The organism is Pseudomonas sp. B22129 (assembly GCF_044218875.1).
In the GTDB taxonomy this organism is placed as follows: domain Bacteria; phylum Pseudomonadota; class Gammaproteobacteria; order Pseudomonadales; family Pseudomonadaceae; genus Aquipseudomonas.
Genome location: NZ_CP162592.1, coordinates 3,106,508 through 3,220,777 on the forward strand (window position 1 = coordinate 3,106,508; position 114,270 = coordinate 3,220,777).

Here is a 114,270-nt window from a genome sequence, read left to right on the forward strand (position 1 = left end):
GGACGCCGCCCTTTTTTGTGCAAGAGCATTATGCAAAGCAGCAGCAACTTGTTTCCCGTCGCCCTGATCAGCGCTGAACGTCGTAGCGACCTGAGTGAAGATGTGTATCGCCTCAAGCCCGGCAACAGCCCCGACGGCACCGTCGAGTTGGCCGTGACCCGTTTGGGCCTGGCGGATGTCCCGGAAAACCGGGGCACGCCGGTTATTTTGTTGCACGGCAGTTTTTCCAACCGGCGCTTTTGGTATTCACCCAAGGGCATCGGCCTGGGCGCCTATCTGGCACGTCAGGGGTTTGATGTGTGGATTCCCGAGATGCGCGGCCATGGCTTGTCCAAGCGCAATCAGCATTACGCCAACAATCGTGTGGCGGACTATGCGCGCTACGACTTGCCGGCCATTGGCGCCTTTGTGCGCGAGCAAAGCGGACAGGTGCCGCATTGGGTCGGCCATTCGCTCGGCGCCACCACGCTGGCGGCGGCGCTTGGCGGCCAGCACCTTGGCGCGCCTGCGGTGGCATCTGTGGCGTTGTTTGGCTGCCAGGTCAGCCGTACCCATTGGCCGCTGAAAATTCCACCGGTGGAGTGGGGCAGTCGCCTGCTCTTGAAGCGCTTTGCCCACGTCTCTGGCCCGCGCTTCAAGCGGGGGCCAGAGGACGAGCCGGCAGGCGTGATGATCGAGGCCATGCGCTGGAACGGCTTGTTTGGCCGTTTTGGTGATTCGCAGCGCGATTGGTGGAAAGGCCTGGCCGAAGTCGATGTTCCACTGCTGGCCGTCAGCGCGGCTGGCGATCAGCAGGACCCTGACTGGGCGTGCCGCAAGCTGTTCGAACAAGTCGGTTCCGAGCATCGCCAGTACCTGTGTCTGGGGCGCAAGCAAGGTTTTACCGGCGATTTCGGGCATGTTGAGATGCTGGTCAGCAAAGCCGCCACAACCGAAGTGTGGCCGTTGGTGGAACAGTGGTTGAAAGATCCGCTGACACCTTTATTCGGGGTACAGTCCGAGGTGGCGGCGGCCGATTGACGAAGGGCTCTACCAAGGGCGTTTCGCTTGTTCGTGGTTGCGGCTAAGATATGACGCGTTAAACGCTTCTGGTCATATTCAGTCGCGCAGTGGCTATTGCGTTGCGGCGAGGCGGGTGGGATGTTCCACACCCGCATTCTGTGGCGCATCCTTCGAAAGACACTTCTTTGACCCAAAGGAATTTTTCAATGAACCATTACGTGACCCCCGACTTGTGCGACGCCTACCCGGACCTGGTGCAGGTGCTGGAGCCGATGTTCAGTAATTTCGGTGGCCGGGACTCTTTCGGCGGCGAAATCGTCACCATCAAATGCTTCGAAGACAATTCCCTGGTCAAGGAACAAGCCGACCAGCCGGGCGCCGGCAAGGTGCTGGTAGTGGATGGCGGTGGCTCCCTGCGCCGCGCACTGCTGGGGGACATGATCGCTGAGAAGGCCGCTAAAAACGGCTGGGAAGGGTTGGTGATCTACGGCTGCATTCGTGACGTGGACGTCATTGCCCAGACCGATCTGGGGGTGCAGGCCCTGGCCTCTCACCCGATGAAAACCGACAAGCGCGGTATCGGTGACTTGAATGTGGTGGTGACATTCGCGGGCGTGACCTTCCGCCCGGGTGAGTATGTTTACGCCGACAACAACGGCGTGATCGTGTCGCCAAGCCCGCTGAAAATGCCTGAATAAATCGCAGTAGCCGATAGGGGTGAGGATGTTCGAGGAAGAAAACGCGCAATGGGGGCTGGTGCATGCCCTGGTGCTGGACGGTAAAGGCGGTGCGCGTTCGATTGCCCGGACTGAGCTCGACGACTTGCAATTGCAGCCCCAGGAAAGCCTGTGGCTGCATTGGGATCGCAGCCATCCGCAGACCCAGACGTGGCTGCGTAAATCCAGCGGTTTGAGCGAGTTCGCCTGTGACCTGTTGCTGGAAGAAAACACGCGTCCGCGCCTGTTGCCGCTGCCGGACGCCGAATTGCTGTTGTTCTTGCGCGGTGTGAACCTCAATCCGGGCGCCGAGCCGGAAGACATGGTGTCGGTGCGCATTTTTGCCGCCGCCAATCGCGTGATTTCCCTGCGCCTGCGCCCCTTGCGCGCGACCGATGAGCTGCTGGTGCAGTTGGCGGAGGGCAAAGGGCCCAAAACTGCGTCTGAACTCATCCTTTATATGGCGCAGTACCTGACCAACAAAGTGCAGGATCTGGTCACTGATCTTTCCGAAATCGTCGATTCCGAAGAAGAAAAACTCGATGCCGACGAACGGTACACACCGGAGCATGGCAACGTTTTGCAGATCCGCCGGCGAGCGGCCGGGCTCAAGCGTTTTCTCGCGCCGCAGCGGGATATTTTTGCGCAGCTGACGCGGATAAAATTGCCGTGGTTCTGTGATGACGATGCTGACTACTGGAACGAATTGAATAACAGCCTGACCCGTTACCTGGAAGAGCTCGAATTGACCCGGGAGCGCGTGGGGCTGGTGCTTGAGGCCGAAGACCGGCGCTTGAGCGTACGCATGAATCGAACGATGTACCGCTTCGGGATCATCACCGGGATCTTCCTGCCGATGAGTTTTCTCACCGGCCTGCTGGGCATAAATGTGGGCGGTATTCCGTTCTCCGCCAGCCCCTACGGGTTCGTGATTGCCTGCCTGATGATGGTGGCCGTGGCGCTGGGACAGTGGTGGCTATTTCGACGATTGCGCTGGGTTTGACCTGAATATGACCTGAACACAGGAAGGGTCCCATGTGACCCCAAGAATTTTACCCTCGTCTTTTAAATCACTTGCGAGAGGTCTTTATGCACGATCCGTTCGAACAGTCTTTGCGTGACATGCTCAATGCTTCGCCGTCCAACCGTGACGACGATGCCTGCCTGGGCCGCGTGTTGAAAACCGCCAACCGTCAGGTAGGGGCGGGGGACCTGTTCGGGCTGCTCGGTCGTTGGCTGCCGGCGTTGATGATGGCCCTGAACAATGGTTCGGCCCACGTATCACCGGTTTCCCGTCGTAAACCTCTTGCTCGCACTGCTGATAAGGCTGATTGAATATGGAACTTGATCTCTGGACCCAGAGCCTGGTCACCGCGATGACCGCATTGTGGACCAAGGTGGCGAATTTCATTCCCAACCTGTTTGGTGCCCTGGTACTGGTGTTGCTGGGCTTTGTCGTGGCCAAGCTGCTCGACACCTTGCTGTCCAAGTTGCTTGCGAAACTGGGGCTTGACCGCCTGATGGCAGGCACCGGCCTGACCAAGATGCTGGGCCGCGTGGGGCTGCAAGTGCCGATCTCTACCCTGATCGGGAAGATCGTCTACTGGTTTATTTTGCTTATTTTTCTGGTTTCTGCGGCTCAATCCCTTGGACTTGAGCGAGTTTCAGCTACGCTCGACATGCTGGCACTGTATTTGCCGAAGGTTTTCGGTGGCGCGCTGGTACTGCTGGTAGGCGTTTTACTGGCGCAACTGGCCAACGGGCTGGTGCGCGGGGCCGCTGAAGGCGTGGGGCTGGACTATGCTGCCGGCTTGGGGCGAATCGCCCAGGGCCTGGTGATCATCATCAGTATTTCCGTCGCGATCAGCCAGTTGGAGGTCAAAACCGACCTGCTCAACCATGTGATCGTGATTGTTTTGATTACCGTTGGTCTGGCCGTTGCGCTGGCCATGGGGTTGGGAAGCCGGGAAATCGCCGGTCAGATTCTTGCGGGAATCTATGTGCGTGAGTTGTATCAGGTTGGGCAACAGGTGCGTGTGGGCGAGGTCGAAGGGCAAATCGAGGAGATCGGTACGGTCAAGACGACGGTGCTGACCGATGACGGTGAGCTGGTGTCGCTGTCCAATCGGATTCTCCTGGAGCAGCAGGTCAGTAGCCGCTAACCCGGCAAACCCTGCTAATGTACGCCGCCGCAAACCCGGCTGACCGGGCTGTAGCGGACATTGACCTGACTGTCGGCACGACTTGTTTTGAATAAAGCCCAAACGCTGTCCACGCGCTATGACCCCCGTGAGCTCTCTGATGAGGAGTTGGTCGCGCGCGCGCACACGGAGCTGTTTCACGTAACACGCGCGTACGAAGAATTGATGCGCAGATATCAACGCACTCTGTTCAACGTTTGTTCAAGGTATTTAGGGAACGATAGAGATGCGGATGATGTCTGTCAGGAAGTGATGCTCAAGGTGCTGTATGGCCTGAAGAACTTTGAGGGTAAATCGAAGTTCAAGACATGGCTCTATAGCATCACGTACAACGAGTGCATCACGCAGTATCGTAAGGAACGGCGAAAGCGTCGCTTGATGGACGCTTTGAGTCTGGACCCCCTCGAGGAAGCGTCTGAAGAAAAGGCGCCGGTTCCCGAGGAGAAGGCCGGACTTGATCGCTGGTTGGTGCATGTGAACCCAATTGACCGGGAAATTCTGGTGCTACGTTTTGTCGCAGAGCTAGAGTTTCAGGAAATTGCTGACATCATGCATATGGGTTTGAGTGCTACAAAAATGCGTTACAAACGTGCTCTTGATAAATTACGTGAGAAATTTGCGGGCGAGACTGAAACTTAGTGCGTGGCAAATATCTCTTACGTGTAGGCAAGTTCTGTTAGACTTGTCGCCGAGTTGTCCCCCGGTTTGTGGGACTGCTTTACAATCACCAGATGGGGATTTAACGGATGAAACTGAAAAACACCTTGGGCTTGGCCATTGGTACTCTTATTGCCGCTACTTCTTTCGGCGCACTGGCACAAGGCCAAGGCGCAGTTGAAGGCGAGCTGTTCTACAAGAAGCAGTACAACGATAGCGTCAAGCACATCGAAGACGGCTTCAACCCAGGCGCTCGCATTGGTTACTTCCTGACCGACGATCTGTCCTTGAACTTGTCCTACGACAAGACTAACCACACCCGTTCGAACGACGGTACTGGCAACCAGAAGATCGGTGGCGACACTAGCAGCCTGACTGCTCAGTACCACTTCGGCCAGGCTGGCGTTGATTCGCTGCGTCCATACGTAGAAGGTGGTTTCGGTCACCAGAGCCGTAGCAGCGTTGAAGCTGACGGCCACAAAGGTCGCGATCAGTCCACCCTGGCTATCGCCGGCGCTGGCGTGAAGTACTACTTCACCAACAACCTGTACGCTCGTGCTGGTGTTGAAGCTGACTACGCAATCGACAACGGCAAGTGGGACTACTCCGCACTGGTTGGTCTGGGCGTGAACTTCGGCGGCAACGCTGGCGCAGCTGCTCCAGCTCCTACTCCAGCACCAGCTCCAGAGCCAACTCCAGAGCCAGAAGCTCCAGTTGCTCAGGTTGTTCGTGTTGAGCTGGACGTCAAGTTCGACTTCGACAAGTCCGTTGTTAAGCCTAACAGCTACGGCGACGTGAAAAACCTGGCCGACTTCATGAAGCAGTACCCACAAACCACCACCGTGGTTGAAGGTCACACTGACTCCGTAGGTCCAGACGCTTACAACCAGAAGCTGTCCCAGCGTCGTGCTGACGCGGTCAAGCAAGTTCTGGTCAAAGACGGTATCGCTCCTAACCGCGTTAGCTCGGTTGGTTACGGTAAATCCCGTCCAGTTGCTGACAACGCAACTGAAGCAGGCCGTGCTGTTAACCGTCGCGTAGAAGCCTCGGTTGAAGCTCAAGCTGCTCAGTAATTACTGAGTGGTAGAAAAAAGCCCGGCTTAGGCCGGGCTTTTTTTCGCCTGCATTTTGGCCTCAGGCACTGGCTGTGGCTGCGAGGTAAGCTGCCTGCGCGGTTGCGGCGACAGGACCGATCACCAGGATCGCCGGGCTTTTCAACGCGAATACCCGTGCATCCTCCTGCATGAGCGACAGCTGGCTGCGGCACTCGCGCTGCTGGGGCAGGGATGCGTTTTCGATCATCGCCACCGGCATATCCGCCGCCATCCCGCCGTCCAGCAGTTGCTGACGAATTTCCTCCAGCTTCGCCACGCCCATGTAAATCACCAGTGTGGTGCCGCCCTCGGCCAAAGCACGCCAATTCAGGTTGCTGCCATCCTGGGTATGCGCCGTTACCAGGGTCACGCCACGGCTGACACCGCGCAACGTCAGCGAAATATCGCAGTTCGTCGCGCCCGCCAATCCTGCGGTAATGCCATTGACCAGCTCCACCTCGACCCCGCGTTCACGCAGCCATGTTGCTTCTTCACCACCCCGGCCAAAGATGCAGGGGTCACCTCCCTTGAGGCGCACCACGCACTTACCGTGGCGCGCGTACCGCAGCATCAGGCGATGGATAAAATCCTGTGGTGTCGAGCGGCAACCGCCGCGTTTGCCCACGGTGATGATGCGCGCACCCTCGCAGTGTTCCAGCACTGCAGGGTTGACCAGATCGTCGATCAGCACCACGTCGGCCTCGTGCATGGCCCTTACCGCTTTGAGGGTCAGCAGCTCTGGATCACCAGGCCCTGCGCCCACCAGCCAGACTTTTGCGCTCATGTTTTTCCCCTCACACACTGATTGCGATTGGCTGTGGGTTACTGGCCAAAAGACGTTTGATTTCCGGCACACAAGAGCCGCATTGCGTGCCACAGCCGAGTGCCTGTTTGAGTTCATCCAGGCCCAAGCCACGGGCAATGCCGGCGCACACCGTGCTCTCGCTGACGTTTTTGCAATTGCACAGAATCTTGCTGCTGGCCGCCGTGCCACCTGGCGGTGCGCTCAATGGAGCCAGAAGCCAGCGGCGCAGTTGATCGTCGGTGCGGCCTTCCAGCCACAGGCTCTGCAGCCAGTGCCGTGCCAGGGTTTCACCGGCCAGGCGCAGGGCCGTGATGCGGCCTTTCTCGATCTTCACGCGCTTGCCGATTGAGCGGCGCGGGTCGTCGTAGGCCATCACCGGGCCGTCGTTGAGGCCCAGCAGTTCATCGATTCGGGTAAGCCATTGCAGGTCGGGCGCCTCGGTATGCGCCGCACGCAGGAGTAAGGCTGGCCGTTCACGCCCCGTCAGGCTCAGGCTGACGTAGGCAAAGCCCTCGCACAGAGGTCGCAGGGCGTCAAAGTGTTGCTGAACGTTACCTTCGATCAATGCAAACAGCTGCCATGGCAATTGCACCGCTTCCAGGCGTACGCCGCTGTGTTTGAGTTCCGGTTGCTTCGACAAAGGGTCGAACGCTGGCTGCGTGAGGGCATTGACGCCGCCCTTGAGAAAGCGGTCGCCCCAATGCATCGGCAGAAACGCCTGGCCCGGGCGCACGCTGTCATCACTGCTGACAGCGACGATTACAGCGCCGCGACGGCTCTTGAGGTTGACCAAATCGCCTTCCTTGAGGCGGTGGCGCCGTAACTCATCCGGGTGCAGGCTCAACAGCGCTTCACTGACATGCCCGAATAGCTGCGCCGCTGTACCGGTGCGGCTCATGCCGTGCCACTGGTCGCGCAGGCGCCCGGTGATCAAGGTCAGCGGGAAGCGAGCGTCACGCTGCTCCTTGGCGGCGCGGTAAGGGTCGGCGATAAATTGCGCGCGGCCGCTGATAGTCGGAAACACGCCATCGGTATACAGGCGAGGCGTCCCGCTGCGTGCGCCCTCAGGAAATGGCCATTGTTGCGGCCCGACCTGGTCCAGCAGGGCATGGCTGATGCCTGACACGTCAAGGTCACGGCCGCGGGTCAGCACCTTATATTCATCAAAGACCTGTGCCGGCCTTTCAAAGGCGAACAAGCTGGCGGACCCCGGACGCAAGCGTTTCTCAAGGCGTTGTGCGAAATCCACAGTAATGGCCCAGTCCGGCCGTGCCTCTCCCGGTGGGAGGATGGCACGGCGTACGTGGGAAATTCGCCGCTCGGAATTGGTGACGGTGCCTTCCTTCTCCCCCCAACTGGCAGCGGGTAACAGCAAGTCGGCGTAGGCTGCGGTTTCGGTGGTGCGAAAGGCTTCCTGCAATACCACAAATGGGCACGCCGCCAACGCAGCGCGCACGGCGTTCTGGTCCGGCAAGGATTGCGCGGGGTTGGTGCAGGCAATCCACAGCGCCTTGATCTTGCCTGCCTGGACCTGCTCAAACAGCTCAATGGCCGTCAGCCCGGTCGGTGCCGGCAATGAATCAACGCCCCAGTAAGCGGCGACCTCCGCCCGGTGCTCAGGGTTCGCAGCCTCTCGATGACCCGGCAACAAATTCGACAAGCTCCCGGTCTCGCGCCCGCCCATGGCATTCGGCTGCCCGGTCAGGGAAAACGGACCACAGCCCGGCCGGCCAAGGGTGCCCGTGGCCAGGTGCAGGTTGATCAGCGCGCTGTTTTTCGCGCTGCCGGCGGTGGACTGGTTCAGCCCCATGCACCACAACGAGAGAAAACTGCCGGAGGTACCCACCCATTCCGCGCACAGGCGCAGTTGCTCGACGCTGATCCCGCACAGCTGCGTGACCATTTGCGGTGTGTAGTCATGCACCAGCCGCTTCAACTCGGCCATTCCTTCGGTATGGGCCTGAATGAAGTCACGGTCGATCCAGTCTTCCCACAGCAGCAGATGCAAAATCCCATGGAACAGCGCCACATCCGTCCCGGGCAAGATTGCCAGGTGCAGGTCAGCCAAATCGCAGGTGTCCGTCCGCCGTGGGTCGATCACCAGCACTTTCATCTGTGGGCGTCGCGCTTTGGCTTCTTCCAGGCGTCGGAACAATACCGGGTGGGCGTAGGCCATATTGCTGCCGACGATCATCACGCAGTCGCTGGACTCAAGGTCTTCATAGCTGCATGGCGGGGCGTCGGCCCCCAGGCTGCGCTTGTAGCCGACCACTGCCGAAGACATGCACAGCCGAGAGTTGCTATCGATGTTGTTCGTGCCGACCAATGCTCGTGCCAGCTTGTTGAAGCTGTAGTAATCCTCGGTGAGCAATTGCCCGGAGATGTAAAACGCCACGCTGTCCGGCCCGTGTTCGGCGATGGTCTCGGCGAACACATTGGCCGCGTGTTCCAGCGCGGTATCCCAGTCGGTGCGGGCACGCGCCAAGCCTTTGCCCAAGCGCAATTCCGGGTACAGGGCGCGGGCATTCAAGTCGCCAGTCAAGTGCAAGCTGGAACCTTTGCTGCACAACTTGCCGAAGTTCGCCGGGTGGCTCGGGTCGCCCTGCACCCCCAGGATCTGCGAGCCGTCATGCTCGATCAGCACGCCGCAACCCACCCCGCAATAACAGCAGGTGGACGCGGTGGTCTGGCGGTTCATCAACCGGCATCCCGCAGGGCCAGCATCACCCGGCCGTTTTCCACTCGGGCCGGGTGGTGGTGGGCGCAGCCAACGTCGGGGGCCTGGGCCTCGCCGGAGGCCAGGTCGATCTGCCAGTTGTGCAGCGGGCACGCCACGCGTTTGCCGTAGATCAAGCCTTGGGACAGTGGGCCACCCTTGTGCGGGCAACGGTCGTCGAGGGCGAAAACTTCGTCGTCGCTGGTACGAAAAATCGCGATGTCGCCTTTTGGCCCATTGATGATGCGCGAGCCCAAGGCGTTGATTTCATCGAGGGCGCAGATATCCAGCCAGTTCATGCCGGCACCTCCAGCTGTTTGACGGGGATGACATCGAATTCCTTCTTCAGCAGCGGCTGTTCCAGGCGCTCCTTCCACGGGTCCTGTTCAAACGACAGCGAGAACTGCAGCCGTTCGTTAAGCGCCTTGCGCCGTTCCGGGTCTTCCAGCACAGCCTTCTTGATGTGCTCCATGCCCACCCGTTGCAGGTAGTGCACGGTGCGCTCCAGATAGAAGGCTTCTTCGCGGTACAACTGCAGGAAAGCACCGTTGTACTCGCGCACTTCCTCGGCGGTTTTGAGCTTGACGAAAAACTCTGCGACTTCGGTCTTGATCCCGCCGTTGCCGCCGATGTACATCTCCCAGCCGGAATCGACGCCGATAATGCCTACGTCCTTGATGCCGGCTTCCGAGCAATTGCGTGGGCAACCAGACACCGCCAGCTTCACCTTGTGTGGCGACCACATGTTGAACAGGTCATGCTCCAGCTCGATGCCCAGCTGCGTGGAGTTCTGTGTACCGAAGCGGCAGAACTCGCTGCCGACACAGGTCTTCACGGTACGGATGGATTTGCCGTAGGCGTGGCCGGACGGCATGTCGAGGTCCTTCCAGACACCCGGCAAGTCCTGTTTCTTGATGCCGAGCAGGTCGATGCGCTGGCCGCCGGTGACCTTGACCATCGGCACGTTGTACTTGTCGGCCACGTCGGCAATACGGCGCAGCTCTGAAGGGTTGGTCACCCCGCCCCACATCCGCGGGACTACAGAGTAAGTGCCGTCTTTCTGAATGTTGGCGTGGGCGCGTTCGTTGATCAGGCGCGATTGCGGGTCGTCTTTCGCCTCGCCGGGCCAGGTGGAAATCAGGTAGTAGTTGAGTGCCGGGCGGCAGGTGGCGCAGCCGTTCGGGGTGCGCCAGTTCAGGTAACTCATGGTGCCGGCGATGGTCAGCAGGTGTTGGTCGCGAATGGCCTGGCGAATCTGCCCGTGGTTGAGGTCGCTGCAACCGCAGATGGCTTTTTCACTTTTCGGTTTGACGTCGGCCGCGCCGCCCACGGTGTTGATCAGGATTTGCTCCACCAAGCCTGCGCAGGACCCGCAGGAGCTGGCGGCCTTGGTGTGTTTTTTCACCTCGTCGACGCTGAACAGTCCCTGTTCCTGGATCGCTTTGACGATGGTGCCTTTGCACACGCCGTTGCAGCCGCAGACTTCGGCGTTGTCGGCCATGCTCATGGCTTTGTCCTGACCTTGGTGGCCTACGTCACCCAGGGCGTTTTCGCCGAACATCAGGTGATCGCGGATCTCGCCAATGGCATGGTTCTCACGGATCTGGCGGAAATACCAGCCGCCATCGGCGGTGTCGCCGTACAGGCAGGCACCGACGAGGATGTCGTCCTTGATCACCAGTTTTTTGTACACGCCGCCAATCGGGTCAGAGAGGGTGATGGTCTCGGTGCCTTCGCCGCCCATGAAGTCGCCGGCGGAAAACAGGTCGATGCCGGTGACTTTCAATTTGGTCGACGTGACCGAGCCTTTATAGGTGGCGAAACCGAGCTGAGCGAGGTGGTTGGCGCAGACCTTGGCCTGTTCGAACAACGGCGCCACCAGCCCATAGGCGATCCCGCGATGGCTGGCGCATTCGCCGATCGCATAGATGCGCGGGTCGTAGGTTTGCAGGGTGTCATTGACCAGAATCCCTCGGTTGCACGGGATGCCGGATTTTTCCGCGAGCTCGGTGTTGGGGCGAATGCCGGCGGCCATCACCACCAGGTCGGCGGGAATGATGTCGCCATTCTTGAATTGCACCGAGCCGACCCGGCCATTGCCGGCATCGTGCAACGCCTGGGTTTGTTCGCACAGGCGAAACACCAGACCACGGCTTTCCAGTTCGGTTTGCAGCAATTGCCCACTGGTCTTGTCCAGTTGCCGCTCCAGCAGCCATTCGCCGATATGCACCACGGTCACGTGCATGCCGCGCAGCATCAGGCCGTTGGCGGCTTCGAGGCCGAGCAGCCCGCCGCCGATCACGACTGCGTGCTTGTGCGTCCTGGCGGCGTCGATCATCGCCTGGGTGTCGGCGATGTCGCGGTAGCCGATCACACCCTGCAACGTATTGCCCGGGATCGGCAGGATAAACGGCGTCGAGCCGGTGGCAATCAACAGACGGTCGTACTCGGCTTCGGTGCCGTCCTCGGCGATGACGATGCGTTTGACGCGGTCGATCTGCACCACCTTGCGGTTGAGCAACAGCTTGATGTTGTTGTCCAGGTACCAAGCCAGGTCGTTGAGCACGATCTCTTCGAAGGTCTGCTCACCGGCCAGCACCGGCGACAGCAGAATACGGTTGTAGTTGGTGTGGGGCTCGGCGCCGAACACGGTGATGTCGTACAGGTCACTGCTCAGCTTGAGCAATTCTTCAAGGGTGCGAACCCCGGCCATGCCGTTGCCGATCATCACTAATTTGAGTTTTTTCATGTCGTTCTCCGCAATGGCTCGACAAATCACGCGCAAACAAAAAAGGCGCCCCGCTAGTTACCTAGCGAGGACGCCTTTGTCCTGGTCCCGTTCTCTCGGGAAGCTCGGCCCTTCGACGTTGAAGGGGCGGCTATATGTCTGTTGTTGGGTTGAGTAATGCAGTGGTTGTGCCAAGTCCGATGAAGCCCGGTTTTATTGGCCCTTTGCCCGGCGTTCAGTGGCTTTTCGCGCTTTAGTGGTGCAACAGCCAGTACAGCAGCACCAGATTGAACAATAACGACGCCATCGCCAGGGTTTGCCAGACCTTCAGCGGCTCGCGCTCCAGCAAAGGCCTTGGCCGAACGCTGAGTTCGCGGCGATCGGCCTGCTCCAGCACGAGCAACCATTCTTCGGCGGTTTCATAACGCTGCGCCGGTTGGGCGGCCACGGCCCGGTCCAGGCTGAGAGGCAACCAGTCCGGCAAATCGGGACGGTAGCGGCTGGCGCTGACAGCCTGAGTGAAACGTGGCCGTTGAAATGCTTCGATTTCACCGTAGGGATAGTGCCCGGTCAGCAAGTAATACAAGGTCACGCCGACGCTGTATAAATCCTGTTGCGGTGTAGGCCGATCACCACCGAATGCCTCGGGCGCGATAAAGCTCGGGGTGCCGGGCAGCAAATGGGCGCGGTCTTCAGAGAGCCCCGGGCAGTAGGCCAGGCCGAAGTCCAGCACCCGCAGTTCGCCATCGTCGCCCAACAGCAGGTTCTGCGGCTTGATATCGCGGTGCAGGATCTGCCGGCGATGCAGCATGCCCACCGCCCGCAGCAAGCGCTCGGCGATGGACTGCCATTGCGCAAGCGGTAACGGGCCTTGTTGCTTGAACAGCTGCGCAAGGGTTTGCCCGGAATATTCACGCATCACGTAGTACAAATGCTGGCGCCCGCTGGCGGCATGCACTTCAGGAAATGCACGCCCGGCAACACGTCGCAAAAACCACTCCTCCGACAGCAACGCCTGGCCGGCGTCGCTGTCATCGTCGCGATTGAGGGGCAAGGTTTTCAGCAGCCAGGGTTGCTGCTGGGTATCACGGACCCGGTACAGCAAAGACTGTCGGCTCTGCGCCAGCACGCTTTCAACGTGCCAGCCTTCAAAGCGTTGACCGGGTTTGAGCAACGGTGGCAATGGCCATTGCTGCAACTGCACCAATGCATCGCCGAGGGTCGCCGCGCCGAGTTCATCGACGCGTACCAGCAGGGCGCTGGCATTGTCCAGGCTACCGGCCAGGTGTGCAGCATTGACCAGTGTGTTGACCGCCACCTCAAGGTCGGCTTGCTCGCGCAGGATCGCGCAAATGCTGTGATCGCCGAGGGTGGCCCACACACCGTCACTGAGCAGCAGGAAGCATTCGCCCTCGCGCAGTTCGCCATCCATGAAATCCAGCACCAGGTGTTGATCCAGGCCGAGGGCGCGCTTGAGCACATGTTGCATGCCCGGTTGTTCCCACACATGGTCCTCGCTGATGCGCTGCAATTCGTCGTCGAGCCAGCGATACACCCGGCAATCACCAACGTGGGCCAAGGTGAAACGCTGGCCGCGAAACACCAGGGCGCTGAGGGTGGTCAGCAGGGGTTGGCCACCCCCGTTGGCTTGCAACCAGCGATTTTGCGCGAGCAACAAACGTTCGAGCGCCTGGGCCACGCCCCAGGTTTGCGGCGTAGCGTAGTAGTCCAGGGCCAGCGCCTGCAGGGTCGAGCGTGCGGCCAGGCCGCCGTCGGCGCACTGGCTGACGCCGTCGGCCAGTGCGCAGAGGTAGCCTTTGCTCGCGGCCAGTTCCGCCACGGGCGTGACCACCCGCAGCGCGTCCTGGTTTTCTGCCCGCGGCCCAATGGCGCTGGCCTGGGCGATGCTCAGTTGCAGGCTCATCAGACGCGTGCGGCGGTCACGGCGGCCGAACCCCAGGTGGTTCTCCAGCGACGTTTGACGCCATGCAGGCCAAACCAGGCCAGCACGCCGAGGCTGGCAAACAACCACAGGGCCAGTTGATAGCTGCCGGTGCTCTGTTTGATCGCGCCCATGCCCGCCGCCAGGGCAAAGCCACCGATGCCGCCGGCCATGCCGATCAGCCCGGTCATCACGCCTATTTCAAGGCGAAAGCGTTGGGGCACCAGTTGAAACACTGCGCCGTTTCCTGCCCCGAGGCCGAGCATGGTGCAAACGAAAAGCGCCAGTGCCGCGTAGGAACTCGGCAGATTAAAGCCCACCGCCGCGATGCAGATCGCCGCCACGCTGTACATGCCGAGCAGGGTGCGAATGCCGCCGAAACGGTCGGCCAGGGCGCCGCCCAAGGGGCGCATCAGGCTGCCGCCGAACACGCAGGCGGCGGTGTAGTAGCCGGCGGTGACCGGGCTCAAGCCGTACTGGTCGTTGAAATAACCGGGCAGGGCGCTGGCCAGGCCAATGAAACCACCGAAGGTCACGCTGTAGAAGAACATGAACCACCAGCTGTCGCGGTCGCCCAAGGCTTTAAAGTAGTCAGCCATGGACTTGGCTTTCGGGCGCTGCGGCGCATTGCGCGCCAGCCAGGCGAAGACGATCAGGGTGATCACCAGCGGAATCAGCGCAAAGCCGAACACGTTGCTCCAGCCAAACGCGGCGGCGAGCACCGGTGCCAGCAAGGCAGCAAACACGGTGCCTGAGTTGCCGGCGCCGGCGATACCCATGGCCTTGCCTTGATGTTCAGCCGGGTACCACTGGGAGGCCAAGGGCAGGGCGACGGCAAAGGACGCGCCGGCCATACCCAGGAACACGCCCAGCAACAACGCCTGCTCATAACTGTGAATACCGAGCTTCCAGGCGCCAAACAGCGCCGCGATCACAATCACCTGGCCGATCAGCCCGGCGGTCTTGGGCGACAGCTTGTCGGCCAGCATGCCCATCAAAAAGCGCAGCACCGCGCCTGCCAATATCGGCGTCGCCACTACCAGGCCACGCTGTTGGGTGGTCAGGTGCAGGTCGGCGGCAATCTGCACCGCCAGAGGGCCGAGCAGGTACCAGACCATGAAGCTCAGGTCGAAATACAGGAACGCGGCAAACAGGGTCGGGGTGTGCCCGGATTTCCAGAAGCTTGATTTCATCACGCACCTCAACGGTTGGGGTCTTTTAAGAAGGCCGAGTGATGGGGTCGCCGGCTAAAGGCCGCCCCACCGGCCCCACGCTCTGGGGCCAAAACGAAAAAACGCCGCCACCGGGTTCGCGAGGGCAAACCGGATGTGCGACGTCTTTGTCGTGGAGGGGCAACCGCCGTTGGCTACCTGTGATGAATGCTTAGCAAGAGCTGAGCCAGATCAGCCGAGCAGCTCGCTCATGGCGATAATCTGCTCCGCCACCTGGATCAGTTTCTGCTGGCGGCTCATGGCCTGGCGGCGCATCAGTGTGTAGGCCTCTTCTTCATTGCAGCTCTTCATTTTCATCAGCATGCCCTTGGCCAGTTCGATGCGCTTACGCTCGGCGAGCTGCTGGTCGCGGGCCTGGAGCTGGGCACGCAGGGCCTGGTCACTCTCGAAGCGCGCCATGGCCACGTCGAGGATCGGCTGCAAGCGCTGGGCCTGGATGCCTTCGACAATATAGGCGCTGACCCCGGACTTGATCGCCTGGCGCATCACGTTCGGGTCGTGCTCGTCGGTAAACATCACGATCGGCCGTGGCTGGTCGCGGCTGACCAGTACCACTTGCTCCATGACGTCGCGGCCGGGTGACTCGGTATCGATCAGAATCACGTCCGGGCGCACCGTTTCGACGCGTGCAGGCAGGTCGATGGTCAGGCCGGACTCATCGATCACCTCGAACCCGGCCTCGGTCAGCGCGGCCTTGAGGCGCCCGACCTTGCGCGGGGTGTCGTCTATCAACAGGATTCGCAACATATCCGTTCTCCTGTCAGCGCAAGGCTTGGCGGCCGGCGTGGTCAGCCATGGCATGCAAGCGAAAGCTGCGGGCGTAGGTGGCAGGGTCAGTACCGTCCCAGATCTTGCCGTCGATCAACTGGCTGCTGCGCAGGTCTTGGCTGTTCGCCGGCACGCCGATGGCAGCGGCGGCCTGGCGATACAGGGCCAGTTGTTGTACCTGACGGGAGACGCCGAGGTAGTCCGGGTCTTCGCGCAGCAGGCCCCAGCGTCGAAATTGGGTCATGAACCACATCCCGTCGGACAGGTAGGGCAGGTTTACCTCGCCATCGCCGAAAAAGCGCAGCGCGTGGGGGTCTTGCCAGGTGTTGCCCAAGCCGTCGTCGTAAGCGCCCAACAAGCGGGGTTCGATGCAGTCCAGCGGCGCGTCGAGGTAGTCACGGGCGCTGAGCAGTTGTGCCGTGGAGCGGCGGTTTTCCTGGCTTTCTTCGATAAAGCGGCTTGCTTCAAGAATCGCCATGACCAGTATGCGGGCGGTATTGGGATACTGATCAACGAAGGCCTGGGTGCAGCCGAGGACCTTTTCCGGGTGGTCCGGCCAGATCGCCTGGGTGGTCGCCAGGGTAAAGCCCTGGTTCTGCTTTACGGCGCTGGCGCACCAGGGTTCGCCCACACAAAAACCGTCGATACGCCCGGCTTGCAGGTGCGCGACCATCTGCGGCGGTGGCACCACCACACTGTCCACATCCTGCAACGGGTGGATGCCTTGGCTCGCCAGCCAGTAATACAGCCACATGGCATGGGTGCCTGTGGGAAATGTCTGGGCGAAGGTCAGTTTTGTGCGGCTTTGGTGCACGTGACGGTCCAGCGCCTCAGGAGTGATCACGCCTTGCTGCTGCAGGCCGTGGGACAGGTTGATGCTCTGGCCGTTCTGGTTCAGGCCCATCAGCACGGCCATGTCGGTAGGCGCGACGCCACCGATGCCCAGGTGCACGGCGTAGATCAGCCCGTACAGGCTGTGGGCAGCGTCCAGTTCGCCACTCACCAGCTTGTCACGCAAGTTGGCCCAGGATGATTGACGCTTGAGGTTCAGTGTCAGCCCGTAGGGTTGGGCAAAGCCCTGGGTCGCGGCGACGACCAGTGAGGCGCAATCGGTCAGGGCCATGAAGCCAAGGTTCAGGCTGCTCTTTTCCGGGGCATCACTGCCATTTACCCAGGCCAGCGAAGTGTTCACCGGGCTGTTGCCGACCGAATCGTTCATCAACACCTACCTTTTCTCTCAAAAAAAAGCGTCGTTCTCTGAGATGGCAGTACAAGCCATTGTGGGTAACGACGCCTTTGCCCGTAAGCCCGCTCCGACGTTGGCGCGCGCTTTGATGCAGTGTCTGTAGCAAGGCACATGCCACGGGCAGTAAGGCGTAGTTTGCCGTCAGCTTTCCATCAAGATTGAAAGCCGACGGCCTCTCAGTATGGCCGCCTCTTTACGCCAGACTGCCAGGAACCCCACGGTGTCTATCGATTCTCCGGCAATGTTGAGCGGCCACTGGTTGTGCCGGTGGCTGCTGTGCCTTGCGTTAGTGTCCGTCAATGTTCACGCCCAGGCAGAGAGCTACCAGGCCCGGGATGAAAGCCTGCACACCTTTTTTACTGTGTTGTCGGTGCCCCTGGGGCTTCCCGTCGTCGTCAGCCGCGATGTGGCGCGCAAACGCATTTCCGGTGCCTTCGATTTGGGCGCGGCGCAGCGAACGCTGGAAGTGGTCGCCGAGCAGCAAGGCCTGATCTGGTATAGCGACGGGCAGGCGTTTTACGTGTATGACGCGGGTGAGGCGAAAAGCTCGGCAGTGGCGTTGCGGCATATCTCGGCTGACAGGTTGCGCACCTTCATGCGCCGTTCCGGGCTGGATGAATCGCGCTATCCCCTCAGGGAAAGCGGCGCACAGACGTTCTATGTGACCGGCCCGCCCAATTATGTGGATCAGGTGCTGCACCTGGCCCAGTTGATGGACAGGCAACGTACCGAGGTGCGCGTGGGCGCCCAGACCTTTGGCGTGGTGCAGGTATTCAATACCCACGTTACCGACCGTCAGTACGTCATGGGCCATGAAAAGATCACGGTCCCGGGCATGGCCTCAACGATCGAAACCCTGCTGGCCATCGAGCAGAAGGCGAATGCGAAGCCGCCCCGAAGCGTGTTGGCCGACAAGAGCCTGGTGGTGATCGCATACCCCGACTCCAATAGCCTGCTGGTCAAAGGTAAGCCTGCCCAGGTCAAGGCGCTGGAGGAACTGGTGGCGGAGCTCGACAAACCCAAGCGGGCGATTGAGGTGTCGCTATGGCGGGTGGACGTGGACCGTGACGAGCTGCAGAAAATGGACGTGGCCTGGGCCCCGGCAGGTAACACCACGGCGGCGCCGACCCATGTAGTGGAACCCCTGGAAGATAACCGTTTGATGGCGCAGCTCATTGCACTGGAGCGGCGCCGCAAAGCCCGCGTTGTCGCGTTTCCGGTGGTCCTCACCCAGGAAAACGTGCCGGCGGTTTTCCAGGACAGCCATACCTTCTACCTGCCCAGGCCCGCAGGTGATAGCACTGAGTTGCAGCCCGTGTTGTATGGCACGCAAGCCAGTGTGCTGCCGCGCTTTGCGCAAGCCAACGAGATTGAAATGCAGCTGACCCTTGAGGATGAGCGGCAGATGGGGGGTAAACCCAAGCCTGATTCAGCGGCGGCGGTGGGGCGTGTGGGGGTCAGCACGGTCGTGCGTGTGCCCCAGGGCCGACGCCTTTGGCTGGGTGGTTTCCGGCGTGAGGACGAAGGGGGTGTGCGCAATCGACGTGCCGAGGTGCGACTGTTTGTGATCCAGGCCCGGGCGGTTGGGAACGAGCCCAGGCTGCTGGCCGGCGCGATCGGGCCTCCGGCGCTGACACAAAGTCAATATGAGCGGGTGCAGCGCGCGTTTGTGCGGGAAAACCATGAAAGCCCGGCAATGGAATGACGTTGCGGTTGGCGATGGTGAAAAGTCCTACGTGGCGCCTGCCAAAAGCCTCGATTACATAGGCTTTTTCCTAAGGTTGTGCGGGGCTCAGGTTTTTATAGTCGCGGCATTGGCGTATCGGCCGTTTCGGGAAGTAAGGAATTCAATGTCAGTAGTCGAATGCAGAGGTGTGTATGACCCTCGACAGTGATGGGCTGACAGCCTCACGGTTTTTTGCCGGGTGGACCTTGCATGGCGATGGCCGGTTGACCGGCGAAGGCGTGGATATTCAATTGCCGCCCAAGGAATGGCATGTGTTGTACCTGCTGCTGGCTTCCGCGGGGGCGCTGATGACCAAGGACCATCTGCTGGAGATGGCTTGGCCTCACGGGGATGTTGCGGAGGAGTCGCTCACGCGCTGCATCTATGCGTTGCGTAAACACCTGAAGGCCGACAAGGGGTTCATTAAAACGATCTACGGCAGGGGCTACCGCTTTACCTGTGCGGTGAGCGTTGAAGAGCAAGCCTCCCGCCAGATTGGGCAGGGCAGGGCGCAACGCATCTGTTTGGCGTGTGGCCAGGTGACGCATGATTAGGCGCCTGGTCAACAGTGTGTTGTTGAGTGGCTGGTTGGGCGCCCAGCAAGCCTGGGCCGGTTGCTGGGATGACGTGGCCCGCCGTTACGACATCGAGCCTGAGTTGTTGCAGGCCATTGCTGCGGTCGAGTCGGGCTACCGTGAGGGGGCGCTGAATACGGCCAACAGCGATGGCTCGCGGGATATTGGCTTGATGCAGATCAACAGCATGCACCTGCCGCGCCTGGCCAAGCAGGGGATCACTGAGCAGCGGTTGTTGAGTGAGCCCTGTTTATCGGTCGAAGTGGGCGCCTCGATCCTGGCCGAGTTCATTCAACGGTTCGGCTACAACTGGACAGCCGTGGGTTCCTACAACGCGGGTGCAGCGCCTGAGCGTGCGGCATTGCGCCTGCGTTATGCAGAAAAGATCTGGGCCCGTTATGAGGCGCTGGTTGCGCAACGCCGCTGATGATTGGATGGCGCCTCGCACCCGGGCCGTCACCCCGGCTATAATCGGCGCCACCTATCGTCGCCATCCGAGTCTAGCCCGCCCATGTATACCCTGGCCCGCCAGCTGTTGTTCAAACTCTCCCCGGAAACGTCCCACGATCTGTCCCTGGACCTGATCGGCGCCGGTGGCCGCCTGGGGCTCAATGGCCTGGTATGCAAGGCCCCGGCGAAAATGCCGGTGTCAGTGATGGGGCTCGATTTCCCCAACCCGGTCGGTCTGGCGGCTGGCCTGGACAAGAATGGCGCGGCCATCGATGGCTTTGCGCAGTTGGGGTTTGGTTTTGTCGAAATCGGCACCGTGACGCCACGCCCGCAGCCGGGCAACCCCAAGCCGCGCATCTTCCGCCTGCCGGAAGCCGAGGCGATCATCAACCGCATGGGCTTTAACAACCTGGGCGTTGATCACCTGCTGTCGCGGGTTCAGGCGGCCAAGTACAAGGGCATCCTGGGTATCAATATCGGCAAGAACTTCGACACGCCGGTGGAGCGCGCGGTAGATGACTACCTGATCTGCCTGGACAAGGTCTACGCCCATGCCAGCTATGTGACGGTTAACGTCAGTTCACCCAATACCCCGGGCCTGCGCAGCCTGCAATTTGGCGACTCCCTCAAGCAACTGCTCGAAGCCTTGCGCCAGCGCCAGGAAGACCTGGCTGTGCGCCATGGCAAGCGCGTGCCGTTGGCCATCAAGATTGCCCCGGACATGAGCGACGATGAAACCGTACTGGTCGCCCAGGCGTTAGTGGATTCGGGCATGGACGCGGTCATCGCCACCAACACCACCCTGAGCCGTGTCGGCGTTGAAGGGTTGGCCCATGGTGACGAGGCCGGCGGGTTGTCGGGCGCGCCGGTGCGTGATCAGAGCACCCATATCGTCAAGGTGCTGGCCGCCGAGCTGGCGGGGCGCTTGCCGATCATCGCGGTGGGCGGTATCACCGAAGGCAAGCACGCGGCCGAGAAGATAGCCGCCGGCGCCAGCTTGGTGCAGTTGTACTCGGGCTTTATCTACAAAGGCCCGGCGCTGATTCGCGAAGCGGTGGATGCAATCGCTGCACTGCGCTGAGCCTTCTGATGTGGGAGGGTTTGTGTGGGAGCGGGCTTTCAGTTGAAAACTGTTTTATTGACCTACCGCTTTCGCGAGCAAGCCCGCTCCCACACTTAGTCCGAGTGCATCTGGTAATTTTTAGCAGCCATTAAAAAGGGCTCCCTAAAGGAGCCCCTGGGCCGAAGCCCGCCGCCCGGATGGGGCGCGCGTGGTTAAGGTGTTGCAGATTCGTGCTAATGTCGGAGTTAAGTGCCCTTGATTAGCCGACGGCGTGAAGTTCGTTGAGTCTGTGGATGCCCGCAGTGCCAGTCATACCGTCCCAGTTGTCGCCGCGTCCTTCTCGCCAGCCGTTGATCCAGGCTTGGCGTACCGACGGTAGAGTAAATGGGCAAAGCTCACGGGATTTGCCATGAACGCCATATTGATATCCGCGTAAAAATGCTCTTTCCAACGGATCACGCTTAAGTCTTCTCATAGGGTGTTTCCCTCACTTGTTGACTGTCTAGATATCCTTCGACCCCGGGGGGAGGTCGGGCAGAGTTTTTCTGCCGTTGGTGGGCTCGCTGCCGGCGTGGCGAGCCTATGTGTCGACGTCGTTACGGCGTCAACCTGTGTTGAGTTCTAACCAATAGGTCACATGGATTCAATGATCGTTTTGTCATAAGCACGTAACGATAATGATGCTATAGCCATAAGCTGGGATGGCTTTTCGCCCCATTTAAAAGGCAAACCCAGCTATGATGTGCCCTGCAAAGAGGATGGGTTTAATCCTTTAGTGAGAATGCCCGCCCGTTGCAGTCGGTTATTATTCGACGAAGGGTCGGAATATTTCTTTTTGTTGCTACAAATTTTTATCTGCTTCGACAATAAAGGGCCAAATGCCCTGAAGCCGAGGTGGAACGGCACATTCGTGCCACGCGAGCACTCTTCAAGAAAAGTGCTTGATAAAAACCCGAGCCGGCGATGCGTCGCCCGTTCATTTATTGCTGAAAAGCCTGGAATGCCCCATGTCGGACCGTTTTGAACTCTTCCTCACCTGCCCCAAGGGCCTCGAAGGCCTGCTGATCGAGGAAGCCGTCGGGCTTGGCCTTGAGGAAGCCCGCGAGCACACCTCGGCCGTGCGCGGCATGGCCGACATGGAAACCGCTTACCGCCTGTGCCTCTGGTCGCGCCTGGCCAACCGCGTGTTGCTGGTCCTCAAGCGCTTCCCGATGAAGGACGCCGAAGACCTCTACCACGGCGTTCTGGATATCGAATGGGCCGACCACATGGTGCCCGACGGCACGTTGGCCGTGGAGTTCAGTGGCCACGGTTCGGGCATCGATAACACCCACTTCGGTGCGCTGAAGGTCAAGGATGCGATCGTCGACAAGCTGCGTACGCCGACCGGCGAACGCCCGTCCATCGACAAGATCAACCCGGACCTGCGTATCCACCTGCGTCTGGACCGTGGCGAAGCCATTCTTTCCCTCGACCTGTCCGGCCACAGCCTGCACCAGCGCGGCTACCGCTTGCAGCAGGGCGCCGCGCCGTTGAAGGAAAACCTTGCGGCAGCCATTTTGATCCGTGCCGGCTGGCCGCGCATTGCTGCCGAAGGCGGCGCGCTGAGCGACCCGATGTGCGGCGTGGGCACTTTCCTGGTCGAAGGCGCGATGATCGCCGCCGACATGGCGCCCAACCTGAATCGTGAACTGTGGGGTTTCACCACCTGGCTCGGCCACGTCCCGGCGCTGTGGAAGAAACTGCACGCCGAGGCCGCTGAACGTGCCGCCATCGGCATGAACAAGCCGCCGCTGTGGATCCGTGGCTACGAAGCCGATCCACGCCTGATCCAGCCCGCGCGCAACAACATTGAACGCGCCGGCCTGAGCCACTGGATCAAGGTGTACCAGGGTGAAGTCGGCACCTTCGAGCCGCGCCCGGACCAGAACCAGAAAGGCCTGGTCATCTGCAACCCGCCGTACGGCGAGCGTTTGGGTGACGAAGCCAGCTTGCTATACCTCTACCAGAACCTCGGCGAGCGTCTGCGTCAGGCGTGTATGGGGTGGGAAGCCGCGGTGTTCACCGGCGCGCCAGACCTGGGCAAGCGCATGGGCATCCGCAGCCATAAACAGTATTCGTTCTGGAACGGCGCGTTGCCGTGCAAATTGCTGCTGATCAAGGTCAACCCGGACCAGTTCGTCACGGGCGAACGTCGCACCCCGGAACAACGTCAGGCCGAGCGTGAGCAAGCCGCTTACGACCAAGCCCCGGCCGAGCCGCAAGAGCGCCAGTACAACAAGAACGGTAACCCGATCAAACCGGCACCGGCACCTGTGGTTGAGCAGGCGCGCCTGAGCGAGGGCGGGCAGATGTTTGCCAACCGTCTGCAGAAAAACCTGAAACTGCTGGGCAAGTGGGCCAAGCGTGAAGGCGTGGATTGCTACCGTGTGTACGACGCCGACATGCCGGAATACTCCATGGCCATCGACCTGTACCACGACTGGGTCCATGTGCAGGAATACGCCGCGCCAAAATCCATCGACCCGGAAAAAGCCTCCGCGCGCATGTTCGATGCCCTGGCCGCTATTCCTCAGGCCCTGAACATCGACAAGAGCCGCGTGGTGGTCAAGCGCCGCGAGCGTCAGAGCGGCACCAAGCAGTACGAGCGCCAGAGCGCCCAGGGCAAGTTCACCGAAGTCAGCGAGGGCGGCGTGAAGTTGCTGGTCAACCTCACCGACTACCTGGACACCGGCCTGTTCCTTGACCACCGCCCAATGCGCCTGCGTATCCAGAAAGAGGCCGCCGGCAAGCGCTTCCTCAACCTGTATTGCTACACCGCCACGGCGAGCGTGCACGCGGCCAAAGGCGGCGCGCGCAGCACCACCAGTGTCGACCTGTCCAAGACCTACCTGGACTGGGCGCGTCGCAACTTCTCCCTCAACGGTTTCTCCGACAAGAACCGTCTGGAGCAAGGTGATGTGATGGCATGGCTGGAAGCCAGCCGCGATGAGTTCGACCTGATCTTCATCGACCCACCGACCTTCTCCAACTCCAAGCGCATGGAAGGCATTTTCGACGTGCAGCGCGACCACGTGCAGTTGCTCGACCTGGCCATGGCGCGCCTGGCGCCGGGCGGCGTGCTGTACTTCTCGAACAACTTCCGCAAGTTCGCGCTGGAGGACAACCTCAGCGAACGCTATGCGGTCGAGGAGATCAGCGACAAAACCATCGACCCGGATTTCGCCCGTAACGCGAAGATTCACCGGGCGTGGAAAATCACCGCGCGCTGATCGCTGCACCAAGTTGGCACAAAAAAGCCGCAAGCCTTGATTATTCGAGGCTTGCGGCTTTTTTGCGCTGGTCAAACACAATGCCTGTGGCTATAACTGAAAGCCTAGCCAAAGTGACACCCCCGCACGCTGGCGTTGTGAGTGTTGCCTATGCCGTTACAAGCCGTCCGCCCGAAAATCCTTGGCTTTATCAGTGAGCAGGCGTCGGCTTGGCTGGTGGCACTGGTGGTGTTATTGGCAGGTGGCGCGCTGACGGTGATCGTCGCGTGGGCGGCGGCTGACCTCTATCAACAACAGGTGCGCCAGCGTTTCCAGTTGCTGGTCAACGAGCGTTACACCCGCTTGCAGGAGCGTTTCGAGGACCAGGAACAACGCTTGGGCAGCCTGCGCAGGTTCTTCGTCAATTCCAGTGATGTCTCCCGTGCCGAGTTCGACGGTTTCGCCCAGCCTTTACTGTTGCGCGCCCGTGCCTATGCGTGGGCACCGCGAATTTTTCGGGACCAGCGCAGCCAGTTTGAGCAGGAAATTTCGCGCCAACGCGGCGTTCCCTTCGCCATCCGCGAGCTGAGTTCGTCGGGTGAGCTGGCGCCTGCTTCCGAGCGCGATGAATATGTGCCGGTGCTGTATAGCCAGACCCAAAGCCTGCTGGGGTCACCGTTGGGTTTTGACCTGCTGGCTCAACCGTTGCGGCGCTCGGCGCTTGAACGGGCGCAAAAAACCGGCAAGCCTGCGGTGTCCCAACCGATGCAATTGGTGGGGGTGGAACCGGCCTATGCCGCCGGCGTGCTGTTGGTGTCTCCCGTCAGCAAACCCTCTGAGGTCGAGCCCTACGGGTTTGTGATGGCGGTGATCAGCATGCGCCAGTTGGTAGCCGACGGCTTGCCCAAACCCAATCGCGACAACCTGGTGATGCAGATCGTCGACACCTCCGACACCCAACAACGTGTGCTGTACGCGTCCAGCAATGCCGTCGGCAACAGTGACCTCACGGCGGCGCGCCGTCTCACCCTTGGCGATCACGTGTACGCACTGACCTTGCGCACCAGCCAGGTGTTCGACCAGGCCAATCACTCGTCGATGAACACCATACTGACTATGGGCGGGCTCCTCAGCCTGTTGCTCAGCGTGTTGCTGTACGTGTTGGTCAGCCAGCGCCAGCGCGCACTGAAACTGGTGGAGCAACGCACTGTGCAATTGCGCCTGCGCGAGCAGGAACTGCGTGGGGCGCACGGGCAATTGCGCAGCGTGCTGAATGCCGCCACGCAAGTCGCGATCATTGCCACTGACTTGCGTGGTGTGATCAACACCTTCAACGCCGGCGCCGAGCAGATGCTGGGCTTCAAGCCAGAGCAAGTGTTGGGGCGCATGACCCTCGAAAGCCTGCACCTGGCCGTCGAACTTGAAGCGCGCGCCGCCAGTTTGAGTGTGGCCTTGGGCAAGCGCATTCCGCCAAGCCAGGCCATGTTGGTGGAGAGCCCGGATCACTTGCACGAAGCTCGCGAGTGGACGCTATTGCGCCAGGACAACAGCCCGTTGACCGTGAATATGCTCGGTACTGTGCTGCTGGATGATCATGGCCTGTGGATCGGCCACCTCGCGATTTACCTGGACGTCACGGAGCAGAAGCGCGCCTATGAAGCGCTGGCCGTGCGGGACCGCCTGCTGAAAAAACTCAGCTCCCATGTGCCCGGCGGGATTTTCCAGTTCACCCTGGAGCCGCGAGACAACTGGCGTTTCATCTATGCCAGCGATGGCATTCGCGATATCTACGAAATCGAACCCGCTGTGTTGCAGCAAGATGCGAACAAGGTCTTCGAACGTATTCACCCACAGGACGCCGAGCGGGTGCGGGCGTCAATTCGTTTGTCGGCGCTGCAGTTGAGCCATTGGCGCGAAGAGTACCGCGTGTTGTTGCCGCAACGGGGCCTGCGCTGGATTCGCGGTGAGGCAACGCCTGAAGAGCTGGCGGGCGGCGGTACGCTGTGGCACGGCTACGTGTCGGATATTTCCGATCTCAAGCGGGTTGAGGAAGAACTGCGCGCGCTGTCGATCACCGACGCACTGACCGGCATCCATAACCGCCGCTATTTCCAGGACCGGCTCAAGGCCGAGATGCTGCGGCTCAATCGCACTTCGGGGGCGCTGTCGTTGATCATGCTCGACATTGATCATTTCAAGCGGATCAATGACGTGCACGGGCACGGTGTGGGCGACGCAGTGTTGCAGGAGGTATGCAAACGCATCGGCCAGCGTTTGCGTCGCACCGACGTGTTTTGTCGTCTGGGCGGTGAGGAATTCGTGGTGCTGTGCCCCAACACGGATGCCGACCAGGCTTACAGCGTGGCCATGGAGTTGTGGCAGTCGTTGCGCAGCGCGCCGATGGAGGGAGTGGGTGTGGTGACCGCCAGTTTCGGTGTGGCCAGCTGGCGGCTTGATGAGGGCACTGACGGGCTGTTGCTGCGCGCGGATTCGGCGGTGTATGTGGCCAAGCAGGCGGGCAGGGACAGGGTAGAGGCGGAGCGGTTGCGCGCCTGATGGCCGATGCAAAACTAAAATGTGGGAGCGGGCTTGCTCGCGAATGCGGTAGGTCAGTCAATACATCTGGTGACTGACGGTCCGCATTCGCGAGCAAGCCCGCTCCCACAGGGGTATTGCAGTGTCTTTAAAGTACTGGTGCCGCCGCCGTCAGCTTCGGTTGGCGATACAGGTCCAGCAGCACCTGATCCAGCACCGACGATGCGCCCCACGGTTTCGAATCGTTGAGGATCGCTACCACCACCCAAGTATTGCCGTTGTTGTCGCGGCTGAACCCGGAAATGGCCCGCACAGTGTTCAGGGTTCCGGTTTTTACGTGGGCTTCACCACGCATGGCCGTGGTTTTCAAGCGTTTGCGCATGGTGCCGTCGGTACCGGCAATCGGCAGCGAGCTGATGTATTCGGCGGCGTAGGGGCTTTTCCAGGCGGCTTGCAGCATGGCCGCCATCTCACGGGCGCTGACCCGTTCGGCGCGGGACAGGCCGGAGCCGTTTTCCATCACAAGGTGCGGTGCGGTGATGCCTTTCTTCGCCAGCCACTGGCGCACCACACGCTGCGCGGCCTTGGCATCGTCGCCGTCGGCGTCGTTGCGGAACTGCGCGCCCAAACTCAGAAACAGTTGCTGGGCCATGGTGTTGTTACTGAATTTGTTGATGTCGCGGATGATTTCCGCCAGGTCCGGCGAAAACGCACGGGCCAATACCTTCGCGTCCTTCGGTACCGGCGCCTGAATATCGCGGCCCTGAATGGTACCGCCCAGTTCCTGCCAGATCGCGCGCACGGCGCCGGCGGTGTAGGTGGCGTGGTCCAGCAGCGACAGGTAAGTCTGCGAACTGCAGCCATCGGCCAATTGGCCGCTGACGGTCACGGTCACACTGCCATCGGCGGCGGTGACAGGGCTGTAGCGCACGTCGCCGGTGCATTGCTTGGCGTTGGAGACTTTCACCTGGTTGTCGATGCGAATGCTCGCAATCGGCGGTTCCACCGACACGATGACCCGGCCCGAATCATTGCGGGTCACGAAGCGCAAAGCCTTGAGGTTGACCAGCAAGGCGTCCGGCTTGACCAGGAACGGCTTGTTCTCGTCATTGCCGTCGTCATTGAATTCGGGCAACTGCGGCTGGTTGAAGAAGCTGCGGTCGAGCACCAGGTCGCCGGTGACTTGCTGCACGCCGTTGGCGCGTAGGTCACGCATCAGCAGCCAGAGTTTTTCCATGTTCAGCTTGGGGTCGCCGCCGCCCTTGAGGTAGAGGTTGCCGTGTAGCACGCCACCACTGAGGGTGCCGTCGGTGTAGAACTCGGTTTTCCACTGGTGGTTGGGGCCGAGCATTTCCAGGGCAGCGTAAGTGGTGACCAGTTTCATGGTGGAGGCCGGGTTTACCGAAACGTCGGCGTTGAACACGGTTGGCGTGCCGGGGCCGGTGAGAGGAAGCATCACCAGAGACAGCGAGGTATTGGGAATCTTGGCTTTCTGAAGCGCCTGCTGAACATTCGGCGGCAGGGTGTTATTGATCGGGGCGGCGGTGACGGAAAAGGCCAGTGGCAACAAAACGCTGGCAAGCAGAAATGGACGCAAAGATTTGATCATAAGGAATAAAACCCTACTGCTGAGAAGGGTGAAAAAGGCGAGGGGTGTGTAAGAAAATCCCTCATTAGTCATGAAAGTGTCGGCATTATGCCCCAAGGTGGATCCACTTGTAGCTGAACGATAGCTGGTATTAAGCGTTTTTTTTGCCGGCATTGCGCCGCCTGTCCCAGAGAGTCGGGCAATCGCCGCCTTAAACTGCTAAAGTGCCGCCCGTTATTACTTAAGAGGATTGTTCCAATGGCGACTAACCGTTCCCAGCGTCTGCGCAAAAAACTGTGCGTTGATGAATTTCAAGAGCTGGGTTTCGAACTGAACCTGGACTTCAAAGAAGACCTGAGTGAAGAAGCTACCGACGCTTTCCTCGAAGCATTCATCAAAGAAGCCATGGAAGCCAACGGTCTGGGCTATGTCGGCGGCGATGACTTCGGTCTGGTTTGCCTGCAGAAGCGTGGTTCGGTCAACGAAGAACAGCGCGCTGCTGTTGAAAGCTGGCTCAAAGGCCGCAGCGAGCTGAAAAGCGCTGAAGTCAGCCCGCTGCTGGACGTGTGGTATCCGGAAAAGCCGATCAACGCGGCTAAGTGATACTCAAAAAAACGGCGACCCAAGGGTCGCCGTTTTTTTATGCCTTGCGCCAATTCAGTATCAGCAGCGTCAACACCCCCGCCACAATCCCCCAGAACGCCGACCCGATGGAAAACAGCGTCAAGCCAGACGCGGTGACCATAAAGGTGATCAGCGCCGCTTCCCGTTCCTTCGGCTCATTCATGGCGATGCTCAGGCCATTGATGATCGAGCCAAACAACGCCAACGCTGCAATCGACAGCACCAGCTCCTTGGGCAGGGCTGCGAACAAGGCTGCCAGAGTGGCGCCGAATACCCCGGCAATCCCGTAGAACACCCCGCACCACACCGCTGCGGTATAGCGCTTGTTACGGTCTTCATGGGCATGCGGCCCGGTGCAGATGGCCGCGCTGATCGCCGCCAGGTTGATGCCGTGGGAGCCGAACGGCGCCAGCACCAGCGAGGCCAGGCCGGTCGCAGTAATCAAAGGCGAGGCGGGCACGTTGTAACCGTCAGCACGCAACACGGCGACACCGGGCATGTTCTGCGAGGTCATCGCCACCACAAACAGCGGAATGCCGATGCTGATGGTTGCCGCCAGCGAGAAATGCGGGGTGGTCCACACCGGTGTCGCCACTTCCAGGTGAAAGCCGCTGAAATCCAGCAACCCCATCAGCCCGGACAGCACTGTGCCGATGATCAGCGCAGCTAAAACCGCATAGCGTGGCGACAAGCGCTTGATGATCAGGTAGGTGAAAAACATCCCCAACACCAGGCCGGTACGGTGTTGCGCGGCGACGAAAATCTCGCTGCCGATCTTGAACAGAATCCCTGCCAGCAGCGCGGCGGCGAGTGACGCCGGGATGCGTTTGACCAGTTTTTCAAAGCTGCCGGTCAGCCCGCACAGAGTCACCAGTACCGCGCAGGTGATGTAGGCGCCAATGGCTTCGCCGTAATTCACGCCGCCCAGGCTGGTGATCAGCAGCGCCGCGCCGGGCGTGGACCAGGCAATGGTGATGGGCGTGCGGTAGCGCAGGGACAAGCCAATGCTGCACACCGCCATGCCGATGGAGATTGCCCAGATCCACGAAGAAATCTGCGCCGTGGTCAAACCGGCCGCCTGGCCGGCCTGGAACATCAGCACCAGGGAGCTGGTGTAGCCGGTCATCATGGCGATGAAGCCGGCAACCACGGCCGACGCAGACGTATCGGCCAGCGGGCGCAAAGGCGCTTGGGTGGCATCGTTCATGCAAAGGTGTTCCTTTTTACCTGAGGAGTTGCGGGATCAAGCCTAAACTTAAACGTAACGACCCATTGCAATACAGCCGGGGCTGCAAATAGCCGTACAGTGTGTTGGCGCATTCGGTTGTGTACAATGTGCCCTGTTTTTAGGTGATACTTGCCAGCAACCTGTTGTTGCAGTATTACCGTTAATTCGCCGCCGTTCTCCAAACCCGAGTGCCCATGAACGAACAGTTGCAACCTCTCAAGAAACAACCGCGAGCCGGCAAGGCCGGACGCAGCGGAACCCAGGACGATATCGTCTACGCGCATATCTTCGAGGCGATCCTCGAACAACGCCTGGCACCCGGCACCAAATTGAGTGAAGAGGCACTGGGCGAAATCTTCGGCGTGAGCCGCACCATCATTCGTCGCGCGCTGTCGCGCCTGGCCCATGAAGGCGTGGTGTTGCTGCGGCCCAACCGCGGCGCGGTGGTGGCAAGCCCGAGCGTGGAAGAAGCGCGCCAGGTGTTCCTGGCCCGTCGCTTGGTTGAGCGGGCGATTACGGAGTTGGCGGTGCAACACGCCACGGCCGAGCAGTTGGCCGAGTTGCGCCAGATGGTCAACGATGAGCGTGACAGCTTTTCACGGGGTGACCGCGGCGCCGGCATCCGCCTTTCCGGTGAATTCCACCTGAAACTGGCCGAAGCGGCGAAGAACGCGCCGTTGATCAGCTTCCAGCGCAGCCTGGTGTCTCAGACTTCATTGATCATCGCTCAGTACGAAAGCGGCAACCGCTCGCACTGTTCCTACGATGAACACACCCAGTTGATCGACGCGATCGAAGCGCGCGATGCGGCGCTGGCGGTGAACTTGATGATGCATCACATGGATCACATCGACAGCAAGCTCAACCTTGATGAAGAGAGCGCGTCGGATGATTTGCATGCGGTGTTTTCGCATTTGTTGCAGACCAAGAAGCCGGGGCGTTCTTCGATCAAACTCTGACCCCAATAAAAAATGTGGGAGCTGGGCTTGTGTGGGAGCTGGCTTGCCTGCGATGCAGACACCTCGGTCTTTCAGTTAGACCAAGGTGATGCCATCGCAGGCAAGCCAGCTCCCATAAAAGCCCGCTCCCACATTTTTTAGGGTGTTTGTTGGATCAGCGCTGGTGCACAAGTTGGCCCGCCGCATACGTCTGCAACACCGTCCGATCATCCCCCAGCGTCATCAGCACAAACAACGTCTCGGCAATGTTCTTCGCTTGCTTCAAGCGATAGCTCAGCAGTGGTGTGGCGTTGTAATCCAGCACCAAAAAGTCTGCATCCGTGCCCGGCTGCAACGTACCGATCTTGTCTTCCAGGCGCAGCGCCCGCGCGCCGCCCAATGTCGCCAGGTACAGCGACTTGAACGGGCTCAACCGCGCGCCCTGCAACTGCATCACTTTGTAGGCTTCGTTCAAGGTTTGCAGCAGCGAGAAGCTGGTGCCGCCGCCCACGTCGGTGCCAAGGCCCACATTCAATTTGTGCTTCTCGGCCATCGGCAAGTTGAACAACCCGCTGCCCAGGAAGAAGTTCGACGTCGGGCAGAACGCCACTGCCGAACCGGTCTCGGCCAGCCGCGCGCATTCGTCGTCACACAGGTGCACGCCATGGGCAAACACCGAGCGCTCGCCCAGCAGTTTGTAGTGGTCGTACACGTCCAGGTAGCCCTTGCGCTCCGGGAACAGCTCCTTCACCCACTCGACTTCCTGCTTGTTCTCACTGATGTGAGTCTGCATGTAGAGGTCCGGGTATTCGCCCAGCAATTGCCCGGCGAGTTCCAGTTGCTCAGGTGTACTGGTCGGGGCGAAACGCGGGGTGACTGCATAGTGCAGGCGGCCTTTGCCGTGCCAGCGCTCGATCAGCGCCTTGCTTTGCTGGTAACCGGATTCGGCGGTGTCGGTCAGGTAGTCCGGCGCGTTGCGGTCCATCATCACCTTGCCGGCGATCATGCGCAGGTCGAGCTTCTCGGCGGCTTCGAAGAACGCATTCACCGACTGCGGGTGCACGCTGCCGAAGACCAGTGCGGTGGTGGTGCCGTTGCGCAGCAGTTCCTTGATGAAAATATCCGCGACTTCTTCAGCGTGCGCCTTGTCGGCGAACTGGCTTTCGCACGGGAAGGTGTAGGTGTTCAGCCAGTCCAGCAACTGCTCGCCGTAGGCGCCGACCATGCCGGTTTGCGGCAAGTGGATATGGGTGTCGATCAGGCCCGGGGTGATCAGCGCGTCCTGGTAATGGGTGATGTCAATATCGGCGGGCAAGGTCGGCAGCAAGTCGCCGGCATGGCCAACAGCGCTGATCTGCCCGTTTTCGATGACCAGCAGGCCGTCTTCGAAATACGCGTAGGAGGCTTCGATCCCCACTTCAGCAGGGTCGGCGATGCTGTGCAGAATGGCGGCACGGTAAGCTTTGCGAGTCAAAGGCATGGTCGTCTCAATTCAAATGGCTTGGCTGCGACGTGAAGCCGGCAGCAGTTTGGCAATGGGTTCGGCGCTCGCGGTGTGCTGGCCGAAATTCGCGTTATAGGTGGCGATGATTTCGCCTGCGATGGAGATGGCGATCTCCACCGGCAATTTGCCCTTCACCTCGGTGAGGCCCATGGGGCAGCGCATGCGTTGCAGTTGCGCGGTGTCAAAGCCGCGGTCGCGCAGGCGGTGTTCGAACTTGACGCGTTTGGTCTTGGAGCCAATCAGGCCGAAGTAGCTAAAGTCACCTCGTTTGAGCAAGGCGGCGGTGAGTTCCAGGTCCAGCGCGTGATTGTGGGTCATGACGATGCAGTAACTGCCCGCCGGCAGGTCGGCAATTTCGTCGACCGGCTCTTCGCTGACGATTTTACGCACGCCCTGGGGGATGTGTTCCGGAAACTCCTGGTCGCGCGAATCAATCCAGCGCACCCGGCACGGAAGACTCGCCAGCAGCGGCACCAGCGCACGGCCGACATGGCCTGCGCCAAACACCGCAATCTGCGCTTGCACCTGGCCCATGGGTTCGAACAGCAACACCGTCACGCCGCCGCAGCACTGGCCCAGGCTGGCGCCGAGGCTGAAGCGCTCCAAGTGAGTGTTCTGCTGGCCACGCACGAGCATGTCGCGGGCGATCTGCATGGCCTTATATTCCAGGTGCCCGCCGCCGATGGTGTCGAAGGTCTGGGCGGCACTGATGACCATTTTCGAACCGGCGTTGCGCGGCGTGGAGCCGAGCTCTTCGATGATGGTCACCAGTACGCAGGGTTCGCCGCGGTTTTGCAGGTCGGCGAGGGCGCTGATCCAGTAATTCATGTTCACCTCAACATTTCTGTTGTCAGTTCGTCCGTCTTCGCGAGCAAGCCCGCTCCCACATTTGACAGTGTTCACACACCAAAAAATGTGGAAGCTGAGCTTCCCCACACTGGGTCTGCAAACCCGATCAAGTGTGGGAGCGGGCTTGCTCGCGAAGGCAGCACCTCGGTCTAGAGCGAAGCCATCTCGGTATCAGCCTCAACTACCTTCGCCGCCTGCAACTGCCGCATCTGCTCACACCCCCACAACACTCGCTCCGGCGTCGCCGGCGCATCAATCTTCGGCTGATGGCGATAGTCACCCAAACTCGCCACGGCATCCTTGATCGCGCACCACGAGGCAATCCCGAGCATGAACGGCGGCTCGCCCACGGCCTTGGAATGGAATACCGTGTCTTCCGGGTTCTTGCGGTTTTCCACCAGCTTCACGCGCAAATCCAGTGGCATGTCGGCCACGGCCGGAATCTTGTAGCTGGCCGGGCCGTTGGTCATCAGCTTGCCTTTGTTGTTCCACACCAGCTCTTCCATGGTCAGCCAGCCCATGCCCTGGATAAAGCCGCCTTCCACTTGGCCAATGTCGATGGCCGGGTTCAGCGAGGCGCCGACGTCGTGAAGAATGTCGGTACGCAGCATCTTGTATTCACCGGTCAGGGTGTCGACGATCACTTCGCAGCAGGCCGCGCCAAAGGCGAAGTAGTAGAACGGCCGACCACGTGACTGGCTGCGGTCATAGAAGATTTTCGGGGTTTTGTAGAAACCGGTGCTCGAGAGTGAGACCTGGGCGAAATACGCCTGCTGGATCAAGGCCTCAAACGTCAGAATCTGATCGCGTACCCGCACGTGACCGTTATGGAATTCCACATCCGCTTCACTCACGTCGTACTTGCGTGCGGCAAATTCCACCAGGCGCTGCTTGATGGTTTCGGCAGCATTCTGCGCGGCCTTGCCGTTCAGGTCGGCACCGCTGGAAGCGGCGGTCGGCGAGGTGTTGGGCACCTTGTCGGTGTTGGTCGCGGTGATCTGTACGCGGTCGATATCCACCTGGAACACTTCGGCCACCACCTGCGCAACCTTGGTGTTCAAGCCCTGGCCCATCTCGGTGCCGCCGTGGTTCAGGTGGATACTGCCGTCGGTGTAGATGTGGATCAGCGCACCGGCCTGGTTAAGGAAGCTGGCGGTAAACGAAATGCCGAATTTCACCGGGGTCAGCGCCAGGCCTTTTTTCAGGATCGGGCTGTGGGCGTTGTACAGGCGGATCGCTTCGCGGCGCTCGGCGTATTGGCTGCTGGCCTCAAGCTCGGCGGTCATCTCTTCGAGCATGTTGTGCTCGACGGTCTGGTAGTAGTGGGTGACGTTGCGCTCGGTCTTGCCGTAGTAATTGACCTTGCGCACGGCCAGCGGGTCGAGGGCCAGATGGCGGGCGATGGCGTCCATCACTTCCTCGATGGCGACCATGCCTTGCGGGCCGCCGAAGCCGCGATAAGCGGTGTTGGACGCGGTGTTGGTCTTGCAGCGGTGGCCGTTGACCGTGGCGTCGCCCAGGTAATACGAGTTGTCGGAGTGGAACATCGCACGGTCGACAATCGAGTTCGACAGGTCGGGCGAGCAGCCGCAGTTGCCCGCCAGTTCCAGGTTGATGCCGTACAGGCGGCCGGTGTCGTCAAAACCCACGTCATATTCGATATAGAAGGGGTGGCGCTTGCCGGTCATCAGCATGTCTTCGACGCGCGGCAGGCGCATCTTGGTCGGCTGGCCGGTGAGGCGCGCGACCACCGCGCACAGGCAGGCGGGGCTGGCGGCCTGGGTTTCCTTGCCGCCGAAGCCGCCGCCCATGCGGCGCATGTCCACGACGATTTTGTTCATCGACACGTCCAGCACTTCAGCCACCAATTTCTGCACTTCGGTGGGGTTCTGCGTGGAGCAATAAACGATCATGCCGCCGTCTTCGGTGGGCATCACCGAGGAGATCTGGGTTTCCAGGTAGAAGTGTTCCTGGCCGCCAATGTGCAGGGTGCCCTGGATGCGGTTTTTCGCCGTCGCCAGTGCACCGGCCGAGTCGCCGCGTTGGTGCGTGTGGCTGTCGAGCACGAAGTGCTTTTTACGGAAAGCCTCGACCACATCGAGTACGGGTTCGAGGTCTTCGTATTCGATGACGGCAGCCATCGCCGCCTTGCGCGCGGTTTCCAGATCGCGGGCTGCAACCGCCAAGACCACCTGGCCGACGAACTGCACGGTGTCGATGGCCAGCAGCGGGTCGCCCGGCATCAGCGGGCCGATGTCTTTCAGGCCGGGCACGTCTTCGTGGGTGATGGCGATACGCACGCCTTCAAAGGCGTAGCAGGGCGCGGTGTCGATGCTGATGATGCGCGCATGGGCACGGTCGGACATGCGCGCATACAGGTGCAGTTGATTCGGAAACTCCAGGCGGTCATCGATGTACTGTGCTTCACCGGACACATGCTTGGCGGCGCTGTCGTGCTTGACGCTGCGGCCCACACCGGAGGTGAGGTCCTGTGCGAACAACTCGGCGAGTTCGGCCTGGGTTTTTACCACGGCGTGATGGTTAGACATAAGCGGTCACCCGAGTCTCGATGTGCGGTGTTTGCAGTTCGATGAAGTACTTGCGCAGCAGGTTCTGTGCGCTGAGCAGGCGGTATTCCTTGCTGGCGCGGAAGTCCGACAGCGGGGTGAAATCCTGGGCCAGGGCGGCGCAGGCTTTCTCGACAGTGGCGGCGTTCCAGGTCGCGCCGATCAGCACGGTTTCGCAGTTCTTGGCACGTTTGGGCGTGGCAGCCATGCCGCCGAAGGCCACGCGGGCATCGCTGATTACACCGTTGTCGAGCTTCAGGTTGAACGCGGCGCAGACGGCGGAAATGTCATCGTCCAGGCGTTTGGACACCTTGTAGGCACGGAACAGCGCGTGGCCCTTGGGCACGATGATCTTCTCGATGAACTCGCTGTCCTGGCGCGCGGTGACGCGGTAGTCGATGAAATAGTCTTCCAGCGCCAGCGTGCGCCGGGTGTTGCCCTTGCACAGCACGATTTGCGCGCCGAGGGCGATCAGCAGGGGCGGTGAATCGCCAATCGGCGAGGCGTTGCCGATGTTGCCGCCGAGGGTGCCCTGGTTGCGGATTTGCAGCGAGGCGAAGCGGTGCAGCAGTTCGCCGAAGTCCGGGTATTCGTGGTGCAGCGCGGTGTAGCAGTCGGAGAGGGCGGTGGCGGCGCCGATTTCGAGGCGGTCGTCGAAGGCCTCGATGCGCTTCATTTCTTCAATGTTGCCCACGTAGATCATCACCGGCAGCGTGCGGTGGAACTGCGTGACTTCCAGCGCCAGGTCGGTGCCGCCGGCCAGCAGGCGGGCTTGCGGGTAGGCGTCGTAGAGGTCAGCCAGGTCGGCGACGGTGAGCGGGACGAGGCAGCGTTTGTCGCCGCTGTTGAGTTCACCGGTTTGCGTCGGCGCGATGGCTTTGAGCTGGGCGATGGTTTCGGCCTGACGGCTGTCGAACTGGTCCTGAGGCTTGTTGCAGCAGGCCTGCTCGGCGGCGGCAAGAATCGGGCGATAACCGGTGCAGCGACACAGGTTGCCGGCCAGGGCTTCATGGGCTTTCTGGCTGTCGGGGGCGTCGCTGTTTTTTTGCAACGCGAACAACGACATCACGAAACCAGGCGTACAAAAGCCGCATTGCGAGCCGTGGCACTCGACCATGGCCTGCTGCACGCTGTGCAGTTGGCCCTGATGTTTAAGGTCTTCGACGCTGATCAACTGCTTGCCGTGCAACGACGACACAAACGTCAGGCAGGAGTTGAGGCTGCGGTAGCGTATCTGCTCCGCGCCTTTTTCATCGGTGTGCAACTCGCCGACCACCACGGTGCATGCACCGCAATCGCCGCTGGCGCAGCCTTCCTTGGTGCCGGATTTGCCCAGGTGCTCGCGCAAGTAATTGAGCACGGTCAGGTTAGGGTCCAGGGCGTGCTCGCTACGGAGTTCCCTGTTAAGTAAAAACTGGATCACGGAAGGCCTCGCAGACTCATTATTGTTGTTAACCGCTTTGCGCCGAATCTAGTCATGTCTGACTTTTCGGTCAATTATTTTCTGACCAGAAGGTCAAGAAATTGCAGTTACAACCTATTCAATTATGGTTCAGTCTTCTGGAACTGGTGTTTTCAGGGGCTTCTGGCTTTTAATCGCTGCGTGTTTCATGCCAAATTCGCCCCCGTGGGCCCAGCGCCATCAGGCAGCATTTGCGCTACACTGCCGCGCTTGTGCCGATAGAAGATTTTGAAGGGTAAACATGACGTTCAAGGCGCCGGACAGTCTCGCCGAGCAAATTGCTCACCACCTCGCCGAACGTATCATTCGCGGCGATCTCAAGCCTGGGGAGCGGATCCAGGAACAGAAAGTCACGCTGGCACTCAACGTCAGCCGTGGTTCCGTGCGTGAAGCCTTGCTGATCCTCGAACGCCGCCACCTGATCGCGATCCTGCCGCGCCGTGGTGCCCACGTCACCGAACTCACCGCGCACAAGGTGCAGAGCCTGTGCACGTTGATGGGCGAGTTGTACATTCTGCTTGGCAATGCGGTTGCCGAAGGCTGGCAGACCCAGGCCGACATGGCGCCGTTCCTGCAGATCCAGCAACGCCTGATCGCCAGTTTCGAGCGCCAGGACATCCGCGCCTTTGTCGAAGAAAGCTTCAATGTGATGCGCGCCGCGTACCCCTTTGCCGACAACCCCTATTTGCAGGAAACCATCGACAATCTGCAGCCGGCGATGAACCGCGCCTATTACCTGGCGCTGGACCAACGCAAAGCGTCTATGAGCGAGTACCTGGAATTGTTCGAGCAACTGCTCGGCGCCGTGCTGGCCCGTGACTTGCCGCAGATTCGTCAAGTGCTGTCGGCCTACGGCCAGCGCAGTTGCTCGCTGGTCATCGCTGCGTTGGCGGACGCCTAAGCGTGCGGCTCAAGTGCATCAAACTGGCGGGGTTCAAATCCTTCGTCGACCCGACCACGGTGAACTTCCCCAGTAACATGGCGGCGGTGGTCGGGCCCAACGGTTGCGGCAAGTCGAACATCATCGACGCCGTGCGCTGGGTGATGGGCGAGAGCTCGGCAAAAAACCTGCGTGGCGAGTCGATGACGGACGTCATCTTCAACGGCTCCACCAGTCGCAAGCCGGTGAGCCAAGCCAGCATTGAGCTGGTGTTCGACAACTCTGACGGCACCTTGATTGGTGAGTACGCGGCCTATGCGGAAATTTCCATCCGCCGCAAAGTGACGCGCGACAGCCAGAACAGTTACTTCCTTAACGGCACCAAATGTCGGCGCCGCGACATCACCGATATTTTCCTTGGCACCGGCCTGGGCCCGCGCAGCTACTCGATCATCGAGCAGGGCATGATCTCCAAGCTGATCGAAGCCAAGCCCGAAGACCTGCGCAACTTTATTGAAGAAGCGGCCGGCATTTCCAAGTACAAGGAACGCCGCCGCGAAACTGAAAACCGTATCCGCCGCACCCACGAAAACCTCGCCCGCCTGACCGACCTGCGCGAAGAGCTGGAGCGTCAACTTGAGCGCCTGCACCGCCAGGCCCAGGCCGCCGAGAAGTATCAGGAATACAAGGGCGAAGAGCGCCAGCTCAAGGCGCAACTGTCGGCCCTGCGCTGGCAGGCGTTGAATGACCAGGTGGGCCAGCGCGAAGCGATCATCGGCACCCAGGAAATCAGTTTTGAAGCGCTGGTGGCCGAGCAGCGCAATGCCGACGCCAGCATCGAACGCCTGCGTGACGGCCACCATGACCTGTCCGAGCGCTTCAATCTGGTGCAGGGCCGCTTCTATTCCGTGGGTGGCGACATCGCCCGCGTCGAGCAAAGCATCCAGCACGGCCAGCAGCGCCTGCGCCAGTTGCAGGATGATTTGAAAGAAGCCGAACGCGCGCGGCTGGAAACCGAATCCCACCTGGGCCACGACCGCACCTTGCTGCTGACCCTCGGCGAAGAGCTGGACATGCTCACCCCCGAGCAGGAAATCACCAGCGCCGCCGCCGAAGAGGCTGCCGCCGCGCTGGAAGAATCCGAAACCACCATGCACGGCTGGCAGGAGCAGTGGGACACGTTCAACCTGCGATCCGCCGAGCCACGCCGCCAGGCCGAAGTGCAGCAGTCGCGTATCCAGCAGCTGGAAACCAGCATGGAACGCCTGGCCGAGCGCCAGCGCCGGATGCAGGAAGAGCGCGCGTTGCTCGCCGCCGACCCGGAAGATGCGGCGATCATGGCGCTGAGCGAGCAACTGGCCGAAAGCGAAATGACGCTGGAAGACCTAGAAGCCAGCGAAGAACAGCAAGTGGAGCGCCTGGAGCAACTGCGCCAGCAACTGCAACAGGCGACCCAGGCGCAGCAACAGGCCCAGGGCGATCTGCAGCGGCTCAACGGTCGATTGGCCTCGCTGGAAGCCTTGCAGCAGGCGGCTTTGGACCCTGGCACCGGCACGGCTGAGTGGCTGCGTGATCAGCATCTGGCCGAGCGCCCGCGCCTGGCCGAAGGTTTGAAGGTAGAAGCCGGTTGGGAGCTGGCAGTGGAAACCGTGCTTGGCGCGGACCTGCAAGCGGTGCTGGTGGACGATTTTGGCGGTTTCGACCTGGCCGGGTTTGCCCAAGGCGATCTGCGTTTGCTCAGCCCCGCCGCCGACGGCACGCGAGTGCCGGGCAGCTTGCTGGATAAAGTCGAGGCCGCGATTGATTTGTCACCGTGGTTGGGCCAGGTCAAACCGGTTGAGTCGCTGGAACAGGCGCTTGCGCAACGTGGCCAACTGGCCGCCGGCGAAAGCCTGATCAGCCGCGACGGCTATTGGGTCGGCCGCCACTTCCTGCGCGTACGTCGCGCCAGTGAAGCCGAAAGCGGCGTGTTGGCCCGTGGCCAGGAAATCGTCAACCTGACGGCCGAGCGCGAAGAGCGCGAAGCCACGCTGGAAAGCCTGGAAACCGAACTGCAAACCCTGCGCGCCACCCAGCGCCAGCAAGAGACCGGCCGCGAACACCTGCGCCGTCTGTTGCAGGACGAGGCGCGTCAGCAAGGCGAATTGAAAGCCCAGCTATCGGCGAGCAAGGCCAAGGTCGAGCAGTTGACCCTGCGCCGCACCCGCCTTGATGAAGAAGTCGCCGAGATGGGCGAGCAACGTGCGCTGGAGCACGAACAAATCGGCGAAGCGCGCCTGCAATTGCAGGAAGCCCTCGACAGCATGGCGCTGGACACCGAACAGCGTGAACTGTTGCTGGCCCAGCGCGACAGCCTGCGCGAGCGCCTTGACCGCGTGCGCCAGGAAGCCCGCCAGCACAAGGACCACGCCCACCAATTGGCGGTGCGCCTGGGTTCGCTGAAGGCTCAGCATAATTCTACGGCCCAAGCCCTTGAGCGCCTGGAGATGCAGTCCGAGCGCCTGACTGAAAAACGCGAGCAGCTGAGCCTCAACCTGGAGGAGGGGGAAGCCCCGCTCGAAGAGTTGCGCCTCAAGCTTGAGGAACTGCTCGACAAGCGCATGACCGTCGATGAAGAACTCAAGACCGCGCAGATCGCCCTGGAAGATGCCGACCGCGAACTGCGCGATGCCGAAAAACGCCGCACCCAGGCCGAGCAGCAATCCCAGCTGATCCGTGGCCAGCTCGAACAACAACGCATGGAATGGCAAGCCCTGACCGTGCGCCGCAAGACCCTGCAGGACCAGTTGCTCGAAGACGGCTACGACCTGCACGGCGTGCTCAATACCCTGACCGCCCAGGCCAACGAGAAGGACGCCGAGGAAGAACTTGAGCGTATTGCTGCGCGTATTCAACGGCTCGGCGCGATCAACCTGGCGGCCATCGACGAATACCAGCAGCAGTCCGAGCGCAAACGTTATCTGGATGCCCAGAACGCCGACCTGGTCGAAGCCCTGGACACCCTGGAAAACGTGATCCGCAAGATCGACAAGGAAACCCGTAATCGCTTCAAAGATACCTTTGATCAGATTAATGGTGGTTTACAGGCGTTATTCCCGAAAGTTTTCGGTGGAGGCAGCGCTTACTTGGAACTGACGGGCGAAGATCTACTCGATACAGGGGTAACGATCATGGCGCGGCCTCCGGGGAAGAAGAACAGCACCATTCATTTGTTGTCCGGTGGCGAAAAGGCACTGACCGCATTGGCCCTGGTGTTTGCCATCTTCAAGTTGAACCCGGCGCCGTTCTGCATGCTCGATGAAGTTGACGCCCCGCTGGATGACGCTAACGTTGGACGGTACGCGCGGCTGGTTAAAGAGATGTCCCAGACCGTGCAGTTCATCTATATCACCCACAACAAGATCGCCATGGAAATGGCCGATCAACTGATGGGTGTGACGATGCACGAACCGGGTTGTTCGCGTCTGGTGGCGGTGGATGTGGAAGAAGCGATGGCGATGGTGGAATCCTGAACCGGGCTTTGAAAGAGAATTTCCGGCAGGATGCAGGGTAATTGACCCGGCTGTGAAATATGGCAAATGGACATATTTGTTCAAGGCATTTTGACAGACGGTGTAAAGTTATCTTTGGTCGTGCTAGTTTAATGTCAAATTTTCGTATGCGTGGGCAAAACGTCAGTCAGAACATAGAGTTGGCGCCACGTTTTAAAGCGGTTTGGATGTTGCTAAACCCCTTATTTTTCAGCATTTTTTATTAGAGGCACGGGATTACATGGAAATCGGTCTGCGCGAGTGGCTGATCGTCATCGGCATTATTGTCATTGCCGGTATTCTTTTTGATGGCTGGCGCCGCATGCGCGGTGGCAAGGGCAAGCTCAAATTCCGTCTGGACCGCAACCTGTCCAACTTGCCTGACGACGACGGCAGCGCCGAGCTGCTGGGGCCGCCCCGTGTGCTGGACAACCATAAAGAACCGCAGTTGGACGAACACGACTTGCCGTCGATGAGCGCGCCGGTGCGTGAAGCCCGTGAACCGTCCTCCAAGCGTGGCAAGCGCAACAGCGCGCCGGTTGCCGAGCCGCATCAGGGCGACTTGAACCTCGATGTGGATGACGGCCCGAGCTTCAGCAGCCGCGATGACGATTTTCCGGACGAAACCCCGGCCAAGAGCAGCGCGCCACGCCAATCGGTCAACGACCAACCTGCCGCCGAAGAAGTGTTGGTGATCAGCGTGATCTGCCGCGACGCTGCCGGCTTCAAGGGCCCGGCCCTGTTGCAGAACATTCTGGAAAGCGGCCTGCGTTTTGGCGAGATGGATATTTTCCACCGTCACGAAAGCATGGCGGGTAACGGTGAAGTGCTGTTCTCCATGGCCAACGCGGTCAAGCCGGGCACCTTTGATCTGGACGATATCGACCTGTTCAGCACGCCGGCGGTGAGTTTCTTCCTCGGTCTGCCAGGCCCGCGTCATCCGAAACAAGCGTTCGACGTGATGGTGGCGGCTGCGCGCAAGCTGTCCCAGGAACTCAATGGCGAGCTCAAGGACGATCAACGCAGCGTCCTGACTGCCCAGACGATCGAACATTACCGTCAGCGCATCGTCGAGTTCGAGCGTCGCGCCCTGACACAGAAACGCTGAGGTTCGATCTTAAGCGTTGTCTGTAGAATCCGTGCACTAACATATTGAGCAGCTTCGGCTGCTCTTTTGCTTTATGAGAGAACACCCATGACCGCCGCCCACACCCGCATCCTCGAACTGCGCGCTGAACTGGATCAGCACAACTACCGTTACCACGTCCTTGACGAGCCGAGCATCCCGGACGCCGAGTACGACCGGCTGTATCACGAGCTCAAGGCACTTGAGGCCGAGCATCCGGAGCTGGTGACGCGGGATTCGCCGACGCAGCGGGTGGGCAGTGCGGCGCTGTCGGCGTTCACCCAGGTCAAGCATGAGATTCCCATGCTCAGCCTCGGCAACGCGTTTGATGAAACCACCATGCTGGAATTCGACCGCCGCGTCACTGAAGGCCTCGACCTGCCGGTGGGCGACCTGTTCGGCGGCGGTGCGGCCGTGGAGTACAGCTGCGAGCCAAAACTGGACGGCTTGGCGGTCAGCCTGCTGTATCAGGATGGCGAGCTGGTACGTGGCGCCACCCGTGGCGACGGCACCACGGGCGAAGACATCAGCGTCAATGTGCGCACGGTGCGCAATATCCCGTTGAAGCTGCAGGGCAGTGGCTGGCCCGCCACCCTTGAAGTGCGCGGCGAAGTGTTCATGTCCAAGGCCGGTTTCGAGCGCCTGAATGCCGCGCAACTGGAAGTCGGCGGCAAGACCTTCGCCAACCCGCGCAACGCCGCTGCCGGCAGCCTGCGCCAGCTGGATTCGAAGATCACCGCCAGCCGCCCGTTGGAGTTCTGCTGCTATGGCGTGACCACCGATATCAGCGACAGCCATATCGGCAACCTGCAGCAGTTGCAGAAGTGGGGCATGCCGATCAGCCACGAGCTGAAGCTGGCCAAGGGGATTGCGGACTGCCTGGACTACTACCGTGATATTGGCGAGCGGCGTAACAGCCTGCCGTACGAGATCGATGGCGTGGTGTTCAAGGTCAACAGCATTGCCTCCCAGCGTGAGCTGGGCTTCCGTGCCCGCGAACCACGCTGGGCTATCGCGCATAAATTTCCGGCGATGGAAGAGCTGACCGAACTGCTCGACGTGGAGTTCCAAGTCGGCCGTACCGGCGCTGTGACACCGGTGGCGCGCTTGAAGCCGGTGAAGGTGGCCGGTGTGACCGTTTCCAATGCCACCCTGCACAACATGGATGAAGTGGCGCGCCTGGGCGTGATGATCGGCGACACCGTGATCATCCGCCGTGCCGGTGATGTGATTCCGCAGGTGGTGTCGGTGGTGCTTGAGCGCCGCCCCGAGACTGCTCGTGCCGTGCCTGTTCCCGAGACCTGCCCGGTCTGCGGCTCCCACGTGGAGCGTACGCAATTGGTCAAGCGCAGCAAGGGCAAGGAAACCGTCAGCGAAGGCGCGGTGTACCGCTGCGTCGGGCGCCTGGCCTGTGGTGCGCAGCTCAAGCAGGCGATCATTCACTTTGTTTCGCGCCGTGCCATGGACATCGACGGCCTGGGCGACAAGACCATCGAGCAGTTGGTGGATGAAAAACTCATCGGTTCGCCAGCGGATCTTTACAAGCTCAAGTACGAGCAGATCATCGACCTGGAAGGCTTTGCCGATATCTCCAGCAAGAAGCTGATTACCGCCATCGAAAACAGCAAGACGCCGACCCTGGCGCGGTTTATCTACGCATTGGGCATTCCCGATGTGGGTGAGGAGACGGCCAAGGTGTTGGCGCGTTCGCTGGCCTCGCTTGAGCGGGTGCAGAAGGCCTTGCCCGAAGTGCTGACCTACCTGCCGGACGTGGGGCTGGAAGTGGCGCACGAGATTCACAGCTTCTTTGAAGACAGCCATAACCAGGAAGTGATCGGTGCGCTGTTGTCGCCAGAGGAATGCGCGCTGCAACTGCAAGACCAAGGCGAGCTGAGTGCCGAGTTTGCCGCCAGCACCACACTGGGCGGTTTGCTCGACAAGCTGCATGTGCCGAGCGTCGGCCCGGGCGCTGCGCAGAAACTCGCCGACAAGTTCATCACGCTGGAGGGCGTGATCCAGGCTGACTGGCTGGATATGCGTCAGGCCCTGCCCGAGAAACAGGCCAAGGCCGTGCGCGACTTCTTTGATAATGCGGATAACGCCAGTCACGCCCTGGCCATCGAGCAACAGCTCAAGGACTTCGGCATGCATTGGGACAGCGAAAAGAAAGTCGTCGAAGGCTTGCCGGAAGCTGGCCACACCTGGGTACTGACCGGCTCGCTGGAGCTGATGAGTCGTGATGTGGCCAAGGACAAGCTTGAAAGCCTTGGCGCCAAGGTAGCAGGCTCTGTTTCGGCGAAAACCCACTGCGTAGTGGCGGGCCCGGGCGCCGGTTCGAAACTGGCGAAGGCCACCGAGCTTGGCTTGAAGGTGCTGGACGAAGAAGCCTTTGTCGCCTTCCTGGCCACACACAACATCACCGTCTGACCCGATCCTGTAGTGAGGGAGCTTGCTCCCGCCGGGCTGCGCAGCAGCCCCCTCAGGAAAATGAACGATCTCTTCCCGCAGATGATCTAGTCTCTGTCATCAGGGGAGAGACCGCCATGTTCCGCTACTTCGAGCAGCTCAGTTCACGCATCGCCGCACCGTTCACGGCAGGCTCGTCGCGCAACAGCAAGGTCTGGCAGTGCCGTTGCGGGCAGGCGTTGTTCTTTCGCAACAGCCAGTGCCTGGCCTGCTCGGCGCTGCTGGGCTATCAGCCGCAACAAAGCCGCCTGTCCTCCCTGCAACCCGGCCCGGTTGCCGATACCTGGTTACAAGATGACAACCTCAACGCCGGGGCCTTCCGCCGTTGTGCCAATCTCGATACGCCCGCCGCCTGCAACTGGCTGATCCCCGCCCACAGCACCGCGCACCTGTGCGTGGCGTGCAGCCTCAACCGCACGATTCCTGACCTTTCGATCGCGGAAAACCCCGAGCGCTGGCGCAAGGTGGAAACCGCCAAGCGCCGCCTGGTGGCCCAATTGATAGGCCTCGGCCTGCGCGTGGTGCCCAAAAGCGTCGACGAGGAAAACGGCCTGGCCTTCGACTTTGTCGGCATTGATCTGGGCGGTAACGCGCCCATGACGGGCCACGCCAATGGCTTGATTACGCTTGATATCAAGGAAGCCGACGATGCCCATCGCGAGAAAGTCCGGGTGCAGATGCGTGAACCCTACCGAACCTTGCTTGGGCATTTTCGCCACGAGGTCGGCCATTACTATTGGGATCGTTTGATCGCCAATACCCACTGGCTTGAGTCTTTTCGCCGTGTTTTTGGCGACGAACGTGCCAGTTACGCCGATGCGCTCGACCACCATTACCAGAACGGCCCGCGCGCCGATTGGCAACAAACCTGTGTCAGTGCCTACGCCACCATGCATCCCTGGGAGGATTGGGCCGAGACGTGGGCGCATTACCTGCACATGATGGACGCTGTCGACACAGCGCTCGGTTTCGGCATGAGCGCCCGGGAGATGGACCTGGATTACCAGCCGTTCCCGCCCGACACGCTCTATGACCCCGAACACCCCGGTGGTGCCGCGTTCCTGTCATTCGTCAATGCCTGGATCGAGCTGGCCGGTATGCTCAACGAACTGTCGCGCAGCATGGGCCAGCCGGATTTCTACCCCTTTGTGTTGCCGCCGGCGGTCATCGCCAAGCTGCACTTCATTCATCTGGTCATTCAGGAGGAGGGTGGCCGGGCGGATGAGGTCGTCCAGGCGCAATAGCCGCTTTCTGTGCAAGCTGGCTTGCCTGCGATAGCCATAGGTATCTACACAACTTTAACTCTACGCATAAACCCGAGGAGATAGGGCTGTTGTGGTGAGCGGGCTTGTCCCGCGTTGGGCTGCGTAGCAGCCCCAAAGAGAAGAATGCGGTGGGTCAGGTACTCCAGCGCGTCCGGTTTTAGGGCCGCTTCGCAGCCCAGCGCGGGCGGTGCGACGATTCGACAAGCCCGCTCACCACAGGAAAATTCGGCCCTGAAAGTTGTGTAGATACCTATGCTGCGATAGCACCACCTCGATCCAACTGACCGACCGCGTCGCCTGCATCGCGGGCAAGCCCGGCTCCCACAGGGTGCGGTGTGGGTTCGGGGGCAGCAGGCAAGTGCTTGAACCATCGAATGTTTTTAATCCGGAACCAACAGTTGTAACTTCCGATGAGATCGGTACAATGGCCCCGCTTGCCGAGAGGCAGGCGTCGTTATGGTGACCCCATCGGTCCCCCCGCAACGATTACCCGTGAACCTGGTCAGAGCCGGAAGGCAGCAGCCACAGCGGGAACATTGTGTGCCGGGGTGTGGCTGGTGGGGTTGCCTCCAATCATTCAACTGATTGATTATTAACGGTTTTTCACCCTTCACCACGCGGTGGTACAAGGAGTGATACATCCGCGTCGACCATCCCATCCTACCTTTTGCTGTCCCGCCACTCGGTCTACTACTTCCGAATCGTGGTGTCGGATTTAATTCGCTCGTTGTTCCCTCCAATAGAGAAACTCTTCGGCCCCTGCAAACTCGTTGCAAGCAGGAGGCGCTGATTCGTGGGCGGGATGTTTTGGCCTAGTTCCAAGGTCTGTTCGCGCAAGCGTTCCAGGGCGTATACCCTTTGTTGAGCTTTTGCGCGTTGCGTGGGACGAGGGGGTAAGCCTCCCGTCCGTTGGGCGTCGTAGTGGTGCTTGGCGCTGCTATGCCTTTCCTGAAGTATTGAGGAAAATGCCCCCAGTCCCCTTGCAGTTTCCTAAAGTCTCACCCTTCGTGATCGTAAAGAGGCCTGTGCAGCAATTACCTGGGTTCCTTTCAGTGGTCGATGAACAAGTCGTCTAGCTTCCAGGGACCCTCTGGATTACACCTTCGGTTGGGCATCCCTTTGAAAAGGATGGCCTTGAACTTGGCGTATAGTATTGATCAAACAAGCATGGGCTGTTCGAAATGAAAGCTAGCGGGTTTCAAAAAACAGGTCGATGTGATGGGGGCTGTGTTGATGGGGGAGCAAAGGGTCGACTTCGTAGGTGTGTCGGTCGCACTGGATGGCTATTGCTCACAGCTCGATTACAGAGGAGGGCCCAGTAATGGGTGACGCAAACGAAGAAAATGTTGCGCAATGGCAATGGATGGCGGCTGAAACCTTGGCGGACCATCTGGTTCCGCTGCTTAAGCACCATGATGTCAAGTGGCGCGGGCATGGAATCATCTATATCGACAACCAGCATGACAACATCTGCATCGCGCACCAGTTACTCGTGGATCTAAGTGTAAGCCTCGGTGCGCCTATTTCTTTGGTGCGCTCTAGGTTGGTCGAGTTGGGCTGGCTCAAAGACATTCGCAACGCTTTACCTATTCAGAATAATGTCAGGCCGGGAGTTGAGAGTCTTTCACCTTGGGCCTTGGATTCCGATGAGGGAGATGAAGAGGATGACCCTGATATGAGTGAAGACTGTTACCGGGACTGATCTTGTGATACGTCCTGTTCTTTCTTGTCTATGAGGTTTTATGCTCCCGGAACATTTTGATTTATCTGGCCCTGTGTTCTTGCCCATCACGGAGGAGACCTGTGCTGGCTTGTTGGCTATCGAGGGTGTAAGTGCACTTAACACCATGACTGACCCGGAGCTGGCGGCGATGTTGGTCATCCAGAATCTGGCTCAGGCAGCAGAAAAAGACCTCAATTCTGGTGCGGCTGAGATAGTGTTGTCCAAGCTCATTGCATGGGCGGTCGACTCCCGGCATTCAGCGGCTTCAGGGTTGTTATCAGAAGCGCAGCGGTTGTTCGATCCACGGAAGTTGTACTTCGGTTTGAATGCCGTTAAAGGCTTGAATCTGCGCTTTCTTCTAGCTGATGAAGTATCGGCGAAGGATTACCTGCTGCCAGATGGTAAGTGGGATGTCGCGTACAAGATTCGCCATCGTAGATGCAACGACCCATTCAGCGAGCAGGTGGTTACACCCATACACCGTGAGCGTTGGCTGAGCGCTGCGCAAGACAAGTTGGTCAGGGTTTTTCGCGCAAATTTGGACGAAGACCTGCATGTTCAGGGTTACGCGGGGATAGGCAAGAGCCACATGCTTGGTGCCTTAATGGAGTATCTGCGGCCGGATAAAACGTTATTGCTGGCGCACACGCCCGGAAAATTGGAGGCTCTTCGTGAGCGTATGGGAGGGGCGCGTGATAGGAAAGCAGGTTGGACGTTCGGGAACTTTGCGCAAAGGTTACTGTATGTCCACAGGACTCAATCCGAAATTACGCCCGCCAGGATCCTTGGCAAGCAGACGCTAGCGGAGGAGCTGAATATCCTCGGTTTTCATAGCCATGATGCGCAAGCGACCGTTGATGTTTGCCTCAAGGTAATTGAGGGCTTTTGCCGCTCCAGGGGACATAGTCTGTCGGCCAAGCATCTGCCTCATTTCAAGCAGCCCTTGTCCAGCCTAGATGCGAAGGTGCTTCTTGAGTATTCGAGCCGGCTGTGGGGTTACGTTGAGGCAAACCCAGGTTGGGGCAGTCAGACCGGGTTCGAGGCATTACTAATGATAAAGCGGGCGAGCCTCGCGGGCTGCATGGTGCCTGCTCGTTATACGCATGTACTCATTGACGAGAGTCAGGATGTTCCCGAGTCGCTTTTGCAGATTATCGAGCGAGGGCGTCAGGTGTTGATAACGTTAGGGGACGAGTATCAACAAGCAGGTGGCGTGCCGGTCCAAAGAAAGCGTGAGGTGAGGCAAAGTAATATCAGCTACTCCGTGCGATCAGGGCGCAATGTCGAGCGATTGCTCAATCCCTTGATATCCCTGCATTCTCAGAAGAGTAAGGTCCCCTTCGAAGGCGCTCGAAATGCTGATGTTGGTATCGAAATGTATCCGGAGGGCTTCGTGCCGCCTGACGGTTGTGTGGTGCTGACTGCATCCCCTTGGGACACGGCAAAGTGGGCCATTCACCTGCACGACTCCAACTGCGCGTTCAGTTTGCCGGACAAAAAGGCACAGGACGATCTCAGGCATTTCATGAGCACTGTTATCGCATTGTTCAAGCCGGATTTCTACAATCCTGAACAAAGTGAAATGGGGCTGCACCCGTACTTCAGCGACATGCCCGATTGGCAGCAGGTGCGGGACGCTAACCTGTTCGATGAGTCGTTTTTATGGGTGGAGGCTCAACTAGAAAAAGGATTTAAGGTTGCTGATTTGACCCGATTGAACGGGATGGTCGGTCGCTCTGGTAAACGCTGCATGTTGATGATGGCAGAAGATGCGGGGGGTATGGAGTTCAATCGGGTCCTGCTGACGCCTGAGTTGCTCACCAACGTGAAGTTCAAGGATGCCTATGAATTCGATCAGAGGATCTGTGCCGTGTACATCGCGATCTCTCGCGCAAAGCAGCAGCTTTACGTTCCTTACGATGTGGTGGAATGGATTGAGTATCACAATTATCAGGGCTTCCGTGAGTCGCACGGCTACTGATTGAATTCATCCTACCGCCTCATCGGTCTGCTCATGACGAGTTCGCAATCTGCTGGACGGCCGTTGGTGAAGCACTTCAGGGTGCCTTCGAAAGTGCGTGTAATGAAAGCTCGGAAACTCCAGCCCCTAGACTTCCAATATAAGAGTCAAACGTAAAGTGTGACACCTCGGGAAGAGGTGCTTGGGTAGCTTGAGATTGAGGTAATAGAGCGCCCCGCGCTTGATCATGTAGGTCATGGGTGTGACACCAAAGTGTTACAGCGAAGTGTGACATTGCTAGCTACACCCCGTTTTCTGACTGCCCGTGCAGCGAGTCCGCACGGTAGATGTCCAGCAACCTCAAAAGCCTGAAACCCTTGCCCCGTAATGCCCGCAACGATTACCGAGCATGCTTGCATGCCACCTGGTCAGAGCCGGAAGGCAGCAGCCACAGCGGGAACATTGTGTGCCGGGGTGTGGCTGGTGGGGTTGCCTCCATAACGCTCCTCCTTGCAGTACCCCTCTGTTCCAAATCAAAATTTCTTGTTCAGTCATCTGCCGACCTGCATTGCGCAGTCGATGACGGCTGGACAACGCCAAGCCGCCTGCTAGCGTCAATCATGCAAATGACCCCAGTGCTGGAGTAGTGAAGAAGTGATGGCACTCAATTCCTGATTAAGGATGATTGCCATGACCAGCGTTCAAGGTTTGCTCCTTTCTATCAAGGCGTCCGTCGGTACATCAGGCAAGGCTGTTAACAACCCTGCCGACGTGCGCAACATTCAGCACCTGTTCAACCTGATCAAATCCGCGTCCGATCTACCCCTGGTGGAGGACGGGCTGTCCGGCCCCAAATTGGTCCAGCGTATTACCGCGTACCAGGTTGCTCGCTTGAAGGCTAAAAACCCGGATGGTGTGATTGATGCCAATGGCCAGACGTTCAAGAGCCTGGTTGAAGATGCAGGGAAGGCAGGCTCGGGAGGGCAGGCGCCAATCAAGGCTGGGGGCGATCAAAAGCAATGGCTCACAGAGGTCACGTGTGACGGTGGCGTGACCCTGACCGATGCGGATTTCAAAAACGCAGCCGCCGTGCTGGGTAACGGGATTTCCGTGAACCTGATCAAAGCGTTTGCCATCGTTGAGTCCGGCGGGCGTTCCGGGTTCGGCCCCGCCAAACTTCCCGTGATTGCGTTTGAAGGTCACACCTTCCGCAAGTACACCGGGCAACGGTATGACAAGGCTTACCCCTTGCTGTCGTACCCCTACCTGGTAAAAGCGGGCCCGCAATGGAAGGCTAACAACAAGGACCAGGCCACTGCATGGCGAACCCTGGCTGATGCGTTCAAGCTGGACCCGGAGGCTGCGCTGAAGTCAGCTTCCTACGGCATGTTTCAAATCATGGGCTTCAACTCTGGCGCCTGCGGATACAAGAATGTCACCGATTTTGTCGTCGCGATGAAGCTCAACGCCGGTGAGCAATTGAAGGCGTTTGTGGGTTTTTGCAGTAAGAATCCGGCTTTGATCAAAGCCATGAAAAACAAGGACTATGCGGGAATGGCACGTAACTATAACGGGGCAGATTTCGGCAACTACGACAAACGCATCCAGAAAGAATACGAGGCGCTTGAGAAGAAAAAATAGCGGTTACGCTATGAGTTGCCGTTTGTTGCTGCGCAGTGATAGCTGCCTCACAGCTATCACTGCATTTGCTGGACAACCCAAAACCAACTTGTTAGCTTCCGCCAGCCACTTGTTTCAGAGTATGACAGTGGTGCTGAGTTGATATTGAAGTGCTATCACCTCTTTAACTAACAAGGATGTCCGTCATGAAAAGCCTGCAAGGGTTACCCCGTCTTATCAGTGCTTCCGTTGGCGCGCCGGGTAAAGCACGCAACTTGCCCGCCGATGTTCAGTGCATCCAGTACTTATTTAATTTGATCATTCCCAAGATGGGTTTTCCGCTGGCCGAAAACGGCAAGTGCGACGGCCAGTTGGTGCAGTGCATCAGCCAGTATCAGTTCCGTCATCTAAAGTATGCGCACCCTGATGGCGTGATCGACCCCACTGGCCGCACCTTCAACAGCCTGATCGAAGAGGCGGTGAAGGTGCCGGTGAAAGCTTTTCCGACGATGCGCATTCCGAGCTTTCTCAACGTGTTTGGCAATAACAATGGCGACGCGGTGCAGGCCACGGTCAATGTGTACCTGGACCGTATGCGCGCGATGGTCGAGGCTGAGCGGCGCAACCGTCAGTTGATGCTGCAGGCCACGTGTGACGGGGGTATGACCCTTACCGATACCGATTTCCAGAACGCTGCCACACAATTGGGCAGCGGCATTTCGGTGAACATCATCAAGGCCTTCGCCACTGTGGAGTCTGGCGGGCGCTCAGGGTTTGGCCCGGCCAAATTGCCGGTGATCGCCTTTGAAGGGCACCTGTTTCGCAAGTACACCAAGCACATTTATGATCAGGCGCACCCGCTGCTGTCGTATCCCTATGTGAAAAAAGCCGGGCCGCAGTGGCAGGCCAACAACAAGGACCAGACCAAAGCCTGGGAAACCATGGCCACCGCCTTTGCGCTGGACCAGGAGGCGGCATTGATGTCGGCGTCCTGGGGTATGTTTCAGATCATGGGGTTCAACTTTACGTCGTGTGGTTACAAAACCGTGTTTGAGTTTGCGGCCGCATTAAAGGTTAATGCCGGCAATCAACTTAAAGCCTTCATTGGTTTTTGCAGCCAGAGCCCGGCTTTGATTAAAGCCATGAAAGATAAAGATTATGTCGCCATGGCGCGCAACTATAACGGCAAGGATTACGGCGACTATGACAACCGGATCAAAAAGGCCTACGAGGCACTTGAAGGGAAAAAATAAGATGACGCGTTTTCTGGCAGTGGGTGTGTTGTCGTTGTGCTCTATTGCGCCGGCATTCGCAGGCGAAACAACCTTGCATTCAGGCAAGTACGAAGGGTTGATGCTGGCGGTGACGCCGGAGCATCAGGTTGAAGGTTATTACGCTGAGGCGCTGGGCGAGGGCGTAACCCGCAGCTGTTCGTTTTACCTGCAAGGCGAGCCGCAAGCGCTGACCACCTGGCTGGATGAATCCTACCCCGGCAGTGTGGCGCCGTCGTCCGATGGCGTGACCTTGACCGTGGAGCAGGGCCGTCAGCACCCGGGCTGCATGAGCGTGTTGATGCCGGAAATCGCCACGGGCCTGGAACTGACCCAGACTGCCAAGGCGCAATGGATCGGCCTGGTGACCGTCTCGGCCGACAAGGCTTACCTGCGCAAGGAGCCTGGTTCCGATGTGGCCAAGCAGCCGTACATCGTCAAGGATGATGTGGTGGGGGTGCTGGCGTTCAAGGATGGCTGGGCTCACGTCGAGTTCACCAACGCCAAGGACCACACCTACACCGGCTGGATCGGCCGGGACGAGTACAGCCGCCTTTCTGCGCCTGCAGCGGCGAACTGAAGCCAACAAAAACGCCGCAACGTGTCAGCCACGTTGCGGCGTTTTTTTTGTGCCCGGAATCAGGCCTTGTTGCGGTTGAACAGCTTGCGGACCACGGCGACCAGCGCCACCACGCCGACCACCAGGAACTTCTTCATGGCCAGCAGGAAAATGCCGATCTTGGCGAACAACCCGGCCTTGGCGGCAATACCACCGGCCACCAGCGCAGCGAGGCCGTAGGCGGCGGCTTTATCGGTGCTTGGGTTGAAGTCGGTGTAGAGGTTGCCGTCGGTGAAGTTGGTAAACGCCAATACCTTGGGCAGTTCCTGCTTGATGGTCGCCAGGTCGCTCATGGCGGCAACGGCGTTGAGTTCCAGCACACCTTCACGGCCCAGCACGCGAATGCTGTAGTTGAGGGTGGTTTGCTGGGCGTCATCGGCTTTCAGCTCACGGGCCCAGTACATCTTGTGGGTGGCTTCGTCGTAGTGCGGCGGCTCGGCCCAGCCCAGCAGGTGCAGGCCTGAATAACCCTGCTTCTTGCGCTCGGCGTTGGAGGTTTCGTCTTCTTCCTGCATCTGCTTGAGCAGTTCGGCGTAGTCGATTTTCGCCGCATCGTCGTCGGAAATGTGCCCGTCATTCTTGTAGCTGACAATCACGCCCCAACCGCGTTCCGACAGCGGGCTGACCGCCTTCGGCACGATCATGCCCAGGGTTTTGAAGCCCGGCGGGTTGCCCCAGCCATCGGTGAGCAGGCGCTCGGTGTCGGCGGGGTTGAGGTAGTAGAACTCGTCGTTGAGTTTGAGGGTTGCAATGCCGGTGGGCAGGGTGACCGTGCCGGTTTGCTGCTTGAGCGAGGCAAGGAAGTGCTCAGGCGTTTCGGCGGGCGCACTGGCTTCAACAGGCGTTGGCGCAGGTGTGGAAGCGGCCAGGACCGGGGTGGCAGGCAGGCTCAAGGCGGCCGCCGCCATTAGGGCGCGGAAGTAATTCATGGTAGTCCCTTACATTTTGAATTAATTTCGCGGGAGGATAACTGAAATATAATGTTACCAGCTAGCCAAAAGTCTCCCGCAGCAGCCCGGCAAATGCGTCCCGCGCCAGGTGCCGCTGGGTGTCTTTGTGCCAGAACAGCAGGTTGTCGACGGCCTGCAGTTCCTCGAACCGATACGACGCCAGTTGATTGGCTTGTTCATAGCGCGCCAGGATGCCCTCCGGCGCCAACGCCACACCAATCCCGGCACTGACACAGCCGATGATCGTGCCCCAGCTGGCATAGCTGGCGATGCTCGGCTTGAAGTCGTGGGGCTTGACCCAGTTTTCCAGCGCCGCGCGGTAGGGGCAGCCGGGTGGCCATACCAGTAAAGTGCGCCCCGCCAAGTCACCGGCACTGTTGATGGGCTCACTGGACGCGCTGGCGATCAGCACCAGGCGCTCGCTGTAGACCACGCTGTGGTCAAGCTTGGCGCGTTTGCCGCCTGCCGCCACCAGGGCGACGTCAAGGCGGTGGTGTTGCACGTCATCAAGCAATTCGGCCCAGGCGCCGGTCACCAGCTCCAGGCTGACGTCGGGGTAACGCCGATGGTATTCGGCCAGCAGCGGCGGCAGGCGGCCACTGGCGCTGGACTCCACCGCGCCGATGCGCAGGGTGCCACGGGGAATGGCGCTGGCATCTACCGCGCGCTTGGATTCATCCACCAGCGCCAGGATGCGCTCGCAGTAATCGAGGAAGATTTCCCCGGCGGCACTGATCGCCAGCCCACGCCCCGCGCGGATAAACAGTGGCGTGCCCAACTCGCTTTCCAGCTGTTTGATGCGTGTGGTGATGTTGGACGGCACGCAGTGCAGTTGCAGCGCGGCCTGGGCCACGCTGCCGGTTTGCGCCACGGCTCGCACCATTTTCAGTTGGGCCAGTTCCATTGCTCAGTTCCAGTGATTTCAGAAGTCAGAAACGCTTAATTGTCCTGCGCCTTGCGTGGGCGAAGACTGACGGCACTCCTTCCCGGTTTCCGAGTGCCGTTGATGAATACCCCTTCACCTCTAAAGCTTACGCTAGTCATTGCCGGCGTCATCCTCTGCTGGGCGTATTCGCCGATTGGCGTGCACATGGGGCTGCACAGCTACAGCCCCGGCCAGTTGGCGTTGTTACGATTCCTGATTGCCTCGGTGTTCATGGGGGGCGTGGCGCTGGTGGCGGGTATCGGCCGGCCGCAGTTGCGCGATGCGCCGTGGCTGCTGGTGCTGGGTTTTTTCGGCGTTTTCCTGCATCACACCAGCCTGAATAACGGGCAGCAGTGGGTCACGGCCGCAGCGTCCAGTGTATTGGCGCAGTCGGCGCCGTTGTTCAGTGTGTTGATTGCGTTTTTCTGTTTGAAAGAGCGCGTCAGCCTGTGGCGCTGGAGTTGCGTGCTGCTTGGGTTGATCGGCGTGCTGGTGGTGATCTGGGGCGATCACGGCATGGGGGATATCGACCCGCGCGGTTTGCTGATCCTGCTGGCCGCACTGTCGTGGAGTGTGTACTTCGCCATCCAGAAGCACTACGCCCACCGTTACAGCCCGCTGACCATGGCGTGCTACATGGTCTGGTCCGGCACCCTGATGCTCTGCGTGAACTGGCCAGGCCTGCCGGCTGCCGTGATGCAGGCGCCGCTGCCGGAAAACCTGTCGGTGCTGGTGCTGGGGATATTCCCGAGCGCCCTGGCGTACCTGGCGTGGGGCTTTGTGTTGAAACACGTGGACGTCAGCCGCGCGTCGGTGGCGATGTACCTGATTCCACCGGTGGCCATGCTGATGGCCGCCACGCTGCTGGGCGAACACGTCACCGTGCAGGTGATGCTCGGCGCGGTGATCGTGCTGGCGAGCGTGGCGGCTATCAGCCTGGAAGGGCGCTGGCGGTCACTCGCTCAGGCTGAACGCGCGCAACCGGTGGCCGTCGAGGTCCTCGGCGACAAAGGTGTAGCCAAAGTCCAGAGTGGTCGGTGATTGAATGATCGTTGCGCCGCGCTCCACCCACAGGTCGTGCAATGCATCGATGGCGGCGTTGTCGGGCAGCGAGAAGCCGACTTCACCGCCGCCGCCAGTCATTTTCGCGGCGGGCTCCACGGTATGGCGCGACCACAGCCCCAGCTTCACGCCGTTGTCGAGGATGAACAGGGCGAACGTCGGGTTCAGTTCCACCGGCGGCTTGCCCAGCAGGCGGCTGTAGAAATTGGCACTGGTGGCCGGGCTATCAACGTACAGCAGAAAGTAATGGGCGACGGTGTTCATGCACGCTCCTTGAGAGCAGTGGGGGGGAGGTGCCCAGTCTAAAAGCCGGTGCTGTCAGTTTCTGTCAGGAGTGTGCAACGGGTAGGCACTTTCACCGGTGTAGAGTTTGATGAGGTCGTCGATCTCGCCCGACATCCTCATGCGCAGCAGCGTACGCAGTATTTGCTGCACCGGGACGTTCGGGTCGTTACGCACCATGCAGCCCAGGCTCTGCTCGTCGATTACGGCGACCTTGTGCAGTTTTTTTCCGGGTGGCAGGCCCAGGTTGAAGCGGTCCAGTATCCATTCATTGATGACGGCATACTTGAAGCGCCCGGCAACCAGCTTGTGCAGCACCAGGTCTTCGCTGCGCGAATCGTCGCGCGTGAGTTGGCCGCTGGCCAACAGTGGGTCAAGGATCGCATAGCGGTAGTTGAGCACTGTACCGATTGATTGCGCTGCCAGTGTCTCTACGTGCACCGGCTGTGGCGCCGTGTGGCGGCTGGCCATCACGTTGCGTTGCACCATGAGCGGCACGCTCCAGGTGTAGTCGCCGGACAAATCGTCGAGCCAGCCTTGGGCGACATAACAGCGCACATCGATGTCGCCGTGCTCCATGGCATTGGCGATGCGCGCCCGGGGCAGCACATGAAACTCGGCAGGGCGCCCAACCTGCGTGGCCAGGCTCAGCATCAGGTCATACAAGATGCCCTGGGTAGGCTGGTCGTCTTCCAGCTGGGCCATGGGCATCGCCCAGCTGTCGGAAACCGCGAAGCGCAACGGCGCAGGTGCCGCGAGGCAGGTGACGCAAATCATCCATAAAGCGCCCAGGACTACGCGCATACACTCTCCGGGTTCAGGCCTTTGCGGGGCCAACCACGTGAGCTTAGTCAGATTAGACGAGCGTGCCGGATGCAATTTCCCCCTTGCTCCGCTAGCATTACCGGCTTCCGCTTCCCAGTTGCGACGGTTTTCGATGAGTTATCAGGTTCTTGCACGTAAATGGCGTCCGCGCTCGTTCCGCGAAATGGTCGGCCAGACCCATGTGCTCAAGGCTCTGATCAATGCCTTGGACAGCCAACGGCTGCACCACGCCTACCTGTTCACCGGTACGCGGGGTGTGGGCAAGACCACCATTGCGCGCATCATTGCCAAATGCCTGAACTGTGAAACCGGTATCACTTCCACGCCTTGCGGCACCTGCTCGGTGTGTCGGGAAATCGACGAAGGGCGTTTTGTCGACCTGATCGAGATCGACGCCGCGAGCCGCACCAAGGTCGAAGACACCCGCGAGTTGCTCGACAACGTGCAGTACGCGCCGAGCCGCGGCCGCTTCAAGGTCTACCTGATCGACGAAGTGCACATGCTGTCCAGCCATTCCTTCAACGCCTTGTTGAAAACCCTGGAAGAGCCGCCGCCCTACGTCAAATTCATCCTGGCGACCACTGACCCGCAGAAACTTCCTGCAACGATTTTGTCGCGGTGCCTGCAGTTCTCCCTGAAAAACATGACCCCCGAGCGTGTGGTCGAGCATTTGACCCACGTGCTGGGCGTTGAAAACGTACCGTTTGAAGACGACGCGCTGTGGCTGCTCGGCCGCGCCGCCGATGGTTCGATGCGCGATGCCATGAGCCTCACCGACCAGGCCATCGCCTTCGGTGAAGGCAAGGTCATGGCCGCCGACGTGCGCGCCATGCTCGGCACCCTCGACCACGGCCAGGTGTTCGATGTGCTGCACGCGCTGATCGAAGGTGACGCCAAGGCATTGCTCGAGGCCGTGCGCCATCTGTCGGAGCAAGGCCCGGACTGGAACGGCGTGCTCTCGGAAATCCTCAACGTGCTGCACCGCGTCGCTATCGCCCAGGCCCTGCCTGAGGGTGTCGACAACGGCCATGGCGACCGCGACCGCGTGCTGGCCCTGGCCCAGGCGTTGCCCGCCGAAGATGTGCAGTTCTATTACCAGATGGGCTTGATCGGTCGCCGCGACCTGCCCCTGGCGCCGGACCCGCGCGGTGGCTTTGAAATGGTGCTGCTGCGAATGCTGGCCTTCCGGCCCGCGGACTCGGCAGACGCGCCGAGACAGCCGCTAAAGCCAGTGGGGATCAGCCAGGCCACAGTTGATTCCGCCAAACCAGTGGCTGGCGCGGCCGTGGTTGCGCCAGTGGTTGCTGTGCCTGTGCCTGCGCCGGTCGCGCCTGCGGCGCCTGAGCCAGTAATCGCCGCGCCTGCTGTCGAGCCGGAACCGGTCATAGAGCCTGAGCCGGTCGTGGATCTGCCATGGAATGATCCCGTCGAGGTTGAGGCCGACGTCGAGCTGCAACCCGCCGTGGAGCCCGTACTGGAAACCACCGGCGAACAGCCCGAACTCACGCCGATGCCCACGCCGACCCCGGACAGCGTGGTGCCGGATGCGCCTGAATGGGTCTCTGCGCCAGTTCCCGAGCCGACGGTTGCCCAGGTTGAGGCCGCGACGCCAGGCATCGACCTCGACGACGAGCCGCCGCTGGACGAAGACTACATCGAGCCGGACATGGATTCGGCGTACAGCTACCTGGACGACCTGGCCAGTGAACACACTGCCGAGCCGGCCCCGGAACCCGAGGCGGAACCCGCTGCGGCCCCGGCCACCGGGCTGGCCTTGCAATGGCTTGAGCTGTTCCCGAAACTGCCGATTTCCGGCATGACCGGCAGCATCGCCGCCAACTGCACCCTGATCTCGATTGAAGGCGACCACTGGCTGTTGCACCTGGACCCGGCCCACAGCGCCCTGTTCAACGCGACCCAGCAGCGCCGTCTCAATGATGCATTGAACCAGTACCATGAGCGCACGCTGACCATTGCCATCGAGCTGATCAAGCCCGAGCAGGAAACCCCGGCTCAGGCGGCGACCCGCCGACGCTTGCACCGGCAGCGCGACGCCGAGGATTCGATCCACGCCGACCCGCTCATCCAGCAAATGATGCAACAGTTCGGTGCGGTCGTGCGCCACGATACTATTGAACCTGTCGACGCCCCGGTGCCCCAAGCGTCATGACACCGGGCTATTAATTGATCCACGTACTTTTGAGGTGATTCCCATGATGAAAGGTGGCATGGCCGGCCTGATGAAGCAGGCGCAGCAGATGCAGGAAAAGATGGCCAAGATGCAGGAAGAACTGGCCAACGCCGAAGTCACCGGTAAAGCCGGTGGCGATATGGTCAGCGTGGTGATGACCGGTCGTCACGACATCAAGCGCGTGAGCATCGACCCAAGCGTATTGCCGGGTGTTGGCGAAGATGACCTGGAAATGCTCGAGGCGCTGTTCGCTGCGGCCGTCAACGACGCCGTGCGCAAGATTGAAGCCAATAGCCAGGAAAAAATGGGCGGCGTGACCGCCGGCATGCAACTGCCGCCAGGCATGAAACTGCCGTTCTGATCCGCTAGCCTTGGCTAGACTCCAATGCCAGGCCACGTGCCTGGCATTTTTGTTTGTGCCAATCCAATCGAACCCTGGCCTGCCTGGCAAGGTCTGCACCCTGTACCGATGAATTCGATAAAGGAGCCTTCTGATGCCTCAAGAACCTGTTCTTAACCAACGCATCGTCCTGGTTTCCCGCCCGCAAGGTGCGCCGACACCGGAAAACTTCCGTCTGGAACGCGTGAACCTGCCGGAGCTGGCAGACGGCCAGGTGCTGTTGAAAACCCTGTACCTGTCCCTCGACCCCTACATGCGTGGGCGCATGAGCGACGCGCCGTCCTACGCAGCGCCGGTGGAAATCGACGAGGTGATGACGGGCGGGGCTGTCAGCCGTATCGAGCAATCACGTAATCCGAAATTCACAGTGGGCGACCTGGTGGTTGGCGCCACCGGCTGGCAGAGCCATAGCATTTCTGACGGCCGCAACCTGATCCCGGTACCGAATGGCTTGGCCAGCCCGTCGATGGCGCTGGGCGTGCTCGGTATGCCCGGCATGACCGCGTATATGGGCCTGATGGACATCGGCCAGCCCCAGGCCGGGGAAACCCTGGTGGTGGCTGCAGCGTCCGGGGCCGTCGGCTCGGTGGTGGGGCAGGTGGCAAAACTCAAGGGCTTGCGGGTGGTGGGTATCGCCGGCGGCGCCGACAAATGCCGTTACGTAGTGGACGAGCTGGGCTTTGATGCCTGCATTGACCACAAGAGCCCCGACTTCGCCCATGAGCTGGCGCTGGCGTGCTTCAAAGGCGTGGACATCTATTTTGAAAACGTCGGCGGCAAGGTATTTGATGCAGTCGTGCCGTTGCTCAACCCCAAGGCACGGATTCCGCTGTGCGGGCTGATCGCGGGCTACAACGCCCATGAGGCCCCCGCCGGTCCGGATCGTTTACCGGCCTTGCAGCGTACTTTGTTGACCAAGCGCGTGCGCATCCAGGGTTTCATCGTGTTCGACGATTACGGCGATCGCCAGCCCGAATTCCTCAGTGCGATGGCGCCGTGGGTGCGCGACGGCAAGATCAAATTCCGCGAGGATGTGGTGGACGGCCTGGAGCAGGCGCCTGAAGCCTTTATCGGTTTGCTCGAAGGGCGCAACTTCGGCAAGTTGGTGGTACGCGTCGCACAGGATTGAGCATTTGACGCTAATCCGGGGCGCGGGTATAAACCGCGTCTCGTTGTTTTGTCGGACCTTTCCCCATGAGCTTCAGCCCTCTGATTCGCCAACTGATCGACGCCTTGCGCATTTTGCCGGGTGTAGGCCAGAAAACCGCCCAGCGCATGGCCCTGCAACTGCTGGAGCGTGACCGCAGCGGTGGCGCCCGGTTGGCCCAGGCCTTGAGCCAGGCCATGACGGGTGTGGGCCACTGTCGTCAATGCCGCACCCTCACCGAGGAAGAACTCTGCCCGCAATGCGCCGACCCGCGTCGCGACGACACATTGCTGTGTGTGGTGGAAGGGCCGATGGACGTGTACGCGGTGGAGCAGACCGGTTATCGCGGGCGCTACTTCGTCCTTAAGGGGCACTTGTCGCCGCTGGACGGCCTGGGGCCGGAAGCCATCGGCATTCCGCAACTGGTGGCGCGTATTGAAGAGCAGGGTTCGTTCACCGAAGTGATCCTGGCCACCAACCCGACGGTGGAAGGCGAAGCCACGGCGCATTACATCGCCCAGTTGCTGAGCAATAAAGGCCTGATCACCTCGCGAATTGCCCACGGCGTGCCGCTGGGTGGCGAGCTGGAGTTGGTGGATGGCGGGACGCTGGCGCATTCGTTTGCGGGCCGCAAGCCGATCGCTCTCTAACGGGCAACACAGTTACAAATGTGGGAGCGGGCTTGTGTGGGAGCCGGGCTTGCCCGCGATGCAGGCACCGAGGTCTATCAGGCAGACCGAGGTGATGCTATCGCAGGCAAGCCAGCTCCCACACAAGCCCGCTCCCACATTTGTTTTGCATTACCAGTGAGAACTTGATAACCAAGCAAGCGCTTGGTAAGTTCGCTCCACCTCTCTCTGTGGAGCTTGCCGATGTCTGCCTATCAGGACTACTTCGACCCCAGCCACCAATTGGTCCGCGACAGCGTGCGTCGTTTTGTCGAGCGCGAGATGTTGCCGGGTATCGAGCAGTGGGAAGAGTCAGGGCGCTTTCCCCGCGAGCTGTACCTCAAGGCTGGCGCGGCGGGCATTCTCGGCATCGGTTACCCCGAAAGCCTGGGCGGCAGCCATGAAGGCGACCTGTTCGCCAAGGTGGCCGCCAGCGAAGAACTGATGCGTTGCGGCTCCGGTGGCGTGGTGGCGGGGCTCGGTTCGCTGGATATCGGCCTGCCGCCGATCGTCAAATGGGCCCGCCCCGAGGTGCGCGAGCGTGTGGCGCCGCAGGTATTGGCTGGCGAAAAGATCAGCGCGCTGGCGGTCACCGAGCCCAGCGGTGGTTCCGATGTGGCCAACCTGCAAACCCGCGCTGTGCGTGACGGTGACCATTACCGCGTCAGCGGCAGCAAAACCTTTATCACCAGCGGTATCCGCGCCGACTTCTACACGGTGGCCGTGCGCACCGGCGGGCCGGGGTTTGGCGGCATCAGCCTGTTGCTCATCGAAAAAGATACCCCGGGCTTCACTGTGGGCCAGCCCCTGAAGAAAATGGGCTGGTGGGCGTCGGACACGGCTGAGTTGTTCTTTGACGATTGCCGGGTGCCCGTGGGTAATTTGATCGGCGCCGAGAACATGGGCTTTGCCTGCATCATGGGTAACTTCCAGAGCGAGCGCCTGGCCCTGGCCTTGATGGCCAACATGACCGCGCAACTCGCGCTGGAGGAAAGCCTGAAGTGGGCAGCCGAGCGCGAGGCGTTCGGCAAACCTATCGGCAAATTCCAGGTGCTCAAACATCGCCTGGCGGAAATGGCCACGGCGGTGGAAGTGTCGCGGGAGTTCACCTATCGCCAGGCCGCGAAGATGGCGGCGGGCAAGAGCGTGATCAAGGAGATTTCCATGGCCAAGAACCTGGCGACCGACACGGCTGATCGCGTGACGTATGACGCGGTGCAGATTCTCGGCGGCCAAGGGTATATGCGCGGCAGCCTGGTGGAGCGGTTGTATCGGGACAACCGCATTCTGTCGATTGGCGGGGGGACGCGGGAGGTGATGAATGAAATCATCAGCAAGCAGATGGGGTTGTGATCTTGGGTGTTCTTTCGGGCGCTATCGCAGGCAAGCCAGCTCCCACATTTTTGATTTGTGAATACATTCAAAGGTGGGAGCTGGCTTGCCTGCGATGAGGCCGGTTCAGGCGACTGTCATTTTTCAGTCAACCCGAATTGCGTCAGGCAAAACGTCGGTATGCCCATATCTTCCAGGCGCTGCGACCCACCCAGCTCCGGCAAATCAATAATCGCCGCCGCTTCAAAAATCTTCGCGCCCATGCGCCGCACCAGGTTCGCCGCAGCGATCAGGGTGCCGCCGGTCGCAATCAGGTCATCGAACATCAGCACCGAGTCGCCTTCGCACAGGCTGTCGGCGTGTACTTCGAGAAACGCTTCGCCGTACTCGGTCTGGTAACCTTCGGCCAGCACGTCAGCCGGTAATTTGCCCTGTTTGCGGAACAGGATCAGCGGCTTGTTCAACTGGTAGGCGATGATCGAACCGATCAGGAAACCCCGCGCGTCCATCGCGCCGATATGGCTGAAGTCGGCTTCGACATAGCGGTGGGCGAAACTGTCGGCCACCAGGCGCAGCGCGCGGGGCGACTGGAACAGTGGCGTGATGTCGCGAAAGATCACCCCAGGCTTGGGGAAGTCGATGACAGGGCGGATCAGGGATTTGATGTCGAACGAATCGAAGGTCATCGTCGAAGAGTCCTGGGGCTGAAAACGGACTCGAAGTATACCTGCGGCCTCGCCGGTTGGCGCGGCCGCAAGCGTCTGGATCAGCTGTCGAGGGTGCCGCCCGCCAATGCACACAGCTGGATCGGGTCGAGGATATGCACCTCTTTGCCTTCGGCGGCAATCAGCGCGTTCTGCTGGAAGCGGGTGAACACGCGGGACACGGTTTCCACCGCGAGGCCCAGGTAGTTGCCGATTTCATTGCGCGACATGCTCAGGCGGAACTGGTTGGCCGAGAACCCCCGCGCACGAAAGCGTGCCGACAGGTTGACGAGGAACGTGGCAATGCGTTCGTCGGCGGTTTTCTTCGACAGCAGCAGCATCATCTGTTGGTCGTCGCGAATTTCACGGCTCATTACGCGCATCAACTGGCGACGCAGCTGTGGCAGTTGCAGGGCCAATTCATCCAGGCGCTCGAAGGGGATTTCACAAACAGAGGTCGTCTCCAGGGCCTGGGCCGACACCGGGTGAATCTCGGTGTCCATGCCGGACAGCCCGACCAACTCGCTGGGCAGGTGGAAACCGGTGATCTGCTCTTCGCCGCTGTCGCTCAGGCTGAACGTCTTCAACGCCCCTGAACGGACTGCATAAACGGAGTCAAACTTGTCGCCCTGACGAAACAGAAACTCGCCTTTTTTCAGTGGGCGGCCGCGTTTAACGATGTCGTCCAGCGCATCCATGTCTTCCAGATTCAACGAAAGTGGCAGGCAGAGGGGGGCCAGGCTGCAATCCTTGCAATGAGCCTGGCTGTGAGCGCGCAGTTTGACTGGCTCGGACATTTCTTAAATCCTTGTGGGAAAACACACATAAGACGTAAGGGTAACGCACGCGGGGCAGCTGAGGCCAGCGTGTACAAAAAACCGGCAGCGGTATAAAGCTTTGTGTATCGATGCCGATACACAGGTGAATCCCTATGGGCTGGAGCTCAGGTCATGTCGGTAACACCCTTGAATAACCCTGTCATTACTACCAAGACCCCGAAGGTTTTGACGGCCGCTGATGCGCTTGCGGGCAAAAAGGTCGACGACAAGCCTGCACCTCCACCGACGCCTGGCGAAGGGGTGGTGGTGACCATCTCTGGCGCGGGGATGAAAGCCTCCCAGGCCGGTAGCAACCCGAACAAGGACATCGACGACAGCGGCCTGAAAGACAACATCAAGCAACTGTTGAAGATGATCCGCGAACTGCGTAAACAGCTCGCCGAGAAGATGGCTCAGCTCTCGGCGGCCATGAACGACACCACCCTTTCCCCGGAAGCGCGCCAGGCCAAGGTCTCCAGCCTGCAGGGCGATATCGCGACGATCCAGTCAGGTTTGATGACCGCTCAATCTCAACTAGCCAAGTCGCTGAAAAATGAATCGCCTGAGGCTCAATTGAAAGCCATGAGCCTGTTGGCGAAGTAATCCTGGCCTAAATCACCCGCGAGAATCGTTGCCGGTTCTGGTGCTCCAGGTACGCATCGAACACCATGCACACCGAGCGCACCAGCAGGCGCCCGGCCGGCAATACCTGAATTCCCCGAGCATCCAGTTCGATCAGGCCGTCCGTGGCCATTGTCTCCAGCTGTGGCCAAACGTCGGTGAAATAGCTGCGAAAGTCGACGTTGAAGGCCTTTTCTATTTCGTCAAATGTCAGGCTGAAGTTGCAGATCAACTGTTGAATCACTTCTCGTCGCAACCGATCATCGGTGGTGCACACCAGGCCCCGGCTGGTCGCGAGTTGCGCTCCGGCCAAGGCATTTTGGTAGTGACTGAGATCACTGCTGTTCTGGCAGTACAGGTCGCCGATCTGGCTGATCGCCGAGACGCCCAACCCGATCAAATCGCAATGCCCGTGGGTGGTGTAGCCCTGAAAATTGCGCTGCAGTGTGCCTTCTTCCTGGGCCACGGCCAATTCGTCGTCCGGCAGGGCGAAGTGGTCCATGCCGATGTAGCGATAGCCTGCCTGGGTCAGCTGTTCAATGGTGGTTTGCAGCATCAGCAGCTTGGCTGCCGGGGAGGGCAGGTCGTCGCTGTTGATGCGCCGCTGGGGCATGAAACGCTCGGGCAGGTGCGCGTAGTTGAAAACCGACAGGCGATCCGGCTGCAGCCTGATCACTTCTTCCACTGTGCGCGCAAAGTTCAGCGGCGACTGTTTGGGCAAACCGTAGATCAGGTCGATATTGATCGAGCGAAATTGCAGGGTGCGCGCCGCGTCGATCACCGCGCGGGTTTCTTCCAGGCTTTGCAGGCGGTTCACCGCGCGTTGCACCTCGGGGTCGAGGTCTTGCAAGCCGATGCTGACACGGTTGAAGCCCAGTTCGCGCAGCAGGCCCATGGTCGCCCAGTCGGCTTCGCGCGGGTCGATCTCGATGCCGTAGTCGCCGGAGTCGTCGTCCAGCAGGTTGAAATGCTGGCGCAGGCGCGTCATGACCTGGCGCAATTCGTCATGGCTGAGAAAAGTCGGCGTGCCGCCGCCGAAGTGCAATTGTTGCACCGGCTGTTTGGGGTCGAGGTGGCAGGCCACCAGCTGGATTTCCTGTTCCAGGCGCTGCAGGTAGGCCTGGGCACGGCCACGGTCCTTGGTGATGACCTTGTTGCAGGCGCAGTAGTAGCAAATGTTGGCGCAGAACGGCACGTGCACATACAGCGACAACGGCCGCGCGGCCTTGCGGCTGTCGCGCAGGGCGTGAAGCAGGTCGAAGGTGCCGACCTGGCTGTCGAATTGTACGGCGGTGGGGTAGGACGTGTAGCGCGGCCCCGCGAGGTCGTAGCGGTGAATCAGATCAGTGTCCCAACGAATGGCGTCGAGCATGCGGGCGTTCCCCCGGATTGGCTAGTGGACCGAGTCTAGGGGCGCGTCACAGGTGGCATCTTGATTTGCATCAACGGGGAGCGGCGCTATGCCACAGGGCGATTCAATGGCCCATCAGCCAGTGCTGATGGGGGCCGGGCAACGTCCACACACCAAACACAATCACGAGCAACCCACCGGCCACGCGAACGCTGCGTTTGCGCAGCACAGCGGTAACCCGCTCGGCGGCCAGCCCGGTAGCCAGCAGCACCGGCCAGGTGCCCAAGCCAAACGCCAGCATCAGCACGGCACTGTCCAGCGCATTGCCCTGGCTCGCCGCCCACAAAAGGGTGCTGTAGACCAACCCGCACGGCAACCAGCCCCACAGCGCACCCAGCAGCAAGGCGCGCGGCAGGCTCGACACCGGCAGCAAGCGGTTGGCGACGGGCTGGATAAAGCGCCACAGGCCGCGCCCGAGGCTTTCGATACGGGTCAGGCCGCTCCACCAGCCCGCCAGGTACAGGCCCATGCTGATCAGCAGCAACCCGGCGAGCACACGCAGGAACATCGCCGCCGGGCTGTTGGCCACTGCCCAGCCCGCCAGGCCGATCAGTAACCCGGCAGTGGCATAGCTGAGGATGCGCCCCAGGTTGTACGCCAGCAGCAGGCGAAAACGCCGGCTGCGTTGTTCCTTGGGAATCGCCAGGGTCAGCGCGCCCATCAGCCCGCCGCACATGCCCAGGCAATGCCCGCCGCCGAGCAGGCCGAGGATCAGCGCGGAGACCAGCAGCGGCGCCAGTTCAAGCATGGGGCGGCTCTTTGGGCGGTTGTTCGGCCAGCGGTTCGGGACGGTTGGCTTCGTCGACGGCGGCCAGGTGGTTGGGGTCCTGGTCATCGAACAGCACGCTGTGGGCCGGGCCGTCGAGGTCGTCGTACTGGCCGCTGTCCACCGCCCAGAAGAAGATGTAGATGGCCACGCCCACCAACAACAGCGCCGCGGGAATCATCACGTAGAGAGCTGGCATCTGTACTCCATGCCTGCGCGGCTCAAGCCGGCAGCGGGCGGGTTAACGAGGGGGCGCTGGCGGCTTGCGCGCTCGGCAAGCGAGTCAGGCGCAGGGCGTTGAGCACCACGGTCAACGAACTGAGGGACATGCCAATCGCCGCCCAGATCGGCGTGACCCAGCCGAGGGCGGCAAACGGCAGCATAAGCCCATTGTACAGCCCGGCCCACAGCAGGTTTTCGATGATCACCCGCCGCGTGCGCCGCGCCAGGGTAAAGGCTTGCACCAACGCGTCGAGACGGTTGGACAGCAGCACGGCATCGGCGCTGGTTTTCGCCAGGTCCGTGGCCGAGCCCATGGCCACGCTGATATCCGCGGCGGCGAGTACCGGCACATCGTTGACGCCATCGCCGAGCATCAGCACCGTGCGGCCTTCCTTGTGCAGCTGTTGCAGCACCTGCAACTTGTCGTCGGGGCGCAGGCCGCCACGGGCTTCGTCGATGCCCAGCTCGGCGGCCACGCTGGCGACCATCGGCGAACTGTCACCCGACAGCAGCAACGTACGCCAGCCGCGCGCCTTGCACGCGGCCAACAGGGCGGGGGCGTCACTGCGCAGGCGGTCGTCGAGTACGAACCAGGCGAGGGCACCGTTGCGGTCGCCGAGCAGCAGCCATTGCCCGGCTTCATTGGGTGACGCGGGGATCGGGCAGCCATTCAACTCGCAGACATAGCCCGGCTGGCCGATGCGCAACAGGCGTTCGCCCACCCGGCCTTCGAGCCCCAGGCCGGGAGAACTGTGCACTTCATCCGCGGCCATCGGCGCGCGACCGAACGCCCGAGCGATCGGGTGTTCGGAGCGGTTTTCCAGCGCGGCAGCGAGGCTCAGGCATTCATCGCTATTCAGCGTGCCCAAAGGGCGGATCGCGCGCAGGGCGAGCCGGCCTTCGGTCAAGGTGCCGGTCTTGTCGAAAATCACTGTGTCGATCTGGTTCAGGCCCTCCAGCACGTGGCCGCGCGTCAGCAACAGTCCAAGTTTGTGCAGGGAGCCGGTGGCGGCGGTGAGCGCAGTGGGTGTGGCGAGGGACAGCGCGCACGGGCAGGTTGCCACCAGCATGGCCAGGACGACCCAGAACGCCCGCGATGAGTCCAGCTCCCACCACACCAGGCCAATCACCGCCGCTGCGAGTAGTGAACACAACAGGAACCCTTGCGCGGCGCGGTCGGCGATTTGCGCCAGGCGCGGTTTCTCGGCCTGGGCGCGTTCCAGCAGGCGCACGATGGCAGACAGACGTGTGTCGTGGCCCAAGGCGCGGACTTCGACGGTGAGTGCGCCTTCGACGTTGAGCGTGCCCGCGGTGACGCTGTCGCCGGCATGCCGAGGCTGCGGCAGGTATTCGCCGGTGAGCAGCGATTCATCAATGCTCGATTGGCCCTCGAGAATCACGCCGTCTGCCGGCAGCACCGCGCCGGGGTGTACCAGCACGCGGTCACCCAGCGCCAGTTCGCTGAGCAGAATGCGTTCGCTTTGCCCGTCGCCCTTGAGGCGCAGGCACGACGCCGGCAGCAGGTTGACCAACTGCGCGGTCGCGGCCGCCGTGCGTTCCCGGGCGCGACGTTCCAGGTAGCGACCGGCCAGCAGGAACAGCGCAAACATGCCCACTGCGTCGAAATACAGCTCGCCGGAGCCGGTGATTGCTGTCCAGATCCCCGCCAGGTACGCGCCACCAATCGCCAGGGACACCGACACATCCATGGTCAGGTGGCGGGTGCGCAGGTCGCGCAGGGCGCCTTTGAAAAACGGAGCGCAGCTGTAGAACACAATGGGGGTTGTCAGAAACATCGCCACCCAGCGCAGGATCACATGCAGTTCCGGGCTCAAGTCGATATTGAATTCGGGCCAGGTGGCCATGGTCGCCATCATCGCCTGGAACCACAGCAAGCCGGCCACGCCCAGTTGGCGCAGGGCCAGGCGGTTTTCACTGGCCAGTCTCTCGGCGGCGCGGTCCGCCTGATAGGGGTGGGCGGCGTAGCCGATATGGCGCAGTTCGCCGAGCAACTGGCTCAGTGGCAGTTGCCCGTCGGCCCATTGCACATGCAAGCGGTGGTTGGACAGGTTCAGCCGCGCCTCAGCCACGGCGGGCAGGGCGCGCAGGTGTTTTTCGATCAGCCAGCCGCAGGCCGCGCAACTGATGCCTTCCATCAGCAGGGTGGTTTCGGCCAGTTCGCCCGTGTGGCGCACGAAGGGTTTTTGCACGTCGGCGCGGTCGTACAGCGCCAGTTCGTCCACCAGCTGCACCGGCAATGCTTCGGGGTTGGTCGAGGCTTCGCTGCGGTGTTGGTAATAGCTTTCCAGGCCACCGGCTACGATGGCTTCGGCCACCGCCTGGCAGCCCGGGCAGCAGAGTTCGCGGCGTTCGCCGAGGATCATGGTGGTGAAGCGGCTGCCTGAGGGGACGGGCAGGGCGCAGTGGTAGCAGGGGGTGGTCATGGGTTGGAATCTATGGTGGCTGGGAGGGCCTCATCGCGGGCAAGTCGAACCGTCGCACCGCCGCTCCCACAGGGGACCGCGATCCAAATGTGGGAGCCGGGCTTGCCCGCGATGCGCGGAGCGCAGGCTGTTAACGCTTCAGGTCTTCAGCCCCCTGCAACGGCTCATCGCCCAGCAGCAAATCCTTGTCGTGGCTGACCTGTTCTTCTTCGAACATCCGCCAAGTGCGGTCGCCTTCCACGCCGAGCAGTTCCACGAAGCGCCGGCCTTCGACCTTGTCGGTGACCTGGCCGATATAGCGGCCAGGCTCGCTGTCGCTGCGGGCCAAGTTGATCTTGCGATCCTTGCCCGGCTGGGTCGGGGAAATCAGGTTAAGTTCCAGGGTTTTCGGATTGCTGTAGCCGGTGAGGTTCACCTCGACCTCACCGGTCAGTTCGTCCAGGTGCACCTTGGCGCGCAGTTGCAGGGTCTGGGCCAGCCGTTCGCGATCCAGCGAGCGGTTGATGCCCTTGCCGGCCTCGTAGTAGTTGTCGTTGACCAGGTTGTCCGGGTTGTTCACCGCGATGGTCACCATGGACAGGGTCAAGGTCACCGAACAGGCGAGTATCCCGATGATGATCCAGGGCCAGAGGTGCCTGTACCAGGGGCTTGCGGCAGTGGCTGCGGGCATTGTTTTGCTCTCTATAGTCAACGAACTTGGGGGCCGATGAATCGGCTCTTGGCTTCAATGTGGACGCTGGGGTCATCGGCATCGGTGAGGATGAACTTGACCTCGTTGGTGCTCGACGGCATTTGCTCCGGCGCGCTGGATAACTCGACCGGCATGCTGATGATATCGCCGGCCGCCACCTTGATCTCGCGGCGGCCTTGCAGTTTGAGATCCGGCAGGCCGGCGGCGTCGAGGACGTAAGTGTGGTCGCGCTGGTCCTTGTTCATGATTTTCAGGCTGTAGACGTTTTCGATGCGGCCTTCAGCGTTTTCGCGGTACAGCACGCGGTCCTTGCTCACGTCGAAACCTACCAGCGGGCGCATGAAGAATGCGGTGACCAACAGGCTGATCATCGCCAGCAGCACCAAGGCGTAACCGATCAGGCGCGGGCGCAGCTTATGGGTTTTTTGCCCTGAGAGGTTGTGCTCGGTGGTGTAGCTGATCAGGCCGCGCGGGTATTCCATCTTGTCCATGATGTTGTCGCAGGCGTCGATGCACGCGGCGCAACCGATGCACTCGATTTGCAGGCCGTCGCGGATGTCGATGCCGGTGGGGCAGACCTGCACGCACATCGTGCAATCGATGCAGTCGCCCAGGCCCTGGGCCTTGTAGTCGATACCCTTTTTACGCGGGCCGCGCAGCTCGCCACGACGGGGGTCGTAGGAGACGATCAGGGTGTCTTTGTCGAACATCACGCTCTGGAAACGCGCGTACGGGCACATGTAAATGCACACTTGTTCGCGCAACCAGCCGGCGTTGCCGTAGGTGGCGAGGGTGAAGAAACCGACCCAGAAATACGACCAGCCATCGGCCTGGCCGGTGAAGAAGGCGAACACCAGTTCGCGGATCGGCGAGAAGTAGCCGACGAAGGTCATGCCGGTCACAAAACCAATCAACAGCCACAGGGTGTGCTTGCTGAGTTTGCGCAGGAATTTGTTGGCGCCCATGGGGGCCTTGTCGAGCTTGATGCGCTGGTTGCGGTCGCCTTCGGTGACCTTTTCGCACCACATGAAAATCCACGTCCACACGCTTTGCGGGCAGGTGTAGCCGCACCACACGCGGCCGGCGTACACGGTGATGAAGAACAGGCCAAAGGCCGCAACAATGAGAATGCCCGAGAGCAGGATGAAATCCTGGGGCCAGAAGGTCGCGCCAAAAATGAAGAATTTACGTTCCGGCAGGTTCCACCACACGGCCTGGTGGCCACCCCAGTTCAGCCACACGGTGCCGAAGTAGAGCAGGAACAAACCGGCGCCACCGAGCATGCGCAAATTGCGGAACAGGCCGGTGAAGGCACGGGTGTAGATCTTCTCGCGCGAGGCGTAGAGGTCGACGGTTTTGGCAGGCGGGGTAACGTCATGTACCGGTATCTGGTCGCTCATCATTGCATCCCACGGCGGTGGAGATTTGCCTCGGCCAGTACGTGCCAACCGGGGTCAAAACAGGCTGTTGCAGTGGCGTTATGATACGCCTGCGTTGCTGCTGATCGGGGGCGACCTGCATGATCTGGATCAATTGATCTGGCAGTTTGACTAACCCGATCGTGTAAGCGAAGGAGATCCAATGTGGGAGCGGGCTTGCTCGCGAATGCTGAGTGTCAGTCAATACATCTGTTGGCTGATCCACCGTATTCGCGAGCAAGCCCGCTCCCACACGGGGTCTTCAGTGTTCTCAAAGTCTGTGAACGGTCTTACTGCTCCTCAGCTTTTTTGTCCCCATGAGACAAGCTGTACACATACGCCGCCAGCAAGTGCACCTTGTCGTTGCCCTGCAGTTGTTCCTGCGCAGGCATCTGGCCCTGGCGGCCGTAACGGATGGTCTGCTGCAATTGCGCGAAGCTCGAACCGTAGATGAACGCGCCCGGGTGGGTCAGGTCAGGCGCGCCCATGGCCGGGGTGCCTTTACCGGCCGGGCCGTGGCAGGCCACGCAGTTGGCGGCGAAGAGTTTCGCGCCGTTGGCCACATCGGCCTTGGCGCCTTCCGGCAGCTTGCGGCCATCGAGGTTGGTCACCACAAACCCGGCCACGTCGGCCACGCCTTGCTCGCCGATCACCTCGGCCCAGGCCGGCATCACCGCGTGGCGGCCTTTCATGATGGTTTCCTTGATGGTCGCGGGCTCACCGCCCCAGCGCCAGTCGGCGTCGGTCAGGTTGGGAAAGCCATAGGCGCCCTTGGCGTCGGAGCCGTGGCACACCGAGCAGTTGGAGGCGAACAGGCGGCCACCCATCTTCAGGGCTTGCGGGTCCTTGGCCACTTCTTCGATGGGCATCGAAGCAAACTTGGCGAAGATCGGGCCGAACTTGGCGTCCGAACGGGCCATTTCCTTTTCCCATTCGTGCACGCCGGTCCAGCCGGTCTGGCCGTTCGCAAACGGGGTTTGCTTGTCGTTGTCGAGGTAGTTATAGCCCGGCAACAAGCCTTTCCAGTTGCCCAGGCCGGGGTACAGCGCCAGGTAACCGAGGGCGAAAATGATGGTGCCGACGAACAGCATGAACCACCACTTGGGCAGCGGGTTGTCGTATTCCTCGATGCCGTCGAACGAGTGGCCGACGGTCTCGTCCGTCTGCTCGCTGCGCTGGCCCCGACGGGTCGACAGCAGCAGCCAGGTCAGGGCGAAAATGGTACCCAGACTGAGGACTGTGACGTACAGACTCCAGAACGTAGTCATTCTTTGTTACTCCTAGAAGCTTGCTCGACGTGCTTGATGGCTTCGGGATCATCCGCAAAGGGCAGCATGGTTGCGTCGTCAAACTCCGACTTGCGCTTGGGGCTGAACACCCACAACGCCAGGCCGACAAAGGCCACCATCACTACAACGGTGCCCAGGCCTCGAATCATCCCGATATCCATGAAGATCACCGTTTGCTTTTGATGAGGGTGCCCAAGCCTTGCAGGTAGGCCACCAATGCGTCCATTTCGGTCTTGCCCTTCACGGCCGCGGCCGCACCGGCGATGTCTTCATCGGTGTAGGGCACGCCCAGGGTGCGCAAGACTTCGAGTTTCTTCGCGGTGTCCTTGCCGTCGAGCTTGTTTTCCACGAGGAATGGGTACGCCGGCATTTTCGATTCAGGCACCACGTTGCGCGGGTTGTACAAGTGCGCGCGCTGCCAGTCATCGGAGTAACGCCCGCCCACACGGGCCAGGTCCGGGCCGGTGCGTTTGGAGCCCCACAGGAACGGGTGGTCCCACACGCTTTCACCGGCGACCGAGTAGTGGCCGTAGCGTTCGGTTTCGGCGCGGAACGGACGGATCATCTGCGAGTGGCAACCCACGCAGCCGTTGGCGATGTAAACGTCACGGCCTTCAACTTCAAGGGCCGTGCGCGGCTTCATGCCTTCGACCGGCTTGTTGGTCACGTCCTGGAAAAACAGCGGGACGATCTGGGTCAGGCCGCCGATGCTCACGGCGATGACCATGAAGAAGGCCAGCAGGCCGATATTCTTCTCGACTACTTCGTGCTTCATCAGTGAGCTCCCACAACGGCGATCTTGGCGGCGGCTTCGGCTTCTTCCGGGTCGGCGGCACGCACGGTGCGCCACACGTTGTAGGCCATCAGGAACATGCCGGAGGCAAAGAACGCACCGCCCAGGGCGCGGACGATGTAGCCCGGGTGGCTGGCTTGCAGCGCTTCGACGAAGGAGTACGTCAGCGTGCCGTCATCGTTGATCGCACGCCACATCAGGCCCTGGGTGATGCCGTTGACCCACATCGAGGCGATGTAGAGCACGGTACCGATGGTGGCCAGCCAGAAGTGCGCGTTGATCAGCCCGACGCTGTGCATCTGCACGCGGCCGTAGAGCTTGGGAATCATGTGGTACAGCGCGCCGATGGAAATCATCGCGACCCAGCCGAGCGCCCCGGCGTGCACGTGGCCGATGGTCCAGTCGGTGTAGTGGGACAGTGAGTTGACCGTCTTGATGGCCATCATCGGCCCTTCGAAGGTCGACATGCCGTAGAACGCCAGCGACACCACGAGGAAGCGCAGGATCGGGTCGGTGCGCAATTTATGCCAGGCGCCCGACAGGGTCATCATGCCGTTGATCATGCCGCCCCAACTCGGGGCCAGCAGAATGATCGACATCGCCATGCCCAGCGACTGCGCCCAGTCCGGCAGCGCGGTGTAGTGCAGGTGGTGCGGGCCCGCCCAGATGTACAGGGTGATCAGCGCCCAGAAATGCACGATGGAAAGGCGATAGGAGTAGATCGGGCGTTCGGCCTGTTTCGGCACGAAGTAATACATCATCCCCAGGAAACCGGTGGTGAGGAAGAAACCCACGGCGTTGTGGCCGTACCACCACTGGATCATCGCGTCCGTCGCCCCGGCATAGGCCGAGTAGGACTTGAACCAGCTCACCGGCAGCGAGGCGTGGTTGACGATGTGGAGCATCGCCGTCACCAGGATGAAGGCACCGTAGAACCAGTTGCCCACATAAATGTGCTTGGTCTTGCGCTTGACGATGGTGCCGAAAAACACCACGGCGTAGGTCACCCACACAATGGCCAGCAAAATGGCGATCGGCCATTCCAGCTCGGCGTATTCCTTGGTGGTGGTGTAACCCAGCGGCAGGGTGATGATGGCGCCGAGGATCACGGCTTGCCAGCCCCAGAAGGTGAAGGCGGCGAGGCCGTCGGAGATCAGTCGCGTCTGGCAGGTTCGCTGCACGACATAGTAGGAGGTGGCAAACAATGCACATCCACCGAAGGCGAAAATCACCAGGTTGGTGTGCAGCGGGCGCAGGCGACCGAAGGTCGTCCATGGCAAACCGAAATTCAATTCCGGCCAAACCAGTTGCGAGGCGATGAACACCCCGAGCCCCATGCCAAGGATCCCCCAGACCACCGTCATGATGGCGAACTGGCGGACGACCTTATAGTTATAAGCAGTCGGACTGATTGCTGTGCTCATTCTAAGGTTCCACGGTTTAGGTTTTTTTATAGGTAAAATCGGCCGCAAGTATGTAGAAACCGAGGGGCCATTGCAACGCAATGACTGACCTGTATCAATGCGTTCCACGCCAGATTCTGCGCCCTTTCCATGTTTTACGTGGGGACAAAATCCAAAATGGAAAGCTGATCAAGTAGACAGGAATTTTCGGGGTTCGGGAAGACTTGTAACTAGGTGTGTGTAAACACGCTGTGTGAATGACAAGGGGTCAGTGGCACGACAGCCGGTCACTGCCAGCCTTTGCGCCTGTCATCGAGCAGAAATGTTCAACCCATCGAGTGCAAATCGGCCGTCGACCGGTCAATACCGATCCACTGTGGGAACAAGCGTAGACCCGAATGGCAGGAGGGGAAAGTTGAGGGCGGGAAGGGTGTGACAACAGGTCGCGTGGTGACCGCTTCAAGCGCCCGGATCAGTTGAGGTGTGAAGCCGGGAGGGTTTTCACAGGCGAGCCGGTTATTCCTCCCATGGATTGATTACGTTGACGCCGCTGGATTTGAAATCGCTGATGTTGCGCGTGACAACGGTGAGCCCGTGCACCAATGCCGTCGCGGCGATCAAGGCGTCACTTTCGTTGGCCTTGTCCGGAACATGCAGGTGGGCACAGCGCAGTGCGACGGCGGCATCGACCGGCAAAATCCTGGCATCGAATGCCGGCATCACATGACGCTTGAGCCAGGTGCGCAATATTTTCCCCTGCGCCGGATCGCGGCGTTCTATGCGTAACACTCCGGTCTCCAACTCTTTGAGCGTGATTGCCGAAATGAACAGGCGTGGAGCGATGACGCTTTTGGCCCAGGCGACTACGTTTGCGTCTGCCTGGGGTTTACGCAGTTCCGAAATAACGTTGGTGTCGAGTAGATACATCAAGAGAGGTCCACAGGGCGATGAGTGATCACGGCGCGTTCGGTTTCGAAGTCGATATCGGCGGCTTCCGGCATGACCAGCAAGTCGACAATGTCGGCGTTAAGGCCGGTCAATTTCTGGTAGTCCTCAATACTTAGCAGTACATGGGCGGGTTTGCCGCGATCGGTGATGATAACGGGCCCTTGGCGGGTGGCTTTTTTGGCACCACTTGTGTCTTGGTTGAATTCGCGGCTGGAAATGGTGGTGATGGTCATGGGCGCAATCCCCCAGTCAAACTGAATATAGTTACGTTACTACTTCGGCGACGCGGGGGGCGAGGGAAGAGGGACGAGCGGTCATCGCTCACAAAAAAAAGCCCCGCCAGTTTTTACTGTGCGGGGCTTGATGGTTGGCGGCGGTTTACTGTTCGTCGGTCTTTATGTCCCCATGCGACAGGCTGTAAACGTAAGCGGCCAGCAGGTGCACCTTGTCGTTACCTTGAAGCACATCTTGAGCCGGCATCTGGCCCTGGCGGCCGTGGCGGATAGTCTGCTGCAACTGCGCCAGGCTGGTGCCGTAGATGAAACCGGCGGGTTTGGTCAGGTCTGGCGCGCCCATGGCTTCCATGCCGTGGCCTTGCGGGCCGTGGCAGGCGACGCAGGTGGTGGTGAACGCAGCCTGGCCGGCAGCAAGATTCGCCGTGCTGCCCTCCGGCAATGGCAATTTGGCCAAATCATGACGCACATAAGCGGCGACGTTTTTTACCCCGTCTTCGCCCAGCACTTCACCCCAGGCCGGCATCGCCGCGTGGCGGCCGTTCATGATCGTGGCCTTGATCGCTTCGGCCGAGCCGCCCCAGCGCCAGAGGTTGTCCGCCAGATTGGGGAAGCCATACGCGCCCTTGGCATCCGAGCCGTGGCACACCGCGCAGTTGGAGGCGAACAGGCGACCGCCCATCTTCAGCGCTTGCGGGTCCTTGGCGACTTCTTCTACGGGCATGGCCGAGAATTTGGCGAAGATCGGCCCGAATTTGGTGTCGGCCTTGGCTATTTCCTTGTCCCATTCCTTGGCGGACGTCCAGCCGTCTTCATAGCCCGGCAGTATGCCTTTCCAGTTGCCCAGGCCCGGGTAGAGGATCAGGTAGCCGACCGCAAACACCAGGGTGCCGGCGAACAGCATGAACCACCACTGCGGCAGCGGGTTGTCGTATTCCTCGATACCGTCGAAGGCGTGGCCCATGGTCTGGTCCACGCTGCCCTTGGTCTCGCCCTTGCGGGTGCCGATCAATAGCCAGGTCAGGCCGATCAGGCTGCCCAGGGTCAATACGCAGATCCATGTACTCCAGAACAGGGTCATGGCTGTGTGCTCCTTGTTGCTGGCTCTTCTTGAGCGTCGGTTGGGGAAGGTTCGTCGGCGAACGGCAGCAGGCGCGCCTGCTCGAATTCCGCGTTGCGCCGGTTGTTGAACACCCACAGCGACAGGCCGATAAAGGCGATGGCGACGACCAGCGTGCCAAGGCCGCGGACAGTGCCCGCATCGAATTCAAATCCCATGGCTCACCTCTTGCTCTTGATGGCAGTGCCGAGCACTTGCAGGTACGCGACCAGCGCGTCCATCTCGGTCTTGCCCTTGAGGCTGGCGACGGCGCCACTGATGTCGTCGTCGGTGTAGGGCACGCCAAGGGTGCGCAGCACGTGCAGCTTTTTCTCGGTGTGGCTGCTGTCGACCTGAGCCGTGACCAGCCACGGGTAGGCCGGCATTTTCGACTCCGGCACCACGTTGCGCGGGTTGTACAAGTGCGCGCGGTGCCAGTCGTCCGAGTAGCGTGCGCCGACGCGGGCCAGGTCCGGGCCGGTGCGTTTGGAGCCCCACAGGAACGGGTGGTCCCACACGCTTTCGCCGGCCACCGAGTAATGGCCGTAGCGTTCGGTCTCGGCGCGGAACGGGCGGATCATCTGCGAGTGACACTGCACGCAGCCTTCGCGGATGTAGATGTCACGGCCTTCCAGTTGCAGCGCGGTGTAGGGCTTCATGCCTTCGACCGGCTTGTTGGTCACGTCCTGGAAGAACAGCGGGACGATCTGGGTCAGGCCGCCGATGCTCACGGCGAGCACCATCAACAGCATCAACAGGCCGACGTTCTTTTCAATGGTTTCGTGTTTCATCACAGACTCCTCAGGCCATCTGCGCCGCAGCGGTGACTTCGGCAGGCTGCGCCGAACGCACGGTGCGCCAAGTGTTGTAAGCCATCAGCAACATGCCGCTGAGGAACACCGCACCGCCCACCAACCGCACGATGAAGCCAGGGTGGCTGGCCACCAGGGTTTCGACGAAGGAGTAGGTCAAGGTGCCGTCTTCGTTGACCGCACGCCACATCAGGCCCTGGGCGATGCCGTTGACCCACATCGAGGCGATGTAGAGCACGGTGCCAATGGTGGCCAGCCAGAAGTGCGCGTTGATCAGGCCAAGGCTGTACATCTGCTCGCGGCCGAAGACTTTGGGGATCATGTGGTACAGCGCGCCGATGGAGATCATCGCCACCCAACCCAGTGCCCCGGCGTGTACGTGGCCGATGGTCCAGTCGGTGTAGTGGGAAAGGGCGTTGACGGTCTTGATCGCCATCATCGGGCCTTCGAAGGTCGACATGCCGTAGAAGGCCAGCGACACCACCAGAAAGCGCAGGATCGGGTCGCTGCGCAACTTATGCCAGGCGCCCGACAGCGTCATCATGCCGTTGATCATGCCGCCCCAGCTCGGTGCCAACAGCACCAACGACATCACCATGCCCAGCGACTGTGCCCAGTCCGGCAGTGCGGTGTAGTGCAAGTGGTGGGGACCTGCCCAGATGTACAGGGTGATCAGTGCCCAGAAGTGCACAATGGACAGGCGATACGAATACACCGGGCGTTCGGCCTGCTTGGGCACGAAGTAATACATCATGCCGAGGAAGCCGGCGGTGAGGAAAAAGCCTACCGCGTTATGCCCATACCACCACTGCACCATCGCATCCGTCGCGCCGCCGTAAGCCGAGTAGGACTTGGTCCAGCTCACCGGCAGGGACGCGTGGTTGACGATATGCAGGATGGCCACGGTGATGATGAAAGCGCCGAAGAACCAGTTACCGACGTAGATGTGTTTGGTCTTGCGCTTCATCACCGTGCCGAAAAACACGACACCGTAGGCGACCCAGACGACGGCGATCAAAATGGCGATCGGCCATTCCAGCTCGGCGTATTCCTTGGACGTGGTGTAGCCCAGCGGCAAGCTGATGGCGGCGAGCACAATCACCAGCTGCCAGCCCCAAAAGCAGAACGCGGCGATTTTCGGTGCGAACAGCTGGGTTTGGCAGGTGCGCTGCACCGAGTAAAAAGAGCTGGCGAACAGCGCGCAGCCACCAAAGGCGAAGATCACCGCGTTGGTGTGCAGTGGGCGCAGGCGGCCGAAGCTGGTCCAGGGCAAATCGAAGTTGAGCGCAGGCCAAACCAATTGGGCGGCGAGAAAAACCCCGAGCCCCATGCCGACGATGCCCCACACCACCGTCATAATGGCGAATTGGCGGACCACCTTGTAGTTATAGGCGGTACTTAAAGTAGTGTTCATGGTTCCCCATCCACGGTTCAACCCAAGCCAGTGCGGCACTTGGGCTGGAGTTATAGGCAGACTAAAAAGCGAGGCAAGCATGGGAGAAGAGCACAAGGCCAGTATTGACGGGGATCAATGGGCGCAGTGTGTGCGGGAACGCGGCTGGTTGTGGGATGCCGCGACAGGCGAGGCGCAGGGCACCTTGATTCTGGCCCACGGCGCGGGTGCACCGATGGACTCAGGCTTCATGACCGACATGGCTGCACGCCTTGCCGCACAGGGCGTGAACGTGTTGCGCTTCGAGTTTCCCTACATGGCCCAGCGCCGCGTGGACGGCGGCAAACGCCCCCCGAACCCGGCGCCGAAACTGCTGGAGGCGTGGCGTGAAGTGCATGCCGAGGTGCGACGTCATGTCGCTGGGAAACTGGCGATTGGTGGCAAGTCCATGGGCGGGCGCATGGCCAGTGTGTTGGCCGATGAGTTGGGCGCTGACGGGCTGGTGTGCCTGGGTTATCCGTTTTATGCGGTGGGCAAGCCGGAAAAGCCGCGGGTCGAGCATCTGGCGGGGTTGAAGACGCGGGCGCTGATTGTGCAGGGCGAACGAGATGCGCTGGGCAATCGCGCGGCAGTGGAAGGCTATGAGTTATCGCCGAGCATCGACGTGATGTGGCTGGTGGCGGGGGATCATGACTTGAAGCCGTTGAAGGCGTCTGGGTTCAGTCATGAGCAGCATTTGGAGGCTGCGGCGGGGCGGGTTTTTAGTTTCCTCAGTGGGCTTGAGTGAAACCTGTGGCGAGGGAGCTTGCTCCCGCTGGAGTGCGAAGCGCTCCCAAAATTTTGGGGCCGCTGCGCAGCCCAGCGGGAGCAAGCTCCCTCGCCACAGTGGTCTATCGGTTGAAGCGCTCTACCAGCGAGTACTGGGTATTGGCGGTATGGGTCAGCTCTTCACTCAACTGCGCCGAATTCAGCGCCTGCTCCGAGGTCTGGTCCGCCAGCAGCGCAATGGTGCTGATATTGCGGCTGATCTCTTCAGCCACCGCGCTTTGCTCTTCGGTCGCAGCGGCAATCTGGGTGGTCATGTCGGTGATGTTGGCCACTGCTTCGCTGATGCCCACCAAGGCTTGATCCGCTTCCATCACCCGCGCCACGCCTTCTTCGGCCTGGCGATGCCCGGCGTCCATGGTTTGCACGGCGGCGCTGGCCGTCTGCTGCAGCTTGGCGATCAGGGCATGGATCTGCCCGGTGGATTCGGCGGTGCGCTGCGCCAGTTGGCGCACTTCGTCCGCTACCACCGCAAAGCCTCGGCCCATCTCACCGGCGCGCGCGGCTTCGATGGCGGCGTTCAGTGCCAGCAGGTTGGTCTGGTCGGCAATACCTTTGATCACGTCGACCACGCCGCCGATTTCATCGCTGTCCTTGGCGAGCTGGGTGACGGTCACACCGGTTTCGCCCACCGCGACGGAAAGACGCTGGATCGCGTCGCGGGTTTCCCCGGCGATATCGCGGCCGCGCCCGGTCAGGCGGTTGGCTTCCTGGGTGGCGTCGGCGGTGCGCTGCACATGGCTGGCGACTTCCTGGGTAGTCGCCGCCATCTGGTTGACGGCGGTGGCGACCTGCTCGGTTTCCACGCGCTGACGTTCCAGGCCGCTGGAGCTGTTGTGCGCCAGGGTGTTGGACTGCGCCGCCTGGCTGTTCAGGTGCTCGGCGGTGTCTTGCAAGCGTGTGAGGCAAGTCTTCAGGCGTGCTTCCTGGCTGAGGATCGACATCTCCAGCCGCGCTTGGGCGCCACGGCTGTCGGTGTACATCTGGGCAATCAACGGGTCGGAAGTGGTTTGCTCGGCCAGGCGCAGCAAACGCTTGAGGCCACGCTGTTGCCAGCTCAAGCCCAACAGGCCCAGCGGCACCGACAGCGCCGCCGCCAGGGCAAAGCCCCAGTGAGAGTTGAGCGAGGCGCCGATCATGAAGCTCAACTGGCTGACCAGAATGAAGGGCAGCCAGTCCTGCAGCACCGGCAGCCATTTGTCGCGCTGGGGAACCGCCGACTTGCCCTTGTTGAGGCGTTGGTAGAGCGCTTCGGCCCGGCGGATCTGCTCGGCGGTGGGCTTGATGCGCACCGATTCGTAGCCGATCACCTGGTTGCCGTCGAAGACCGGCGTCACATAGGCGTTGACCCAATAGTGATCGCCGCTCTTGCAGCGGTTCTTGACGATGCCCATCCATGGCAAGCCTTGTTTGAGCGTGGACCACATGTGCGCGAACACGGCCGACGGTACGTCCGGGTGGCGCACCAGGTTGTGCGGCGCACGAATCAGCTCGTCACGGGTGAACCCACTGATTTCGACGAAGGCGTCGTTGCAGTAGGTGATGACCCCTTTGGCATCTGTGGTGGAGATCAACCGTTGCTGAGCGGGGAAGGTACGTTCGCGCTGGGTAACGGGCTGGTTATTACGCATGGTTGTTCAATCCGCAAGGCTTTCAGGGGGTATCGGCCGTTGCGGGCGTTTATTTAACTTATTTTTGCAACAATCAGCCGGCCAGCATCGGGTAGGTAAACAGCCCGAAGTGAAGCAGATTCAGGCCAAAGTGCGTAACGATGGCCGCGCCGAGGCCGCCAAAGCGATAGGCCAGGCCGTAACCGACGCCGGCGATGCTTGCCAGCAGCACCCAATGCCAGCCTGCGCCCACGTGAACCAGGCCAAACAGCAGGGAGGCCAGCAGCAGCGCAAGGTTCTCGCCGTAGGGCAGGTGCTTGAAGCGCTGGCTCAGGCCGCCCTGGACGTAGCCACGGAACAGCGCTTCTTCCACCAGGGTGACCAGCAACAGGTTGTTCAGCACCCACAACCAGGCCTGCTCCGGCCATTTGGGGGCCCAATTGATGATGCCCAACAACGCCGCACCTCCCAGGGCTGCAACGGCCGTCAGGGCCAGGGCCAGGGCGCTGACGCAGAGCGTCAGGCGCAGCGGGCGGCGCGCCACAATCCACGGGCAGGCCAGCAGCAGCCAGAAGCCAATCAGCGGTTTGTCCTGGTTCAGGTACAACGAAAACGGCACCGAGTCGGGCGTCAAACGCTGGGGCGCGATGCCGCGGCCATTGTAGAAACCCGGCAGCCAGTGCATCGCCAGACCCAGGGCCAGCACGATGAACAATCCATGGCCGAGGTAGCGCGCCCAAGGGGTGCGCTGCTGGCGCACGGCGTAACCGGCGATCAGCAAGAGTACGACCGAAACCACCGCCAGCACGCCTAATTGCCCGTAGGTCAGGGCCAGCACATAGCCAATGGAAAGAAGCACCAGGTACAGCCAGGGCAGGGCGATCATGTGAAATCCTTGGAAAAATCTGGGCGGCATTATAACGACCGTCGGTGCGCGCGGGCATGAAAACTCCTCCACGCAAAAGGCTAGGATGAAGTGATTGCAAAGTGTGTTTGTGGCTGGTTATAGTCCCCGGGTCTTTCTCCCTTCACACAAGATCAGCCCATGCCAGCTTCCCCTCGCATAGCGGTAGTCGATTCAGCGCTCAGCGCTGTGGTCGTGCCGTGTGGGAACAAGCAGCCTGCGCAGATCAGTCACTACCCCCCACCTGTCAGTAGCACGCCGGTGTACGCAGCCGTATCACCGCCGGGTGTTGGCATTTCGGGCTGATCAGCGAACCGCTGTCCCCCTCTGCCTGCCTGAAAAAAACTACTGAGTTTCAGCTCACGCTGAATTGGCTTTTTGCCTGATTACAGGTGGTATTCATGTCTGTTCTTTCGAAACAATCCGTGGCCGCGGCGGCCTCGACGAGCCTGTTTGTATTGCTGTGGAGCAGCGGCGCGATTTTCTCCAAGCTGGGCCTGGCCCACGCGTCGCCCTTTGCCTTTCTGTTGGTCCGTTTTGCCATCGCCCTGGTGGGGTTGGTGATTCTGGTGCCGATCCTCAAGCTGAAACTGCCAAGCCCCGGCAAGCCTCTGTGGTATGCGGCGGCGACCGGGTTGGTGTTGTTGGGGGCCTATCAGATTTTCTATCTGCTGGCCCTGGACCTCAAAGTCACCCCGGGCGTGATGGCCACCCTCATGGGCGTGCAGCCAATCCTGACCGTGGTGCTGGTGGAGCGTCGGCGTTCGTGGAGCCGCCTGTTTGGCCTGGCGCTGGGGTTGGCGGGCTTGATCATGGTGGTCTACCAGGGCATCGGCCTGTCGGGGATGTCCCTGGCGGGGATGCTGTTCGGTTTGCTGGCGCTGGCAAGCATGACCTTCGGCTCGATCATGCAAAAGCGCATCACCGACAATCCCTTGGGCACACTGCCGGTGCAATACCTGGCGGGTTTGCTGTTGTGTTCGGTGTTTGTGCCGTTCCAGCCGTTCCATGTTGAACACAGCGCAGGCTTTTACGTGCCGGTGCTGTGGATGGGGTTGGTGGTGTCATTGCTGGCGACGCTGTTGCTGTACCGCCTGATCGCACGGGGCAATCTGGTGAATGTCACCAGCTTGTTCTACCTGGTGCCGGCGGTGACGGCGGTGATGGACTACCTGATCTTCGGTAACCGACTGGCTTTGCTGAGCCTTCTGGGGATGGGGTTGATCATTGTCGGCCTGGTCTTTGTATTCCGTAAGAACTGACGGTTGAACACGCTGTAGGGGCGCAAGGCCCCTACAGCGCCTTGGCCAATTTCCCCGGCCGCAACACCAGCCACAATGCCCCCGCAATCAGAATCCCGCCATACAGGTGTGCCATCGACAGCGGCTCATCGAGCAGCAATGCCCCCCACAACACCCCAAACGGCGGAATCATGAAGGTCACGGTCATCGATTTGACCGGCCCGATGGATGACAGCAGGCGGAAGTAAAGAATGTAGGCAAATGCCGTGCACAGCAGCCCCAACCCGAGCAACGACGACCATACCTGCCAGCCGCCCCAACTGGCCGGCGGATGGCTGATGGCGTTGTAAGCGAAGAGGGGGAGCAAAAACAGTGTGGCACCGAGCATGCTGCCCAGGGCGGCGAGGCGGCTGTCCAGCCCGCCACGCTGATCCAGCCAGCGCCGTGCCAGGAAACCGGCAAAGCCATAACAAGTGGTTGCCAGCAGGCAGGCCAGCGCACCCATCAGCAAGTCCAGGTCAAACGCCACCGGCCCGGCACGGGTCAACACGCCCACGCCAAACAGGCCCAGGCACACCCCGGCGATTTTCGACGGCGTGAGACGCTCGCTGAAAAACAGCCCGCCAATCAACACACCCATCAGTGGCGTCGTAGCGTTGAAGATGGCCGAGTAGCCGGCAGGCAGCACCTGGGCGGCCACCGAGTACATCGTTGCGGGAACCCCCGAGTTGATCACGCCCAGCAGCAGGACGGTCTTGAACTTGCCCTGAAAGTCCCAGTTCACGCGCATCACTGTGAGGATCACCAGCAAGCCGGCGGCGGCAATCGACACGCGAAAGAACGCGGTGGGCACCGTACCGATTTCCGGCGCGATGATGCGCATGAACAGGAAGCTCGCGCCCCAAATGGCAGCGAGCCCCAGCAGGTACAAGGTGTCGACAGGTCTCACGGCACGTGCCTCTATTGATAAGGCGGCGATTCTTGCCCAGTGGCCTGCCCGGCACAATGACTAATTACAAAACAAACCGCGTCACCATCCCGTTGAGGTCCACGGCCAGGCGCGAGAGTTCCTGGCTCGCGGCCGAGGTCTGGGTGGCGCCGGCGGCGGTCTGTGTGGACAGGTCGCGGATGTTCACCAGGCTGCGGTCCACTTCACGGGCCACCAGCGCCTGTTGCTCGGCGGCGCTGGCGATCACCAGGTTGCGCTGGCTGATCTGCGAGATGGCGGCGGTGATTTTTTCCAGCGCATTGCCGGCGCTGTTGGCGCGTTGCAGGGTCTGCCCGGCATGTTCGGCGCTGCTGTTGAGGGCGCCGACCGTGTCCTGCGTGCCTTGCTGGATACCGTTGATCATCTGCTCGATTTCTTCGGTGGAGTTCTGGGTGCGTTGCGCCAGGGAACGTACTTCGTCGGCCACCACCGCAAAGCCACGCCCGGCTTCGCCTGCGCGGGCGGCTTCGATGGCGGCGTTCAGCGCCAGCAAGTTGGTTTGCCCGGCGATGCCACGAATCACTTCCAGCACCTTGCTGATGTCCTGGGCCTGAACCGCCAAGCCTTCGGCTTTGTTGGACGCACCGAGTACTTCGTCCACCAGGTTCTGGATCGAACTGATGGTTTCGCTGATCTGGTAGTGGCCGTGCTTGCTGTCTTCATCGGAGGCCTTGGACGCCTCGGCGCTGGACACCGCATTACCCGCCACTTCGTCCACCGCTGCGCTCATTTCGTTGACGGCGGTCGCAGCTTGTTCGATTTCATCGTTCTGCGCCTGCAGGCCACGGGTGCTTTGTTCCATCACCGAGCTCATCTCTTCGGCGGCCGACGCCAACTGCTGCGCCGACTCGCTGATGCCATGGATGGTGGATCGCAACTGTTGCTGCATGGTGGCCAGCGCGGTCAGCAATTGCGCTGGTTCGTCATGGCCCGTCACCGCAATCGGTTGGCTCAGGTCGCCGGCAGCGATGGTGCGCGCCACGGTCAGGGCCTGGGCGATGGGGGCGGTGATGCTGCGGGTCAGCAGCCAGGCGAGCAGCAAGGTGGCAATCAGCGCGCACAGGATGATCAGGCCGACCACCCACTGGGCGTTGGTGTACATCTGCGCGGCAGCCTCTGCCGCGTCCTGCACGCCTTTCTGGTTGAAGGTGATCATGTCCTCCAGGCTTTTGTTGAGCACGGTGCCCTGAGGTCCGAGGCGGGTGGACAGCAAGTCGATGGCGTCTTGTTGCTGGTCCTTGTCGACCAAGGCAACCATCTGGCTGACGATGGTGACGTAAGTGTTCACATCGGCGTTGAGCTGCTTGAGCATCGAACGCTCTTCGTCGCCGCTCAGCAGTTCTTCATGATGCGCTAGCAAGGTTTGCAGTTCGCTGCGTTGGCGGGTGATCAGGCTTTTGCTGTTGTCGCGGATGCGGGATTCGTCGGTGGTCGCCATGCGCATCGATTCCAGGCGGATCGCGGCGATGCAGGCGGCCGCATCGTGGATATTCTCGATGCTCGGCATCCACGACTCTTCAATCACCAGCGCACTTTCACGCAGCTTGGCCATCTGCCCCAGGCCAAACATTCCAACAATCACCAGCATACTGGCCAGCACCCCAAAACTCAGGCTGGCGCGCAGACCGATCCGTATATTCCTCAATGACATCTCAATGCTCCTTAGGCGGTTTGAACCTGTTCCCGGATCGGTCTTCTGACCTTGTTAGGGTGGGAGAGGGCGCGCTATATAGCAAAGTGCCATTGCCGTGGTAATCAGGGTTTCCCTTACGCTGTATCAAAACGGTTACAGAAGTTGTGAAACGCACCGATTTCCGGTTTTTCTCAGTTTCAGCGCCAAGCCACGGGGCGGAAGGCCTGCAGCTGTTAATTGTGCGACTTTTTGGTGCGTTTTTTGACCGCAGAGTCGAATTGTGAAATGTGAAAATAAATGTACGAAACACATAAAAATGTACAACTCGCCCCGAAAACTCTTCCTTCTCCTGCCTGCGTTCAGTGGCTAAGCTCAGGGCTTCCAGATGCCCGTTCGAGGTTTCCCGCATGTCGCAATCCGCCCTCGCCATCGCCCGGATGATCCTCGATGGCTTCGACGATTACCGTGAGCATTTCCGCCGGATCACCGATGGCGCCCGCGAACGCTTCGAGAAGGCGCAATGGCAGCTTGGGCAGGCGGCTTCGGCGGCGCGTATCAACCTGTATGAAGAGAAAGTCGCTGAAGTGACGGCACGCCTGCGTGACGGATTTGAAGAGGCGACGCTGCTGGACGTCGATGCATGGCCCGTGGTCAAAAGTGCCTATATCGGCCTGATCGACCTGCGTTTCGACGATGAGCTGTCGGAGACCTGGTACAACTCGATTTTCTGCGGCCTGTTCAGCCACGACCTGATCAGCGACGGCTGCATGTTCATCCACACCACCCGGCCCAGCCTGCGCCGCGCGCGGGCGGCGCAAACCCGCCTCTATGCACCGGCCGGCAAGCTTGCCGAAATGCTCGCGCAGATCTTCGCCGACTACCGTTTCAGCGAGCCCTACGCCGATTTACCCACCGACCTGCGTCGCCTCGAAGCACAACTGCGGGAAAACCTGCCGGACTGGGTGTGCAAAGACCCGGACCTGACTGTCGAGCTGTTTTCCTCGGTGCTTTATCGCAATAAAGGCGCGTACCTGGTCGGGCGCCTGTACACCCGCGACGAACAATGGCCGCTGGTGATTCCACTGCTGCACCGCGAAGGGCGCGGCATCCAGATCGATGCGCTGATCACCGATGAAGCCGAGGTGTCGATCATCTTTTCGTTCACCCGTTCCTACTTCATGGTCGACGTACCGGTGCCCGCCGAATTCATCGGTTTTCTCAAGCGCATCCTGCCGGGCAAACACATCGCCGAGCTGTACACCTCCATCGGCTTTTACAAGCATGGCAAGTCGGAGTTCTACCGTGCGCTGATAGACCACCTGGCCACCACTGACGACCAGTTCATCATGGCCCCCGGCGTGCGCGGCATGGTCATGAGCGTGTTTACGCTGCCGGGTTTCAACACGGTATTCAAGATCATCAAGGACCGTTTTTCGCCGTCGAAAAACGTCAACCGCGCCACGGTGATCGAGAAGTACCGGCTGGTTAAAAGCGTCGACCGGGTAGGGCGCATGGCCGACACTCAGGAGTTCGCCGACTTCCGTTTTCCCCTGAGCAAATTTGAGCCCGAATGCCTGGCCGAGCTGCTGGAAGTCGCCGCTGGAACGGTCGAAGTCGAAGGCGACACGGTGTTGATCCGCCACTGCTGGACCGAGCGGCGTATGACCCCGCTCAACCTCTACCTCGACAACGCCAACGCCGCTCAGGTGCGCGAAGCCCTGGAAGACTACGGCCTGGCCATCAAGCAACTGGCGGCGGCGAATATCTTCCCCGGCGACATGCTGCTGAAAAACTTCGGCGTCACCCGCCACGGCCGCGTGGTGTTCTATGACTACGACGAAATCTGCTTTCTCACCGAAGCCAACTTCCGCCATATCCCCGCGCCGCGCACGCCCGAGGATGAAATGGCGTCCGAGCCCTGGTATTCGATCGGCCCCCATGATGTGTTCCCCGAGGAATTCCCGCCGTTCCTGTTTGCCGACGCCAGCCAACGCAAGCTTTTCGATGAGTTGCACGGCGAGCTCTACAACGCCGACTACTGGAAAGGCCTGCAGGAAGCGATTCGCGCAGGCAAGGTGATTGATGTGTTCCCGTACCGGCGCAAGGACCCGCTGTAACACCTATCCCCCCGTGGGACGGGTTTGTGTGGGAGCGGGCTTGCTCGCGAATACGGTGGGTCAGCCCACAGATGTATTGACTGACACTCAGCATTCGCGAGCAAGCCCGCTCCCACACAAGCCCGCTCCCACATTTGATTGGGTTTATCCGTGATCCCGCTCAGCCGTCTGCCCGATAAGACGCTTTTCTGCCACACTTGGCGGCCGTGCCTATATAGATGACCGTCAAGTACCTGATGACTGACCAAGCGCCCACTATCGACCAACTGCTCAAAACCCTCGATCACGCCATGCTCGCCGACCGCCACCGCTTGCGGCGGCAATTGCTTGAGCTGCGCAAGCAACCCGACGAGGAGAAGCTGGCGCAGTGGGTCGTGCGCATGCAGGCGTCCTGCGCCCAGGTCACGGCGCGGCGCGCCAGCCTGCCGGTGATTCGCTACGACGACAGCCTGCCGATTGCCGCCAAGCGTGACGAGATCAAGGCGGCGCTGAACAAGCATCAGGTGCTGATCATCGCCGGTGAAACCGGTTCGGGTAAAACCACGCAGTTGCCGAAAATCTGCCTGGAAATCGGCCGTGGCCAGTTCGGCCTGATCGGCCACACCCAGCCGCGCCGGATTGCTGCGCGCAGCGTGGCGAGCCGGGTGGCCGAAGAACTGGCTACGCCGTTGGGCGCGCTGGTCGGCTATCAGGTGCGTTTCGAAGACCAGAGCGATTCCAACACCCTGATCAAACTGATGACCGACGGCATCCTGCTGGCGGAAACCCAGAACGACCGCTACCTCGAGCGCTATGACACGATCATCGTCGACGAAGCCCACGAACGCAGCCTGAACATCGATTTCCTGCTGGGCTACCTGAAAACCCTGCTGCCGCGCCGCCCGGACCTGAAAGTCATCATCACCTCGGCGACCATCGACCTGGAGCGCTTTTCCAAACATTTTGACGATGCACCGATTGTCGAAGTCTCGGGCCGCACCTTCCCGGTCGATACCTGGTACCGCCCGTTGACGCTCGAGCAGGACGAAGAGGGCAACCGCGTCGAGGACGACCTGACGGTCGACCAGGCGATTCTTGCCACCCTCGATGAAATCGCCGCCTATGAGCGCAGCGAAAAGCGCAGCCCCGGCGATGTATTGGTGTTTCTGCCCGGCGAGCGCGAGATTCGCGACGCCGCCGACATGCTGCGCAAGGCTCAGCTCAAGCACACCGAGATTCTGCCGTTGTACGCGCGCCTTTCACCGGCCGAGCAACAGCGCATCTTCCAGTCCCACCCCGGGCGGCGCGTGGTGCTGGCGACCAACGTCGCCGAAACCTCGCTGACGGTGCCGGGCATTCGTTATGTGATCGACAGCGGTACCGCGCGTATCAGCCGCTACAGCTACCGCGCCAAGGTGCAGCGCCTGCCGATCGAGGCGATTTCCCAGGCCAGCGCCAACCAGCGCAAGGGCCGCTGCGGCCGGGTAGAGCCGGGCATTTGCATTCGCTTGTACAGCGAAGAAGATTTTATCGGGCGGCCGGAATTTACCGATCCGGAAATCCTGCGCACCAACCTCGCCGCCGTGATCCTGCAGATGCTGCACCTGCGCCTGGGCGAAATCACCGACTTCCCGTTTATCGAGCCGCCGGACGGCAAGGCCATCAGCGACGGTTTCAACCTGCTGCAAGAACTCTCGGCGGTGGACCGCAACAGCCAGCTCACGCCGTTGGGTCGCCAATTGGCGCGCCTGCCGGTGGACCCGCGCATGGGGCGCATGTTGTTGGAAGCGGCCAAGCTCGGCAGTTTGCAGGAAGTGCTGATCGTGGCCAGCGCCATGTCGATCCAGGACCCGCGCGAGCGCCCGCCGGAGCGCCAGCAAGCCGCCGACCAGGCCCACGCGCAGTGGAAAGATGCGGATTCGGACTTCGCCGGTCTGGTGAATTTGTGGCGCGGTTTTGAAGAACAGCGCCAAGCACTCACCGCCAGCCCGTTGCGCAACTGGTGCCGCAAAAACTTCCTGAATTACCTGAGGTTGCGCGAGTGGCGCGATTCCCATCGCCAGCTCAGCCTGATCTGCCGCGACATGCAGCTGACCCTCAACAAAGAGCCGGCGGACTTTCCCAAATTGCACAAGGCGGTATTGTCCGGCCTGCTCAGCCAGATCGGCCAGAAAACCGAAGACGGCGATTACCTGGGCGCGCGTCAGCGGCGTTTCTGGATCCACCCCTCGTCGGGCATCGGCAAGAAGCGTCCGCAATGGTTGATGACCGCTGAGCTGGTGGAAACCACCAAGCTGTATGCGCGCATGGTCGCCAAGATCGATGCCGACTGGATCGAGCCGCTGGCCGGGCACTTGATCAAGAAAAACCACTTTGAACCGCATTGGGAGAAGAAGCGCGGCCAGGTCGTGGCGTTTGAGCAAATCACCCTGTTCGGGCTGATTGTGGTCGGCCGCCGCCCGGTGCATTACGGGCCGATTGACCCGGTGGTGTCGCGCGAGCTGTTTATCCGTGAAGGCTTGGTGCGTGGCGAGATTCAGTCGCGGGCCAAGTGCCTCACCGCCAACCAGCAATTGCTGGAGCAGTTGGACGAGCTGGAAGCCAAGGCGCGTCGTCGTGACATCCTCGCCGATGAAGAAACCCTGTACGCCTTCTACGACGCGCGTTTACCGGCTGAGATCCACCAGACGGCCACTTTCGACAGCTGGTACAAGGTCAACAGCCAGAAAAACCCGCAATTGCTGATCATGCGCGAAGAAGACGTGCTGGCCCGCGAGGCCAGTGAAGTCACCGCGCTGCATTACCCGGACACCTTGCACCTGGGCGACCTGGAGCTGGCGTTGAGTTACCACTTCGAGCCCAACCACCCGCGCGACGGCGTGACCCTGCGCGTGCCGGCACCGCTGCTGCCGGCCTTGCCGCCGGAGCGCCTGGAGTGGCTGGTGCCGGGTGTGATCGAAGCCAAGTGCATTGCGCTGGTGCGCAACTTGCCCAAGGCTCTGCGCAAGAACTTCGTGCCGGTGCCGGACTTCGTCAAGGCGGCGTTGCAACGCATCGAATTCGGCCAGGGCTCGCTGCCCCAGGCGCTGGGGCGCGAACTGCTGCGCATGACCGGTGCGCGGGTCAGCGATGAGGCCTGGGCCGAAGCCGCGCAGCAGGTGGAAAACCACCTGAAGATGAACCTGGAAGTGGTCGACGGCCAGGGCAAGTTCCTCGGCGAAGGCCGCGACCTCGCCGAGTTGACCGCACGCTTTGCCGAGGCCAGCCAGGCTGCCTTGGCCGTGCCGCAAACCGCGAAAAGCCAGCAGCCGGTGGAGGCCAAGGTATTTGCGGCGGTGGCTGAGAAGACCCAGCAAAAGATCGCCGGCCTGTCGATGACGGTGTATCCGGCGCTGGTAGAAGAAAACGGCACGGTCAAGGAAGGGCGTTTTTCCACGGCCGCCGAGGCTGAATTCCAGCACCGTCGTGCGTTGCAGCGCCTGTTGATGCAGCAATTGGCGGAACCGGCCAAATTCCTGCGTGGCAAGCTGCCCGGCCTGACCGAATTGGGCCTGATGTACCGCGAGCTGGGGCGCGTCGACGCCTTGGTTGAAGACATATTGCTGGCCAGCCTCGACACCTGCGTGCTGGAAGGTGAAACCAGCCTGCCGCGTGATGGCGCCGGCCTGGCGGCGTTGGCTGAACGCAAACGTGGCAGTTGGACCGAACATGCCGAACGCCTGGCCCGCCAGACGCTGGAAGTATTGAAGCTGTGGCATGGCCTGCAAAAGCGCTTCAAGGGCAAGATCGACCTGGCCCAGGCTGTGGCTTTGAACGACATCAAGCAACAGCTGAGCAACCTGGTGTACCCGGGCTTTGTGCGGGAAACCCCGTCGCAATGGTTCAAGGAATTGCCGCGGTTCTTGAAGGCCATCGAACTGCGCCTGGAAAAGCTGCCGAGTCAGGTGCAAAAAGATCGCGTGTGGAGCGGTGAGTTGGCCGGTTTGTGGACTCAGTACGAAAACCGCCTGAAAAAACATGCCCAGGAGGGCAAGCGCGATCCACAACTGGAGCTGTACCGCTGGTGGCTGGAGGAATACCGGGTGTCGTTGTTTGCCCAGCAGTTGGGGACCAAGGTGCCGATTTCCGACAAGCGTTTGAGCAAGCAGTGGAGTTTGGTGGAGGCTTGAATCGGTTCCCTGTCTCCAGGGCGAAGCAGGTCAAAATGTGGGAGCGGGCTTGCTCGCGAATGCGGCGTGTCAGTCACTGCGTGCTTGACTGATACACCGCATTCGCGAGCAAGCCCGCTCCCACATTAAAATTGGGCTGATCCTGGAAGTGGCGCCAAACTTGCGGGGTTGTGGCAAACTTCGCGGTTATAAATGCCGGGATCGTCGTGAAGGGCTACGGCGCGATGGAATAAAGCGTTGCCAGTTTGATGTCCGCAGTACGGAATCGGACTACTTACAGTTTGGTACGACGGTACCAATATCTTCTGCCTGACAGATTTAGAGGAACGACCGTGCATAACGTCGTCATCAGCGGCACTGGCCTGTACACCCCGGCCAACAGCATCTCCAACGAAGAGCTGGTGCAGTCTTTCAATGCCTACGTGCAACAGTTCAACGCAGACAATGCCGCCGCCATCGAGCGCGGGGACCTGCAGGCGCTGACCGAATCCAGCGCCGCCTTTATCGAGAAGGCGTCGGGCATCAAGAGCCGTTTTGTGATGGACAAGGACGGCATCCTTGACCCGCAACGCATGGCCCCGCGCCTGCCCGAGCGCAGCAATGACGAATGGTCGGTGCTCTGCCAGATGGCAGTCGGCGCCGCCGAACAAGCCTTGCAACGCGCCGGCAAAACCGCCGCCGACATCGACGGTGTGATCGTTGCCTGTTCCAACCTGCAACGCGCCTACCCGGCCATTGCCATTGAAGTCCAGGAAGCCCTGGGCATCGAAGGTTTTGGTTTTGACATGAACGTGGCGTGCTCCTCGGCCACCTTCGGCATTCAAAACGCCGCCAACAGCATCCAGCTGGGCCAGGCCCGGGCGATCCTGATGGTCAACCCGGAAGTCTGCACCGGCCACCTGAATTTCCGTGACCGCGACAGCCATTTCATCTTCGGCGACGCGGCCACCGCAGTCGTGCTGGAGCGTGCTGACCTGGCAACCTCCGCGCATCAGTTCGACGTGGTGAGCACCAAGCTGCTGACCAAGTTCTCCAACAACATCCGCAACAACTTCGGCTTTCTCAACCGTACGGCGGAAGAAGGCGTCGGCGCGCCGGACAAACTGTTCGTGCAGGAAGGCCGCAAGGTATTCCGCGACGTGTGCCCGATGGTCGCCGAGCTGATCGGTGTGCACCTGGAAGAAAACCAGCTGAACGTGGCCGATGTGAAGCGTTTCTGGCTGCACCAGGCCAACCTGAGCATGAACCACCTGATTGTGAAAAAACTGCTGGGCCGCGAAGCCTCGGTGGAAGAAGCGCCGGTGATTCTCGACACTTACGCCAATACCAGCTCGGCGGGCTCGGTGATTGCGTTTCACAAATACCAGGACGATTTGCCAAAAGGCTCCGTTGCGGTGCTCAGCTCGTTCGGCGCGGGTTATTCGATCGGCAGCGTCATTCTGCGTAAACGCTGATATAGAGCCGGAATGCGGTTAATGTGGGAGCTGGCTTGCCTGCGATGACGAGGGTGAATTCACCGCCGCTATCGCAGGCAAGCCAGCTCCCACAGGTATCCACAGCAGTATTGAGGTAAACGATGGCGGCAGCGGACGACACGCACCTGCTTGAACGATTGCTCAAGGGTGAGCAGCGGGCCTACAAGGAATTGGTCACCACCTACCAGAGCGCCATGCGCGCGGTGGCCTATGCAATTGTCGGCCAGCGCCACGCCGACGAAGTGGTTCAGGACGCGTGGCTGTCGGTGGTACGCAACCTGGCCAAGTTCGAGGGGCGTTCCAGCCTCAAGACCTGGCTGCTGACCATCACCGCCAACTCCGCCAAAGGCCGCTACAAACAGAACCGCCGGGAAGTCTTGCTCGACGATTTGCCTTCGCCCCACGGCACCATCGGCGACGATCGTTTCGTGCCGGATGATGGTCACTGGGCCGTCGCGCCCTACGCCTGGCATCAGGACACCCCGGAAGCGCTGCTCACCGAAGACGAACTGCGCAAATGCCTGGAGCATACGCTGCTGAGTTTGTCGGAGCTGCAAAGCAGCGTGTTGGTACTGCGTGAACGTCAGGGCCTGGAGTTGGAAGAGATTTGTAATCTTCTGACCCTGTCGCTCTCCAATGTCCGTGTGCTGTTGCATCGAGCACGGCTTAAAGTCTTCGCCACGGTGGAGCATTTTGAGGAAACGGGCGAATGTTGACCTGTAAAGAACAAGTGGCACGTTCCAGCGACTATCTCGATGGGCAATTGACCTTTCGCGAGCGTCTGATGGTGCGTCATCACTTGATGTTCTGCCCTAACTGCCGGCGATTTATTCGTCAGATGCGCCTGATGCAGGCGACTTTGAAGATTATGCCGGAGGAGCCGGTAAAGGACGCTGATGCACTGGCCGATCGACTCGTAGCCGAACGGCTGAAAGATCAGTAAAGGCGGGAAAGAGGCAGACTCGCGTGGGTGAGTCGAACGGATGATGGGGATCGACCCACCCACGAGAGGCTGTTGTAGCCACCTCGGGCCGTCCTGGCCCAAGGCTTTTCACACTCACATTTAGAACTTGGCTTCAGCATCCAACTGCAGGGTGTTGGTGCTGGCATCACGCTGCGTGCGGCTGGCGTAGTCAGCCTTGGTCAGGAAATACGTGGCGCCCAGAGCGAAGTTCTTGTCGATGTCGTAGCTGACCTTCATCTTGTGACCGCGCGAACCGGTGGTGCCGTTGGCGAAGTCCGAGTCGGTGAAAGCGCCGACCACTGCGTTACGTTGAATGTCGCGGTAGTTGTAGTCCAGGTTGAAACCAAACACTTTGGACTTGGCACCCACCAACCAGGCGGTGTCCTGATCGGTCACGGCGTCGTTGTTTTTCACGTACTGGCCGTAGAAGGCCAGAGGCACTGCCAGGCCACCGATGTCAGCCTGGGCAAAACCTTCATACAGGCGGAACTGGTTGTCGGCCGAGTTGCCGTTGACCGCCAGCGCGCAAGGCGTGGTGGTGGTTGTGCAACGGCTGTCCTTGTCGTTCTGGTAGGCGTAGACGCTGCCGCCCAGGGTCATTTTCAGGTTGTCGGTGACCGAGAAACGCGTACCCAACTGGCCGGACGTCAGGCGCAGGTCGTGACGGAACTGCACGCCGTCGCCATCCACGTTGTCCTTGAGGTTGTAGTTACCGATGCTGCCGAACAGCTCGGCGCTGCTACCCAACGGGTATTTGTAGGTCAAGGCCAGACCTTCCGGGTTGATGTCGCTATCCCAGATCACGTCGCCCATGTTGACCCACGGTTGCAGCATCTTGCCGCCGATCACGTGCAGGTTCTTGATCTGGTCCGGGTGGTAGTCGATGTAGCCGAGGTCCAGCCAGATCGACTTCTTGTCGAAATAGTTGTCCTGGTCCTGGTTGGTCGAGCGGGCGTCGTCGCTGCTGCCGGTGGCGATACGGATGCCGGTGTCGACCTGGGAGTTGATCTCGGTGTAGGCGCCCAGACGGGCACGGATGCGCTGACGATCCTTGTCGCGGCCACCGTTATTGGATTCGCCCTGGATCTTCACGGTTTCCTGACGGAAACGTACATCACCCTTGAACTGGGTCTTCGCGGCCCAGGCCAGCTTCTGGTCGAAGCTGCTCAGTTCGGTGGTTTTTTTCGCGGTGGCCGCGATCTGCTCGTTGGTCTCTTGTTGAGCTTGCCGTGCGATCTGCTGTTCTTTCTGGTCTTTGGCCAGTTCGCTTTGCAATTCAGTGTACTGCGCAGCGGTGATCTGGCCGTTGGCCTTGAGCATGTCGAGCAATTTAGCGTCGACTGCAGCGCTGGCCGGAACGCTCAGGGCCAGCAACAGGCCGCCACACAGGACCGCCGCAGTTTTAGTGGAAGCAAGACGCATATCAATCTCCGAAAGTGAGGAGGGATGGCAAACCATCCAGGACACAACCGACCGATGACGGACGGAAAAATAGCCGCCTGCTAGAACCAGGCGCTCTAAAAACAGGCGTCAGTATCACTATCGTTTATGACGGAGCAGTGGCTAAGTGATGTCATGTAGATGACAAATTATTTATAAAGGAACTATGTGGCACGGGTTTTGTCGTGCCATTTGAAGGTGTGCGAACCCCGGCGATAAGCGATACTCGCCAGGCTTTCACGCCCTGAAGTAGTGAGGATGCCGATGCCGTTGCAACGCCTGGACAGCCTGTCCGAAATCGCCCCGCAGGTTTGGGATGCCCTGGTACCGCAGGCCCAGCCTTTTGTGCAGCATGCGTTCTTGAGTGCCCTGGAAGACAGCGCCAGCGTGGGCCCGCATTCGGGTTGGCAGCCAGAGCATTTGCTGCACTGGGAGGGCGAGCGCTTGGTGGCCGCACTGCCCGGCTATCGAAAATGGCACTCCTACGGTGAGTACGTGTTCGATCACGGTTGGGCGGATGCCTGCGAGCGTGCGGGCATCGATTACTACCCCAAGCTGCTGATGGCGGTACCGTTCAGCCCGGTCAGCGGCCCGCGTTTGCTGGCGGCCAATGCGCAGGACGGTTTCGAGCTGCTTAACGCGTTGCCGGGCTACCTGGAAATCGAAGGCCTTTCCAGTGCCCACATCAATTTCACGGACGCTTTGGCCGACGAAGCGCTGGCGTTGCAACCCGGCTGGTTACAGCGCCTGGGCTGCCAGTTTCATTGGCAAAACCGTGGCTATCGCGACTTTCAGGACTTTCTCGATGCCCTGAGTTCGCGCAAGCGCAAGCAGATGCGCAAAGAGCGCGAGCAAGTGGCGGGGCAGGGCATCGATTTTGAATGGCTGCAAGGCCATGAACTGAGCGAGGCACAATGGGATTTTGTCTACGCCTGCTACGCCAACACCTACGCGGTGCGCCGCCAGTCGCCTTACTTGACCCGTGCATTTTTCAGCCTGTTGGCCGAGCGCATGCCCCAAGCCATCCGTGTAGTGCTGGCCAAACAGGGTTCACGCCCGGTGGCCATGGCCTTCAGCCTGATCGGTGGCGACAGTTTCTACGGCCGCTACTGGGGTTGCCTGGCGGAATTTGACCGCCTGCATTTCGAAACCTGCTTCTACCAGGGCATGGACTACGCCATCGCCCACGGCCTGCTACGTTTTGATGCGGGTGCACAGGGTGAGCACAAGCTGATTCGCGGGTTTGAGCCCGTGATCACACGGTCGTGGCATTACCTGCGCCACCCGGGGTTGAAGAATGCCGTGGAGGATTTTCTGGAGCGCGAGCGCGTGGGGATTGTGGCGTACGCCGAGGAGGCTAGGGCAGCCCTGCCTTATCGGCAGGGCTGAACCATCGGTCTGATAAGGCACTCGATCAACAGCTGGATCGCTATTCTGTATGTACAAAAGTACATACAGGATGTGCCATGCTTTTTCAGTGGGATGAATCCAAAAATAGAGCCAATATTGCTAAGCACGGTATCGATTTCAACGATGTTCCGGATATTTTCCGACATCCAATGCTGGCCTTGCGCGATGATCGGGCAGATTATGGCGAAGAGCGTTGGATAGGTATTGGCTGGATCAAAATGTTAATGGGTGTGGTCGTATATACCGAACGGTGCGGTGACGTGATTCGTATCATTTCCGCCCGAAAAGCAACCAAGAAGGAGGCCAAATACTATGACGCAAACATCGAAAACTGATTGGGAGCGCCTGGCCAAAATGAATGACGAAGAAATCGATACCAGCGAAATTCCTGAGCTGGACGCAGACTTTTTCCGGCGTGCTGAATTACGTGTTCCGGTGAAACAGGCTGTTACTATCCGGCTTGACGCCGATGTTCTGGAATGGTTCAAGGGGCAAGGAACCGGGTATCAGACGCGAATCAACCAGCTATTGCGCCAATACATGCAAGCTCATCAAGGCTGACTAAGTCTTCGAATAGGGCAGCCCTGCCTTATCGGCAGGGCTGAACCCGTTCAGCTCAGGCTGGCGCCTCCTTTCCCAGCCATCGATAGGTCACGCCGCCGATCGCCGCGCCAAGCAACGGCGCGAGCCAGAACATCCATAACTGCTGGATCGCCCACCCGCCTACGATCAGGGCCGGGCCGGTACTGCGGGCCGGGTTGACTGAGGTGTTGGTCACGGGAATGGAGATCAGATGGATCAGAGTCAAGGCCAGGCCGATGGCGATGGGCGCAAGGCCCGCCGGGGCACGGCGGTCGGTGGCGCCGAGGATGATCAGCACGAACATCGCCGTCATCACCAACTCACAGACAAACCCCGCTGCCATCGAGTAGCCACCTGGCGAGTGTTCGCCGTAGCCATTGGAAGCCAGGCCGCTGGCCAGTTCGAAACCTGGTTTGCCGCTGGCAATGAAGTACAGCAGCGCGGCGGCGATGGTGCCGCCGACGACCTGCGCCACGATATACGCAGGCAATTCCCTGGCCGGAAACCGCCCTCCCACCACAAGCCCTACCGATACCGCCGGGTTTAGGTGGCAGCCGCTGATATGGCCGATGGCAAATGCCATGGTCAATACCGTGAGCCCGAACGCCAGGGATACGCCCAACAGACCAATCCCGACTGCAGGAAAGGCTGCGGCCAACACCGCACTCCCGCAACCGCCCAACACCAGCCAAAACGTACCTAATCCCTCTGTGACCGAACGCTTGAACAAAGACATGAAGCCCGTCCTTGATAGATCGCTCTACCGACTCAGTAAATCAGTGATGCTCCCTGCAGATTTACTACAGCGCCCGTCTGGGCACTGCACTGATTACAGCACGCTTTTGATACAAATCCAGGCACAAAAAAAACGCCTGAACCCTTTGGGAACTGGCGCGAATTGCCGATTTTGCTATTGGCATACGATCAAATGTGGGAGCGGGCTTGCTCGCGAAAGCGCAGTGTCAGTCAGCGGATATGCCAACGGATACACCGATTTCGCGAGCAAGCCCGCTCCCACATTTCTAACGGTGTACGCCCGCAAACCTTCAGTCGATCCCGACAAAGCCCCCGGTCTGGTGCTGCCACAACCGTGCATACAGCCCGCCATGGGCCAGCAACTCGGCATGGCTGCCGGTTTCGGCAATCTGGCCCTTCTCCAGCACCACCAGGCGGTCCATGCGCGCAATGGTCGACAACCGGTGCGCAATTGCAATCACTGTTTTGCCCTGCATCAGGGTTTCCAGGCTTTCCTGGATCGCCGCTTCCACTTCCGAGTCCAGCGCTGATGTGGCTTCGTCCATGATCAGGATCGGCGCGTCCTTGAGCAGCACCCGCGCAATGGCGATGCGCTGGCGCTGGCCGCCGGAGAGTTTCACCCCACGCTCGCCCACATGGGCGTCCAGGCCGGTGCGGCCTTCGGCGTCTGACAGTAACGGGATGAACTCATCGGCGCGAGCTTTGCGGATGGCGGCGGTGAGTTCCTCATCGGTGGCATTCGGCTTGCCGTACAGCAAATTGTCGCGGATCGAGCGGTGCAGCAGCGAGGTGTCCTGGGTGATCATGCCGATCTGTTCGCGCAGGGTTTCCTGGGCGACCTCGGCGATGTTCTGGCCGTCGATCAGAATCCGCCCGCCTTGCAGGTCGTAGAGGCGCAACAGCAGGTTGACCAGGGTCGACTTGCCCGCGCCGGAAGGGCCGATCAGGCCGATTTTCTCGCCGGCCTTGATCTCAAGGTTCAGGCCGCCAATGATTCCGCTCTGCTTGCCGTAGTGAAAGTCCACCTGTTCAAAGCGTACTTCGCCATGGGGAACGGTCAGGCGCTGGGCGTTTTCGCGGTCGGTGACCGCCAGCGGCAGGGCGATGGTTTTCAAGCCGTCCTGGACCATGCCGATGTTTTCGAAAATGCCGTTGACCACCCACATGATCCAGCCCGACATGTTGACGATGCGGATGACCAGGCCCGTGGCCAGGGCAATCGCGCCGACCGACACCAGCGACTGCGTCCACAGCCACAAGGCCAGGCCGGTGGTGGTCACAATCAGCAGGCCGTTGAGGATGGCGATGACCACGTCCATGCTGGTGAGCACGCGAGCGGCCAATTGGGTTTTTTCGGTCTGCTCAATGATCGCTTCCTTGGCGTATTCCTGTTCACTCTGCGTATGGGCGAACAACTTCAAGGTGGTGATGTTGGTGTAGCCGTCGACGATGCGGCCCATCAACTTGGAGCGCGCTTCGGACGAAACGACCGAGCGTTCTTTCACCCGTGGCACGAAGTAACGCAATGCCAGGCTGTAGGCAATGATCCAGGTAATCAGCGGGATCATCAGGCGCCAGTCGGCTTCGGCAAACAGCACCAGGGCGCTGATCGCGTAGATCGACACGTGCCAGATGGCTTCCGCGGTGGCGACCGCCGAGTCGCGCAGGGAGTTGCCGGTCTGCATGATGCGCTGGGCGATGCGCCCGGCGAAATCGTTCTGGAAAAAGTTGAGGCTCTGTTTCAACACGTAGCTGTGGTTCTGCCAGCGGATCAGGCTGGTCATGCCGGGGTTGATGGTCTGGTGCACAAGCAAGTCATGCAGGCCGTTGAAAATCGGACGCAGCAGCAGGGCGACCACGGCCATCCAGATCAGCTCGGCGCTGTGGATCTGAAAGAAGTTGGCGGGCGGCGTGCCTTGGGCCAGGTCAATGATGCGGCTCAAGTAGCTGAACAACGCCACTTCAATCAGCGCACCCACCAGGCCGACCACCAGCAAGGCGGCAAAACTTGGCCACACCTGGCGCAGGAAGTAGAGGTAGAAGGGCAGGACTTTGTCAGGTGGTGCGGCGCTGGGCGCGTCGCGAAAAATATCGATCAGTTGTTCAAAACGACGATAGAGCATTAGGGTTGACGCCCGCCTGGCGGGCTCTCCTTTCAAAGGCGCGCGCAGCCTTGTGGGCTACGCGCGAAGCTGCCTGCAGACCTCAGTCGATGCGCTTGGCCGACTTGATCAGAACAGGATCGATTGGCACGTTCTGCATGCCCTGCTTGGTGGTGGTCTGGGAGTTGACGATGATATCGACCACGTCCATGCCCTTGACGACCTTGGCGAACACCGCATAACCGGCGTCGCGGCCCGGGTCGAGGAAGGCATTGTCGGCCACGTTGATGAAGAACTGGCTGGTGGCCGAGTTCGGGTCGTTGGTGCGCGCCATGGACAGGGTGCCGCGTACGTTATGCAGGCCGTTGCTGGCTTCGTTCTTGATCGGCGCCTCGGTCGGCTTTTGCGACATCTGCGCAGTGAACCCGCCGCCCTGGACCATGAAGCCCGGGATCACACGGTGGAAAATCGTGTTGGTGTAGAAGCCCTTGTCGACATAGGCCAGGAAGTTCTTGGTACTGATCGGCGCCTTGACCGGGTCCAGTTCGATTTCAATGTCGCCGTTGGTGGTGCTGATCAGTACGTGCTGGGCCTTGGCGGGTTCGGCGGCCATCAGGTTGGCGGCGAACAATACGGAACCGGCGAAGAAGGCGATTTTTTTCAGCATGGGTCAGTGATCCTGGGTAGTGGTTTCGACTGTCTTTAGAAAATCGAGCAAGGTAGCGTTAAAGACTTCGGGTTGATCCAAGGGCGTGGCATGGCGGGAATCTTCGATCACCACCAGCCGCGCATCGGGCAGCAGTTTTACATAGTTTTCTTTCTGCGCCACGGGGGTGTAGTCGTGGTCGGCGCTGATGACCAGCGTAGGACAGGTAATTCGGGAAAGTTGTTCCTTTACGCCCCAGCCTACAATCGCGTCGAAGCTGGCGAGATAAGCACGTTTGTCGTTTTTTGCCCAGCGCTCGGCCATCTTGCGGCGCAAGTCGGCCTGGTGCGGTTTGGGGAATAGCCGGTCACCGAGGGCTTTGCCAATGGTTGCCAGGCTGAGCAGCCGCGCCAGGCTCCAGCGCTTGGCCCACTGCCAATAATCATCGGCACTGCGCACCTTGACCTCGGGCGCGCTGTTGACGATGCACAGGCTCTTGACCCGCGCGGGTTCGTCCACCGCCAGTTGGAAGGCGATCATGCCGCCCATGGACAAGCCCACCACGTGGGCCGGTGGCAGGTTCAGGTGTTCGATCAGTGCGATCAGATCGAAAGTAAAGCCCCGAATGCTGTAGCGCTCGCGGGGTTTGTCGGAGCGGCCGTGGCCACGCACGTCCACCACGATCAGGCGGTAATGCCGGGCCAGCACCGGGATCTGCAGCTCCCAATCCTGGCTGCTCGAGCCCAGGCCGTGGATCAGGATCAGCGGCGCGCCGTGGCCGTATTCCTCGTAATGCAGGCTGCAGCCTTCATGGTCGAACCAGGCCATGGGTGAACTCCGTTTCAGGCTTGCTGGGGGGCGGCGAAAGGCGCGTCCAGGGGGGCGGTGTCAAAGGTGCGCAGCAGGTCGATCAGAATCTGCGTGGCAGGTCCCAAGGGTTTGTCTTTGTTCGAATACAGATAGAACGTCGGGTTGCGGCTGCCGCCCTTTTCCAGGGGGAGCTGCTTGAGCAGGCCTTCGTTGAGCTCGCGCTCGATCATGTGCTTGGGCAGCCAAGCGAAACCCAGCCCGCTGCTGACGAAGGTGGCCGCGGTGGGCAGGCTGCCGACGGTCCAGCGCTGTTCGGCGCCGAGCCAGCCCACATCCCGCGGCTGTTGGCGGCCGGAGTCGCGGATCACCACCTGCATCTGGCTTTCGAGGTCCTGGAAGCTCAATTCACGGTTCAGGCGATGCAGCGAGTGGTCGGGGTGGGCCACGGCGATGAATTCCACATCGCTCATTTCGGTGCCCAAATAGCCCGGGATGATGAACCCGCTGATCGCCAGGTCAGCCATGCCATCCATCAACAATTCCTCGACGCCGGAGAGTACTTCTTCACGCAGCCGTACACGGCAACCCCGGCTTTGCGGCATGAACGCGGTAAGGGCACGCACCAGGCGCGCGTTGGGGTAGGCCGCGTCCACCACCAGCCGCACTTCGGCCTCCCAGCCCTGTTCCATATGGTGGGCGAGGTCTTCCAGCTGGCTGGCGTTTTTGACCAGTTGCCGGGAGCGGCGCAGCAGCACTTCACCGGCGTCGGTGAGCACCGCCTTGCGCCCGTCGATGCGCAGCAACGGCACGCCGAGCTGGTCTTGCATGCGTGCCACGGTGTAGCTCACCGAGGACTGCGAACGGTGCAGCGCTTCAGCCGCCTGGGCGAAGCCGCCATGGTCGACCACGGCCTGCAAGGTGCGCCATTGATCGAGGGTAACGCGGGGCGCTTTCAAGATGAGCTCCTCTTGTCCTAAGCTGACAGTCCTTATTGGAGACTGCCGAATGAGAAAATTCTGTTGTGTGCTGCTGGCGCTGCTGCCATTGACGGCGTTTGCCTATACCACCGATGTTTCCAAAGATATTCAGGGGGTGAAGATTGATTACAGTGCGTCCGACATCGACAGCAATATCAGCTCTATCCGGTTGACCAACTACGGCGCCAATGACGCCGTGTGCAAACTGGTCTTCACCAATGGCCCGGAAGCCCCCCGAGCCCGCAAGGTTACGGTCGAGGCGGGGCAAAGCACTAACACCACCGTCAATTTCAGCCGCAGCATTATCAAAATGCGCATCAAGCTGACCTGCACCCCGAAATAACACCGCAGCGGAGCATGCCTACAGCAATACTCCGCTTATAAACAAATTTATAGATGGGTTATAGCAGTTATTTGCGCTTTTTAATCGAATGAGCCCTGTTTAATCTTTTCTCCATCGCCTTACAGCACTTACAGATGGAGCCTACACAGCCATGTCCAGCGTTCTGATCATCGAAAGCAGCGCCCGCCAGCAGGATTCGATTTCCCGCCAGTTGACCCAACAGTTCATCAGCCAATGGCACGTTGCACACCCGGCGGATCAGATCACCGTGCGTGATGTGGCACTGAACCCGGTTCCACACCTGGATGCCAATTTGCTCGGCGGCTGGATGAAACCGGCTGAACAACGCAACACTGTCGAACAGGCTTCCCTGGACCGTTCCAACGAATTGACCGACGAACTGCTCGCCGCCGACGTGCTGGTCCTGGCCGCGCCGATGTACAACTTCGCCATCCCCAGCACCCTCAAAGCCTGGCTGGACCACGTGCTGCGTGCCGGTGTGACCTTCAAGTACACCGCCACCGGCCCCCAGGGTTTGCTCACCGGCAAGCGCGCCATTGTGCTGACGGCTCGCGGCGGCATTCACACCGGCGCCGCTTCCGATCACCAGGAACCGTACCTGCGCCAGGTCATGGCGTTCATCGGGATTCATGACGTGACCTTCATCCACGCCGAAGGGGTGAACCTGAGCGGCGATTTCCAGGAGAAGGGCATCAACCACGCTAAAGCGCTGTTGGCCCAGGTCGCCTGATCCTTTAATCGCCAGATAATCGCGAGGTGTTTCTCTAGGCCCACGCAAACCCTTCAAGTACGCGTATCGAACCTCCCTTTGCACTTTTTGCTCCTGAGTGCTCCTGCCCGACTGCCGCTATAGCGAGGTCGGGTTTTTTTTGCCTCGAGTTTCAGTAAACGTCGAAAACCTTTAATGTCCCGCCCATTCGAAATGAGGCGCGCATGGGCTATCTACTGGTTGTCACCCTGATTCAGGCATTTTCCTTCAGTTTGATCGGCGAATACCTCGCCGGTCATGTCGACAGCTACTTCGCGGTACTGGTGCGTGTGGTGCTGGCGGGCCTGGTGTTTATCCCGCTGACACGTTGGCGTTCGGTGGAGCCTGCGTTCATGCGCGGCATGCTGATGATCGGTGCGTTGCAGTTCGGCGTGACCTACGTGTGCTTGTATTTGAGTTTTCGCGTGCTGACGGTGCCGGAGGTGCTGCTGTTCACCATCCTGACACCGCTGCACGTCACCTTGATCGAAGACGCCCTCAACCGGCGCTTCAACCCGTGGGCGCTGGTCGCCGCATTGGTGGCGGTGGGCGGCGCGGCGGTGATCCGTTTCGACCAGATCACCCCGAATTTCCTGATGGGTTTCTTGCTGCTGCAACTGGCCAACTTCACCTACGCCGCCGGGCAGGTGATGTACAAACATCTGGTGGCGCGTTATCCAAGTGATCTGCCGCATTACCGGCGCTTCGGTTACTTCTACCTGGGTGCCTTGATCGTGGTGCTCCCGGCGTTCCTGATGTTCGGCAAGTCAAACTACCTGCCTGAAGCGCCGCTGCAATGGGGCGTGCTGGTATTCCTCGGGCTGGTCAGCACCGCGCTGGGCATGTACTGGTGGAACAAGGGCGCGTGCCTGGTCAACGGCGGCACCTTGGCGGTGATGAACAACCTGCATGTGCCGGTGGGGTTGCTGCTGAATTTGCTGATCTGGAACCAGCACGAGCCGCTGGGGCGCCTGGCGTTGGGCGGGCTGGTGATTCTGGGGGCGGTGTGGATCAGCCGGCTGGGCGTGCGCAAACAACCAATCTCGCGCTGAACCCTGTGGGAGCGGGCTTGTGTGGGAGCGGGCTTGCTCGCGAATGCGGCGTGTCAGTCAGCAAATGTGTATCTGACACATCGCATTCGCGAGCAAGCTGAACTGGCCTAATGATTTTGGACACTTCAATCGGGCGCTATGATAGCGCCCAAATCTGAGGTGTTTGGATATGCGTAAATCTTATTCGAGTGAGTTCAAGCTCAAGGCTGCCAGCATGGTGCTGGATGAAGGTCAGCCGGTTACCGAGGTCTGTGCCAGCCTGGATATTGGCCCTACTGCTCTGCGCCGTTGGGTCGATCAAGTGCAAAAAGAACGCTTGGGCTCGACTCCGGTGGGAGCCAAAGCAATTACGGCTGATCAACGAGAGATCCAGAGACTCAAAGCCCTGCTCAGGGAGAAAGACCTGGACATTGAAATCTTAAAAAAGGCCAGTGCTCTCCTGCTTTTGGACGCCAAAGATCATTCACGCTGATCGATGAGCTGGACGAGCAGTACGGCGTTAAAAGGTGTTGCCGGGCGTTCGGGGTTAACCGCAGCAGCTTCTATGCCTGGCGCCAGCGCCAAGGCAGAGCAAATCCTGAGCGGGAAAAGCTCAAAGCCGCGCTGGTCAGGTACCACAAGGCGTCGAGAGAGTCGGCGGGCGCACGTACCTTGTCCAAGGAGCTGCAAGCCAAAGGACATCGTGTCGGACGTTATATGGCTCGCAACTTGATGCGCGAAGCTGGCATCGCTAGTCGTCAGCGCAGGCGCCATAAGTACAAGTCGCCGGGCGTGGAGGCCTTGGTGGCGCCGCATATGCTCAAGCGAAAGTTTGATGTGACGGCGGTTAATCAGGTGTGGTGTGGCGACGTAACGTACATCAAGGTCGGCAAGCGTTGGATGTACTTCGCCGCCGTTCTGGATCTGTACGCTCGCAGGATCGTAGGCTGGTCGTTCTCGATGATTTCTGATGCCAACCTGACCTGCGAAGCACTACGCATGGCGGTGGAGTTGCGTGGCCATCCCCAGGATGTGCTGTTTCATTCTGACCAAGGTTGCCAGTACACCAGCCATAAATTCAGAAACGCGCTTGTGAAACATGGATTTAGGCAAAGCATGAGCCGTAAAGGCGAGTGCTGGGACAACGCCCCGATGGAGCGTTTCTTTGGTAGTTTGAAATCCGAGTGGGTTCCTGAAACGGGCTACAAACTGGAACATGAGGCCCGGGCAGACGTGCAGCGCTATGTCTCGCGCTACAACATCAGCAGGCCTCACAGCTATAACGACTACAGGTCGCCGGTCGTGAAGGAAAGGGTGGCGGCGTGAACCGTAATCAGTGTCCAAGATTACTTGACCAGTTCAAGCCCGCTCCCACAAGGTGCGTGTTGTTAACTCGACTGTTGTTCGAGAGCTGGCAAATGACTCGCCCCCAACACCGCCGGCAACACCCCCGCGCGCAAATCATTACCACTCGGCTGCTGATACAGGCTCAACCCAAACTCCGGCAGTACCGCCAGCAAATAATCAAAAATATCCCCCTGAATTCGCTCGTAATCCGCCCACGCCGTGGTGCGGGTAAAGCAGTAGATTTCCAGCGGCACGCCCTGGGCGGTGGTTTGCATCTGGCGGACCATGCAGGTCATGTTCGGCTGGATGTCCGGGTGGCTTTTGAGGTACGCCAGGGCATACGCGCGAAAGGTGCCCAGGTTGGTCATGCGCCGGCGGTTGGCTGAAAGCTGCGCGCTGTGGCCCTGGGCTTCGTTCCAGGCCTTGAGCTCGGCCTGCTTGCGGCTGATGTAGTCGGTGAGCAGGTGCACTTGGGTCATGCGCACTTCTTCATCGTCACGCAAAAAGCGCACGCCGCTGGCGTCGATAAACAGGCTGCGTTTGATCCGGCGACCGCCGGAGGCCTGCATGCCGCGCCAGTTCTTGAACGACTCGGACATCAGGCGCCAGGTCGGAATGGAGACGATGGTTTTGTCGAAGTTCTGCACTTTGACCGTGTGCAGGGTGATGTCCACGACGTCACCGTCGGCGCCAACCTGGGGCATTTCGATCCAGTCGCCCACACGCAGCATGTCGTTGCTGGTCAATTGCACGCTGGCGACGAATGACAGCAGCGTGTCCTTGTACACCAACAGGATGACCGCCGACATGGCACCCAGCCCCGAGAGCAGTAGCAGCGGCGAGCGGTCAATCAAGGTGGCGACAATGATGATCGCGGCAAACACGAACAACACCATCTTGGCCAGTTGCACATAGCCTTTGATCGAACGCGTGCGTGCGTGTTCGGTGCGCGCATAGATATCCAGCAGCGCATTGAGCAGGGCGCTCACGGCCAGGGTCATGAACAGGATGGTGAAGGCGAGGGCCACATTGCCGATAAACAGGGTGGCGGTTTTGCTGAGGTCCGGCACCAGGTACAGGCCGAATTGAATCACCAGAGAGGGCGTCATCTGCGCCAGGCGGTGAAATACCTTGTTATGCCGCAGGTCGTTGAGCCAATGCAGCGCCGGTTGCCGGCCGAGCAATTTCACGGCGTGCAGGATCAAGTAGCGCGCCACGCGTCCGAGCAGCAAGGCGACTACCAGCAACACCAGCAAACCCAGGCTGGAATGCAACACCGGGTGTTCATCGAGGGCGCCCCAAAGGTCTTGGACGTTACGCCAGAGCTGTTTGATATCCATGGGTGAAACCGATTCTTCTGTAAGACAAGACGGGCCGATTAGAGCATTTAAGTGCAACAAAGTTGGCGTCACGGACAAAATCGCTGACAAAAAACCAGCTGATTGGCACCGTTCGCGTAAAGAAACTCGGTTTGGACGCCCGAAACCGGTAACCTATGCCGCTGATATTTTGTATTTCTTCGAGGTAGCACCCGTGTTTTCCCAATTCGCCCTGCACGAACGCCTGCTCAAAGCCGTGGCCGAGCTTAAATTTGTCGAGCCTACGCCTGTGCAAGCAGCGGCCATCCCGCTCGCGCTCGAAGGGCGTGACCTGCGGGTGACGGCTCAAACCGGCAGCGGCAAGACCGCCGCTTTCGTTCTGCCGGTGCTGAACCGCCTGATCGGTCCGGCCAAGGTTCGCGTCAGCATCAAGACCCTGATCCTGCTGCCAACCCGCGAGCTGGCCCAGCAGACACTGAAGGAAGTCGAGCGCTTTTCGCAGTTCACCTTCATCAAGTCCGGCATCATTACCGGTGGCGAAGACTTCAAGGTCCAGGCCGCCATGCTGCGCAAGGTGCCGGATATCCTGATCGGCACCCCCGGCCGCATGATCGAGCAACTCAACGCCGGCAACCTTGACCTCAAGGAAGTCGAAGTGCTGGTGCTCGACGAAGCTGACCGCATGCTCGACATGGGCTTTGCCGATGACGTGCAGCGCCTGGTGGGCGAGTGCGTCAACCGCCAGCAGACCATGCTGTTCTCCGCCACCACTGGCGGTTCGACCCTGCGCGACATGGTCGCCAAGGTCCTGAACAACCCTGAACACTTGCAGGTCAACAACGTCAGCGACCTGAACGCGACCACGCGTCAGCAGATCGTGACCGCCGACCACAACGTGCACAAAGAGCAGATCCTGAACTGGCTGTTGGCCAACGAGACCTATCAGAAAGCCATCGTGTTCACCAATACCCGCGCTGCGGCCGATCGCATCTATGGCCGCCTGGTTGCCCAGGAATACAAGGCGTTCGTGCTGCACGGCGAGAAAGACCAGAAGGACCGCAAGCTGGCGATCGACCGCCTGAAGGCGGGCGGCGTGAAGATTCTGGTGGCCACCGACGTGGCTGCTCGTGGCCTTGACGTTGACGGCCTGGACCTGGTGATCAACTTCGACATGCCCCGCAGCGGCGACGAATACGTGCACCGTATTGGCCGTACCGGCCGTGCCGGCAACGATGGCCTGGCCATCTCGCTGATCTGCCACGGCGACTGGAACCTGATGTCGAGCATCGAGCGCTACCTCAAGCAGTCGTTCGAGCGCCGTACCATCAAGGAAGTCAAAGGTACCTACACCGGACCGAAGAAGGTCAAGGCGTCTGGCAAGGCCGTTGGCGTGAAGAAGAAAAAGACTGACGCCAAGGGCGACAAGAAGAAAACCGGCGCCAAGTCGCCGACCAAGCGAAAAATCGCCAACCGGCCGAAGACCGACAACCTGTCGCTCGTCAGCAAGGACGGTATGGCGCCGCTCAAGCGCCGCAAGCCAGAAGCGCCGGCTGCCGAATAAGCCCGCGCTGATATGAAAAAACCGGACGATGTCCGGTTTTTTTATGGGCGCGATGTGTGGCTTCGTCTGCTGGACTGAACGCGGCTGGGTGCAACCTGTCCACCGGATAACGGGCCACTTTTTCACTGGCCCACAGGAGGAATCAGGATGACGACTTACAACTGGGATTTGATCGAACGTCTGCTGCATGAAGTGCAGAACGGCGACGGCAGCTTCGCACCGCGCAAATACGCCGAGCAGGAAGCGGCCGAGAAGGCCACGGCGGGTGAGTCCACCGGTAATCTGGATGCGCTGAAAAAGACCGCTGCGGACTATGAAGCGCTGTTGTTCAAGCGCGGGTTTATTGAATCGCGTCCGCAGGAGGAGGGCGGTAACGGTGAGAATTTCATCCTGACCGCGCTGGGGGCGCAATTGTTGGCGCTGATTGATAGCTCGATTCCGGGCAATGATCACCCGCGTCAGGTGCTGGATGAGCAGGCAGATGCGCTGGATCCGGCGACGTTTGCGGTAGTGGCGTCCAAGCCACAGATTGCGTAACGAGGATCAACTCAAATCAAGTGTGGGAGCCGGGCTTGCCCGCGATACAGTCAACTCGGTCTGCCTGCCAGACCGTTGTGATGCTATCGCAGGCAAGCTCCCACACAAGTTCACCTTTTTAGGTAGAGGAAGCCTTCAGGCATTTGAGTGCCTTGAAGTCGCTGCGCACCTTGTCGATCTTTTGGGTCAGCTTCAAGCGCTGTTGCCGGGTGCTCTGGGCCATCAGGTCGACGATCAGGCTGCGGGCTGCCGCCTCCGTCTTTGCGTAGGCCAGTTTGTATTCCGGCGTCCACAGGCTTTCGCGGTCCACCAATAACTGCTGAATTTTCTGTGCAAAGTCGGGGCTGCGGCGTTGCTGCACGGCATCGATAAATTGCGCCTGCCAGCGCGCGCGGTTGCCGATCCACTCCTGATTCTGCTCGCCCAAGGCAATCGACCACGCGGTGACGCGGTTTTGCTGGCTGTCACTGAGCGGCCCAATCCACGCATCCAGGCGCTTGCTCATGCGCTCTGCGCGCTCCTTGATCTGCTGCGCCAACGGCGGCTTGAGGTATTCGTCCTGGCGCTTGCGCAAATCCTTGGCCAGGGCGTCGCTCATTTCCTTGACCTGCTTGTCGTCCAGCCCTTGCAGCAACTCGACGGCCGACGGGGTAATGGTGCGGGCGATTTCGGCAATCGCCTGTTTGGCTTCCGTGGTGCGCGCTTGCAGCGCGGCGTCGGTGACCTGGTTGTTATCGACCATCTGTTGCAGGCGGTCGAGCCAATCCAGGTAACCCGGTAATTGTGTGGTGCAATGCCAGGCCAGGTGTTCCTTGAGCGTGTCGTTGAACCAGCTTTTCTGCCCGGCATTCATGTCCAGGTAGTCGTTGAGGGTCCAGGGGATGATCACGTCGAGGTTGCGATAGGCCAGGCCCACGCGGTTGCACGCGGTGAGCGCCAGGCTCAGGGTGAGCAACATCACCAGCAGTTTGAGCCGACGCAACATGGGCAGGTCCTTGCGCAATGAGGGGTATGCATGTGAACCCGCGGCGAGCGCGACAGTTCAGCCCATCAATAAAACGACCGTGCGGCCTTCAAGGTCAACAGGCCGTCGCATTGCGAATTGTGTCCGGAATAGGCCGAGCAATCGCCGCCGCTGAGGCTGGAGTCGCTGTAGATAAGGTCCAGGTCAATGCCCTTCCAGGCGCGGGAGAACTGAATCGACCAATCGCTGAAGCTGCTGATGGACCCGCCCTCCACCGACACCGGGCTGCCCAGTTGGTGGGTGGTGTATTTCATGCTCACGCCGATGCCGAAGGGCTGAGTGCCGCCGAGGTCGGCAAACAGCGTGCTGTCCTGGCGGGCGGGGTCATTGCTGAAGGAGGCGCCGAACCGGTTGCCCAGCAGGTTCAGGCCGCCGTAGAACGCCTGGCTGTCGAGGGGGCTGAGCTTGGGGTAGCTGTAATGGATCAGGCCGACTTCGTAGCCCAGGGTCTGATCGAAAGGGTGTTTGAAGCCCATATAAGAATCGACTTCGAGGTTGTTGGCCGAAGACAGGCCCATATTGGGTGAGAACTGGCCGAAATACAGGCCACTGTCATGGCTCAAATCGAGGCCGCCATGAAATGAGTCGCTTCCCGGCGAGGTCGGTTTGACCAGACCCTGGGCCATGCTGCGGCTGGGGGTGGTGCCCAACTTCAGGTCGAAGTCGCCCAGTTCGCGCTGAAAGATTTGCGCTTCGGCGAGAGGGCTGGCTGCCAGGGCCGCGACGAGGAAAATGCAGGGTTTGAACACGCGTCACTCCATGAAAAGCGAGGAGCAGTAACGGAAAAATCGGGAAGATGCCCGTGCCAGACGTGTGCAAGCATACCGGTGAATGCCGGTGGATGAGGCCCGTTCGTCGATTTGCACATCAGAAGGTAGGAGCAGGAGGGTGTTTCGGGCTCTAGTCCTAGCGCCTTGATGACAAGACGCTTAGGGAC

General features: G+C 60.4%; 99 protein-coding genes and 1 other RNA gene. 50 read left to right on the forward strand and 50 right to left on the reverse strand.

Features of this window, described 5'->3' with window-relative positions; genetic code table 11:
* Positions 1–30 precede the first annotated feature (30 nt).
* From AB4P94_RS14315 to AB4P94_RS14345, 7 genes are all read left to right on the forward strand, one after another.
* Complete coding sequence (locus AB4P94_RS14315; protein WP_395611065.1) at positions 31–1,020, forward strand: alpha/beta fold hydrolase; 990 nt, start codon at positions 31–33, stop codon at positions 1,018–1,020.
* Positions 1,021–1,208: 188 nt separating this feature from the next.
* Positions 1,209–1,700 (forward strand): ribonuclease E activity regulator RraA, encoded by a 492-nt coding sequence (gene rraA / locus AB4P94_RS14320; protein ID WP_049711998.1) that lies wholly within the window; start codon positions 1,209–1,211, stop codon positions 1,698–1,700.
* A 25-nt stretch (positions 1,701–1,725) separates the two neighbouring features.
* A complete protein-coding gene (locus tag AB4P94_RS14325) occupies positions 1,726–2,721 on the forward strand; it encodes a zinc transporter ZntB (RefSeq protein WP_395611066.1) in 996 nt (331 codons plus the stop codon).
* A gap of 86 nt (positions 2,722–2,807) precedes the next feature.
* On the forward strand, positions 2,808–3,053 hold the full coding sequence (locus AB4P94_RS14330; protein ID WP_005790375.1) for a hypothetical protein: 246 nt from the start codon (positions 2,808–2,810) through the stop codon (positions 3,051–3,053).
* 2 nt (positions 3,054–3,055) lie between these two features.
* A complete protein-coding gene (locus AB4P94_RS14335) occupies positions 3,056–3,880 on the forward strand; it encodes a mechanosensitive ion channel domain-containing protein (RefSeq protein WP_016973591.1) in 825 nt (274 codons plus the stop codon).
* 87 nt (positions 3,881–3,967) lie between these two features.
* Entirely contained in the window at positions 3,968–4,558 is a 591-nt protein-coding gene (gene sigX, locus AB4P94_RS14340; protein ID WP_058412266.1) for an RNA polymerase sigma factor SigX, read from the forward strand.
* A 107-nt stretch (positions 4,559–4,665) separates the two neighbouring features.
* On the forward strand, positions 4,666–5,649 hold the full coding sequence (locus tag AB4P94_RS14345; protein WP_395611067.1) for an OmpA family protein: 984 nt from the start codon (positions 4,666–4,668) through the stop codon (positions 5,647–5,649).
* 61 nt (positions 5,650–5,710) lie between these two features.
* Here AB4P94_RS14345 and cobA read toward each other — a convergent pair whose 3' ends face one another.
* The 8 genes from cobA to AB4P94_RS14385 form a co-directional block, all read right to left on the reverse strand.
* Positions 5,711–6,454, reverse strand: a complete 744-nt coding sequence (gene cobA / locus AB4P94_RS14350) for a uroporphyrinogen-III C-methyltransferase (protein ID WP_395611068.1) — start codon at positions 6,452–6,454, stop codon at positions 5,711–5,713.
* A gap of 10 nt (positions 6,455–6,464) precedes the next feature.
* A complete protein-coding gene (locus tag AB4P94_RS14355) occupies positions 6,465–9,173 on the reverse strand; it encodes a molybdopterin-dependent oxidoreductase (RefSeq protein ID WP_395611069.1) in 2,709 nt (902 codons plus the stop codon).
* Complete coding sequence (nirD, locus tag AB4P94_RS14360) at positions 9,173–9,490, reverse strand: nitrite reductase small subunit NirD (RefSeq protein WP_395611070.1); 318 nt, start codon at positions 9,488–9,490, stop codon at positions 9,173–9,175. Before nirD ends, AB4P94_RS14355 begins: the two co-directional genes overlap by 1 nt.
* The gene (gene nirB, locus AB4P94_RS14365) at positions 9,487–11,940 is read right to left on the reverse strand and encodes a nitrite reductase large subunit NirB (RefSeq protein WP_395611071.1); all 2,454 of its coding nucleotides are present in this window, start codon (positions 11,938–11,940) and stop codon (positions 9,487–9,489) included. The genes nirD and nirB overlap by 4 nt, the downstream gene beginning before the upstream one ends.
* A 232-nt stretch (positions 11,941–12,172) precedes the next feature.
* Positions 12,173–13,843: a protein kinase gene (locus AB4P94_RS14370; RefSeq protein ID WP_395611072.1), complete on the reverse strand. Its 1,671-nt coding sequence runs from the start codon at positions 13,841–13,843 to the stop codon at positions 12,173–12,175.
* The gene (locus AB4P94_RS14375; protein ID WP_395611073.1) at positions 13,843–15,054 is read right to left on the reverse strand and encodes a nitrate/nitrite transporter; all 1,212 of its coding nucleotides are present in this window, start codon (positions 15,052–15,054) and stop codon (positions 13,843–13,845) included. The genes AB4P94_RS14370 and AB4P94_RS14375 overlap by 1 nt, the downstream gene beginning before the upstream one ends.
* Before the next feature lie 210 nt (positions 15,055–15,264).
* Positions 15,265–15,840: an ANTAR domain-containing response regulator gene (locus AB4P94_RS14380; protein WP_395611074.1), complete on the reverse strand. Its 576-nt coding sequence runs from the start codon at positions 15,838–15,840 to the stop codon at positions 15,265–15,267.
* A 13-nt stretch (positions 15,841–15,853) separates the two neighbouring features.
* Positions 15,854–17,080 carry a CmpA/NrtA family ABC transporter substrate-binding protein gene (locus AB4P94_RS14385; RefSeq protein WP_395611075.1) on the reverse strand — a complete coding sequence of 409 codons (1,227 nt, stop codon included), beginning with the start codon at positions 17,078–17,080 and terminating at the stop codon, positions 15,854–15,856.
* Positions 17,081–17,327: 247 nt separating this feature from the next.
* Here AB4P94_RS14385 and sctC point away from each other — a divergent pair, with 247 nt between their 5' ends.
* From sctC to AB4P94_RS14405, 4 genes are all read left to right on the forward strand, one after another.
* The gene (sctC, locus tag AB4P94_RS14390) at positions 17,328–18,812 is read left to right on the forward strand and encodes a type III secretion system outer membrane ring subunit SctC (protein ID WP_395611076.1); all 1,485 of its coding nucleotides are present in this window, start codon (positions 17,328–17,330) and stop codon (positions 18,810–18,812) included.
* Positions 18,813–18,985: 173 nt separating this feature from the next.
* Positions 18,986–19,387: a transcriptional regulator gene (locus tag AB4P94_RS14395; protein ID WP_395611077.1), complete on the forward strand. Its 402-nt coding sequence runs from the start codon at positions 18,986–18,988 to the stop codon at positions 19,385–19,387.
* Positions 19,380–19,835 (forward strand): transglycosylase SLT domain-containing protein, encoded by a 456-nt coding sequence (locus AB4P94_RS14400; protein WP_395611078.1) that lies wholly within the window; start codon positions 19,380–19,382, stop codon positions 19,833–19,835. Before AB4P94_RS14395 ends, AB4P94_RS14400 begins: the two co-directional genes overlap by 8 nt.
* An 84-nt stretch (positions 19,836–19,919) precedes the next feature.
* The gene (locus AB4P94_RS14405) at positions 19,920–20,939 is read left to right on the forward strand and encodes a quinone-dependent dihydroorotate dehydrogenase (protein WP_395611079.1); all 1,020 of its coding nucleotides are present in this window, start codon (positions 19,920–19,922) and stop codon (positions 20,937–20,939) included.
* 241 nt (positions 20,940–21,180) lie between these two features.
* Here AB4P94_RS14405 and rmf read toward each other — a convergent pair whose 3' ends face one another.
* On the reverse strand, positions 21,181–21,396 hold the full coding sequence (rmf, locus tag AB4P94_RS14410; RefSeq protein WP_002553055.1) for a ribosome modulation factor: 216 nt from the start codon (positions 21,394–21,396) through the stop codon (positions 21,181–21,183).
* A gap of 532 nt (positions 21,397–21,928) precedes the next feature.
* On the opposite strand from rmf, the gene rlmKL reads away from it, so the two are divergent.
* Both rlmKL and AB4P94_RS14420 read left to right on the forward strand, forming a co-directional pair.
* Positions 21,929–24,193, forward strand: a complete 2,265-nt coding sequence (gene rlmKL / locus AB4P94_RS14415) for a bifunctional 23S rRNA (guanine(2069)-N(7))-methyltransferase RlmK/23S rRNA (guanine(2445)-N(2))-methyltransferase RlmL (protein ID WP_395611080.1) — start codon at positions 21,929–21,931, stop codon at positions 24,191–24,193.
* Positions 24,194–24,343: 150 nt separating this feature from the next.
* Positions 24,344–26,728: a diguanylate cyclase gene (locus AB4P94_RS14420; protein ID WP_395611081.1), complete on the forward strand. Its 2,385-nt coding sequence runs from the start codon at positions 24,344–24,346 to the stop codon at positions 26,726–26,728.
* 127 nt (positions 26,729–26,855) lie between these two features.
* Here the strand turns inward: AB4P94_RS14420 and dacB are convergent, their stop codons facing one another.
* The gene (gene dacB / locus AB4P94_RS14425) at positions 26,856–28,316 is read right to left on the reverse strand and encodes a D-alanyl-D-alanine carboxypeptidase/D-alanyl-D-alanine-endopeptidase (protein WP_395611082.1); all 1,461 of its coding nucleotides are present in this window, start codon (positions 28,314–28,316) and stop codon (positions 26,856–26,858) included.
* A 237-nt stretch (positions 28,317–28,553) separates the two neighbouring features.
* Between dacB and AB4P94_RS14430 the strand changes: the two genes are divergently transcribed.
* Entirely contained in the window at positions 28,554–28,898 is a 345-nt protein-coding gene (locus tag AB4P94_RS14430) for a YggL family protein (protein ID WP_017134776.1), read from the forward strand.
* A gap of 37 nt (positions 28,899–28,935) precedes the next feature.
* Here AB4P94_RS14430 and AB4P94_RS14435 read toward each other — a convergent pair whose 3' ends face one another.
* Positions 28,936–30,126 carry a benzoate/H(+) symporter BenE family transporter gene (locus AB4P94_RS14435; protein WP_395611083.1) on the reverse strand — a complete coding sequence of 397 codons (1,191 nt, stop codon included), beginning with the start codon at positions 30,124–30,126 and terminating at the stop codon, positions 28,936–28,938.
* Positions 30,127–30,341: 215 nt separating this feature from the next.
* Between AB4P94_RS14435 and AB4P94_RS14440 the strand changes: the two genes are divergently transcribed.
* On the forward strand, positions 30,342–31,106 hold the full coding sequence (locus AB4P94_RS14440) for a GntR family transcriptional regulator (protein WP_015885332.1): 765 nt from the start codon (positions 30,342–30,344) through the stop codon (positions 31,104–31,106).
* Between the two features lie 154 nt (positions 31,107–31,260).
* Here the strand turns inward: AB4P94_RS14440 and guaD are convergent, their stop codons facing one another.
* The 4 genes from guaD to xdhA form a co-directional block, all read right to left on the reverse strand.
* Positions 31,261–32,565: a guanine deaminase gene (gene guaD / locus AB4P94_RS14445; RefSeq protein WP_395611084.1), complete on the reverse strand. Its 1,305-nt coding sequence runs from the start codon at positions 32,563–32,565 to the stop codon at positions 31,261–31,263.
* A gap of 12 nt (positions 32,566–32,577) precedes the next feature.
* Positions 32,578–33,417: a xanthine dehydrogenase accessory protein XdhC gene (gene xdhC, locus AB4P94_RS14450; RefSeq protein ID WP_395611085.1), complete on the reverse strand. Its 840-nt coding sequence runs from the start codon at positions 33,415–33,417 to the stop codon at positions 32,578–32,580.
* A gap of 170 nt (positions 33,418–33,587) precedes the next feature.
* On the reverse strand, positions 33,588–35,987 hold the full coding sequence (xdhB, locus tag AB4P94_RS14455) for a xanthine dehydrogenase molybdopterin binding subunit (RefSeq protein WP_395611086.1): 2,400 nt from the start codon (positions 35,985–35,987) through the stop codon (positions 33,588–33,590).
* Positions 35,980–37,428, reverse strand: coding sequence for a xanthine dehydrogenase small subunit (xdhA, locus tag AB4P94_RS14460; protein WP_395611087.1), 1,449 nt, complete (start codon positions 37,426–37,428; stop codon positions 35,980–35,982). The genes xdhB and xdhA overlap by 8 nt, the downstream gene beginning before the upstream one ends.
* Positions 37,429–37,708: 280 nt before the next feature.
* On the opposite strand from xdhA, the gene AB4P94_RS14465 reads away from it, so the two are divergent.
* From AB4P94_RS14465 to AB4P94_RS14515, 11 genes are all read left to right on the forward strand, one after another.
* Positions 37,709–38,368 carry a GntR family transcriptional regulator gene (locus AB4P94_RS14465; protein WP_395611088.1) on the forward strand — a complete coding sequence of 220 codons (660 nt, stop codon included), beginning with the start codon at positions 37,709–37,711 and terminating at the stop codon, positions 38,366–38,368.
* Positions 38,369–38,370: 2 nt separating this feature from the next.
* On the forward strand, positions 38,371–41,859 hold the full coding sequence (smc, locus tag AB4P94_RS14470; protein WP_395611089.1) for a chromosome segregation protein SMC: 3,489 nt from the start codon (positions 38,371–38,373) through the stop codon (positions 41,857–41,859).
* A 259-nt stretch (positions 41,860–42,118) separates the two neighbouring features.
* Positions 42,119–42,985 (forward strand): cell division protein ZipA, encoded by an 867-nt coding sequence (zipA, locus tag AB4P94_RS14475; protein ID WP_178905080.1) that lies wholly within the window; start codon positions 42,119–42,121, stop codon positions 42,983–42,985.
* Positions 42,986–43,072: 87 nt separating this feature from the next.
* Positions 43,073–45,430 (forward strand): NAD-dependent DNA ligase LigA, encoded by a 2,358-nt coding sequence (gene ligA, locus AB4P94_RS14480; RefSeq protein WP_395611090.1) that lies wholly within the window; start codon positions 43,073–43,075, stop codon positions 45,428–45,430.
* Positions 45,431–45,546: 116 nt separating this feature from the next.
* The gene (locus AB4P94_RS14485; RefSeq protein ID WP_395611091.1) at positions 45,547–46,713 is read left to right on the forward strand and encodes a putative zinc-binding metallopeptidase; all 1,167 of its coding nucleotides are present in this window, start codon (positions 45,547–45,549) and stop codon (positions 46,711–46,713) included.
* A 487-nt stretch (positions 46,714–47,200) separates the two neighbouring features.
* Positions 47,201–47,297: signal recognition particle sRNA small type (gene ffs / locus AB4P94_RS14490), an RNA gene on the forward strand.
* A gap of 758 nt (positions 47,298–48,055) precedes the next feature.
* A complete protein-coding gene (locus AB4P94_RS14495; RefSeq protein WP_395611092.1) occupies positions 48,056–48,436 on the forward strand; it encodes a hypothetical protein in 381 nt (126 codons plus the stop codon).
* A gap of 40 nt (positions 48,437–48,476) precedes the next feature.
* Complete coding sequence (locus AB4P94_RS14500; protein WP_395611093.1) at positions 48,477–50,438, forward strand: hypothetical protein; 1,962 nt, start codon at positions 48,477–48,479, stop codon at positions 50,436–50,438.
* Between the two features lie 669 nt (positions 50,439–51,107).
* Positions 51,108–52,058: an N-acetylmuramidase family protein gene (locus AB4P94_RS14505; protein ID WP_395611094.1), complete on the forward strand. Its 951-nt coding sequence runs from the start codon at positions 51,108–51,110 to the stop codon at positions 52,056–52,058.
* A gap of 185 nt (positions 52,059–52,243) precedes the next feature.
* Positions 52,244–53,290: an N-acetylmuramidase family protein gene (locus AB4P94_RS14510; RefSeq protein WP_016973187.1), complete on the forward strand. Its 1,047-nt coding sequence runs from the start codon at positions 52,244–52,246 to the stop codon at positions 53,288–53,290.
* Position 53,291: 1 nt separating this feature from the next.
* Positions 53,292–53,888 carry a hypothetical protein gene (locus AB4P94_RS14515; protein WP_395611095.1) on the forward strand — a complete coding sequence of 199 codons (597 nt, stop codon included), beginning with the start codon at positions 53,292–53,294 and terminating at the stop codon, positions 53,886–53,888.
* A gap of 59 nt (positions 53,889–53,947) precedes the next feature.
* Here AB4P94_RS14515 and AB4P94_RS14520 read toward each other — a convergent pair whose 3' ends face one another.
* On the reverse strand, positions 53,948–54,856 hold the full coding sequence (locus AB4P94_RS14520) for a DUF2167 domain-containing protein (protein WP_395611096.1): 909 nt from the start codon (positions 54,854–54,856) through the stop codon (positions 53,948–53,950).
* A gap of 61 nt (positions 54,857–54,917) precedes the next feature.
* Entirely contained in the window at positions 54,918–55,781 is an 864-nt protein-coding gene (locus AB4P94_RS14525; RefSeq protein WP_395611097.1) for a LysR family transcriptional regulator, read from the reverse strand.
* 102 nt (positions 55,782–55,883) lie between these two features.
* Between AB4P94_RS14525 and AB4P94_RS14530 the strand changes: the two genes are divergently transcribed.
* The gene (locus AB4P94_RS14530) at positions 55,884–56,843 is read left to right on the forward strand and encodes a DMT family transporter (protein ID WP_395611098.1); all 960 of its coding nucleotides are present in this window, start codon (positions 55,884–55,886) and stop codon (positions 56,841–56,843) included.
* Here AB4P94_RS14530 and AB4P94_RS14535 read toward each other — a convergent pair.
* Positions 56,757–57,128, reverse strand: a complete 372-nt coding sequence (locus AB4P94_RS14535) for a VOC family protein (RefSeq protein WP_395611099.1) — start codon at positions 57,126–57,128, stop codon at positions 56,757–56,759. The genes AB4P94_RS14530 and AB4P94_RS14535 overlap by 87 nt on opposite strands.
* A 54-nt stretch (positions 57,129–57,182) precedes the next feature.
* On the reverse strand, positions 57,183–57,950 hold the full coding sequence (locus tag AB4P94_RS14540; protein ID WP_395611100.1) for a substrate-binding periplasmic protein: 768 nt from the start codon (positions 57,948–57,950) through the stop codon (positions 57,183–57,185).
* A gap of 133 nt (positions 57,951–58,083) precedes the next feature.
* Here AB4P94_RS14540 and dnaX point away from each other — a divergent pair, with 133 nt between their 5' ends.
* The 5 genes from dnaX (at position 58,084) to AB4P94_RS14565 (ending at position 63,730) form a co-directional block, all read left to right on the forward strand.
* Positions 58,084–60,141: a DNA polymerase III subunit gamma/tau gene (gene dnaX / locus AB4P94_RS14545; RefSeq protein WP_395611101.1), complete on the forward strand. Its 2,058-nt coding sequence runs from the start codon at positions 58,084–58,086 to the stop codon at positions 60,139–60,141.
* A gap of 43 nt (positions 60,142–60,184) precedes the next feature.
* Positions 60,185–60,523, forward strand: a complete 339-nt coding sequence (locus AB4P94_RS14550) for a YbaB/EbfC family nucleoid-associated protein (protein WP_003175481.1) — start codon at positions 60,185–60,187, stop codon at positions 60,521–60,523.
* Positions 60,524–60,656: 133 nt separating this feature from the next.
* The gene (locus AB4P94_RS14555) at positions 60,657–61,691 is read left to right on the forward strand and encodes an NADP-dependent oxidoreductase (protein ID WP_395611102.1); all 1,035 of its coding nucleotides are present in this window, start codon (positions 60,657–60,659) and stop codon (positions 61,689–61,691) included.
* Between the two features lie 65 nt (positions 61,692–61,756).
* Complete coding sequence (gene recR / locus AB4P94_RS14560) at positions 61,757–62,359, forward strand: recombination mediator RecR (RefSeq protein WP_395611103.1); 603 nt, start codon at positions 61,757–61,759, stop codon at positions 62,357–62,359.
* A 222-nt stretch (positions 62,360–62,581) separates the two neighbouring features.
* Positions 62,582–63,730 (forward strand): acyl-CoA dehydrogenase family protein, encoded by a 1,149-nt coding sequence (locus AB4P94_RS14565; RefSeq protein ID WP_395611104.1) that lies wholly within the window; start codon positions 62,582–62,584, stop codon positions 63,728–63,730.
* A 116-nt stretch (positions 63,731–63,846) separates the two neighbouring features.
* On the opposite strand, the gene AB4P94_RS14570 is transcribed toward AB4P94_RS14565, so the two are convergent.
* Positions 63,847–64,395 carry an adenine phosphoribosyltransferase gene (locus AB4P94_RS14570; RefSeq protein WP_395611105.1) on the reverse strand — a complete coding sequence of 183 codons (549 nt, stop codon included), beginning with the start codon at positions 64,393–64,395 and terminating at the stop codon, positions 63,847–63,849.
* Between the two features lie 80 nt (positions 64,396–64,475).
* Positions 64,476–65,210 carry a fumarate/nitrate reduction transcriptional regulator Fnr gene (gene fnr / locus AB4P94_RS14575; RefSeq protein ID WP_078738515.1) on the reverse strand — a complete coding sequence of 245 codons (735 nt, stop codon included), beginning with the start codon at positions 65,208–65,210 and terminating at the stop codon, positions 64,476–64,478.
* A gap of 153 nt (positions 65,211–65,363) precedes the next feature.
* On the opposite strand from fnr, the gene AB4P94_RS14580 reads away from it, so the two are divergent.
* On the forward strand, positions 65,364–65,834 hold the full coding sequence (locus AB4P94_RS14580) for a hypothetical protein (RefSeq protein WP_395611106.1): 471 nt from the start codon (positions 65,364–65,366) through the stop codon (positions 65,832–65,834).
* A 7-nt stretch (positions 65,835–65,841) separates the two neighbouring features.
* On the opposite strand, the gene hemN is transcribed toward AB4P94_RS14580, so the two are convergent.
* The 16 genes from hemN to ccoN (AB4P94_RS14660) form a co-directional block, all read right to left on the reverse strand.
* Positions 65,842–67,224, reverse strand: a complete 1,383-nt coding sequence (gene hemN, locus AB4P94_RS14585) for an oxygen-independent coproporphyrinogen III oxidase (RefSeq protein ID WP_395611107.1) — start codon at positions 67,222–67,224, stop codon at positions 65,842–65,844.
* Positions 67,225–67,327: 103 nt separating this feature from the next.
* Positions 67,328–68,011 (reverse strand): sulfite exporter TauE/SafE family protein, encoded by a 684-nt coding sequence (locus AB4P94_RS14590; RefSeq protein ID WP_395611108.1) that lies wholly within the window; start codon positions 68,009–68,011, stop codon positions 67,328–67,330.
* Complete coding sequence (ccoS, locus tag AB4P94_RS14595; protein ID WP_395611109.1) at positions 68,004–68,228, reverse strand: cbb3-type cytochrome oxidase assembly protein CcoS; 225 nt, start codon at positions 68,226–68,228, stop codon at positions 68,004–68,006. The genes AB4P94_RS14590 and ccoS overlap by 8 nt, the downstream gene beginning before the upstream one ends.
* A 22-nt stretch (positions 68,229–68,250) precedes the next feature.
* Entirely contained in the window at positions 68,251–70,695 is a 2,445-nt protein-coding gene (locus tag AB4P94_RS14600; RefSeq protein ID WP_395611110.1) for a heavy metal translocating P-type ATPase, read from the reverse strand.
* A 130-nt stretch (positions 70,696–70,825) separates the two neighbouring features.
* Entirely contained in the window at positions 70,826–71,365 is a 540-nt protein-coding gene (locus tag AB4P94_RS14605) for a FixH family protein (RefSeq protein WP_395611111.1), read from the reverse strand.
* 17 nt (positions 71,366–71,382) lie between these two features.
* Positions 71,383–72,786: a cytochrome c oxidase accessory protein CcoG gene (gene ccoG, locus AB4P94_RS14610; protein ID WP_395611112.1), complete on the reverse strand. Its 1,404-nt coding sequence runs from the start codon at positions 72,784–72,786 to the stop codon at positions 71,383–71,385.
* A gap of 308 nt (positions 72,787–73,094) precedes the next feature.
* Entirely contained in the window at positions 73,095–74,072 is a 978-nt protein-coding gene (gene ccoP / locus AB4P94_RS14615) for a cytochrome-c oxidase, cbb3-type subunit III (RefSeq protein WP_016973293.1), read from the reverse strand.
* A complete protein-coding gene (locus tag AB4P94_RS14620) occupies positions 74,069–74,254 on the reverse strand; it encodes a CcoQ/FixQ family Cbb3-type cytochrome c oxidase assembly chaperone (protein WP_020372609.1) in 186 nt (61 codons plus the stop codon). Before AB4P94_RS14620 ends, ccoP (AB4P94_RS14615) begins: the two co-directional genes overlap by 4 nt.
* A 5-nt stretch (positions 74,255–74,259) precedes the next feature.
* A complete protein-coding gene (gene ccoO / locus AB4P94_RS14625) occupies positions 74,260–74,868 on the reverse strand; it encodes a cytochrome-c oxidase, cbb3-type subunit II (protein ID WP_122543859.1) in 609 nt (202 codons plus the stop codon).
* Positions 74,868–76,310, reverse strand: a complete 1,443-nt coding sequence (gene ccoN / locus AB4P94_RS14630; RefSeq protein ID WP_395611113.1) for a cytochrome-c oxidase, cbb3-type subunit I — start codon at positions 76,308–76,310, stop codon at positions 74,868–74,870. The genes ccoO (AB4P94_RS14625) and ccoN (AB4P94_RS14630) overlap by 1 nt, the downstream gene beginning before the upstream one ends.
* 495 nt (positions 76,311–76,805) lie before the next feature.
* The gene (locus AB4P94_RS14635; RefSeq protein ID WP_395611114.1) at positions 76,806–77,216 is read right to left on the reverse strand and encodes a type II toxin-antitoxin system VapC family toxin; all 411 of its coding nucleotides are present in this window, start codon (positions 77,214–77,216) and stop codon (positions 76,806–76,808) included.
* A complete protein-coding gene (locus tag AB4P94_RS14640) occupies positions 77,216–77,470 on the reverse strand; it encodes a type II toxin-antitoxin system Phd/YefM family antitoxin (RefSeq protein ID WP_395611115.1) in 255 nt (84 codons plus the stop codon). The genes AB4P94_RS14635 and AB4P94_RS14640 overlap by 1 nt, the downstream gene beginning before the upstream one ends.
* Positions 77,471–77,615: 145 nt before the next feature.
* Positions 77,616–78,551, reverse strand: a complete 936-nt coding sequence (gene ccoP, locus AB4P94_RS14645) for a cytochrome-c oxidase, cbb3-type subunit III (RefSeq protein ID WP_395611116.1) — start codon at positions 78,549–78,551, stop codon at positions 77,616–77,618.
* Complete coding sequence (locus AB4P94_RS14650; protein WP_395611117.1) at positions 78,548–78,748, reverse strand: cbb3-type cytochrome oxidase subunit 3; 201 nt, start codon at positions 78,746–78,748, stop codon at positions 78,548–78,550. Before AB4P94_RS14650 ends, ccoP (AB4P94_RS14645) begins: the two co-directional genes overlap by 4 nt.
* Before the next feature lie 3 nt (positions 78,749–78,751).
* Positions 78,752–79,360, reverse strand: coding sequence for a cytochrome-c oxidase, cbb3-type subunit II (gene ccoO / locus AB4P94_RS14655; protein ID WP_395611118.1), 609 nt, complete (start codon positions 79,358–79,360; stop codon positions 78,752–78,754).
* A 10-nt stretch (positions 79,361–79,370) separates the two neighbouring features.
* A complete protein-coding gene (gene ccoN, locus AB4P94_RS14660) occupies positions 79,371–80,795 on the reverse strand; it encodes a cytochrome-c oxidase, cbb3-type subunit I (protein WP_395611119.1) in 1,425 nt (474 codons plus the stop codon).
* A gap of 79 nt (positions 80,796–80,874) precedes the next feature.
* Here ccoN (AB4P94_RS14660) and AB4P94_RS14665 point away from each other — a divergent pair, with 79 nt between their 5' ends.
* Positions 80,875–81,561, forward strand: coding sequence for an alpha/beta family hydrolase (locus AB4P94_RS14665; RefSeq protein ID WP_395611120.1), 687 nt, complete (start codon positions 80,875–80,877; stop codon positions 81,559–81,561).
* A gap of 103 nt (positions 81,562–81,664) precedes the next feature.
* Here AB4P94_RS14665 and AB4P94_RS14670 read toward each other — a convergent pair whose 3' ends face one another.
* Positions 81,665–83,230 carry a methyl-accepting chemotaxis protein gene (locus AB4P94_RS14670; RefSeq protein WP_395611121.1) on the reverse strand — a complete coding sequence of 522 codons (1,566 nt, stop codon included), beginning with the start codon at positions 83,228–83,230 and terminating at the stop codon, positions 81,665–81,667.
* A gap of 73 nt (positions 83,231–83,303) precedes the next feature.
* On the reverse strand, positions 83,304–84,095 hold the full coding sequence (locus AB4P94_RS14675) for a lysostaphin resistance A-like protein (protein WP_395611122.1): 792 nt from the start codon (positions 84,093–84,095) through the stop codon (positions 83,304–83,306).
* 419 nt (positions 84,096–84,514) lie between these two features.
* Here AB4P94_RS14675 and AB4P94_RS14680 point away from each other — a divergent pair, with 419 nt between their 5' ends.
* The gene (locus AB4P94_RS14680; protein ID WP_395611123.1) at positions 84,515–85,375 is read left to right on the forward strand and encodes a DMT family transporter; all 861 of its coding nucleotides are present in this window, start codon (positions 84,515–84,517) and stop codon (positions 85,373–85,375) included.
* 31 nt (positions 85,376–85,406) lie between these two features.
* Here the strand turns inward: AB4P94_RS14680 and AB4P94_RS14685 are convergent, their stop codons facing one another.
* Positions 85,407–86,303: a DMT family transporter gene (locus AB4P94_RS14685; protein ID WP_395611124.1), complete on the reverse strand. Its 897-nt coding sequence runs from the start codon at positions 86,301–86,303 to the stop codon at positions 85,407–85,409.
* Between the two features lie 64 nt (positions 86,304–86,367).
* Complete coding sequence (locus AB4P94_RS14690; protein WP_395611125.1) at positions 86,368–87,993, reverse strand: methyl-accepting chemotaxis protein; 1,626 nt, start codon at positions 87,991–87,993, stop codon at positions 86,368–86,370.
* Positions 87,994–88,382: 389 nt separating this feature from the next.
* Here AB4P94_RS14690 and aceK point away from each other — a divergent pair, with 389 nt between their 5' ends.
* From aceK to AB4P94_RS14715, 5 genes are all read left to right on the forward strand, one after another.
* Positions 88,383–90,092 carry a bifunctional isocitrate dehydrogenase kinase/phosphatase gene (gene aceK, locus AB4P94_RS14695; RefSeq protein WP_395611126.1) on the forward strand — a complete coding sequence of 570 codons (1,710 nt, stop codon included), beginning with the start codon at positions 88,383–88,385 and terminating at the stop codon, positions 90,090–90,092.
* A gap of 236 nt (positions 90,093–90,328) precedes the next feature.
* On the forward strand, positions 90,329–94,240 hold the full coding sequence (gene hrpA, locus AB4P94_RS14700; RefSeq protein ID WP_395611332.1) for an ATP-dependent RNA helicase HrpA: 3,912 nt from the start codon (positions 90,329–90,331) through the stop codon (positions 94,238–94,240).
* A gap of 332 nt (positions 94,241–94,572) precedes the next feature.
* The gene (locus AB4P94_RS14705) at positions 94,573–95,694 is read left to right on the forward strand and encodes a beta-ketoacyl-ACP synthase III (protein WP_395611127.1); all 1,122 of its coding nucleotides are present in this window, start codon (positions 94,573–94,575) and stop codon (positions 95,692–95,694) included.
* 122 nt (positions 95,695–95,816) lie between these two features.
* Positions 95,817–96,431: an RNA polymerase sigma factor gene (locus tag AB4P94_RS14710; protein WP_395611128.1), complete on the forward strand. Its 615-nt coding sequence runs from the start codon at positions 95,817–95,819 to the stop codon at positions 96,429–96,431.
* On the forward strand, positions 96,425–96,658 hold the full coding sequence (locus AB4P94_RS14715; protein WP_016973333.1) for an anti-sigma factor: 234 nt from the start codon (positions 96,425–96,427) through the stop codon (positions 96,656–96,658). Before AB4P94_RS14710 ends, AB4P94_RS14715 begins: the two co-directional genes overlap by 7 nt.
* 120 nt (positions 96,659–96,778) lie before the next feature.
* Here the strand turns inward: AB4P94_RS14715 and AB4P94_RS14720 are convergent, their stop codons facing one another.
* A complete protein-coding gene (locus AB4P94_RS14720; RefSeq protein ID WP_395611129.1) occupies positions 96,779–98,101 on the reverse strand; it encodes a putative porin in 1,323 nt (440 codons plus the stop codon).
* Positions 98,102–98,383: 282 nt separating this feature from the next.
* Between AB4P94_RS14720 and AB4P94_RS14725 the strand changes: the two genes are divergently transcribed.
* From AB4P94_RS14725 to AB4P94_RS14735, 3 genes are all read left to right on the forward strand, one after another.
* Positions 98,384–99,508 (forward strand): GNAT family N-acetyltransferase, encoded by a 1,125-nt coding sequence (locus AB4P94_RS14725; protein ID WP_395611130.1) that lies wholly within the window; start codon positions 98,384–98,386, stop codon positions 99,506–99,508.
* Positions 99,509–99,585: 77 nt separating this feature from the next.
* Complete coding sequence (locus tag AB4P94_RS14730) at positions 99,586–99,864, forward strand: BrnT family toxin (RefSeq protein WP_395611131.1); 279 nt, start codon at positions 99,586–99,588, stop codon at positions 99,862–99,864.
* Positions 99,842–100,090, forward strand: coding sequence for a BrnA antitoxin family protein (locus AB4P94_RS14735; RefSeq protein WP_395611132.1), 249 nt, complete (start codon positions 99,842–99,844; stop codon positions 100,088–100,090). Before AB4P94_RS14730 ends, AB4P94_RS14735 begins: the two co-directional genes overlap by 23 nt.
* 55 nt (positions 100,091–100,145) lie before the next feature.
* Here AB4P94_RS14735 and aqpZ read toward each other — a convergent pair whose 3' ends face one another.
* From aqpZ to AB4P94_RS14760, 5 genes are all read right to left on the reverse strand, one after another.
* Positions 100,146–100,847, reverse strand: a complete 702-nt coding sequence (gene aqpZ / locus AB4P94_RS14740) for an aquaporin Z (protein ID WP_395611133.1) — start codon at positions 100,845–100,847, stop codon at positions 100,146–100,148.
* 310 nt (positions 100,848–101,157) lie between these two features.
* Positions 101,158–102,990, reverse strand: coding sequence for an ABC transporter ATP-binding protein (locus AB4P94_RS14745; RefSeq protein WP_395611134.1), 1,833 nt, complete (start codon positions 102,988–102,990; stop codon positions 101,158–101,160).
* A gap of 82 nt (positions 102,991–103,072) precedes the next feature.
* On the reverse strand, positions 103,073–103,636 hold the full coding sequence (locus tag AB4P94_RS14750; RefSeq protein WP_395611135.1) for a peptidylprolyl isomerase: 564 nt from the start codon (positions 103,634–103,636) through the stop codon (positions 103,073–103,075).
* A gap of 3 nt (positions 103,637–103,639) precedes the next feature.
* A complete protein-coding gene (locus AB4P94_RS14755) occupies positions 103,640–104,443 on the reverse strand; it encodes an alpha/beta fold hydrolase (protein WP_395611136.1) in 804 nt (267 codons plus the stop codon).
* A 14-nt stretch (positions 104,444–104,457) separates the two neighbouring features.
* Positions 104,458–105,381: a LysR family transcriptional regulator gene (locus AB4P94_RS14760; RefSeq protein ID WP_395611137.1), complete on the reverse strand. Its 924-nt coding sequence runs from the start codon at positions 105,379–105,381 to the stop codon at positions 104,458–104,460.
* A 49-nt stretch (positions 105,382–105,430) separates the two neighbouring features.
* Here AB4P94_RS14760 and AB4P94_RS14765 point away from each other — a divergent pair, with 49 nt between their 5' ends.
* From AB4P94_RS14765 to AB4P94_RS14785, 5 genes are all read left to right on the forward strand, one after another.
* Positions 105,431–105,745, forward strand: coding sequence for a 3-phosphoglycerate kinase (locus AB4P94_RS14765; RefSeq protein WP_395611138.1), 315 nt, complete (start codon positions 105,431–105,433; stop codon positions 105,743–105,745).
* Between the two features lie 151 nt (positions 105,746–105,896).
* Positions 105,897–106,496 (forward strand): FMN-dependent NADH-azoreductase, encoded by a 600-nt coding sequence (locus tag AB4P94_RS14770; RefSeq protein WP_395611139.1) that lies wholly within the window; start codon positions 105,897–105,899, stop codon positions 106,494–106,496.
* Between the two features lie 203 nt (positions 106,497–106,699).
* A complete protein-coding gene (locus tag AB4P94_RS14775) occupies positions 106,700–107,566 on the forward strand; it encodes a carboxylate/amino acid/amine transporter (protein ID WP_395611140.1) in 867 nt (288 codons plus the stop codon).
* Between the two features lie 169 nt (positions 107,567–107,735).
* Positions 107,736–108,038, forward strand: coding sequence for a transposase (locus tag AB4P94_RS14780; RefSeq protein ID WP_014717988.1), 303 nt, complete (start codon positions 107,736–107,738; stop codon positions 108,036–108,038).
* Between the two features lie 8 nt (positions 108,039–108,046).
* Positions 108,047–108,871: an IS3 family transposase gene (locus AB4P94_RS14785; RefSeq protein ID WP_395611313.1), complete on the forward strand. Its 825-nt coding sequence runs from the start codon at positions 108,047–108,049 to the stop codon at positions 108,869–108,871.
* Between the two features lie 62 nt (positions 108,872–108,933).
* On the opposite strand, the gene AB4P94_RS14790 is transcribed toward AB4P94_RS14785, so the two are convergent.
* Positions 108,934–110,232, reverse strand: coding sequence for a mechanosensitive ion channel family protein (locus tag AB4P94_RS14790; RefSeq protein ID WP_395611141.1), 1,299 nt, complete (start codon positions 110,230–110,232; stop codon positions 108,934–108,936).
* Positions 110,233–110,425: 193 nt separating this feature from the next.
* Here AB4P94_RS14790 and AB4P94_RS14795 point away from each other — a divergent pair, with 193 nt between their 5' ends.
* Together AB4P94_RS14795 and AB4P94_RS14800 are read left to right on the forward strand one after the other, a co-directional pair.
* The gene (locus tag AB4P94_RS14795; protein WP_016979359.1) at positions 110,426–111,772 is read left to right on the forward strand and encodes a DEAD/DEAH box helicase; all 1,347 of its coding nucleotides are present in this window, start codon (positions 110,426–110,428) and stop codon (positions 111,770–111,772) included.
* A gap of 147 nt (positions 111,773–111,919) precedes the next feature.
* Positions 111,920–112,309: a transcriptional regulator gene (locus tag AB4P94_RS14800; RefSeq protein ID WP_395611142.1), complete on the forward strand. Its 390-nt coding sequence runs from the start codon at positions 111,920–111,922 to the stop codon at positions 112,307–112,309.
* Between the two features lie 118 nt (positions 112,310–112,427).
* On the opposite strand, the gene AB4P94_RS14805 is transcribed toward AB4P94_RS14800, so the two are convergent.
* Together AB4P94_RS14805 and AB4P94_RS14810 are read right to left on the reverse strand one after the other, a co-directional pair.
* Positions 112,428–113,294: a DUF6279 family lipoprotein gene (locus AB4P94_RS14805; RefSeq protein WP_395611143.1), complete on the reverse strand. Its 867-nt coding sequence runs from the start codon at positions 113,292–113,294 to the stop codon at positions 112,428–112,430.
* Positions 113,295–113,359: 65 nt separating this feature from the next.
* The gene (locus AB4P94_RS14810; RefSeq protein ID WP_395611144.1) at positions 113,360–114,082 is read right to left on the reverse strand and encodes a TorF family putative porin; all 723 of its coding nucleotides are present in this window, start codon (positions 114,080–114,082) and stop codon (positions 113,360–113,362) included.
* Positions 114,083–114,270: the final 188 nt, after the last annotated feature.

What these genes read in the sequence shown, in the direction of transcription:
- AB4P94_RS14315 (WP_395611065.1), top strand. Translation starts at nt 31, where the DNA reads ATGCAAAGCAGCAGCAACTTGTTTCCCGTCGCCCTGATCAGCGCTGAA.
- rraA (WP_049711998.1), top strand. Translation starts at nt 1,209, where the DNA reads ATGAACCATTACGTGACCCCCGACTTGTGCGACGCCTACCCGGACCTG.
- AB4P94_RS14325 (WP_395611066.1), top strand. Translation starts at nt 1,726, where the DNA reads ATGTTCGAGGAAGAAAACGCGCAATGGGGGCTGGTGCATGCCCTGGTG.
- AB4P94_RS14330 (WP_005790375.1), top strand. Translation starts at nt 2,808, where the DNA reads ATGCACGATCCGTTCGAACAGTCTTTGCGTGACATGCTCAATGCTTCG.
- AB4P94_RS14335 (WP_016973591.1), top strand. Translation starts at nt 3,056, where the DNA reads ATGGAACTTGATCTCTGGACCCAGAGCCTGGTCACCGCGATGACCGCA.
- AB4P94_RS14345 (WP_395611067.1), top strand. Translation starts at nt 4,666, where the DNA reads ATGAAACTGAAAAACACCTTGGGCTTGGCCATTGGTACTCTTATTGCC.
- cobA (WP_395611068.1), bottom strand. Translation starts at nt 6,454, where the DNA reads ATGAGCGCAAAAGTCTGGCTGGTGGGCGCAGGGCCTGGTGATCCAGAG.
- AB4P94_RS14355 (WP_395611069.1), bottom strand. Translation starts at nt 9,173, where the DNA reads ATGAACCGCCAGACCACCGCGTCCACCTGCTGTTATTGCGGGGTGGGT.
- nirD (WP_395611070.1), bottom strand. Translation starts at nt 9,490, where the DNA reads ATGAACTGGCTGGATATCTGCGCCCTCGATGAAATCAACGCCTTGGGC.
- nirB (WP_395611071.1), bottom strand. Translation starts at nt 11,940, where the DNA reads ATGAAAAAACTCAAATTAGTGATGATCGGCAACGGCATGGCCGGGGTT.
- AB4P94_RS14370 (WP_395611072.1), bottom strand. Translation starts at nt 13,843, where the DNA reads ATGAGCCTGCAACTGAGCATCGCCCAGGCCAGCGCCATTGGGCCGCGG.
- AB4P94_RS14375 (WP_395611073.1), bottom strand. Translation starts at nt 15,054, where the DNA reads ATGAAATCAAGCTTCTGGAAATCCGGGCACACCCCGACCCTGTTTGCC.
- AB4P94_RS14380 (WP_395611074.1), bottom strand. Translation starts at nt 15,840, where the DNA reads ATGTTGCGAATCCTGTTGATAGACGACACCCCGCGCAAGGTCGGGCGC.
- AB4P94_RS14385 (WP_395611075.1), bottom strand. Translation starts at nt 17,080, where the DNA reads ATGAACGATTCGGTCGGCAACAGCCCGGTGAACACTTCGCTGGCCTGG.
- AB4P94_RS14395 (WP_395611077.1), top strand. Translation starts at nt 18,986, where the DNA reads ATGACCCTCGACAGTGATGGGCTGACAGCCTCACGGTTTTTTGCCGGG.
- AB4P94_RS14400 (WP_395611078.1), top strand. Translation starts at nt 19,380, where the DNA reads ATGATTAGGCGCCTGGTCAACAGTGTGTTGTTGAGTGGCTGGTTGGGC.
- AB4P94_RS14405 (WP_395611079.1), top strand. Translation starts at nt 19,920, where the DNA reads ATGTATACCCTGGCCCGCCAGCTGTTGTTCAAACTCTCCCCGGAAACG.
- rmf (WP_002553055.1), bottom strand. Translation starts at nt 21,396, where the DNA reads ATGAGAAGACTTAAGCGTGATCCGTTGGAAAGAGCATTTTTACGCGGA.
- rlmKL (WP_395611080.1), top strand. Translation starts at nt 21,929, where the DNA reads ATGTCGGACCGTTTTGAACTCTTCCTCACCTGCCCCAAGGGCCTCGAA.
- AB4P94_RS14420 (WP_395611081.1), top strand. Translation starts at nt 24,344, where the DNA reads ATGCCGTTACAAGCCGTCCGCCCGAAAATCCTTGGCTTTATCAGTGAG.
- dacB (WP_395611082.1), bottom strand. Translation starts at nt 28,316, where the DNA reads ATGATCAAATCTTTGCGTCCATTTCTGCTTGCCAGCGTTTTGTTGCCA.
- AB4P94_RS14430 (WP_017134776.1), top strand. Translation starts at nt 28,554, where the DNA reads ATGGCGACTAACCGTTCCCAGCGTCTGCGCAAAAAACTGTGCGTTGAT.
- AB4P94_RS14435 (WP_395611083.1), bottom strand. Translation starts at nt 30,126, where the DNA reads ATGAACGATGCCACCCAAGCGCCTTTGCGCCCGCTGGCCGATACGTCT.
- AB4P94_RS14440 (WP_015885332.1), top strand. Translation starts at nt 30,342, where the DNA reads ATGAACGAACAGTTGCAACCTCTCAAGAAACAACCGCGAGCCGGCAAG.
- guaD (WP_395611084.1), bottom strand. Translation starts at nt 32,565, where the DNA reads ATGCCTTTGACTCGCAAAGCTTACCGTGCCGCCATTCTGCACAGCATC.
- xdhC (WP_395611085.1), bottom strand. Translation starts at nt 33,417, where the DNA reads ATGAATTACTGGATCAGCGCCCTCGCCGACCTGCAAAACCGCGGCGAA.
- xdhB (WP_395611086.1), bottom strand. Translation starts at nt 35,987, where the DNA reads ATGTCTAACCATCACGCCGTGGTAAAAACCCAGGCCGAACTCGCCGAG.
- AB4P94_RS14465 (WP_395611088.1), top strand. Translation starts at nt 37,709, where the DNA reads ATGACGTTCAAGGCGCCGGACAGTCTCGCCGAGCAAATTGCTCACCAC.
- zipA (WP_178905080.1), top strand. Translation starts at nt 42,119, where the DNA reads ATGGAAATCGGTCTGCGCGAGTGGCTGATCGTCATCGGCATTATTGTC.
- ligA (WP_395611090.1), top strand. Translation starts at nt 43,073, where the DNA reads ATGACCGCCGCCCACACCCGCATCCTCGAACTGCGCGCTGAACTGGAT.
- AB4P94_RS14485 (WP_395611091.1), top strand. Translation starts at nt 45,547, where the DNA reads ATGTTCCGCTACTTCGAGCAGCTCAGTTCACGCATCGCCGCACCGTTC.
- AB4P94_RS14495 (WP_395611092.1), top strand. Translation starts at nt 48,056, where the DNA reads ATGGGTGACGCAAACGAAGAAAATGTTGCGCAATGGCAATGGATGGCG.
- AB4P94_RS14500 (WP_395611093.1), top strand. Translation starts at nt 48,477, where the DNA reads ATGCTCCCGGAACATTTTGATTTATCTGGCCCTGTGTTCTTGCCCATC.
- AB4P94_RS14505 (WP_395611094.1), top strand. Translation starts at nt 51,108, where the DNA reads ATGACCAGCGTTCAAGGTTTGCTCCTTTCTATCAAGGCGTCCGTCGGT.
- AB4P94_RS14510 (WP_016973187.1), top strand. Translation starts at nt 52,244, where the DNA reads ATGAAAAGCCTGCAAGGGTTACCCCGTCTTATCAGTGCTTCCGTTGGC.
- AB4P94_RS14515 (WP_395611095.1), top strand. Translation starts at nt 53,292, where the DNA reads ATGACGCGTTTTCTGGCAGTGGGTGTGTTGTCGTTGTGCTCTATTGCG.
- AB4P94_RS14520 (WP_395611096.1), bottom strand. Translation starts at nt 54,856, where the DNA reads ATGAATTACTTCCGCGCCCTAATGGCGGCGGCCGCCTTGAGCCTGCCT.
- AB4P94_RS14525 (WP_395611097.1), bottom strand. Translation starts at nt 55,781, where the DNA reads ATGGAACTGGCCCAACTGAAAATGGTGCGAGCCGTGGCGCAAACCGGC.
- AB4P94_RS14530 (WP_395611098.1), top strand. Translation starts at nt 55,884, where the DNA reads ATGAATACCCCTTCACCTCTAAAGCTTACGCTAGTCATTGCCGGCGTC.
- AB4P94_RS14535 (WP_395611099.1), bottom strand. Translation starts at nt 57,128, where the DNA reads ATGAACACCGTCGCCCATTACTTTCTGCTGTACGTTGATAGCCCGGCC.
- AB4P94_RS14540 (WP_395611100.1), bottom strand. Translation starts at nt 57,950, where the DNA reads ATGCGCGTAGTCCTGGGCGCTTTATGGATGATTTGCGTCACCTGCCTC.
- dnaX (WP_395611101.1), top strand. Translation starts at nt 58,084, where the DNA reads ATGAGTTATCAGGTTCTTGCACGTAAATGGCGTCCGCGCTCGTTCCGC.
- AB4P94_RS14550 (WP_003175481.1), top strand. Translation starts at nt 60,185, where the DNA reads ATGATGAAAGGTGGCATGGCCGGCCTGATGAAGCAGGCGCAGCAGATG.
- AB4P94_RS14555 (WP_395611102.1), top strand. Translation starts at nt 60,657, where the DNA reads ATGCCTCAAGAACCTGTTCTTAACCAACGCATCGTCCTGGTTTCCCGC.
- recR (WP_395611103.1), top strand. Translation starts at nt 61,757, where the DNA reads ATGAGCTTCAGCCCTCTGATTCGCCAACTGATCGACGCCTTGCGCATT.
- AB4P94_RS14565 (WP_395611104.1), top strand. Translation starts at nt 62,582, where the DNA reads ATGTCTGCCTATCAGGACTACTTCGACCCCAGCCACCAATTGGTCCGC.
- AB4P94_RS14570 (WP_395611105.1), bottom strand. Translation starts at nt 64,395, where the DNA reads ATGACCTTCGATTCGTTCGACATCAAATCCCTGATCCGCCCTGTCATC.
- fnr (WP_078738515.1), bottom strand. Translation starts at nt 65,210, where the DNA reads ATGTCCGAGCCAGTCAAACTGCGCGCTCACAGCCAGGCTCATTGCAAG.
- AB4P94_RS14580 (WP_395611106.1), top strand. Translation starts at nt 65,364, where the DNA reads ATGTCGGTAACACCCTTGAATAACCCTGTCATTACTACCAAGACCCCG.
- hemN (WP_395611107.1), bottom strand. Translation starts at nt 67,224, where the DNA reads ATGCTCGACGCCATTCGTTGGGACACTGATCTGATTCACCGCTACGAC.
- AB4P94_RS14590 (WP_395611108.1), bottom strand. Translation starts at nt 68,011, where the DNA reads ATGCTTGAACTGGCGCCGCTGCTGGTCTCCGCGCTGATCCTCGGCCTG.
- ccoS (WP_395611109.1), bottom strand. Translation starts at nt 68,228, where the DNA reads ATGCCAGCTCTCTACGTGATGATTCCCGCGGCGCTGTTGTTGGTGGGC.
- AB4P94_RS14600 (WP_395611110.1), bottom strand. Translation starts at nt 70,695, where the DNA reads ATGACCACCCCCTGCTACCACTGCGCCCTGCCCGTCCCCTCAGGCAGC.
- AB4P94_RS14605 (WP_395611111.1), bottom strand. Translation starts at nt 71,365, where the DNA reads ATGCCCGCAGCCACTGCCGCAAGCCCCTGGTACAGGCACCTCTGGCCC.
- ccoG (WP_395611112.1), bottom strand. Translation starts at nt 72,786, where the DNA reads ATGAGCGACCAGATACCGGTACATGACGTTACCCCGCCTGCCAAAACC.
- ccoP (WP_016973293.1), bottom strand. Translation starts at nt 74,072, where the DNA reads ATGACTACGTTCTGGAGTCTGTACGTCACAGTCCTCAGTCTGGGTACC.
- AB4P94_RS14620 (WP_020372609.1), bottom strand. Translation starts at nt 74,254, where the DNA reads ATGGATATCGGGATGATTCGAGGCCTGGGCACCGTTGTAGTGATGGTG.
- ccoO (WP_122543859.1), bottom strand. Translation starts at nt 74,868, where the DNA reads ATGAAGCACGAAGTAGTCGAGAAGAATATCGGCCTGCTGGCCTTCTTC.
- ccoN (WP_395611113.1), bottom strand. Translation starts at nt 76,310, where the DNA reads ATGAGCACAGCAATCAGTCCGACTGCTTATAACTATAAGGTCGTCCGC.
- AB4P94_RS14635 (WP_395611114.1), bottom strand. Translation starts at nt 77,216, where the DNA reads ATGTATCTACTCGACACCAACGTTATTTCGGAACTGCGTAAACCCCAG.
- AB4P94_RS14640 (WP_395611115.1), bottom strand. Translation starts at nt 77,470, where the DNA reads ATGACCATCACCACCATTTCCAGCCGCGAATTCAACCAAGACACAAGT.
- ccoP (WP_395611116.1), bottom strand. Translation starts at nt 78,551, where the DNA reads ATGACCCTGTTCTGGAGTACATGGATCTGCGTATTGACCCTGGGCAGC.
- AB4P94_RS14650 (WP_395611117.1), bottom strand. Translation starts at nt 78,748, where the DNA reads ATGGGATTTGAATTCGATGCGGGCACTGTCCGCGGCCTTGGCACGCTG.
- ccoO (WP_395611118.1), bottom strand. Translation starts at nt 79,360, where the DNA reads ATGAAACACGAAACCATTGAAAAGAACGTCGGCCTGTTGATGCTGTTG.
- ccoN (WP_395611119.1), bottom strand. Translation starts at nt 80,795, where the DNA reads ATGAACACTACTTTAAGTACCGCCTATAACTACAAGGTGGTCCGCCAA.
- AB4P94_RS14665 (WP_395611120.1), top strand. Translation starts at nt 80,875, where the DNA reads ATGGGAGAAGAGCACAAGGCCAGTATTGACGGGGATCAATGGGCGCAG.
- AB4P94_RS14670 (WP_395611121.1), bottom strand. Translation starts at nt 83,230, where the DNA reads ATGCGTAATAACCAGCCCGTTACCCAGCGCGAACGTACCTTCCCCGCT.
- AB4P94_RS14675 (WP_395611122.1), bottom strand. Translation starts at nt 84,095, where the DNA reads ATGATCGCCCTGCCCTGGCTGTACCTGGTGCTTCTTTCCATTGGCTAT.
- AB4P94_RS14680 (WP_395611123.1), top strand. Translation starts at nt 84,515, where the DNA reads ATGTCTGTTCTTTCGAAACAATCCGTGGCCGCGGCGGCCTCGACGAGC.
- AB4P94_RS14690 (WP_395611125.1), bottom strand. Translation starts at nt 87,993, where the DNA reads ATGTCATTGAGGAATATACGGATCGGTCTGCGCGCCAGCCTGAGTTTT.
- aceK (WP_395611126.1), top strand. Translation starts at nt 88,383, where the DNA reads ATGTCGCAATCCGCCCTCGCCATCGCCCGGATGATCCTCGATGGCTTC.
- hrpA (WP_395611332.1), top strand. Translation starts at nt 90,329, where the DNA reads ATGACTGACCAAGCGCCCACTATCGACCAACTGCTCAAAACCCTCGAT.
- AB4P94_RS14710 (WP_395611128.1), top strand. Translation starts at nt 95,817, where the DNA reads ATGGCGGCAGCGGACGACACGCACCTGCTTGAACGATTGCTCAAGGGT.
- AB4P94_RS14715 (WP_016973333.1), top strand. Translation starts at nt 96,425, where the DNA reads ATGTTGACCTGTAAAGAACAAGTGGCACGTTCCAGCGACTATCTCGAT.
- AB4P94_RS14720 (WP_395611129.1), bottom strand. Translation starts at nt 98,101, where the DNA reads ATGCGTCTTGCTTCCACTAAAACTGCGGCGGTCCTGTGTGGCGGCCTG.
- AB4P94_RS14725 (WP_395611130.1), top strand. Translation starts at nt 98,384, where the DNA reads ATGCCGTTGCAACGCCTGGACAGCCTGTCCGAAATCGCCCCGCAGGTT.
- AB4P94_RS14730 (WP_395611131.1), top strand. Translation starts at nt 99,586, where the DNA reads ATGCTTTTTCAGTGGGATGAATCCAAAAATAGAGCCAATATTGCTAAG.
- AB4P94_RS14735 (WP_395611132.1), top strand. Translation starts at nt 99,842, where the DNA reads ATGACGCAAACATCGAAAACTGATTGGGAGCGCCTGGCCAAAATGAAT.
- aqpZ (WP_395611133.1), bottom strand. Translation starts at nt 100,847, where the DNA reads ATGTCTTTGTTCAAGCGTTCGGTCACAGAGGGATTAGGTACGTTTTGG.
- AB4P94_RS14745 (WP_395611134.1), bottom strand. Translation starts at nt 102,990, where the DNA reads ATGCTCTATCGTCGTTTTGAACAACTGATCGATATTTTTCGCGACGCG.
- AB4P94_RS14750 (WP_395611135.1), bottom strand. Translation starts at nt 103,636, where the DNA reads ATGCTGAAAAAAATCGCCTTCTTCGCCGGTTCCGTATTGTTCGCCGCC.
- AB4P94_RS14755 (WP_395611136.1), bottom strand. Translation starts at nt 104,443, where the DNA reads ATGGCCTGGTTCGACCATGAAGGCTGCAGCCTGCATTACGAGGAATAC.
- AB4P94_RS14765 (WP_395611138.1), top strand. Translation starts at nt 105,431, where the DNA reads ATGAGAAAATTCTGTTGTGTGCTGCTGGCGCTGCTGCCATTGACGGCG.
- AB4P94_RS14770 (WP_395611139.1), top strand. Translation starts at nt 105,897, where the DNA reads ATGTCCAGCGTTCTGATCATCGAAAGCAGCGCCCGCCAGCAGGATTCG.
- AB4P94_RS14775 (WP_395611140.1), top strand. Translation starts at nt 106,700, where the DNA reads ATGGGCTATCTACTGGTTGTCACCCTGATTCAGGCATTTTCCTTCAGT.
- AB4P94_RS14780 (WP_014717988.1), top strand. Translation starts at nt 107,736, where the DNA reads ATGCGTAAATCTTATTCGAGTGAGTTCAAGCTCAAGGCTGCCAGCATG.
- AB4P94_RS14790 (WP_395611141.1), bottom strand. Translation starts at nt 110,232, where the DNA reads ATGGATATCAAACAGCTCTGGCGTAACGTCCAAGACCTTTGGGGCGCC.
- AB4P94_RS14800 (WP_395611142.1), top strand. Translation starts at nt 111,920, where the DNA reads ATGACGACTTACAACTGGGATTTGATCGAACGTCTGCTGCATGAAGTG.
- AB4P94_RS14805 (WP_395611143.1), bottom strand. Translation starts at nt 113,294, where the DNA reads ATGTTGCGTCGGCTCAAACTGCTGGTGATGTTGCTCACCCTGAGCCTG.